Origin of the sequence: Enterococcus caccae ATCC BAA-1240, from assembly GCF_000407145.1 — a bacterium.
GTDB classification, from domain to species: Bacteria; Bacillota; Bacilli; order Lactobacillales; family Enterococcaceae; genus Enterococcus_L; species Enterococcus_L caccae.
Window position 1 is genome coordinate 230,686 of sequence record NZ_KE136475.1, and the last position, 115,343, is coordinate 346,028.

At 35.3% G+C, this 115,343-nt stretch carries 109 protein-coding genes and 1 tRNA gene (2 of these 110 only partly in view); 87 read left to right on the forward strand and 23 right to left on the reverse strand.

Annotation, left to right across the window (positions count from 1 at the left end; all coding sequences use genetic code 11):
* Window positions 1-961: the 3' portion of a glycoside hydrolase family 13 protein gene (locus I580_RS13850; protein WP_010772139.1), read on the forward strand. It extends 653 nt beyond the left edge of the window; the window shows 961 of its 1,614 coding nt (coding positions 654-1,614); its start codon lies off the left edge, out of view; its stop codon occupies window positions 959-961.
* Between the two features lie 125 nt (window positions 962-1,086).
* Here the strand turns inward: I580_RS13850 and I580_RS13855 are convergent, their stop codons facing one another.
* On the reverse strand, window positions 1,087-3,273 hold the full coding sequence (locus tag I580_RS13855; RefSeq protein WP_010772140.1) for an alpha-galactosidase: 2,187 nt from the start codon (window positions 3,271-3,273) through the stop codon (window positions 1,087-1,089).
* A gap of 88 nt (window positions 3,274-3,361) precedes the next feature.
* Here I580_RS13855 and I580_RS13860 point away from each other — a divergent pair, with 88 nt between their 5' ends.
* From I580_RS13860 to I580_RS13870, 3 genes are all read left to right on the forward strand, one after another.
* Window positions 3,362-4,159: a helix-turn-helix domain-containing protein gene (locus I580_RS13860; RefSeq protein ID WP_010772141.1), complete on the forward strand. Its 798-nt coding sequence runs from the start codon at window positions 3,362-3,364 to the stop codon at window positions 4,157-4,159.
* Between the two features lie 156 nt (window positions 4,160-4,315).
* Window positions 4,316-4,771: an arginine repressor gene (gene argR, locus I580_RS13865; protein ID WP_010772142.1), complete on the forward strand. Its 456-nt coding sequence runs from the start codon at window positions 4,316-4,318 to the stop codon at window positions 4,769-4,771.
* 37 nt (window positions 4,772-4,808) lie between these two features.
* Window positions 4,809-6,329, forward strand: coding sequence for a phosphohexomutase domain-containing protein (locus tag I580_RS13870; protein ID WP_010772143.1), 1,521 nt, complete (start codon window positions 4,809-4,811; stop codon window positions 6,327-6,329).
* 44 nt (window positions 6,330-6,373) lie between these two features.
* Here the strand turns inward: I580_RS13870 and I580_RS13875 are convergent, their stop codons facing one another.
* Entirely contained in the window at window positions 6,374-7,234 is an 861-nt protein-coding gene (locus I580_RS13875) for an RluA family pseudouridine synthase (protein ID WP_010772144.1), read from the reverse strand.
* Between the two features lie 1,016 nt (window positions 7,235-8,250).
* Window positions 8,251-9,207 carry an endo-beta-N-acetylglucosaminidase family protein gene (locus I580_RS13880; protein WP_010772145.1) on the reverse strand — a complete coding sequence of 319 codons (957 nt, stop codon included), beginning with the start codon at window positions 9,205-9,207 and terminating at the stop codon, window positions 8,251-8,253.
* A 524-nt stretch (window positions 9,208-9,731) separates the two neighbouring features.
* On the opposite strand from I580_RS13880, the gene I580_RS13885 reads away from it, so the two are divergent.
* From I580_RS13885 to I580_RS13925, 9 genes are all read left to right on the forward strand, one after another.
* On the forward strand, window positions 9,732-11,894 hold the full coding sequence (locus I580_RS13885) for a PBP1A family penicillin-binding protein (protein WP_010772146.1): 2,163 nt from the start codon (window positions 9,732-9,734) through the stop codon (window positions 11,892-11,894).
* Between the two features lie 68 nt (window positions 11,895-11,962).
* The gene (locus tag I580_RS13890) at window positions 11,963-12,304 is read left to right on the forward strand and encodes a YlbF/YmcA family competence regulator (RefSeq protein ID WP_010772147.1); all 342 of its coding nucleotides are present in this window, start codon (window positions 11,963-11,965) and stop codon (window positions 12,302-12,304) included.
* A gap of 423 nt (window positions 12,305-12,727) precedes the next feature.
* Window positions 12,728-13,333, forward strand: a complete 606-nt coding sequence (locus I580_RS13895; protein WP_010772148.1) for a CDP-alcohol phosphatidyltransferase family protein — start codon at window positions 12,728-12,730, stop codon at window positions 13,331-13,333.
* Window positions 13,334-13,354: 21 nt separating this feature from the next.
* Window positions 13,355-14,224, forward strand: a complete 870-nt coding sequence (locus I580_RS13900; protein WP_010772149.1) for a phosphatidylserine decarboxylase — start codon at window positions 13,355-13,357, stop codon at window positions 14,222-14,224.
* Window positions 14,217-15,347: a metallophosphoesterase gene (locus I580_RS13905; RefSeq protein WP_010772150.1), complete on the forward strand. Its 1,131-nt coding sequence runs from the start codon at window positions 14,217-14,219 to the stop codon at window positions 15,345-15,347. The genes I580_RS13900 and I580_RS13905 overlap by 8 nt, the downstream gene beginning before the upstream one ends.
* A 157-nt stretch (window positions 15,348-15,504) precedes the next feature.
* Window positions 15,505-16,737: a metallophosphoesterase family protein gene (locus I580_RS13910; protein ID WP_010772151.1), complete on the forward strand. Its 1,233-nt coding sequence runs from the start codon at window positions 15,505-15,507 to the stop codon at window positions 16,735-16,737.
* Window positions 16,734-19,436: an ATP-binding protein gene (locus tag I580_RS13915; protein WP_010772152.1), complete on the forward strand. Its 2,703-nt coding sequence runs from the start codon at window positions 16,734-16,736 to the stop codon at window positions 19,434-19,436. The genes I580_RS13910 and I580_RS13915 overlap by 4 nt, the downstream gene beginning before the upstream one ends.
* On the forward strand, window positions 19,433-20,377 hold the full coding sequence (locus tag I580_RS13920; RefSeq protein ID WP_010772153.1) for a 3'-5' exoribonuclease YhaM family protein: 945 nt from the start codon (window positions 19,433-19,435) through the stop codon (window positions 20,375-20,377). Before I580_RS13915 ends, I580_RS13920 begins: the two co-directional genes overlap by 4 nt.
* Window positions 20,378-20,395: 18 nt before the next feature.
* A complete protein-coding gene (locus tag I580_RS13925; protein WP_010772154.1) occupies window positions 20,396-20,857 on the forward strand; it encodes an ASCH domain-containing protein in 462 nt (153 codons plus the stop codon).
* Window positions 20,858-20,900: 43 nt separating this feature from the next.
* Here I580_RS13925 and I580_RS13930 read toward each other — a convergent pair whose 3' ends face one another.
* From I580_RS13930 to I580_RS13940, 3 genes are all read right to left on the reverse strand, one after another.
* Window positions 20,901-21,914, reverse strand: a complete 1,014-nt coding sequence (locus I580_RS13930) for a peptidylprolyl isomerase (RefSeq protein WP_010772155.1) — start codon at window positions 21,912-21,914, stop codon at window positions 20,901-20,903.
* A gap of 299 nt (window positions 21,915-22,213) precedes the next feature.
* Window positions 22,214-22,555, reverse strand: a complete 342-nt coding sequence (locus I580_RS13935) for a YtxH domain-containing protein (RefSeq protein WP_010772156.1) — start codon at window positions 22,553-22,555, stop codon at window positions 22,214-22,216.
* Window positions 22,555-22,983 carry an HIT family protein gene (locus I580_RS13940; RefSeq protein WP_010772157.1) on the reverse strand — a complete coding sequence of 143 codons (429 nt, stop codon included), beginning with the start codon at window positions 22,981-22,983 and terminating at the stop codon, window positions 22,555-22,557. The genes I580_RS13935 and I580_RS13940 overlap by 1 nt, the downstream gene beginning before the upstream one ends.
* A 135-nt stretch (window positions 22,984-23,118) precedes the next feature.
* Here I580_RS13940 and I580_RS13945 point away from each other — a divergent pair, with 135 nt between their 5' ends.
* The 5 genes from I580_RS13945 to trmB all read left to right on the forward strand — a co-directional run bounded on the left by I580_RS13945 (window position 23,119) and on the right by trmB (window position 27,601).
* Window positions 23,119-23,856: an ABC transporter ATP-binding protein gene (locus I580_RS13945; protein ID WP_010772158.1), complete on the forward strand. Its 738-nt coding sequence runs from the start codon at window positions 23,119-23,121 to the stop codon at window positions 23,854-23,856.
* A gap of 1 nt (window position 23,857) precedes the next feature.
* On the forward strand, window positions 23,858-25,075 hold the full coding sequence (locus I580_RS13950) for an ABC transporter permease (protein ID WP_010772159.1): 1,218 nt from the start codon (window positions 23,858-23,860) through the stop codon (window positions 25,073-25,075).
* 2 nt (window positions 25,076-25,077) lie between these two features.
* A complete protein-coding gene (gene dat / locus I580_RS13955) occupies window positions 25,078-25,941 on the forward strand; it encodes a D-amino-acid transaminase (protein WP_010772160.1) in 864 nt (287 codons plus the stop codon).
* A 109-nt stretch (window positions 25,942-26,050) separates the two neighbouring features.
* Window positions 26,051-26,830: a phosphotransferase family protein gene (locus I580_RS13960; protein ID WP_010772161.1), complete on the forward strand. Its 780-nt coding sequence runs from the start codon at window positions 26,051-26,053 to the stop codon at window positions 26,828-26,830.
* 114 nt (window positions 26,831-26,944) lie between these two features.
* On the forward strand, window positions 26,945-27,601 hold the full coding sequence (trmB, locus tag I580_RS13965; RefSeq protein WP_010772162.1) for a tRNA (guanosine(46)-N7)-methyltransferase TrmB: 657 nt from the start codon (window positions 26,945-26,947) through the stop codon (window positions 27,599-27,601).
* Window positions 27,602-27,914: 313 nt separating this feature from the next.
* Here the strand turns inward: trmB and I580_RS13970 are convergent, their stop codons facing one another.
* A complete protein-coding gene (locus I580_RS13970) occupies window positions 27,915-28,256 on the reverse strand; it encodes a PepSY domain-containing protein (protein WP_010772163.1) in 342 nt (113 codons plus the stop codon).
* Window positions 28,257-28,509: 253 nt separating this feature from the next.
* Between I580_RS13970 and pepA the strand changes: the two genes are divergently transcribed.
* From pepA to ytpR, 4 genes are all read left to right on the forward strand, one after another.
* Window positions 28,510-29,586 (forward strand): glutamyl aminopeptidase, encoded by a 1,077-nt coding sequence (pepA, locus tag I580_RS13975; RefSeq protein WP_010772164.1) that lies wholly within the window; start codon window positions 28,510-28,512, stop codon window positions 29,584-29,586.
* A 10-nt stretch (window positions 29,587-29,596) separates the two neighbouring features.
* Complete coding sequence (locus I580_RS13980) at window positions 29,597-29,911, forward strand: thioredoxin family protein (protein ID WP_010772165.1); 315 nt, start codon at window positions 29,597-29,599, stop codon at window positions 29,909-29,911.
* A 61-nt stretch (window positions 29,912-29,972) separates the two neighbouring features.
* Window positions 29,973-30,434: a universal stress protein gene (locus tag I580_RS13985; protein ID WP_010772166.1), complete on the forward strand. Its 462-nt coding sequence runs from the start codon at window positions 29,973-29,975 to the stop codon at window positions 30,432-30,434.
* 182 nt (window positions 30,435-30,616) lie between these two features.
* Entirely contained in the window at window positions 30,617-31,234 is a 618-nt protein-coding gene (gene ytpR, locus I580_RS13990) for a YtpR family tRNA-binding protein (protein ID WP_010772167.1), read from the forward strand.
* Window positions 31,235-31,409: 175 nt separating this feature from the next.
* On the opposite strand, the gene I580_RS13995 is transcribed toward ytpR, so the two are convergent.
* Window positions 31,410-32,729, reverse strand: coding sequence for a S1C family serine protease (locus tag I580_RS13995; RefSeq protein ID WP_010772168.1), 1,320 nt, complete (start codon window positions 32,727-32,729; stop codon window positions 31,410-31,412).
* 424 nt (window positions 32,730-33,153) lie between these two features.
* On the opposite strand from I580_RS13995, the gene rlmH reads away from it, so the two are divergent.
* Window positions 33,154-33,633: a 23S rRNA (pseudouridine(1915)-N(3))-methyltransferase RlmH gene (gene rlmH, locus I580_RS14000; RefSeq protein ID WP_034860325.1), complete on the forward strand. Its 480-nt coding sequence runs from the start codon at window positions 33,154-33,156 to the stop codon at window positions 33,631-33,633.
* A gap of 349 nt (window positions 33,634-33,982) precedes the next feature.
* On the opposite strand, the gene I580_RS14005 is transcribed toward rlmH, so the two are convergent.
* On the reverse strand, window positions 33,983-34,714 hold the full coding sequence (locus I580_RS14005; RefSeq protein WP_010772170.1) for a LytR/AlgR family response regulator transcription factor: 732 nt from the start codon (window positions 34,712-34,714) through the stop codon (window positions 33,983-33,985).
* A 13-nt stretch (window positions 34,715-34,727) separates the two neighbouring features.
* Complete coding sequence (locus I580_RS14010; protein ID WP_010772171.1) at window positions 34,728-36,023, reverse strand: sensor histidine kinase; 1,296 nt, start codon at window positions 36,021-36,023, stop codon at window positions 34,728-34,730.
* 260 nt (window positions 36,024-36,283) lie between these two features.
* Here I580_RS14010 and I580_RS14015 point away from each other — a divergent pair, with 260 nt between their 5' ends.
* The 4 genes from I580_RS14015 (at window position 36,284) to I580_RS16840 (ending at window position 37,709) form a co-directional block, all read left to right on the forward strand.
* On the forward strand, window positions 36,284-36,727 hold the full coding sequence (locus I580_RS14015; protein WP_010772172.1) for a hypothetical protein: 444 nt from the start codon (window positions 36,284-36,286) through the stop codon (window positions 36,725-36,727).
* 99 nt (window positions 36,728-36,826) lie between these two features.
* On the forward strand, window positions 36,827-37,432 hold the full coding sequence (locus I580_RS14020) for an accessory gene regulator B family protein (protein WP_167324175.1): 606 nt from the start codon (window positions 36,827-36,829) through the stop codon (window positions 37,430-37,432).
* A 38-nt stretch (window positions 37,433-37,470) separates the two neighbouring features.
* Window positions 37,471-37,541: transfer RNA gene (locus tag I580_RS14025), tRNA-Cys, on the forward strand.
* A 48-nt stretch (window positions 37,542-37,589) separates the two neighbouring features.
* Window positions 37,590-37,709, forward strand: coding sequence for a cyclic lactone autoinducer peptide (locus I580_RS16840; RefSeq protein ID WP_010772174.1), 120 nt, complete (start codon window positions 37,590-37,592; stop codon window positions 37,707-37,709).
* A 626-nt stretch (window positions 37,710-38,335) separates the two neighbouring features.
* Here the strand turns inward: I580_RS16840 and I580_RS17015 are convergent.
* Complete coding sequence (locus I580_RS17015) at window positions 38,336-38,491, reverse strand: hypothetical protein (RefSeq protein ID WP_155855918.1); 156 nt, start codon at window positions 38,489-38,491, stop codon at window positions 38,336-38,338.
* Window positions 38,492-38,874: 383 nt separating this feature from the next.
* Here I580_RS17015 and lanM point away from each other — a divergent pair, with 383 nt between their 5' ends.
* The 16 genes from lanM to I580_RS16545 all read left to right on the forward strand — a co-directional run bounded on the left by lanM (window position 38,875) and on the right by I580_RS16545 (window position 52,355).
* The gene (lanM, locus tag I580_RS14030) at window positions 38,875-41,949 is read left to right on the forward strand and encodes a type 2 lanthipeptide synthetase LanM (protein ID WP_010772175.1); all 3,075 of its coding nucleotides are present in this window, start codon (window positions 38,875-38,877) and stop codon (window positions 41,947-41,949) included.
* 15 nt (window positions 41,950-41,964) lie between these two features.
* On the forward strand, window positions 41,965-44,124 hold the full coding sequence (locus tag I580_RS14035; protein WP_010772176.1) for a peptidase domain-containing ABC transporter: 2,160 nt from the start codon (window positions 41,965-41,967) through the stop codon (window positions 44,122-44,124).
* A 36-nt stretch (window positions 44,125-44,160) separates the two neighbouring features.
* Entirely contained in the window at window positions 44,161-45,519 is a 1,359-nt protein-coding gene (locus I580_RS14040) for a S8 family peptidase (protein WP_167324176.1), read from the forward strand.
* A 45-nt stretch (window positions 45,520-45,564) separates the two neighbouring features.
* Entirely contained in the window at window positions 45,565-45,720 is a 156-nt protein-coding gene (locus I580_RS14045; protein WP_010772178.1) for a mersacidin family lantibiotic, read from the forward strand.
* Between the two features lie 29 nt (window positions 45,721-45,749).
* A complete protein-coding gene (locus I580_RS14050; protein WP_010772179.1) occupies window positions 45,750-45,953 on the forward strand; it encodes a lichenicidin A2 family type 2 lantibiotic in 204 nt (67 codons plus the stop codon).
* 50 nt (window positions 45,954-46,003) lie between these two features.
* Window positions 46,004-46,207 carry a lichenicidin A2 family type 2 lantibiotic gene (locus I580_RS14055; RefSeq protein ID WP_010772180.1) on the forward strand — a complete coding sequence of 68 codons (204 nt, stop codon included), beginning with the start codon at window positions 46,004-46,006 and terminating at the stop codon, window positions 46,205-46,207.
* 51 nt (window positions 46,208-46,258) lie between these two features.
* Window positions 46,259-46,462 carry a lichenicidin A2 family type 2 lantibiotic gene (locus I580_RS14060; RefSeq protein WP_010772179.1) on the forward strand — a complete coding sequence of 68 codons (204 nt, stop codon included), beginning with the start codon at window positions 46,259-46,261 and terminating at the stop codon, window positions 46,460-46,462.
* Window positions 46,463-46,512: 50 nt separating this feature from the next.
* Window positions 46,513-46,668 (forward strand): mersacidin family lantibiotic, encoded by a 156-nt coding sequence (locus I580_RS14065; RefSeq protein WP_010772181.1) that lies wholly within the window; start codon window positions 46,513-46,515, stop codon window positions 46,666-46,668.
* Window positions 46,669-46,828: 160 nt separating this feature from the next.
* Window positions 46,829-47,869, forward strand: a complete 1,041-nt coding sequence (locus I580_RS14070) for a M50 family metallopeptidase (protein ID WP_010772182.1) — start codon at window positions 46,829-46,831, stop codon at window positions 47,867-47,869.
* 295 nt (window positions 47,870-48,164) lie between these two features.
* Window positions 48,165-48,287 (forward strand): DUF960 domain-containing protein, encoded by a 123-nt coding sequence (locus I580_RS17290; protein WP_010772183.1) that lies wholly within the window; start codon window positions 48,165-48,167, stop codon window positions 48,285-48,287.
* Between the two features lie 387 nt (window positions 48,288-48,674).
* Entirely contained in the window at window positions 48,675-49,187 is a 513-nt protein-coding gene (locus tag I580_RS14075; protein ID WP_010772184.1) for a DUF1643 domain-containing protein, read from the forward strand.
* A complete protein-coding gene (locus I580_RS16535; protein ID WP_010772185.1) occupies window positions 49,188-49,646 on the forward strand; it encodes a hypothetical protein in 459 nt (152 codons plus the stop codon).
* Window positions 49,636-50,106 carry a zinc ribbon domain-containing protein gene (locus I580_RS16540; protein ID WP_010772186.1) on the forward strand — a complete coding sequence of 157 codons (471 nt, stop codon included), beginning with the start codon at window positions 49,636-49,638 and terminating at the stop codon, window positions 50,104-50,106. The genes I580_RS16535 and I580_RS16540 overlap by 11 nt, the downstream gene beginning before the upstream one ends.
* Window positions 50,107-50,490: 384 nt before the next feature.
* Entirely contained in the window at window positions 50,491-50,910 is a 420-nt protein-coding gene (locus tag I580_RS14090) for a hypothetical protein (RefSeq protein ID WP_143141722.1), read from the forward strand.
* A 114-nt stretch (window positions 50,911-51,024) separates the two neighbouring features.
* The gene (locus I580_RS14095; RefSeq protein WP_010772188.1) at window positions 51,025-51,243 is read left to right on the forward strand and encodes a hypothetical protein; all 219 of its coding nucleotides are present in this window, start codon (window positions 51,025-51,027) and stop codon (window positions 51,241-51,243) included.
* Window positions 51,244-51,341: 98 nt separating this feature from the next.
* Window positions 51,342-52,355 carry a DUF4767 domain-containing protein gene (locus tag I580_RS16545; RefSeq protein ID WP_010772189.1) on the forward strand — a complete coding sequence of 338 codons (1,014 nt, stop codon included), beginning with the start codon at window positions 51,342-51,344 and terminating at the stop codon, window positions 52,353-52,355.
* Window positions 52,356-52,661: 306 nt separating this feature from the next.
* On the opposite strand, the gene I580_RS14105 is transcribed toward I580_RS16545, so the two are convergent.
* Together I580_RS14105 and I580_RS14110 are read right to left on the reverse strand one after the other, a co-directional pair.
* The gene (locus tag I580_RS14105; protein WP_010772190.1) at window positions 52,662-53,489 is read right to left on the reverse strand and encodes a hypothetical protein; all 828 of its coding nucleotides are present in this window, start codon (window positions 53,487-53,489) and stop codon (window positions 52,662-52,664) included.
* 1,117 nt (window positions 53,490-54,606) lie between these two features.
* Entirely contained in the window at window positions 54,607-55,143 is a 537-nt protein-coding gene (locus I580_RS14110; RefSeq protein WP_010772191.1) for a hypothetical protein, read from the reverse strand.
* A 484-nt stretch (window positions 55,144-55,627) separates the two neighbouring features.
* On the opposite strand from I580_RS14110, the gene I580_RS14115 reads away from it, so the two are divergent.
* Window positions 55,628-57,397: a hypothetical protein gene (locus tag I580_RS14115; protein ID WP_010772192.1), complete on the forward strand. Its 1,770-nt coding sequence runs from the start codon at window positions 55,628-55,630 to the stop codon at window positions 57,395-57,397.
* A 237-nt stretch (window positions 57,398-57,634) separates the two neighbouring features.
* Window positions 57,635-58,144, forward strand: coding sequence for a DinB family protein (locus I580_RS14120; RefSeq protein WP_010772193.1), 510 nt, complete (start codon window positions 57,635-57,637; stop codon window positions 58,142-58,144).
* A 119-nt stretch (window positions 58,145-58,263) separates the two neighbouring features.
* On the opposite strand, the gene I580_RS14125 is transcribed toward I580_RS14120, so the two are convergent.
* The 3 genes from I580_RS14125 to I580_RS14135 all read right to left on the reverse strand — a co-directional run bounded on the left by I580_RS14125 (window position 58,264) and on the right by I580_RS14135 (window position 60,395).
* Entirely contained in the window at window positions 58,264-59,034 is a 771-nt protein-coding gene (locus I580_RS14125) for an ABC transporter permease (RefSeq protein WP_010772194.1), read from the reverse strand.
* An 81-nt stretch (window positions 59,035-59,115) separates the two neighbouring features.
* On the reverse strand, window positions 59,116-60,066 hold the full coding sequence (locus tag I580_RS14130; RefSeq protein ID WP_010772195.1) for an ABC transporter ATP-binding protein: 951 nt from the start codon (window positions 60,064-60,066) through the stop codon (window positions 59,116-59,118).
* Window positions 60,063-60,395 (reverse strand): ArsR/SmtB family transcription factor, encoded by a 333-nt coding sequence (locus I580_RS14135; RefSeq protein WP_010772196.1) that lies wholly within the window; start codon window positions 60,393-60,395, stop codon window positions 60,063-60,065. Before I580_RS14135 ends, I580_RS14130 begins: the two co-directional genes overlap by 4 nt.
* A 252-nt stretch (window positions 60,396-60,647) precedes the next feature.
* Between I580_RS14135 and truA the strand changes: the two genes are divergently transcribed.
* Entirely contained in the window at window positions 60,648-61,391 is a 744-nt protein-coding gene (gene truA / locus I580_RS14140) for a tRNA pseudouridine(38-40) synthase TruA (RefSeq protein ID WP_010772197.1), read from the forward strand.
* Between the two features lie 107 nt (window positions 61,392-61,498).
* On the opposite strand, the gene I580_RS14145 is transcribed toward truA, so the two are convergent.
* On the reverse strand, window positions 61,499-62,404 hold the full coding sequence (locus tag I580_RS14145; protein WP_010772198.1) for an ROK family protein: 906 nt from the start codon (window positions 62,402-62,404) through the stop codon (window positions 61,499-61,501).
* A 44-nt stretch (window positions 62,405-62,448) separates the two neighbouring features.
* The gene (locus I580_RS14150; RefSeq protein WP_010772199.1) at window positions 62,449-63,321 is read right to left on the reverse strand and encodes an alpha/beta hydrolase; all 873 of its coding nucleotides are present in this window, start codon (window positions 63,319-63,321) and stop codon (window positions 62,449-62,451) included.
* 290 nt (window positions 63,322-63,611) lie between these two features.
* On the opposite strand from I580_RS14150, the gene I580_RS14155 reads away from it, so the two are divergent.
* The 20 genes from I580_RS14155 (at window position 63,612) to I580_RS14255 (ending at window position 82,855) form a co-directional block, all read left to right on the forward strand.
* Complete coding sequence (locus I580_RS14155; RefSeq protein WP_010772200.1) at window positions 63,612-64,223, forward strand: helix-turn-helix domain-containing protein; 612 nt, start codon at window positions 63,612-63,614, stop codon at window positions 64,221-64,223.
* Window positions 64,224-64,370: 147 nt separating this feature from the next.
* Window positions 64,371-65,027 carry a DUF998 domain-containing protein gene (locus tag I580_RS14160; protein WP_010772201.1) on the forward strand — a complete coding sequence of 219 codons (657 nt, stop codon included), beginning with the start codon at window positions 64,371-64,373 and terminating at the stop codon, window positions 65,025-65,027.
* Between the two features lie 428 nt (window positions 65,028-65,455).
* A complete protein-coding gene (locus I580_RS14165; protein ID WP_010772202.1) occupies window positions 65,456-66,361 on the forward strand; it encodes a phosphatase PAP2 family protein in 906 nt (301 codons plus the stop codon).
* A gap of 393 nt (window positions 66,362-66,754) precedes the next feature.
* Window positions 66,755-68,068 carry an NCS2 family permease gene (locus tag I580_RS14170; RefSeq protein WP_010772203.1) on the forward strand — a complete coding sequence of 438 codons (1,314 nt, stop codon included), beginning with the start codon at window positions 66,755-66,757 and terminating at the stop codon, window positions 68,066-68,068.
* A 146-nt stretch (window positions 68,069-68,214) separates the two neighbouring features.
* Window positions 68,215-68,583, forward strand: a complete 369-nt coding sequence (locus I580_RS14175; protein WP_010772204.1) for a MarR family winged helix-turn-helix transcriptional regulator — start codon at window positions 68,215-68,217, stop codon at window positions 68,581-68,583.
* Window positions 68,584-68,667: 84 nt separating this feature from the next.
* Complete coding sequence (locus I580_RS14180) at window positions 68,668-69,771, forward strand: NADH-dependent flavin oxidoreductase (protein WP_010772205.1); 1,104 nt, start codon at window positions 68,668-68,670, stop codon at window positions 69,769-69,771.
* A gap of 128 nt (window positions 69,772-69,899) precedes the next feature.
* Window positions 69,900-70,352: a GNAT family N-acetyltransferase gene (locus tag I580_RS14185; protein WP_010772206.1), complete on the forward strand. Its 453-nt coding sequence runs from the start codon at window positions 69,900-69,902 to the stop codon at window positions 70,350-70,352.
* Window positions 70,353-70,458: 106 nt separating this feature from the next.
* Window positions 70,459-70,734 (forward strand): hypothetical protein, encoded by a 276-nt coding sequence (locus I580_RS14190; protein ID WP_010772207.1) that lies wholly within the window; start codon window positions 70,459-70,461, stop codon window positions 70,732-70,734.
* A 730-nt stretch (window positions 70,735-71,464) separates the two neighbouring features.
* Entirely contained in the window at window positions 71,465-71,680 is a 216-nt protein-coding gene (locus I580_RS14200) for a hypothetical protein (RefSeq protein WP_143141721.1), read from the forward strand.
* 379 nt (window positions 71,681-72,059) lie between these two features.
* Entirely contained in the window at window positions 72,060-73,283 is a 1,224-nt protein-coding gene (locus I580_RS14205) for a GHKL domain-containing protein (RefSeq protein WP_010772210.1), read from the forward strand.
* Between the two features lies 1 nt (window position 73,284).
* Window positions 73,285-74,025 (forward strand): LytR/AlgR family response regulator transcription factor, encoded by a 741-nt coding sequence (locus I580_RS14210; RefSeq protein WP_010772211.1) that lies wholly within the window; start codon window positions 73,285-73,287, stop codon window positions 74,023-74,025.
* Between the two features lie 143 nt (window positions 74,026-74,168).
* The gene (locus I580_RS14215; RefSeq protein ID WP_010772212.1) at window positions 74,169-74,714 is read left to right on the forward strand and encodes a hypothetical protein; all 546 of its coding nucleotides are present in this window, start codon (window positions 74,169-74,171) and stop codon (window positions 74,712-74,714) included.
* A gap of 14 nt (window positions 74,715-74,728) precedes the next feature.
* Window positions 74,729-75,784: an efflux RND transporter periplasmic adaptor subunit gene (locus I580_RS14220; protein WP_010772213.1), complete on the forward strand. Its 1,056-nt coding sequence runs from the start codon at window positions 74,729-74,731 to the stop codon at window positions 75,782-75,784.
* Entirely contained in the window at window positions 75,781-76,446 is a 666-nt protein-coding gene (locus I580_RS14225; RefSeq protein WP_010772214.1) for an ABC transporter ATP-binding protein, read from the forward strand. Before I580_RS14220 ends, I580_RS14225 begins: the two co-directional genes overlap by 4 nt.
* 12 nt (window positions 76,447-76,458) lie before the next feature.
* Window positions 76,459-77,664, forward strand: a complete 1,206-nt coding sequence (locus I580_RS14230; protein WP_010772215.1) for an ABC transporter permease — start codon at window positions 76,459-76,461, stop codon at window positions 77,662-77,664.
* Between the two features lie 18 nt (window positions 77,665-77,682).
* The gene (locus tag I580_RS14235) at window positions 77,683-79,773 is read left to right on the forward strand and encodes an ATP-binding cassette domain-containing protein (RefSeq protein ID WP_010772216.1); all 2,091 of its coding nucleotides are present in this window, start codon (window positions 77,683-77,685) and stop codon (window positions 79,771-79,773) included.
* Window positions 79,766-80,173, forward strand: coding sequence for a thioredoxin family protein (locus tag I580_RS14240; RefSeq protein ID WP_143141720.1), 408 nt, complete (start codon window positions 79,766-79,768; stop codon window positions 80,171-80,173). The genes I580_RS14235 and I580_RS14240 overlap by 8 nt, the downstream gene beginning before the upstream one ends.
* A 16-nt stretch (window positions 80,174-80,189) precedes the next feature.
* Entirely contained in the window at window positions 80,190-80,702 is a 513-nt protein-coding gene (locus I580_RS14245) for a thioredoxin family protein (protein ID WP_010772218.1), read from the forward strand.
* A gap of 323 nt (window positions 80,703-81,025) precedes the next feature.
* Window positions 81,026-81,490, forward strand: a complete 465-nt coding sequence (locus I580_RS14250) for a GNAT family N-acetyltransferase (protein ID WP_010772219.1) — start codon at window positions 81,026-81,028, stop codon at window positions 81,488-81,490.
* A 141-nt stretch (window positions 81,491-81,631) separates the two neighbouring features.
* Window positions 81,632-82,855 carry an AbrB/MazE/SpoVT family DNA-binding domain-containing protein gene (locus I580_RS14255; RefSeq protein WP_425387086.1) on the forward strand — a complete coding sequence of 408 codons (1,224 nt, stop codon included), beginning with the start codon at window positions 81,632-81,634 and terminating at the stop codon, window positions 82,853-82,855.
* 84 nt (window positions 82,856-82,939) lie between these two features.
* On the opposite strand, the gene I580_RS14260 is transcribed toward I580_RS14255, so the two are convergent.
* Entirely contained in the window at window positions 82,940-83,800 is an 861-nt protein-coding gene (locus I580_RS14260) for a sce7725 family protein (RefSeq protein WP_010772221.1), read from the reverse strand.
* Window positions 83,800-84,471, reverse strand: coding sequence for a hypothetical protein (locus I580_RS14265; protein ID WP_010772222.1), 672 nt, complete (start codon window positions 84,469-84,471; stop codon window positions 83,800-83,802). Before I580_RS14265 ends, I580_RS14260 begins: the two co-directional genes overlap by 1 nt.
* Before the next feature lie 377 nt (window positions 84,472-84,848).
* Between I580_RS14265 and I580_RS14270 the strand changes: the two genes are divergently transcribed.
* The 3 genes from I580_RS14270 to I580_RS14280 all read left to right on the forward strand — a co-directional run bounded on the left by I580_RS14270 (window position 84,849) and on the right by I580_RS14280 (window position 91,435).
* A complete protein-coding gene (locus I580_RS14270) occupies window positions 84,849-89,297 on the forward strand; it encodes a bacterial Ig-like domain-containing protein (RefSeq protein ID WP_010772223.1) in 4,449 nt (1,482 codons plus the stop codon).
* A gap of 104 nt (window positions 89,298-89,401) precedes the next feature.
* On the forward strand, window positions 89,402-90,007 hold the full coding sequence (locus tag I580_RS14275; RefSeq protein ID WP_010772224.1) for a bacterial Ig-like domain-containing protein: 606 nt from the start codon (window positions 89,402-89,404) through the stop codon (window positions 90,005-90,007).
* Complete coding sequence (locus I580_RS14280; RefSeq protein WP_010772225.1) at window positions 90,008-91,435, forward strand: helix-turn-helix domain-containing protein; 1,428 nt, start codon at window positions 90,008-90,010, stop codon at window positions 91,433-91,435.
* A 251-nt stretch (window positions 91,436-91,686) separates the two neighbouring features.
* On the opposite strand, the gene I580_RS14285 is transcribed toward I580_RS14280, so the two are convergent.
* Window positions 91,687-92,088, reverse strand: a complete 402-nt coding sequence (locus tag I580_RS14285) for a helix-hairpin-helix domain-containing protein (RefSeq protein ID WP_010772226.1) — start codon at window positions 92,086-92,088, stop codon at window positions 91,687-91,689.
* 340 nt (window positions 92,089-92,428) lie between these two features.
* Here I580_RS14285 and I580_RS14290 point away from each other — a divergent pair, with 340 nt between their 5' ends.
* The 9 genes from I580_RS14290 (at window position 92,429) to I580_RS14325 (ending at window position 99,913) form a co-directional block, all read left to right on the forward strand.
* Entirely contained in the window at window positions 92,429-93,271 is an 843-nt protein-coding gene (locus I580_RS14290) for an FRG domain-containing protein (protein WP_010772227.1), read from the forward strand.
* Window positions 93,272-93,633: 362 nt separating this feature from the next.
* Window positions 93,634-95,175, forward strand: a complete 1,542-nt coding sequence (locus I580_RS14295; RefSeq protein ID WP_010772228.1) for an ABC-F family ATP-binding cassette domain-containing protein — start codon at window positions 93,634-93,636, stop codon at window positions 95,173-95,175.
* Between the two features lie 11 nt (window positions 95,176-95,186).
* Window positions 95,187-95,576 (forward strand): FAD-dependent oxidoreductase, encoded by a 390-nt coding sequence (locus tag I580_RS14300; RefSeq protein ID WP_010772229.1) that lies wholly within the window; start codon window positions 95,187-95,189, stop codon window positions 95,574-95,576.
* 48 nt (window positions 95,577-95,624) lie between these two features.
* Window positions 95,625-96,458 carry a GNAT family N-acetyltransferase gene (locus I580_RS14305; protein WP_010772230.1) on the forward strand — a complete coding sequence of 278 codons (834 nt, stop codon included), beginning with the start codon at window positions 95,625-95,627 and terminating at the stop codon, window positions 96,456-96,458.
* A 178-nt stretch (window positions 96,459-96,636) separates the two neighbouring features.
* Complete coding sequence (locus I580_RS14310) at window positions 96,637-97,455, forward strand: helix-turn-helix domain-containing protein (protein WP_010772231.1); 819 nt, start codon at window positions 96,637-96,639, stop codon at window positions 97,453-97,455.
* Window positions 97,456-97,582: 127 nt separating this feature from the next.
* Window positions 97,583-97,900 carry a PadR family transcriptional regulator gene (locus I580_RS14315; RefSeq protein ID WP_010772232.1) on the forward strand — a complete coding sequence of 106 codons (318 nt, stop codon included), beginning with the start codon at window positions 97,583-97,585 and terminating at the stop codon, window positions 97,898-97,900.
* Window positions 97,893-98,477 (forward strand): DUF1700 domain-containing protein, encoded by a 585-nt coding sequence (locus I580_RS14320; protein WP_010772233.1) that lies wholly within the window; start codon window positions 97,893-97,895, stop codon window positions 98,475-98,477. Before I580_RS14315 ends, I580_RS14320 begins: the two co-directional genes overlap by 8 nt.
* The gene (locus I580_RS17120; protein ID WP_010772234.1) at window positions 98,474-98,629 is read left to right on the forward strand and encodes a hypothetical protein; all 156 of its coding nucleotides are present in this window, start codon (window positions 98,474-98,476) and stop codon (window positions 98,627-98,629) included. The genes I580_RS14320 and I580_RS17120 overlap by 4 nt, the downstream gene beginning before the upstream one ends.
* A gap of 195 nt (window positions 98,630-98,824) precedes the next feature.
* Complete coding sequence (locus I580_RS14325; RefSeq protein WP_010772235.1) at window positions 98,825-99,913, forward strand: acyltransferase family protein; 1,089 nt, start codon at window positions 98,825-98,827, stop codon at window positions 99,911-99,913.
* 149 nt (window positions 99,914-100,062) lie between these two features.
* Here the strand turns inward: I580_RS14325 and fabI are convergent, their stop codons facing one another.
* Complete coding sequence (gene fabI / locus I580_RS14330; protein WP_010772236.1) at window positions 100,063-100,815, reverse strand: enoyl-ACP reductase FabI; 753 nt, start codon at window positions 100,813-100,815, stop codon at window positions 100,063-100,065.
* Between the two features lie 303 nt (window positions 100,816-101,118).
* Here fabI and fabF point away from each other — a divergent pair, with 303 nt between their 5' ends.
* A complete protein-coding gene (gene fabF, locus I580_RS14335) occupies window positions 101,119-102,357 on the forward strand; it encodes a beta-ketoacyl-ACP synthase II (RefSeq protein ID WP_010772237.1) in 1,239 nt (412 codons plus the stop codon).
* Window positions 102,358-102,359: 2 nt separating this feature from the next.
* Window positions 102,360-102,794, forward strand: a complete 435-nt coding sequence (gene fabZ / locus I580_RS14340; RefSeq protein WP_010772238.1) for a 3-hydroxyacyl-ACP dehydratase FabZ — start codon at window positions 102,360-102,362, stop codon at window positions 102,792-102,794.
* 60 nt (window positions 102,795-102,854) lie between these two features.
* Here the strand turns inward: fabZ and I580_RS14345 are convergent, their stop codons facing one another.
* Window positions 102,855-104,531: a PucR family transcriptional regulator gene (locus I580_RS14345; protein ID WP_010772239.1), complete on the reverse strand. Its 1,677-nt coding sequence runs from the start codon at window positions 104,529-104,531 to the stop codon at window positions 102,855-102,857.
* A gap of 169 nt (window positions 104,532-104,700) precedes the next feature.
* On the opposite strand from I580_RS14345, the gene I580_RS14350 reads away from it, so the two are divergent.
* From I580_RS14350 to I580_RS16550, 7 genes are all read left to right on the forward strand, one after another.
* Window positions 104,701-105,588: an oxamate carbamoyltransferase subunit AllH family protein gene (locus tag I580_RS14350; RefSeq protein WP_010772240.1), complete on the forward strand. Its 888-nt coding sequence runs from the start codon at window positions 104,701-104,703 to the stop codon at window positions 105,586-105,588.
* A 168-nt stretch (window positions 105,589-105,756) separates the two neighbouring features.
* On the forward strand, window positions 105,757-107,307 hold the full coding sequence (gene fdrA, locus I580_RS14355; protein WP_010772241.1) for an acyl-CoA synthetase FdrA: 1,551 nt from the start codon (window positions 105,757-105,759) through the stop codon (window positions 107,305-107,307).
* Window positions 107,304-108,728 (forward strand): YlbE family protein, encoded by a 1,425-nt coding sequence (locus tag I580_RS14360; protein ID WP_010772242.1) that lies wholly within the window; start codon window positions 107,304-107,306, stop codon window positions 108,726-108,728. The genes fdrA and I580_RS14360 overlap by 4 nt, the downstream gene beginning before the upstream one ends.
* Before the next feature lie 19 nt (window positions 108,729-108,747).
* Complete coding sequence (locus I580_RS14365; RefSeq protein WP_010772243.1) at window positions 108,748-109,890, forward strand: ankyrin repeat domain-containing protein; 1,143 nt, start codon at window positions 108,748-108,750, stop codon at window positions 109,888-109,890.
* Window positions 109,891-109,914: 24 nt separating this feature from the next.
* The gene (locus I580_RS14370) at window positions 109,915-111,357 is read left to right on the forward strand and encodes a cytosine permease (protein ID WP_010772244.1); all 1,443 of its coding nucleotides are present in this window, start codon (window positions 109,915-109,917) and stop codon (window positions 111,355-111,357) included.
* On the forward strand, window positions 111,354-111,830 hold the full coding sequence (locus I580_RS14375) for a nucleoside deaminase (protein ID WP_010772245.1): 477 nt from the start codon (window positions 111,354-111,356) through the stop codon (window positions 111,828-111,830). Before I580_RS14370 ends, I580_RS14375 begins: the two co-directional genes overlap by 4 nt.
* 282 nt (window positions 111,831-112,112) lie before the next feature.
* On the forward strand, window positions 112,113-115,343 hold the 5' portion of the coding sequence (locus I580_RS16550) for an MSCRAMM family protein (RefSeq protein WP_010772246.1). 975 nt of this gene lie beyond the right edge of the window; the window shows 3,231 of its 4,206 coding nt (coding positions 1-3,231); its start codon is at window positions 112,113-112,115; the stop codon falls past the right edge of the window.

The following is a 115,343-nucleotide window of genomic DNA, read 5'->3' on the forward strand; positions in this document are numbered from 1 at the left end:
GCTTCATGAACTTTTACAAGAAATGAATCGAAACACATTTGGAGACTATGACTTAGTTACAGTCGGTGAAACGTGGGGCGCAACGCCAGAAATCGCTCAGCTTTATTCTGATGAGAGCCGAGAAGAGTTATCAATGGTTTTTCAATTTGAACACATCAATTTAGATAAACAAACAGGCAAAAGAAAATGGGATATCAAAAAATTAGATCCTAAAGAATTGCATCAAGTGTTTTCTAAATGGCAAACAGAATTAGCGGGGAAAGGGTGGAACTCGCTGTTCTGGAATAATCATGATTTACCTCGGATTATCTCTCGTTGGGGCGATGATGAGAAGTATCGAGTGATTAGTGGGAAAATGCTAGCCATCTACCTTTACTTTCTTCAAGGAACACCTTATATTTATCAGGGAGAAGAAATCGGCATGATCAATTATCCGATCCAGACAATTGACGAGGTTGATGATATAGAAAGTCGCAGAATGTATGATGAACGTATCAATTCTGGTTATACGGAAGAAGAGATCATAGCGTCAATCAATGCGAAAGGACGGGATAATGCACGTCACCCGATGCAGTGGGATAATTCTGAACAAGCAGGTTTCACAAAAGGGCTTCCTTGGCTTCCAGTAGGAAATTCAAATGAAATCAATGTGGAAGCAGCCTTAAATGATCCAAACTCTTTATTTTATACGTATCAAAAACTGATTCAGTTGCGTAAAGAAATGCCGATTATTATAGAAGGAACATTTGAAAATATTCCAACGAATGATGCAACAGTTTTAGCCTATATTCGCGAGTATCAAGGTGAAAGAGTACTCGTTGTCGTCAATTTCTCTGATCTGCCAGCACATTTTGCATTAGGAAAAACACGAGTGATAAAAGAAACGCTCATCCATAATTATGAAAAAGAGATTACAGACGAACTGCTAGCTTATGAAGCGTATGCAGTATCTCTAAAATAAGCAAGAGAGAAAAAGTATATAGCTCAGAAAAAAGGGTCAATGTCTGCAAGGATAGTAAAAAACATTATTGTAGACGTTGACCTATTTTTCTGGGCTGTTTTGATTCTGAAAATGTATTGTAGAGACTATTTAGTTAGTTCTTCAAGCACAGCCCAATGTTTGTAAAAGCATTGGAAATCGCCTTTTATTCTTGGAACCAGTAGTCCGGCATGATTTAATTCACTACCGCTGTATATGTTTCCCGTTTCCGTGTCTTTGTACTGTGCAGATGCGTCTAAATAGTTTGTCTTTACATATTGCACAGGTTGAGCGGGCTCAGCAAGACCATTGGAGTAAACAAGTAATGCCTCTGTTTCATTTTTAAATAACCAAGCTGTAGCATAAGTGGAATCAAATTCTTTGATTCGATAGAATTGCCCAAATTGCAATAATCTCCGATGTTTTTTATAAAAAGTAATTTGATCTTTTATTTCTGCTAATACTTCGGGAGACTGTTTTTCTATGGCTAGTTCGTAGCCGAAATTCCCACTCATTGCAATTAGGAATCGGCTTTCTAATGGTGTATTTCGGCCTAATTGATGGTTGGGAATATCTGAAACATGTGCCCCCATCATAATAGGTGGATAAAGATAGCTGTATCCGTATTGGATTTGTGTCCGACATAATGCATCCGTATTGTCACTTGTCCATGTTTGAGGCATATAGGCGACCATCCCAGGATCAAATCGTCCACCTCCGCTCGAACAATTTTCAAATAATACGTGTGGAAATTGTTTTGTTATTTCAGATAAAATATGATACAGTCCTAAAACATATCGATGACTCACTTCTTTTTGTTGATCATTCGGTAAAATAAAACTGCCAACTTCAGTCAAGTGTCGATTCATATCCCATTTTACATAATCGATTTTATTTGAAGAAAGATAATCGCTTAATACCTGAATAAGATAATCTTGAACTTGGGGTAAACTTAAATTTAAAACAAGTTGTTGTCTTCCTTGGGTTTGAGGATAGTCAGGTACTTGTAAACTCCACTCAGGATGCACTTCAAATAAACGACTTTTCACAGAAATCATTTCTGGTTCAAACCATAAACCAAATTTCATATTCTGTTGATGTAGGATATCTGCAAAATGTTCAATGCCATTGGGCAGTTTGGTTTTATTGACAAACCAATCGCCTAAAGACGTAGTATCATCTTCTCGTTGACCAAACCAGCCATCATCTAAAACAAATAATTCAATCCCTAAATCATGTGCCTGTTTTGCTTGGTTAATTAAGTCCTCTTCAGTAAAGTCAAAATAATTTCCTTCCCATGAATTAAGTAGAATTGGTCGCTCCTGTTCTTGCCAATATTCAGGTATTAAATACGTTTGGTACAGTTTGTGAAATGTTTGAGACAGTTGGTTAAATCCCTGCTCACTAAAATTTAGCACGACTTCTGGTGTTTGAAAACTAGATTCAGGCATCAATTTCCACTCGAAAGTTTCGGGATTGATTCCCATCTGAATACGTGTACTTCCATATTGTTCTACCTCGGCTTGGGCAACAAAATTCCCGCTGTAAATAAAATGAAATCCGTAAACATGTCCTTGATCTTCATTTGTATAGCGGTCGGCAAGTCCTAAAAACGGATGGTGTTGCGGACTACTCGTTCCTCTGGTCGAGCTTATTTTTTGGACACCTGGATGAAGTGGCTGCCGATGAATCGTTGCTTCATTGGTATGTGAACCATTAAGTGTTAATAGATCAAAATCAGAACGTGGCAAGTCTAACAACATAGAGCCTGGATTTTCCAAATAAATAGGCTGTACTCCATTATTTCGATACTCAACATTGCGCGTAATAATTGGGAGATCGTCATAAATTGTATACCGTAGAACCATTTCAAGAGATTGGACAGGATCGATAAGGTAGATTTCTAACGTCTGCTGTGTTTCTCCTCGTAATGAAGGTAACTCTTTTAAAGGAGACTTCCCTTGTAAAATTTCAAAACGATCATACACAAAATCCGTGATTCGAAAACCATCTGAATTTCGAAATTGATAATTACCCACCCGATAATCCAAACTTCCTTGTGTGCTCGTTTCAAGAGGCAATGTGTTTAAAGAAAATGTTCGTTCTTCACTGATCGGATTTGTAGCAAAACCGCGATCGATATGTTGTAACTGGTTGACTTGATGATAACTGCTTAAATAAGGACCAAAATATCTATGGGTAAGATATTTTCCTTTTTCGACACCTATAATATAACTGATTGTATTGTTGCTTAGATGGAAAACATTTTGTTTGTTATCGAAAGAGATAGTCATGTCAATCATTCCTTTCCGTTTATTATATACATAGTATCGAGTACAATAGGAATCGACAAGACGAAATAATTTCAAGGAGGGTAATAAATTGCAGAATTTTTTTCGGAAATTCCATTATACGGATGATCAACATTTACCGATCATTCGTGGAGTTGGTATAGGTGAGGGCAGTAGTACTTATAATTGGGATGCTCGTATTCGAAAAGAACAGCTGATTGTTTTGCAGGTGACGTTAACAGGTGAAGGTTTCTTAGAAATGGGCGGGAGAAAAATTTCTCTCAGGGAAAACAACGCTTTTTTTGCTAAAATACCTGGCAATTATCGCTATTTTGGTGAGGAGTGGCGTTTTTTATTTATCGAATTTTCAGCTATAATGACGCAATGGTTGGATACATCGATTTCTGTTATAGAAGTATCAATGGATTTGCTTGAAAGGCTTAAAAGCGTTGTGATTGATTTAAAAGATCGTGAGTTGAGTGCGGTACAAAATGCTAAAGTGGCATTTGCTCTTTTTTTGGATATTAAGGAAACAATCCAGAAAGAAATTCAACAAAAAACAGATGGAATTCAGGCAGTAAAAAAATATATTGATACCCATTATTTTGAAGATATAAGCTTAGATTTCCTATCTGAAAAATACATGATGTCAAAGTATACATTAATTCGTCAGTTTGAAGAAGTCTACAAATCATCACCTATTAACTATTTAAAGCAAGTACGAATCATTCAGTCTCTGTCTTTGTTATGGGAAGAAGAAGCAATTGGCCAAGTGGCAAAAAAAGTTGGGTTTTCAACGGGAAATTATTTTAGTAAAGTGTTTAAAAAGGAGATGGGGATGTCTCCAAGTGAGTACAGAAACCAAAAAGAAATTTATTTTCCACAATAGTCAACGAATCGGAAAGTGAATGCTGTAAAGTTAAGTTGTAGTGAACGATTTTCTTATTTTTTCATAAATAAAGTAATTTTTACCAAAAAGAAATGCAATTTTTCTCGACTTTCGCTATAATAAAGAAAATAACCAAAACAGGAAGTGTAGCTAACCATGAAAAAAGCAGACCGACAACGGTTGATCAAGCAACTAATCACAGAAAATGAAATAGAAACCCAAGATGATCTGATTGCACGTCTTGAACAATCTGGCGTTAAAGCAACCCAAGCCACTGTTTCAAGAGATGTACGCGAGATGAGCATCGTGAAAACCCACGGCTCAGATGGTCGCGTGAAGTATGTTTTATTCTCTCAACAACAAGCATCCAGCAGTGAAGAAAAGTTAAAAGAATCCGTGAAAGATTCAGTGATTCGGATGGAACGTGTTCAATTTATGGTGATTGTTCACACAGATATGGGTGCAGCAGATGTCGTTACTAATTTTTTAGATGAAGTCAGTTATGAAGAAATTGCAGGGACTGTTGCAGGAGTTGATACAATCATTATCATTGCTCGCTCAGAAGATGACGCGATCGCTGTTGTTGAACGTTTTGAAGCGATGATGGATTAAGCAGAACCAATCAAAAAATGAAGGGAGATTTGGTTACATGGATTTGAAAGCGTTACAAAACGGGTCAGATATAAGAGGGATAGCAGTAGATCATGAGGAGAAAATCGCGAACTTAACCCCAGCGCAAGTCGGGAAAATTGCAGTAGGAATGGTTCATTGGCTTCGTGATGAGAAAAACTTAGCTGAAAAACATCAATCAGGAACATTAACAATCGGTATCGGTCATGATAGTCGTATATCAGCAGATAGATTAAAACAAGCGTTGATCGACAGTTTCGTTGAGCAAAATGTTGCAGTGTTAGATTTTAGTTTAGCGACAACGCCAGCCATGTTTATGGCTACTCAATTTCCGCAATATGATTGTGATGCAGCAATTATGATTACAGCGAGTCATTTGCCTTATTATTTTAATGGATTGAAGTTATTCACGAAATCTGGCGGAGCAGAAAAAGCGGATATTGCCTATATCTTAGAACACGCAGACAAACCTGCACTTGTAGCAAAAGGTTCTGTAACCAAAACTTCGATTTTAGATGATTATTCCGCTGATTTAACGAATAAAATTCGTAAAGGCATGAAAACAACAGAAGCAAAACCTTTATCTGGTTTTCATATTATAGTGGATGCGGGAAACGGCGCTGGCGGTTTCTTTGCTGAAAAAGTCCTAGCAAAACTTGGAGCGGTTATCACAGGTTCACAATTTTTAGAACCTGACGGCATGTTCCCAAATCATATTCCAAATCCAGATAATAAAGAAGCCATGACAAGTATTCAGCAAGCAGTCTTGAAAAATAAAGCTGATCTAGGTGTGATTTTTGATACAGATGTGGATCGTTCTGCCGTTGTAGATGCCTCTGGCGAAGTGATCAACCGAAATAATCTGATTGCTGTTTTAGCGACAATCGTTTTGGCTGAATATCCAGGTAGCAGCATTGTGACAAACTCACCAACGTCAAGTCATTTGAAAGAGTTTATCGAATCCCTTGGCGGCAAACAAGTGCGTTATATTTCTGGTTATCGTAATGTAATCAATAAAATGATCGAACTCAATGCTGAAGGAATCGATACACAATTAGCGATTGAAACAAGCGGACACGCAGCTTTTAAAGAAAACTATTATTTAGATGATGGTGCCTACGTTATTGCTAAAATCCTGATGCTGTTGCCTAAATTAAAAAAAGAAGGCTCTACACTTGGTGAGTTGATTAGTTCATTAAAACAACCAGCAGAAACTCAAGAATTACGGTTTGAAATTTTAGACAGTCACGTTCGTGATTATGGTGAACAAGTGATTCGAGATTTAAGTGGTTTTGTTACAAGTCAACGAGGGATGAAAATCGATCCTGAAAATCATGAAGGAATTCGAGTCAATGTTTATGATGAGTATGGTAGTGGCTGGTTTTTACTGCGTATGAGTTTGCATGAACCACTGTTAGTGTTGCAAGTAGAGAATGATCAGGCTGGAATGAATCAAAAGGTTTTAGAAGAATTAGCAGGTTTCTTTGAAGGGTATAAACAGTTGGATTTAGCTAAATTACATGATATGTTAAAGAAATAATAAAAGCTAGGACAGAACAAAAAGTTCTCTCCTAGCTTTTTAGCTTACCACAAACTTGGCTCAGCAATCGCCACAATCGTCTCTCCAGTAAATGGATGGACTAGGTGCAGCTCATAAGCATGAAGCATCAAACGCCCAACAGGATTTGGATGATATAAAGGATCACCAATGATCGGATGTCCAATGCTTTTTAAATGGACGCGAATCTGATGTGTCCGACCCGTTTCCAACACACAGTAAACGGTTGTTTGATTTGATTTTTTCACATAAGAGTCAACGTCAACATGAGTCACAGCCATATCTCCACGTCGTTCATCAACCACACGTTTTCGACGATCATGCCGATCACGCCCAATTTTTTTACGAATGGTCAAAGACTCTTTTAGCTTACCTGAAACCACTGCTTGATAACGCCGATAGATTTGTTTGCTTTCCAGTAATCGTCCTAAAATCGGCAATACAAAGGGATTTTTAGCAAATAAAATTGCGCCGCTGGTTTCTTTATCCAGTCGATGGACCACATAGGGGATTTGGTTTTTAGGTGACAAATAAGCTGCTAAATGATTAAGGAGCGTATCTTGTTCATCAGGTTGGTTAGGATGAGTTTTCATTCCAATTGGTTTATTTAAAATAATCAAATGTTCATCTTCAAATAAGACCTCAATATTAAGCTTGTTCCCTAAAAGAATCGTTGGTGTTGGATAATCTTCTGGTTCAAACTGTAAAGTAACAATATCACCACTTTTTACAGGGAAATGAAACAAGGCTGTCTCACCATTGATTGAAATGTTTTTTCGAGTGCGTAAAAAGTGTCGTACTTTGCGAGGAACTAACCATTCTTGTTCAAGTAATTCTCGAACAGTTTGCTCTTTAAACTTTTTTGGTAACTGTATGGATAATTCCATTTGTTTTCCACCTTTTCAATAGCGTTCTTTCTTAGTTTAACAAATAGGAGGAGAAGTTCAAGCCGTTGAGTAGAATTAAAGTTAGATGGAAGAATGAGGTTGTGTTTTTTTTGAAGGGCTAGCAGAAGGAATTAATATTTCACATCAAACTATACTACTTGCTATCGAGTTCCATTTTTTCACGATTCACAGCAATTTACAAGTAAGGAAAGTTTTAGGTATGTTTAATGTTTTGGTAGTCGTAGTCCTTCAATTCTTAGGGCTTTAGCGCTTAGAGATTGATGCAATCGAAATGAAGTGGAGTGATTCATAAGTACTGTTCATCATCTACTCTGGCGATGGCAATCATAGTGATTCATGAGTAAAGAAACTTCGCTCCCTGCGTTCGCCAAGTACTGTCCATCATCTACTCTGGCGATGGCAATCATAGTGATTCATGAGTAAAGAAACGTCGCTCTCAGAGTTCGCCAAGTACTGTTCATCATCTACTCTGGCGATGGCAATCATAGTGATTCATGAGTAAAGAAGCGTCGCTCTCAGAGTTCGCCAAGTACTGTTCATCATCTACTCGGACGATGGCAATCATAGTGATTCATGAGTAAAGAAACTTCGCTCCCTGCGTTCGCCAAGTACTGTCCATCATCTACTCGGACGATGGCAATCATAGTGATTCATGAGTAAAGAAACTTCGCTCCCTGCGTTCGCCAAGTACTGTTCATCATCTACTCGGACGATGGCAATCATAGTGATTCATGAGTAAAGAAACTTCGCTCCCTGCGTTCGCCAAGTACTGTTCATCATCTACTCTGGCAAAGCCAATCGTAGTGATTCACAGCAAATACCCACTCTTTGGGGAAGAGTGGGAAAGGAGTTAAAAATGAAAAAGTGTTTTGTTAGGGTTGTTTGTTGGTATACATATATAATACAAATTAAATATGAATTTTTTGTGTATTAAGTTATCTGAAATTGTAAAAAAAATCTAAAGAAGTGTTTAAGTTACACACAAAACCTCTTAATTAGTTCCCATTCATCGTATTGATCAAGCGTTTTGTCCAGTTGAAATCGGTTTTTGTGATTGTATCATCGCCAAATTGTTTCCCATCTCGATCAATGGCATAAACAAACATTCCGCCTTTTTGGCCATCTTTTGGATTCCATTTTGCATAGGCATAAGCTCGGCTTGTTTCATAAGGTTCCACAGTATCATTCCAACGATTATGATCTTGTTCTTCTGGGAAAGAGATTCCTGGAAGAAACTGTTGTGGTGTGATCGACGTTTTATACGTATTCCATGTAGTATCTAAGGAAGTAGCTAAGCGACCATAAGCTTGGATGAATAAGTAATCAAAGTAAGAAGCTGTTTTTTTAAATAAAGAATGATTATCTTTATTTGTATCATAAATCAATAATTTTCCAGTATTGGAATTTGGACCTAATTTTTTAGACAAGGCTTTGAAAGTCCCGACAGCCATTTCTTCTTGTTTAGCAGTCAAACTAGATTCCATGTCAACATCTAACCCATCTAAGTTCCATGGCGTCAGATAAGTATCGATCAACTGTTGAGCGTATTTGTCATATTCCGCCGTTGTTGGTGTTGTACCGACATGTGGGACATTCCACACTTCTCTAATATCGATCGTACGAATCACACGAGTTCCTCTAGCGTGTAAAGTAGGCACATAAGTATCTTTCAATGTATCCCAAAATTTCTGTTGATCGGTCCCAGGATTCACATAATGGAAAACGGAAACAATATCTACGCCTTCTGGAATATCTGTCATCGCAGTAACGTTTTGATCAGGTAAGGTTGAATTTGCATCGTGAGGCATGGTAACATCTCGCCAAGTGCGATAATAGGCCATCATGATAGGGTCTTTTTGATTGACTTGCGCTGCATTAGATTGAGTCGGTAATAGGCTGAAACTTAGTAAAAAGAAAATTGGAATAAGTAAAAAAGTTAATTTCTTAGACATAAAAACACTCCTCTTTTATTTTTTTGTTAAGCGGTTACATTCTGAAAAAAGTGTAGCACAAAAAAATCTAGAATAACAATTAGAGCGCTTCTTATCGGTCATCTAGGTATAAGTTTCATTGTTTTCTATTTTATTTGAAAATTTTCTCAAAATAAAAAGAGACCCACTCTTTGGGGAAGAGTGGGAAAAAGGAGTTAAAAAATGAAAAAGTGTTTTGTTAGGGTTGTTTGTTGGTATACTTGTATAATAAAGGGAAAATATGAATTTTTTATGATTAAATCTTTCTTAAATTAGCACTTTTTTATAATAAAAATAAGAACCGCTGATTATAATCGGTAGTTTAGTAATGGAAACCAGTGATTTCTTGATGGATTCTTAACCTTTTCTACATAAAAATAAAAGAAAAACGTGTTAAAATAGGCAAAACAAAATTCTATGTGCACTATTCATGCTAAAGCCGTATGAATAAATAGAATGAACTATGTTAAAATGGCTTAGAAACTTTTTTATAAAGAGGGAGCACTATGGACTTTAAAACAATTATGGGAAAAATAAAATCTGGTTTTCAACGCTTTTGGGCAGTGATGAAACCTTATCTTATTCGGTTTCATCACTGGCGTAAGCGGATTTGGAAAAAATATCAAATCAACAAAATCATATTACTTTTAGGGATGGTCGTAGTTTTAGTGGCCAGTATTTACTTATTTACATTAGCTAAATCAGCAAATGTAGGGGCACTAAAAAAAGGTCTGGAAGAATCCACCGTTATTTATGATAAAAATGGCGATGAAGCAGGAAAATTATTTGGTCAAAAAGGAACGTTTGTCACCATTGATCAAATTTCGCCTTATGTTAAAGATGCGTTGATCTCGACGGAAGATCGAAACTTTGAAAAACATCATGGGTATGATATCAAAGGGCTTTTCCGAGCAGTCGTCGGAAAACTAAGTTTTGGCATGATCGGTGGCGGTGGAGGAGGTAGTACGATCACTCAGCAACTAGCCAAAAATGCCTACCTTACACAAGAACAAACGATGACCCGTAAAGCAAGAGAGTTATTCTTAGCAATCGAAATCGAGAAAAAATATGATAAACAACAGATTCTAGAGATGTATCTGAATAATTCATATTTCGGTAACGGGGTTTGGGGAATTGAAGACGCATCACATAAATACTTTGGTGTTAGTGCCAGTGAACTTTCAGTCGGTGAAGCAGCAACTTTGGTTGGTATGCTGAAAGGACCAGGTATCTATAACCCGATTGACTATGTTGAAAATGCCGTGAATCGCCGTAATACGGTTTTACAGTTGATGGTAGACAATGGCAAATTATCTCAAGGTGAAGCGGATGCGCAAGCGGGTGTGGATATGGGCAGTATACTAGCCGATAATTATTCTGACCAAAATTCAGATTACAGATACCCATATTACTTCGATGCCGTCATTGATGAAGCTGTTAACAAATATGGATTAAAAGAAGAAGATCTACTGAATAAAGGCTACAAAATTTATACTGCATTAGACCAAAATTATCAAAAAGCAATGGAACAAACGTATGCCAATGATGCTTTATTCCCACCAAATGCCGAAGATGGCGCAATGGTTCAAAGTGGTTCCGTTGCCCTTGATCCAAAAACTGGTGGTGTCCAAGGTGTTGTAGGTGGTCGTGGAGAACACGTATACCGAGGCTTTAATTTTGCGACGCAAACGAAACGTTCGCCAGGGTCATCATTGAAACCTATTTCGGTGTATACACCTGCTTTAGAATCTGGTATGAAACCCGATAGTATTTTGGAAGATAAACCGCAAGATTATTACCCCGCTGAAAACTATAGTCGAACAAATAGTGGCGAAGTAACAATGTACCAAGCCTTAGGTGAAAGTTTGAATTTACCTGCTGTTTGGACATTGCATAAAATTGGATTGGATAAAGGCTTTGAGAAGACTGAAAAATTCGGGATTCCGTTAGCCAAAGAAGATAAATATTACGGTTTAGCACTTGGTGGTTTGAAAACAGGGGTTTCTCCGTTGTCGATGGCGAATGCTTACAGTGCGTTTGCGAATGGCGGTGTTCAATCAGAGGCACATTTAATCACAAAAATCGTTGATTCAACAGGAGCAGTTATTGAAGATAATACGAATGCTAAAACGAAACAAATCATCACAAAAGATACTGCCGATCAAATGACAAGTATGCTTTTAGGTGTCTTTAGCTCAGGAACTGGGATGAATGCTGATCCAGCAGGATATGTGATGGCTGGAAAAACAGGAACAACTGAGACAAACTTTGATACAGATAAAACCAATGATCAATGGGTTGTAGGGTATACACCAGATGTTGTGGTTGCAACGTGGTTAGGTTTCGAGCAAACAAGTGAAAGTCATTATCTACAAGGGAGCAGTGCTACACATGCTTCCACCGTTTTCAGCAGCCAAACGCAAGGGATTTTACCTTATACTGCGCAAACACCATTTACAGTAGCAGATGCTTATGCAACTGGCGGAATCGTCCAGCCGGCTGGAGAGGGTGCACCATCTGGAACTAACGATGCTTGGAAAGATAGTGTTAAAGAAATTGGAGGTCAAGTCAAAGAAGGTGCCAAAGATATCGGCGGTAAACTGAAAGAAGGCTGGGACAATGCTAAAACTGGTTTGAAAGACTTCTTCGGTGGTTTGACAGGACAATAATCAGTTTGAAAACGAATCAAAGAATGGTACAATCAAAGAGAAGAATTTATAGAAACGAGGGAGATTACATGAGCAATATTTATGATACAGCCAATCAAGTAGAACGCGAAATCCGTGAAATGGATGAATTTAAAGCATTGGAACAAGCCTATGCTGAAGTAAAAGCAGACGAGGAAGCATATAAGTTATTCAAAGAATTCCAAACCTTCCAACAAGGTTTACAAGAAAAACAAATGCGCGGTGAAGAATTTTCAGAAGAAGATGCTGAAAAAGCACAAACTTTAGCTACTGAAGTTCAACAAGCAGAGGTAATCAACCAATTGATGCAAAAAGAGCAAGCATTTAGCTTAATCGTGAATGATTTAAACCGCATCATTATGACACCGATTCGTGATCTATATAACGACTAAAAAGAGCAGTTGAAACTTTAAAACAACGATGATAAAAATCGTATAGGTTCAAATAACTAGATAAAACAGGGGCTGAGGTATAACTCGAAGAGTTATACCTCAGCCCCTTAAAATTTGAATAGACAGGGATGGAAAAGCAACTATTATGTTAAACTTCCGTCACATTAAATTCTTATCCTCTATCTCATTTAGAGTTTGATGGGATTGGAATGAAATAGACCTTCTGCTTTTTTTATATCGTTATTTAAATTCTTTATTTTGTTTCAGATATGTTGTTTTAAAGCTTTTTTAGCATACTCTATTCTAAGGGAAATTCTAATATATTCTGCAGAAAAATGGATAAAAGCTTAAAAAGGTTCCCAAAGCGCACTATTTTAATGCTATAGTAATACTAAACAAAAAAATGATAGGGGAACAAAAAGTATGATTGGTATTTATGATTACACAGTTATTCTAACGTATGGAAATGCAGTTTTTTCCATCATTGGTATGTATTTAGCACTGACTCAGCACATCGCTGAAGCAATTTTATGTTTAGTATTTTCAGGTATTTGTGATATGTTTGATGGATTTGTTGCGAATACGAAAGAACGTACTAAGAGTGAAATGTGCTACGGGATTCAAATCGATTCACTGGCTGATTTGATTAGTTTTGGGGTTTTTCCGACAGTTTTAGGCTATGCTTCTGGTTTGACACAAGGAATTTATTTGCCATTATTTGTATTTTATATTTTAGCAGCTTTAATTCGGTTAGCCCACTATAATGTAACAGAAATGGAGAGAAAAGAGCAGTGCGACAATTATCGTGAATATTATGAAGGATTGCCTGTCACGAGTAGTGCAGCTTTGATTCCATTGTTATTTTTTATTGCAGGACGATTGCATATAGCCTTTACATTAGTCTATCCGGCAGCATTATTAGTTATTGGTTTCTTATTTATTTCAAAAATGAAAATCAAAAAAGTTGATCCTAGAAAATTAGCTTTTGGGGCTTTTGTAGGGGCAGTGGTTGCATTTTTTGTTCGTTAAATTTGTCAAAGGGGTAAATACATGGAGAAACAATTTAAAACAAAACGTATCACTGAAAATGATAGTTGGTCATTAAATTTTTTATATAAAAATCCGTTAGGCCGGATTTTGTTGAAAGGGATTATTCAGCCGCAACTTACTAAGGTTGTTGGTTTCTATTTAAATAGCTCGTTGTCAAAAGGAATGATCAATCGGTTTATCAAAAAAAACAACCTCCAAATGGGAGAGTATGTGCCGATGAGTTACACTTCATTCAATCACTTTTTTATGCGGGAAATTAAACCTGCTGCACGTGCATTAGTTTATGAAGAATGCTCTTTAAGTGCGCCTTGTGATGGCAAAGTCACGGTGCATTCAATTGACGAAAAACAGACCTTTAAAGTCAAACAGTCAGAATATACTCTTTCAGAGTTACTTGATAGCACGAGTCTTGCAGAAAAATGGCAAGGCGGCTGTGCTGTCATTTTTCGTTTAACACCCGATGATTATCATCACTATTACTTCATTGATGAGGGAACGATTTCAGCTCACCAGAAAATAGCTGGTGTTTTTCATACCGTACAACCAATCGCGGTTCATAATCAACCAGTATTTTCTAGAAATACAAGAGAGATAACCGTAATTGAAACAAAAAACTTCGGTGAAATTCTACAAATTGAAGTGGGTGCGTTAATGGTTGGAAAAATCAAAAATGAAAAAACTTCAGGTAGTTGTCAGCGTTTTGAAAAAAAAGGATGGTTTGAATTTGGCGGTTCGACTGTGATTCTATTATTTCAAGAAAACAAAGTGAAGATTGATCCTGAAATTTGGAAAAATACTGAAAATAATCTTGAAACACTCGTGAAATTTGGTCAAGTTGTTGGTCAAAAAATGGAGGAAATTCATGAATAAGTTGGCATTTTTGATTGTTGGACTACTGTTCTTTTTAGGGAATTTTTACATTGGTAGAAAATTTCTTTTTATACTAGAACAAGTTTCTTCTTTCAAACACCCATTAATTTTGTGGGTCATTATTGGATGTTTGGCGTTAGCCTCAATACTTACGTTCGTATTATTTGATGCTAATGTGGGTGGATTGGTTGGTAAAATGGGACATTACTGGCTATCATGGTGGTTTTTATCATTGGTTATTTTGGGATTAACTGATTTGAGTTTAAACATTACAAAGAAAATCACTACAGTTCAAACAAAAACTGATTTGGTTATTTGGTTGAGCTCAATAGTGTTGATCGTTCTATTATTTTGCTATGGCACATGGCAAGCTCAACAGATAAACACAAAGAATTACCAAGTAACGATCGACAAGCATACCAGTAATCAGCCTCAAAAAATAAATGCTGTATTAATTAGTGATGTGCATCTAGGCTATGTTAATGATCTGAAGAAACTAGAAAAAATCATCACTAAAATCAATCAACTGCATCCCGATATTGTTTTTATTGCGGGTGATTTATTTGACGGAAACTATAAAGCGCTACAAGAGCCACAAAGAATGGTGAAACAATTCGAACGACTTGTATCTACTTATGGAACCTATATGTGTTGGGGCAACCACGATGCAGGAGAAACTTTTGAAAAAATGAAAACACTCGTTGAATTGTCCAACATCACAATACTTGAAGATGAAATGACAGTAGTGGGAGAAGAGCTGCTGGTTGTTGGTAGAAAAGATAGCAGGCCCATTGGTTCGCAAGATGGGAACAGAAAGAGTATTCAAGATCAATTCAAAAAAGTCGGCAATGCGTTACCGAAAATCATTTTAGATCATCAACCTTCAAATATTGATGAATATGAACATGGGAATGAGCTGATTCTTTCGGGCCATACTCATCATGGACAGATTTTTCCATTTAGTTTCGTTACAAAAGCTTATTTTACAGTGGATTATGGCTATTATCGTAAAAACGAGAATAGTCCTCAAGTCATTGTTTCTTCTGGCGTTGGTACTTGGGGACCACCGATGAGAATTGGTACACAAAGTGAAATTGTCCAAATTGAAATTACGATAAACTGAGCAATGTGATAGAGGGGGAATGAGGCTTATTCCTACCTCTTTCATTTTACTGTCATAAAAAAATGGAAAACGAACAAATTTTCGTATCTTTTTACTGACCGCTTCTCAATAAAATGATATGATTAAGGAAAAGAATTTGGTCAAACAGGAGGCTCTTATGAAAATATTGCATACAGCAGATTTACATCTGGATCGGTCTTTTGAAGGCCTAAAAAATAGTCCTAAACAAATCGCAGAAAAACTACAGAAGGCTAATCCAAAAGTAGTCACAGCGATTGTTGATATAGCAATTAAAAATCAAGTAGATGCGGTTATTTTGGCTGGAGATACCTTTCACCAAAGTCGAACATCGATCCGAACACAAGCGTATTTTATCGACGAAATGAAACGTCTGGATCGAGAAGGAATTCCTGTGATCATGTCATTTGGTAATCACGATTATTATGCGGCAGAACGTTATTGGTTCGATTTTCCCAAAAATATGTTTCTTTTTCAAAAAGAACAAGTCGAGACGCATTATTTTATGACGAAAAATCAAGAAAAAGTGGCAATAACAGGTTTTAGTTATGAACATCCCTGGATCAATGAAGATAAACTTTCGGCATTTCCGACAAAAGATTTAGGTACAGACATACATATTGGGATTTACCATGGCGATACGACAAATAATGGCTATCAAAACTATGCACCATTTTCATTTAGTGAAATGAAGACTAAAGGATATGATTATTGGGCGTTAGGGCATATCCACCAGCCTCAAGTAGTAAGTGCTGATCCATTGATCGTATATCCAGGAACACCACAAGGGCACACAAAAAAAGAACGTACAGTGCAAGGAGTTGCGATTGTTTCAGTTGAATCAGGGCATGCGACAGTTCATTTTGAACCAGTAGCTCAGGTTGTTTGGCAAATGACAACGTATTCTTTGAACCAAGCTAGAAATTTGCAGGAAGCTCTGAGCATGCTGACGAATTTCCTTTCAGAGAAAGCCTCCAATCAATACCATGTAATATTAAAAGAGATTAAATTGACAGATACGGAGCAACTAGGTGAGGAATTCACTTTGTCTTATGAGAATGGGGAATTGCTTCACTATCTTCAAACCGCATTATTACAACAAACAAATGACGTATTATTTTTATTCCGGATGAAGGTAATAACTGAAGAGGCAGCTACAAAGGCGAGAATCATTGCTGCACCAGAGTTGTTGAGTCAATTAGAAAAGAACTACTTACAACCAGACATATTTTCAAATACATTGCAGGAACTAGTGCAAAACCCATTGTTTTCGTCAGTTGTTTCAATAAATGAAGAATGGCGTGAGCGTAGTGTTGAGCAGGCCGATCAAAAAATCAAAGAAGACTTTGTTATTCAGGAGGATCAGCTATGAAACTCATCGCAATAGAATTGGTTGGATTCGGCAAATGGCACCAGCATAAAATAGAGTTCTTACCAAAAAATCAATTAGTATTTGGCGCTAATGAAGCGGGGAAATCAACGATTTATCAGTTTATTCAAGCAATGCTATTTGGATTTCCAACTAAAGGGAAAAGAAAAAAAGATTACCAACCCAAAAACGGTGCTGCTTATGGAGGACGTTTGTGGTTTTTCCATCCAGTATATGGAGAAGTCCAAGTAGAACGTTTTAAAGGGCAAAACAAGGGGCAAGCCAAAGTCTATTTTAATAACCAGATGGGCGATGAAACCATGCTGGAAAAAATGATTCATCCCTTAACGAAGGAATTATTTCAGTCTGTATTTACCTTCCAACAAGAGCAACTTAGTCAGTTAGAAAAATTAAGTGAAGAAGAATTGCAAACATCATTACTTTCTTTAGGGTTATCAGGAAGCCAGCAGTTGTTAGAGAATCGTGAAGACTATTTTAAGAATGCACAGACGATTTATAAGGGCAAAGGGAGTCAGCCGCCATTAAATCAAAAACTAGAGGCGTATCAAAACTTACAACAACGAATCAATGATAAAGAGCAGCAAGAGCAACCGTTCCAACAACTGCTTAAGGAATTAAGTGCTACAGAGCAATTCGTAGCAACGAAACGTCAACTTGCGCAAGAAACCAAAAACCAACTAACCTTGGTTGAAAAACAGGTAATGAATTTGCCTCTATATGAAGAACTGCAATCAATCAAGCAATCAAAAACGACAGCTGTATTGAATCGCGAAGAACAAGAAACCTTGCTTTCGATTTATCAGCAACATCGTTTTTTAAACGAAGAACTAATGAGATTAAATCAAAGTATTGCTACGCAAAGTGAGACAGAGGGTCAGACAGATGAGTATCAGTTTTACTTAAAAGAAGAAGAGCAGATCCAGCAATTGCTCAATCAACGATATGATATTGATAAATTACTTTCTGAGATTAAGTGGATGACACAATCTCTACAGCAAAATCAAGAAGAAATGTATCCATTGGAAAGGAAATGGGGTTGGAACAAGAAGACACCACCCCAATTATCTTTTGAAGAACAAGCGGTCAATGAGATGAGAGAACAAATTGTTGCCCGAACAGTTAAGTTACAAACAACGCAGACTGATTTAGAGCTCTTAGAAGAAGAAATTGCAACAAGAGAAGAAAATTTAAGTACTTTTGAATCGATTAATAAAGAAATGTTTCGAAAAAATCATCAACAAACGAAAAAAAAGGTTAATCTTCTATTTTGCGGCTTCGCAGGCATCATTTTCGTATTGAGTTTCTTTTTACCAGTACCGATCCGTTATGGAACATTGGTTTTAGGCTTAGGCTTTTTGATAGCAGGATTATTGCCTCTTTTTTATCAACCAAAAGATACCTATGAAAACGAAAAACGACAATGGCAAGAGAAATTATCGCAATTAGATTATCTAAATGACCAGTTGCTGAAAATAAAAACTGAAATGAAAACAATCCGTGAAGAGGAAAAAGAAATGGATCGTTTTGTTGCTCAAAAAGTGAAAGAAAACCATTTAGGGCGAATGGATCAAGTGGAGCTTTGGGTGACTTACCGTACAGATATTACGCGCTACTTGATTTTGATTAATACCAATCAAGAACTTGAACACGAACTGGAAAAAGACCAAAAGCAAGTGGCAAAATTATCAGAACAAACGGAGCGTTACACGGGACGATTACCAATAGCAGGTGCTTCTTTAGCTGAAAGAATCCGTGTGATCAGTAATTTTGCTGATAAAATGGAGAAAGTTCGTTTTGCTCAAGAATACCAAGCGGATGCTTATACACGTCAAACGATTAGAGAAGTCAAAGAAAAACAACAGCAAGTGGTCAACGAAAGTAGTCTTTTGCTGCAACGTTTTCAGATTGATTCGATCAACGAGATTCCAAATAAGATCCAAGAGTATCAAGAAGCGAATGCAAACAATAGGCGACAGCAAGAATTGACAAAAATGTTAGTAGGTTTATATCCTGAATCAATTGAGCCGCAACAATTGCCTAAAAAACAAGCGGAGATGGTTCAAAAACTAAAGGAACTTGAAACGGATATTCAACTATTACAGGAGAAAGAGCAAAAAATACTTTATCAGAGGCAGCAAATGTTGTCAGATGGTGCGCTAGATGAACTATACCAAGAGCAAGCAGAATTAAAAACAGAGATTGAAGAGCTGGCTTTAGAGTGGTCAGCGCATCAATTGGCGGGGCAATTATTGATGGATCTTTTGACGGAACTATCAGAAAAACAGCTACCTAATTTATTGAAAAAAGCATCTGATTATTTCAAACTATTGACACGAAATGCTTATCAAGGACTTCAATTAGACGATGGGCAATTGATTGTTATTCATGAAAATCAGCAGCGTTTTATGTTGCACGAACTATCCACTGGTACAAGAGATCAAGTAATCATGGCGGTTCGTTTTGCATTTCTTTATTTACAGGAACAGCGCAATCTATGTCCAATCATGATTGACGATGGTTGGCTGCATTATGATAGTCAAAGAAAACAACAATTAGCACAATTATTTGCCGTCTTTTCTGAGCACCAGCAAGTCATTTGTTTTTCTTCTGACCAAGAAATGGTAAGCTATTATAAAGAGTTAAAACAACCGATTATGGAATTAGAAGGAGCACAAGTATGAAAAAAATCCGTGAATTAACTGTAGATGAAACATTTGAATTATTTCTTTTGATCAAAAATGCTGATGTGCGTATTGCGAAGAATGGGAAAAAATTTATTGCGTTTACTTTTCAAGATACTTCAGGCACGATCGATGGGAAATATTGGGATGCCTCAGAAGAGGAAATCAGTCGTTTTACAGCTGGAAATGTTATTCTTTTAAACGGAAAAAGAGAAGTGTACCAAGGAAACCCTCAAGTGAAAATTATTCATATGCGGATTGCACGTCCTGATGAACCAAATCAGCCGACCTTATACATGGAACGAGCGCCATTGAAACGAGAAGAGATGGTTGAAGAAATCAATCAAACTGTATTTGAAATCACAAATGCACATTGGCAACGAATTGTACGCTATTTGCTAACACAGTATCAAAAAGAATTTTTTGATTACCCAGCAGCGAAAAGAAATCACCATGCTTTTGCAAATGGTTTAGCTTATCATACCGTTTCTATGCTTCGTCTAGGTAAAGCTATTTGTAAAGAATATAATGAATTAAATGCGGCACTGCTTTATTCAGGAATCATCTTACATGATTTAGGTAAAGTAAAAGAACTTTCTGGTGCGATGACTACGGAATATACATTGTCTGGAAATCTGATCGGACATTTGGTTCTTGTGGACGAAGAAATTACCAAAGCATGTATTGCATTGAAAATCGATGAGAATGATGAAGATGTAATCGTGTTGCGTCATATGGTTTTAGCTCACCATGGTTTATTGGAATACGGGTCACCCGTCCGTCCACGAATCATGGAAGCGGAAGTATTACATCAAATCGACAATATCGATGCATCGATTCAAATGATGTTGGGCTCAGTGCGTCAAACTGAACCAGGACAATATACAGATCGTATCTTTGGCTTAGATAATCGCAGTTTTTATGTACCGAAGGATATTTAATCTTGTTAGGAGAAAAGTATGAATCAATCAGCGATAAATTTATGGTCACAATTTAAAAATAAATCATCGATTACACATGATCAGTATGAAGCATGGGCTTTTGGTAATTCCCCTAAAATGGCAGATGAGCTGTTAGCTCATGTCCTTAAAGGAGAAAAGACGGGGACCTCGTCACTGCATCTTTTATATGAATTAGACTTAGGAGAGGCGAAACTCCCCAAACCTGGTGACTATAGCGTGTTATTGGATGGGAATGATCAAGCGCAAGCGATTATTTGTACAAAAGTAGTCGACATTCTCCCGTATTCTCAACTATCAGAAGTCCATGGGTATCTCGAGGGAGAAGGGGATCGAACGTTGAGATATTGGCGTAGCGTTCATCAACCTTTTTTCGAGCACGAGTTAGAGAAGTATGGATTAACTTTTTCAGAAGACATGTTGATCGTTTATGAACTTTTTGAATTAGTTTATGAAAAATAGCACACAAAAAAAGAGATGAATTACATCTCTTTTTTTTGTGTGCTTATTTAGAAGACTCTTCTGTTTTGCTTGAAGAATCTTTAGATTTTTCAGAATCACTTGATTTAGATTCTTTTTCTTTAGAAGATGATTCTTTTTTATCTTTCTTAGCTGAATCTTTTGTTTCAACTAAACCAGCTAGTACTTGGTCAAATGCTTTGTCTTTAATTTTAACATTTGCTGCAGTTAACACTTCAGAAGTCACTTTTTGGATGAACTCTTGGTCGTTTTGTTTTGTTGTTTCAGCAATTTTCTTCAACTCTTTTTTGTAAGGAGCCATATCATTGCCTTTTTCTTTATTTTTCACCATTTTTACGATAGTGAATGTTGATTGGTACCCAGTTGAATCTGTTGCTTGGATCGGTTCTGAAACTTCACCATCTTTTAATTTGAAAGCAGCTGTTTTTACTGGTTCTGCAACTGTTTCTGTTTGAGAGTCAAATTTAATTTTGCCACCGTCTTTTTTAGTTGCTTCATCTGTTGATTTGTCTTTAGCGATTTTTGCAAAGTCGCCGCCGTCATTTAATTGTTTTTTGATTTCTTTCGCTTCATCTTCCGTCGCAACTTGGATGATTTGTGCTTCTACTTCTGGATGGAATGTTTCCCAAGCAGCTTTTAAATCTTTATCATCAATTTTGATGTGTGCTTTGATTCCCGCTTTGTAAGCAAGACCTTGTTTGATTTGTTCTTTATAACTTTTTTCTGTAAGACCAGCTTGTTTTAGTTGGTCTGCAAAGACGCCACCTTGAGATTCAATGTTTTTCTTCGTTTCATCAAATTGTGCTTGAACATCTTTATCTGAAACATCTTTACCATATTTTTGATCAAATACTTTGAAAATGATCATTTGTTGAACTGTTTGTTGGCTTTGTTGGTTGGACTTCACTTGATTGTAGAAATCATCAACAGAGATAGTTCCACCTTTCATTGTTGCGATGTCTTGCGAACCGCCTGAACAAGCAGCTAATGCAAAAATACTAAATACGCCTGCTGCGGCTAAGATTAATTTTTTCTTCATTCTTTTTAGCACTCCTAAGTTTGTTTTATTTTTTATTATGTAGAAATTAATTCTCACGGTTATTACTATACCACACTATGTTTCATAAAAGAAATACGTAAATCATACTTTCAAACAATTTTCGAATTTAGGACACACTTTAATCTATAAAAATGAACGATATTAAAAGAATTAGTCCAAATTATGTCATAAACGGAGCCAAAAAATACAAAGAATTTAGTTGGAAAAAAAATATTAATTGAATTAAAATGAAAAAACGAGGATAAAGACGTTGAATAAACATTTTTATCCTCGACTTTTTATTCTTCTATCGGCATCTCAGGTAATTCAGTTTGGATTTTTTCCACTTGCTCTTGGATTTGCTCTAATCTTGGTTCAGCTTGGAATTTAAAGTTCTCAACATCTTGATTGATTCCCTCAATGAAAGGTTCGATATACATATCTGCTGCTGCCTGAAACGCTTGGGCAGATTCTTTGACCTGTTCTAATTTTTCGGTAAAGTCTTCTTTCAGATCAGACCAATCTTCCAACTCGTCAACAAACTTTTGACGTGTCGCTTTCCCGCTTCTTGGTGCAAATAATAACCCACTGGCAGCGCCGACAACAGCGCCAAATAAAATTCCTTTTGAAAATTTTCCCATTATTTTTCCACCTGTCTTTTAATTTTTTTAGCTATTTCTTGCATTTCTTCTGATGAATACATTGCTTGGTTGTTGCCGAAATGGATAGAGAAATCATCTGATTTTCCATAACGCGGAATCAAATGAATATGAGAGTGAAAAACAGATTGATAGGCGAGTTCTTTATTATTATTGATAATATTTAGCCCCTGCATTTCTGGAAAAGCTTTTTCGATCGCACGTGCAACTTTAGGAACTCGTGCAAAAACTTCACCTGCTAAAGTTGGTTCATATTCAAAGATATCTGTTACATGTTCTTTAGGAACAAGTAATGTATGTCCCTTGGTTACTTGTGTGATGTCTAAAAAGGCGTAAACCTTGTCGTCTTCATAAACTTTATAACTCGGAATTTCCTGATCAACAATCTTACAAAAAATGCAATCTGTCATGGTGTCCCTTCTTTCTTTTTACTGTTTCTTTTACTTTACCATACCTTGAATTTTATTTGGGAGGAAAAGTTCATGAAACCTTCAAAAAGTTCGTGGTATAATAGATTCACGATAAAAATAGTTGGAGGTACATCAATGAGTTTAGTAATTGAACATTTAACAGGAGGGTACGGTCATATTCCTGTCTTAAAAGATATTAACTTTGAAGTGAAATCTGGTGAAATGGTTGGTTTGATCGGATTGAATGGTGCTGGGAAAAGCACTACAATTAAAAATGTGATCGGCTTATTAACACCTCAAAAAGGAAAAATTTCAATTGATGGAGAAACATTGAGACAACAACCCGAAAGCTATCGCAAAAAAATCGGCTATATTCCTGAAACACCTTCTTTATATGAAGAACTAACGTTAAGAGAACATATCGAAATTACTGCGATGGCCTATGATATTCCAATCGAAGAAGCATTTAAACGGGCAGATTCATTACTAAAAACTTTCCGATTGGAAAACAAATTAGACTGGTTTCCCGCCAATTTTTCAAAAGGGATGAAACAAAAAGTCATGGTTTTATGCGCCTTTTTGATCGAACCTAGTTTATATATCATTGATGAACCATTTTTAGGATTGGATCCATTAGCGATTCACGCTCTACTAGAATTAATGGATGAGATGCGTAATCAAGGAGCGGCTATCTTAATGTCGACTCACATTTTAGCAACGGCGGAACGTTATTGTGACCGATTTGTTGTCTTGCATGATGGTGAAGTTCGAGCGGTTGGTTCGATGGAAGAGTTACGTGAAGAATTCAGCTTGCCAGGTTCTTCTTTAGACGATATTTATATCGCATTAACAAAAGAAGAAAAGGTGGGGTAATATGTCTGGATTTTTTGGCATTCGTTTAGCACGCCATTTGAAAAAAATGATGAAATATATGCGCTATGTTTTTAACGACCATTTCATTTTGGTTTGTATCTTTTTATTAGGCGGACTTGGATTTTACTATTCTCAAGTGTTAAAAACATTACCAGAACATTTTATCTGGGGCAGACCGATTATTTTGATTTTTTGGTTAGTTTTGTTGCAAATTGGGCGCATTGCGACTTTAGCACAAGAGGCAGATAAGGTATTTATTTTACCAAAGGAACCTGAAATGAATAACTATTTGAATCGTGCAATGCGCTATTCTTTTTGGTTGCCACTAGTTGCTTTATTTTTACTAGGTGGTATGTCGATGCCGTTAGTAGTCGTTTCAACTGGTCTGGCTTTTTCAACATTTTTCTATTTTATTGTAATGTTGGGGCTTTTAAAAATCAGTCACTTGCGCCTGCAAAAATACGAGTTGTATCAGATTTCTTCAAAAGAAGCTGGGTTGTGGTTTGCTATTTGGTTAGTTATAAGCGGCGTTGCAATCGCATTAAGTCTATATATTTTACCACTGGCTGGTCTTTTTACTAGTGCAGTACAGGTTATGTTGTTCTTTTTTGTAATGAATAAAAAAGAACAATCGGTATCTCTAGACTGGGAACAAATGGTTCAAAAAGAAAAGAATCGAATGCACCGAATTTATCAGTTTATTCATTTATTTACAGATGTACCAGAAATTTCCAGTAGTGTGAAACGTCGGAAATTCCTTGATCCGCTACTGAGCAACATAAAAAAAACGAGCCAACATACGTATTTGTATTTATATGCCCGCAGTTTAGTAAGAGGCTCTGAATATAGTGGCTTATTCATTCGTTTGGTGCTAGTTGGCGGTGTAATCTTATTTTTCCTAAAAGAATTTTGGATCTCAATGGGTGTATCTGTTTTGTTCATTTATTTATTAGGGTTTCAGTTGATTCCGATTTACACGCAGTTTGATTATATGGTAATGACTCACTTGTACCCAATACCGAATGAGCAAAAAAAACAGGCTGTGAGTAGCCTTGTAACAGTCTTACTATTGATCGCAGCAACGCTATTTAGCATCTTTGTTTTAATTGCTTTGCCTGATTTTAAAGAAGGTTTGTTGGTTGTGGGAGCGTTGCTTCTAGAAGTAATTTTATTTGCGAAGTTCTATGTCCCTTATCGTTTGAAGAAAATGGAGGTTTAATGATGCATATTTTATGGAATGATCAAATTGTAAATCGTGAAGAAGTTAAAATCGATATAGAAGATCGCGGCTATCAATATGGTGATGGTTTGTACGAAGTAGTTCGTGTTTATAATGGACACTTATATATGATGGAAGAGCATTTACAACGTTTATGGAATGGTGCAGAGAAAATCAGAATGCAGCTTCCTTTTTCAAAAGAAGAGTTGACGGCTCATTTAAAAAAATTAGTTGAGATTGAAGGAATCAAAGAAGGCAAGCTTTATTTTCAAGTGACTCGTGGCATTGATTCCCCAAGAAACCATGCGTTGCCAGACCCAGAAAAAGTAAAAGGAGTTTTAACAGCAAACATTAGGCCGTATGAACGTCCTTTGAAAAAAATGGAAGAAGGGATCACTGTTGCTGTAGTGCCTGATACTCGCTGGTTACACTGTGATATCAAGTCGTTAAGCTTAATGGGAAATGTATTATCATTAGATGAGGCTCTTCGCCAAGGTTTTGATGATGCAGTGCTTGTTCGTGATGATAAAGTGACAGAGGCTTCAGCTGCTAATTTCTGGGTAGTCAAAGATGGAACGGTTTATACGCATCCAGATGGCAATTTGATTTTACCAGGAATTACGAAGAAAAAAATCTTAGAATTAGCGAGAGAGCTGAATATTCCGGTTAAAGAAGAAGCTGTTTATGAGGAAGAATTGTTTACCGCAGATGAATGTTTTGTTTCTGGTTCATTAACAGAAATTGTTCCAGTAGTAAAAGTGAATGATCATATCGTTGGAACAGGCAAACCTGGAAAAGTGACAAAACAGCTCCTAGATGCCTATATTGCCAGTGTTGATATAACCTGTGGAATGGTTGGAGAATAATTTTACGGTGAAAAGAACAAGAGAGATGCTTGACGAAGTACGTTATGGAAGCTAAAATGATACTTACTGTAAATAATTATTAGAAGTTGTTAGATAGGAGATAATTTCCATGGCATTTCAGTTGGATAAGGAATGGCGTTTGCAACCAATTAAAGGCGCAACTGGCCAAACTTTCATGGGTATACGTGCGACTGAAAGAGTATTTATTAAACGAAATACTTCTCCTCTTTTGGCTGCACTGTCTAAAGAAGGAATTGCCCCTAAGCTAGTTTGGACAAAACGAACAGTAACAGGCGATATTTTAACAGCACAAGAATGGCTAGATGGGCAAGTCCTTAAAGCCCAAGAAATCGGTCAGAGAAATGACGTTGTGGATGTTCTTTATCATTTACACCATTCGCATATGCTGAAAAGCATGCTGGAAAAAATCGGCGGTCAGATCCAAACACCTGCAATGATGCTTCAAGCTTATGGCGAGAGATTACCAAAGGAACTTCAAAATAATTCGTATCTTGCCAGAGTATATCACTATCTACAAGAAAATATACCAAATTATTCTATTCATAATTATATGGTCGTTCATGGGGATGTGAATCACCGCAATTGGATCGTCTCTAATAATTATTTGTACTTAGTCGACTGGGATTCAGTCATGATTGCTGATCCAGCTTTGGACCTTGGCATGCTGTTGGGGCATTACGTTCCACGAGCAAGCTGGAATAAATGGCTGTTGTCTTATGGCATGCGTCCAAGTGAGGAAGCATTGACACGAATCAAATGGTATGCGCTGTTTAATTTCTTACAAGAAATTTTACGTCATTATCAATCGGGAGAAAAACGAGAAATGAATGCAGAAATTTTGAAGTTAAAACGAGCTTTTGGGTATTAACGAGATTGCGCATTTTGCTCTCACTGTTTACTTGAATACTAGAGGGCAGCACAAGACGAGAATCGTTTTGTCCTACCCTCTTAAAATTTGTTATAAAGAAAGGGAACATAAACTATGCGAATGAGAAAAAGACCTGGAGCAGCTGAATTATTAGCTAGTCATCCTGAATTAGTCGTAGATGAGCCAGAAAAGTGGCAAGGGCGTTGGGCTGAACGTTTTGGAAATAATCACCCTATTCATATTGAAATCGGCTCAGGTAAGGGACAATTTGTAGTAGGCATGGCCAAAGCGCACCCAGACATCAACTATATTGGGATCGACATGCAACTAAGTGTTCTTTCGATCGCATTAGAAAAAGCTTTAGAAGAAGAGTTGCCCAACTTACAATTGCTTCATGTCAATGGAGAAGAATTGACACAATATTTTGCAGAAAACGAAGTAGATCAAATTTACTTGAACTTTTCAGATCCGTGGCCGAAAACACGACATGAGAAACGGCGTTTGACGTTTAAGACTTTTTTAGCAACAGATGAAAAAATTCTTAAACCGAATGGCGAAATCCATTTTAAAACAGATAATCGAGGCTTGTTTGAGTATTCATTAAGTAGCTTTTCAAAATATGGTATGATCTTAGAAAAAGTTTGGTTGGATTTGCATGCTAGTGACTTCGAGGGCAATATCATGACAGAGTATGAAGCAAAATTTTCAGCTAAAGGACAACCGATTTATCGCGTAGAAGCAAGGTTTCAAGTTGAAGAAACATCGAAATAAGGGAGGAATTTGTTGAGAAAACAGAAACTATAGTTGATTTTTGTTGACTTATTTCTGAAAGGACTCCTTTTTACGACCATGTATTTGAATTTTAAGGGGTGTGGGACAAAAGTAACAATCACTTTTGTTTCACACCCTAAATGCGAATAAATGGTGGAAGCAGAAGCAATCCCTTCGGAAATAAGCTTCTGCCCCATCCTCTTTAGTGATTCTTTTAATGACGAAATAATACATAGCACAATGCCGGAAAAGAAAAAAAGAACAGTCATAACAGCACATTTTATAATGTATTGCTACAACGATTCTTTAAGCTTTAATTTTTGATACGTTTTACATCGATCACAGTGCCAGTAAAGGCATCCGCCGTAAATTCATATTGAACCATAACGCCATCTTCCAGACGTGAAATACCTCCATTGTAGGTTTTAGAATGAACAGCAAACTTCCGTAATGGCTTTTTCTCAAATTCAATCCAAGAGCCTTCAATCGGTCCTTCTTTCAAAAAGGCGGCTTTGACATTTTCTAAAACTAAATCAGCATCTAATGTTCGTTTTTTTTGATACCATAGAGTAGAAGCAATGCCACTTATGATGCCTAAACTTACACCAATGGCTAAGCCGCCTTTAAAATAGCTTAATTCATTTTCTTCGTTCATGGGGAAATAACCTCCGCGTATTTTCGAGTGTGTGTCAAAATTTTTAAATGTTAACTCTATTCTAACACATTGTATGAAAATATCGAAAAACAAAAAACGTGGGCAATTGAAAAAATTTGCGTTATAATGAATGTGAAATCATATGAAAGGAGTGTCTGCCGTTTTTACTTTAAAATCATGTTATTTTTTAGTGGAAAAGAATGGTTGATCCTGAAGAAACTAGGAAGCAGGGGAACTGGCAGATAATACAACGATGGAAGAAAAAACATTTCAACGCATCAAAGAACTAACAGAATTACAAGGAACAAGCGGATTTGAAGATGATATTCGTGCGTATATGAAAAAAAATATGGCCCCATTAGTAGACGAAATTCAATATGATGGTTTGGGCGGGATTTTTGGCCTAAAAAGAGCGAAAGAACAAGATGCACCGCGTGTTATGGTTGCAGCTCATATGGATGAAGTTGGTTTTATGTTGACACAAATCAAAGATAATGGATTATTCCAAGTGGTTCCTTTAGGCGGCTGGAATCCTTATGTAGTATCAGCGCAACGTTTTACTTTAAAAACGAGCAAAGGCAACTATCCATGTATTTCTTCTTCTATACCGCCACATTTGTTACGTGGAACAAGCGGTCAAAAACAATTAGAAGTGACAGATATACTATTCGATGCAGGTTTTGAATCAAGAGAAGAAGCTGAAAGCTTTGGCGTTCGCCCAGGTGATTCGATCGTTCCACAAACAGAAACAATCAAAACGGCTAATGGCAAAAATATTATCAGTAAATCGTGGGATAATCGTTACGGTTGTACGTTAGTGTTAGAAGCATTAGAAGCGTTGCAGCAAGAACAATTGGGTCATACGCTGATTGCAGGCGCAAATGTACAAGAAGAGGTTGGCTTACGTGGTTCTAAACCTTCTGTGCATAAATTCAACCCAGATTTATTCTTTGCAGTCGATTGTTCAGCTGCGGATGATATCCAAACGAAAAAAGGCACTTACGGACATCTTGGAGAAGGAACGTTACTACGCATTTACGATCCAGGGATGATTACATTACCTCGCGTACGTGAATATTTATTGGACACTGCAGCAACGCACAACATTCCTTACCAATACTTTGTATCTAAAGGTGGAACAGATGCAGGTGCAGCGCATACCACAAATAATGGTGTGCCAAGTACTGTGATCGGTGTTTGTGGACGTTATATTCATACGCATCAAACAATGTTTAATATCAAAGATTTTGAAGCAGCGCGTGAAATGCTGATTCAAGTATTAAAAGGTTTAGATAGAACAACAGTCAATACGATCATTTATGGAAAGTAGGGGATAGTTTATGATTATTCCAACATCCTATGAAGAGCTAGCTGGCTACGTTTCAGAAGGGAAAAGTGTCTTTTTCTTTACAGCAGATTGGTGTGGTGATTGCCGCTTTATTAAACCAGTAATGCCTGAAATCGAAGCAACATTTCCAGCATTTCGTTTTATTGAAGTAGACCGTGATAAATTCATGGAACTAGCTTCTGAGTGGAATATCTTTGGGATCCCGAGCTTTGTTGTGACGGATCAAGGAAAAGAATTAGGGCGTCTGGTCAATAAAAATCGTAAAACGAAAGAAGAAATCACAACATTTTTACAAAGCGTCAGTTGATGTTTTAATCGACCGTAACTAGCCGATTCAAACGATAAAAAATGATCGGGAGATGAGTTCTATGTTAACACAAACATATAAAAATATTTTAGTTGGTGTAGATGGTAGTGATCAAGCAAATCTAGCGTATCATCAAGCTATTGAAGTAGCTAAAAGAAATAACGGTCGTGTGATAGTGGCTCACATCATAGAAAATAAAGTCTACACAATGATGGGGTATTCGTCTTTGAACGATGGTTTATTGGATCAAGAAACAGAAAATGCTAAGGAACTATTAGATGACTGTAAAGATTATGCAAAAAGTGTTGATTTTACTCAAGTCGAAACAATCGTAGCATATGGCTCAGCCAAAGAAGTAATGTGTCAAGAGTTGTCAAAGAAATATGATGTTGATTTGATCATGGTAGGTCAATCAGGTCTAAATGCAGTCGAACGTTTAATGATAGGCAGCGTCAGTAGCTATATTATTCGACATGCTCCGTGTGATGTGTTGATCGTTCATCCTGAGGCAAATAACAAATAGATAGTCAGTGTAAAAAAGGTGAAGCAAGGCGTAACCGTTTTGTTTCACTTTTTTTCTGTGGTAAATGTGTACAAGAAAAAAGCCATGCAAGGGACCTGTTTTTTTGTTAAGATAGGACAGAAGATATAGAGCAGATTAGGCTAGTATCTTGGAAAATAGATAAAAATGGAGTGAAGAAAAAAATGATTTTTGCTTATAATAGAGACCATGTCGGTGATGTCTTGATGGTCATCGTAACTGACGATAAAGGACAAGAAAATCGTGTAGAACGTAAAGGAAATGTTGCACGCGTAAGCGTAGTTGGGGATGAACAGGTCGTTGCTTGGAATATTTTTGAAGCATCCATGATTTTAGGCGAAATTGAAGGCAATGGACAAGTAGAATTGACAGACGAACAAGTAGCTAAAGTGAATAACGAACTAGTGAAGGCGGGCTTTTCTGAAATTTTAGAAAAAGATAATGATCCAAAAATTGTGATTGGTTTTGTAAAATCTTGCAAAAAGCATCCTGATTCTGATCATTTATCGGTTACTCAAACAGAAGTTGATCATGGCGAAGTGCTGCAAATTGTTTGCGGTGCACCGAATATCAAAGCCGGACAAAAAGTTGTTGTAGCTAAACCTGGCGCAATGATGCCGGATGGTTTGATGATTTGGCCAGGTGTTTTACGTGGAGTGGAAAGTTTTGGAATGATCTGCTCAGCTGGAGAGTTGCGTTTACCAGATGCGCCTACGAAAAAGGGAATTTTAGAATTGCCATTTGATGCTGTTGTCGGAGACGCTTTTCCTGTGGGGAAATAAATAGATAAGTTTAAAGAGGACGAGACAAAAGCGTTTAGCTCCGAGAAATAAGAAGAAGTTGCTTTTTTCTTGCCGTTTATTCAGATTAAAAGCCCGAAACAAAACTGTTTTGCAGTTTTGTTTCGGGCTTTTATTTGTTGATGGTGTATGAAGCAAGCTTTTTTAGTTCACTCAATTATGGATTTTGTGAATTATTTGAGTTAGATGAATTTTGTTTTAATGCGGATTGGTCGATGGTTAATTCAACATTGACGTTTTGTTCCTTTCCATCACGATAGAAAGTGATTTTCATCTTCTCACCAACTTTTTTCTTGTAAAGTGTGCTTTGTAAATCAGTGACAGAGTTGATCTCTTTGTCATCGATTTTAGTGATAACATCGTAGCGTTCAAGACCGGCTTTATCCGCTGGTGTCGCTGTTTGAACAGAACGAACAAGTACACCCATTTGGACAGACTCAGGAAGTTTCAAGATTTCTTTTCTTTGTTGCGTTGAAACATTCGTCAATTCTTCCATTGTAATCCCCAATGCTGGACGAGTCACTTTTCCTTCTTTTTCTAATTGATTAATGATATTGACTACATCATTACTTGGAATCGCAAAGCCCATTCCTTCAACACTGACTTGACTTTCAGATTGAACGATTTTAACAGAGTTGATCCCGACCACTTGACCTTCGATATTTACCAAAGGACCACCTGAGTTACCAGGATTGATAGCTGCATCTGTTTGAATTGCGTTGATGTTGATTGCTTGACCGTTATTTTCATTTTGGATATTTCTATTCACAGAAGAAATAATTCCTTGCGTTACTGAGTTGGCATAAGCTGAGCCTAATGGTGAACCGATTGCTAGAGCAGGCTCACCGATTTTCAAGTTATCAGAATTACCAAATTCAGCAATGGAGTCCACTTTATCTGAAGAAATTTTGATCACAGCAAGGTCAGTGTAAGAATCCGTACCAACTAATTCACCTTTCACTTTTGTACCATCGTGTAAAACAACTTCTAAACCTTTGGCTTGATCCACTACATGATTATTAGTCACGATATACGCTGTTTTACCGTCTTTTTTGTAGATTACTCCGCTACCTTCACTGGCAGCTTGTAAATCGCTACCGTCAGACTCAGCGTTATTAGAGCCGTTTCCATCATTTCCACCAAAGATACTGCCAAAACCACTGGCATCACTATTTTGGCTAGGACTTTGCAAGTTGATTACTGAAACCACTGAATCTTTTACTTTATCAACCGCTTTGGTCACGTCACTATTGACATCTAAATTAACATTCGTCACTTTTGTGTCGCCCTTGTTGTTTTTTACTGTGCTCGTTGTTGTAGGTGAATTAGATGAAGGCGAATTTTGACCCATGATCGCATAAGCGCCACCAAAAGCTAATGCTCCACCGAGCAAGCCCCCAACTAAACCAATCCCAAATTTTTTGAATAAGCCATTTTGCTTTTTATCTGAATCAGGTGTAACATCTTTCTTTTGCATACAAGCAACCTCCTAATTAATTATCATTATTTATTATATTTAGTATAGTCTTTCAAGACACCTTTAGTCTACCCAATAGCTTTGAATTTTTTATGAACAAGTTAGGGAGAAAAACAGATACAATTAATGAAAAAATGTTATTGTTGGAATACTTATACACAGTAAAGTGTGAAAAACTTTTTAAAATAAGCGGAAAACTTCTGTGAAAAAGTTATCCACAAAATGTGGATAATGTGGATAAATAAACGGGAATATGTGTTTGTATCTTGAAATACTGTAAAATAAGGAATAATTCAGCACTAACCTGTGGATAAGTCTGTGCATATGTGTATAACTTTGTGGGAAAGTATGTGGAAGAGTCAAAATATTCATGATAAAATTGTTAACAAGTAAAAGAATTAAAACCGAAAGAGACGTGAAACTGTTGAAAATAAAAATTATTACTGTAGGGAAGTTAAAAGAAAAATATCTGGTTCAAGGAATCAATGAATACTTAAAACGATTGAAAAGTTATGCAAAAGTAGAAATCATTGAAGTAGCAGATGAAAAAGCACCGGAAAATTTAAGCGAAGCAGAGATGCTTCAAGTTAAAGGTAAAGAAGGAGATCGGATTTTAGCGAAAATTGGAGATCAAGATCATGTTTTTGTTTTGGCGATTAATGGGAAGCAGTTTAGTAGTGAAGAGTTTTCAAAGGAAATCGAAATGTTGGGAATCAATGGGAAGAGTCAGTTGGCGTTTGTGATCGGTGGTTCGTTGGGATTGAGTGATGAGGTCTTGAAGAGAAGCCAGCAACAGATGTCGTTTGGGAAGCTGACTTATCCACATCAATTGATGCGGTTAGTTTTGGTGGAGCAGATTTATCGAGGGTTTCGGATTATGCGAGGGGAACCGTATCATAAATAGGGAGATTTTTATAGAGAGTAGGAATAACTATTTTGTATCTTAAATTCATTTAAAGAAAAGATAGAAGAGATAAGTAATAAAAATAGTTTGTCATCAGGACAGTTTGTATTTAGATAATGAAAAAAGTTATCCTGTAATGCGTAAACTATATCAATAGACTAGTTCAGTTGATATTATAGAGGATAAGCATAAAATATAGTACACAAAAACAATGAAGAGTACTCTTCATTGTTTTTGTGTACTGAAATTAAGAACTGCCACTAGGTGAAATGAAAAACTAGGTGCGTTCAATTAGGAAATGATAAATTGACTAGCGTAAGAAAATATTAATGAGTAACAATGAGATTTTTTAGCTATTCTCAATAAGATTTTTCATAAATCTTGTTGAAATATAACAGATTTCTCCGTTGTTCATCTCTACCTCCCGTTCTTTTTTATGAATTTTTTTAATGTTTTTTTTGTTTATGACAAATGATTTATGACAGCGATAGAAATCATCTGAGATGGATACTAGTTCCTTGATTGCTCCGTAAAATTCAAGCTGAGAATTATCCAAGTGTAATATAATTTTATGTGGAGTGGGAGAGGTCTCAAAAAAGAGAATATCTTCATGATTTATGACATGGACTTTATCGCCCACATTAATTTTAAAGATGTTCTTTTTTTCTTGTCGATCATTTTTGTAACGTTTAAAAGCAGTATGAACACATTCCTGTATACGTTTTTGAATGTGTTCAGGATGGTCTTTGATGATATAGTCCATTGCTTCAACTTTGTAAGTAAATGTTAAGTACGAAAGTTCAGCATGTGTTGTAACAAAAACGATTTTGCCTAAATCATCTTGTTCCCTTATCTCAGAAGCTAAAGCAATACCAGACATTTCATGTTTTAAATCAACGTCTAAAAAGTACAATCCTGTTGTTTTGGGATGTGTTTTAACAAACTCTAAGATCTCATGAGGATCTGCTGAGGAGATAACTAACTCCATGTCATAGTCTTCAATCATAATCGTATTTTTAACATAGCGCTCAATATTTTTTCGCTGCTCTGTTTCGTCTTCACAAATAAAAATTGATAACATATCTAGACACTCCTTAAGTTTTATTATGGATAATAATTTTTTGAATAAATGTAGAATCAACTATAAGGGTTTCTGAAGTACATTGTGGGCAAGCCTCAATCAATTCTTGTAAATTTGTTAGTCCTAACCCCCTATTATAACCTTTAGTAGAAAAGCCTTGTTTCTTTAATTGGTAGATCTTTGGGATGGATGTTTTACAAGTATTTTGTATAACGATAAGTATTGAATTTTTCTGTTTTATAAACGCAACTTGTAAAAGACCGTCATGCAATTCTTCTAAGGCTTCGATTGCGTTATCAAGTAATATCCCTAGGATACGTACAAGTGAGACATGGGGGATATTGATAAAGTCAATTGTTTCTTGAATTTCTACAGATACGTTCATTTTTTTTTCTTGAGCCAAAATGATTTTAGCAGTCAATATACTTTTTATATCATCTAAATGCAGTCGGCTTATGTCTTCAAGTTCAAAATTATACTGTTCTATTTGACGCCCCGTAGGTTTGATATTATTAAAAAAATAAGTTTCTAATGCATCATAATCCTTGTTTACAAAATATCCTTCCAATGAAGTTAAAATATTTTGGTAATCGTGTCTAAACTTTCTCATCTCTAAATATTGATATTCTAAATCAGAAGTATATTTACGCATCGCTCTCACTTCAGTCTCTTTTTTTTCAATTTCGTATGTTCTTTTCAATGAATCGATATACGAGTGAACTGAAACTGAAGATACAAGAATCAAAATGATAAAAAAGAGTAGATTCAATTCGATAATAGTACGATTATTGCCCGAAATTAATTCAAATAAAACATTCAGATAAAAAAGCAAAAGAGTTGAAGTGGTACCAAATGCGAACAAATTTTTTGTACTATTTGATTTTATGGCATCAGAAAAGTGGCTTGAAAAATTTCTAGTAATTAAAATAATACCAAACGTAATTACTGCATATGAAATTAAAAATGGAACTATATTTTCTGAAAGAGAGTCAAATAGATGTAGTTTCAAGAAAAATGAAATGAGAAGACTGGCAATATGATCACCTAGAATATTGATTATTAATACAGTAGACAAAATAATCAAATCTAGTTTCCAGTCTTGTTCATGCATTCTAATGATGATAAATAACAATATTAGTTGGAAAATTAGTGTGTAGATTCCTAGATTAATATGAACAATACTGTTGTTTACCAAAAAAAGTAACAAGACGAAGATTTCTTTTAAAAAAAAACTTTTATCCTTTATAAATAATTTGATGCTGACATATATAATTAGAGCTTGAATAACTAATGCTGTTATTTCTGCCATAAAGAACAACCTGCCCACCTTTTGTGTATTAATATCATTATAGCAGTAATTTTTTTAATATAAAAGATAATAATTAAATTTATGTAGTCTAGATATTTATTTTTATGAAAGGGAAAAGAGTAAGAAGTGTTTTATACAGTTATGACCTTTTTTTGTTCTTTAACGATTTGAATAATAATAAGTATTTAGAGTGGGTTACACTGATAGTAGGGAAGCTAATGACTATGAATTTTTTTAATTAGTAGAAAGGAGGAAGAACGATGATTTTAGAGAGATTGGCAGTAATAGACTTTTCTTTTTTAGAAAATCAGTCTAATGCGAAAGGCTGGGACAATATGTTTTATGATGTATTCAAATTATTTAATGAAAAAGAAAAGTCATTACATCCACCTATCGGTAGCGACAATGATCACTTTATTTTTATTACGCAAGGCTTCATATATCTTAAGCAATATGATCAGGAGAAAATTCACATATACAAAAATGAACTATATAAAGAATTAAATGAAATTAAAGGTCAAACATTTCTTTTAATGATTTATGATGATTCTGAAATTGAAATAATGGAGGAAATATACGAAAAAATAAAAAGATACTTAAAGATAAGTCGAAAATTAATAAAAAAAATTAGCGTAATAGAGTTTAAAAATAATAAAAATACTGTTACTAGAATATATAAAGCATTCAACGTTGACAGTCCTTAGAGAAAATCACGAAAATTTACAGTTTTGATGGAAATTCTGCTTTTTAGGATAAAAGATTTTACCATTCATGAACATGTTTATACTGGAAGTATAGAGGTGATGGAAGTGAAGCAAGTAATAAATAAAAGCATGTGTCTGACAGAACGCACAGCAATTTTTTTAGTCGAACGATTAAATGTTGATGCGGAGACAGATAAAATAAAGTATTTAAAATGTAAGTTGGCTTTAGAAATCATTTTGATAAATTTTTCAAAATTGAGCATTATTTATGTATTATCCTTTATGTTGGGCATTACAAAAGCTGTCTTAGTATTTCACATAGCATTTTTATATATTAGAAAATATGCTTATGGAGCACACTCAAATTCTAGTCTAAAATGTACGATTATTTCTCTTATCTTGTTTGTTGGAATTCCTTTTTATCTAGTAAATTTTGTGCTTATACCTAAGGAGATATTGCTTATAGTATTGCTGATAAATAGTAGTCTAATTTATAAATTTGCACCCGCAGCAACAAAGAAAAATCCAATAAGTGATTTGAAGAAAAAAAGGGAATTAAGAAGAAAAGCTCTAGTTGCTAATAGTGTGATGATGCTATTATTAATCATTAATGTGATTCCTTTAGGAATACTAAACTTAGTTATTTTTGGAAGTTTTTTCTCTTGTTTAACATTAAGCCCGTACGTATACGCAGTGATCGAATAATAGGTTCAAAAGAAGGTCAAAAGTATTGTTTCATTTTTGATGGTATAGCCAAGTGGTAGGGCACAGGTCTGCAAAACCTTGAGCATCGGTTCAAACCCGATTACCATCTTTAGTAAATAACTTTAAATATAATTTTAGATTACAGGAGGAGTCAGCTATGGTTGAAAAATTTTTAGAGTTTATTGGTGGCGTTGGGGTAGAGACTTTTTGCTTTGGGGCACTATATGAACCAACTATTCCAGAAGATTTACGAAGTATAGACAAGCCAGAAAAGTAGTCGCAGTAATTTTATAAGGTGAGTCAGTAGTAAAAAATGAGAATGAAGTTTAATGACTAATGAACAATTATATTTATTAAGAGCAAGAGAGCAATTTATGAATCCATACTGCAGACAAATACGTTCAACATTCAAAAATAGAATGTTGGGCGTATTTTCTTATCTTGGTAATGAAAACAATGTGAAAAAATAAAGGCTTCTATTCTTTTTCTAGCTTTACGCGGCTAATTTTTTTTAAATTCATGACAGCAAAAATTAGCCGTGTGTGCACAACGATCTTCCCCATTTTCCGTACTTCGTTCAAGGTATCCTTCTAGAGTAATAGAGAAAAACGGCAACACTTGATTTTCCAGGTATAAGCAATAATCACCATAAATCCTTTGAGAAATTACTCAATTAGCTTCAACTAGATTTGAGAAATTACGGTTTTCAGGAGTAATAATAACATCCTAAATAAACTCTTGCTCATCAAAAACTGTATGGGTGCAATAAGTAAATTGATTCCATCGTTCTCCCTCTGCATAATATTCACTCTCAGGATATACTTTACTTATTTTTCGTTCTCTCAGTTCACTTTCTGTCGGGGAAATTAAAACGATATCTACCTGAACCTTTATCGTTCGATGTCAGGCTGAATAAGTTGATTCAATGATTAGATAAATGAAGGTAAAATCCATTGCTTCGTCTACTTTGCGATTTAAATGATCTTCAGATACAAGTTCTTCCAAAGAAATCATCACATATTTCACGTTATTTAAAACATTTTCTTCTCCTCTCACCATTTATTCCGTTAAGGAAGTTCTTGATATATGACTCAAAAAGGCATGTCCCGCGTTTTTGTTTTTTCTATCTTATAGAAAGAAATGTGGACTAAAAAAATGAAATGTACTTTCTATTTGGCAATAGAGAAACAAGTAATCTACTATAACGTATTTAATAGGAGAATAACTAAAAGAATGTTCAGTAAATTTTTGTGGAAATTTCATTTTTAATCCTAATATTGGAATAAAATAATACAGTTTTGATATCAAAACTGTTGGTTTTCAAGAGAAATTGGCAATCCGGTTCTTTTTTTGACATCTACTGATGAAAATCTAAAAAGTAGAGAATTCACTTTATACTAAGTGTATAAGTTAATTCAAAAGAAAAAAACGAGGTGAATGATATGAGAAATGCAGTATTAGAAAACAAATTAAATGAGCAATCATATGCTTTTGCTACAACAATGAAAGAACGTGGACAGCTTTTTTCAGATGAATTAGTTAATGAGGAGGACAATCAGCATTTGAAAAAATGGTTGGAAAGAAAATCATTAATGGGATCTAAGTTGTTTGAAACTAAGTTAGATATCTATGGAATTACAGAAGATGAATATAAAAAAGGGTTAAGAGAATTAACAAGAGAAAACAGGAAAACCCTTGAAAAAAAATTAGCTGATCAAGACTGGTATCAACTGCATATGGAGTTGATGAATGAAACTTCTCACGAAATAGAAGCTACATTCAGTGATGTTTCTTATATTATTCGCAAGCACCTACTCTATTTGAACCAAGAGATTGAAAAGATAGTAAATATCTCAGAGATAAATATAGCGGATGAAGCTCTGGTCAAATATATCGAATTTGCTGCTACAGATATGTTAGGAATAATTATGCGAACCGTTGTTTTGGATGTCCATGAGAAAAAACAACAAGAGAATAATCAAGAGTTTACTTTCTTATCCTACCTAGCAGATAACTTTACAACCAATGAACAGCTAAATACTTTTTATGAAAAATATCCTGTACTAGCAAAACTGTTAGCAAAACGATTGATTTTTTCTATTGCTAATTTTAAAGAGTTTATTAATGCCTTAAATCAGTCTAAAAAGGATATTTCTCAACTGTTGAATATATCAGTAAAAAATTTGGACATAACTAAATTAAAAATTGGCGCGGGTGATAGCCATGGTAAAGGCAAAACAGTGATTATTGTTACATTCAATCAAACAAAGAAATTGGCTTTTAAGTTCAAAAATCTTAGAGTAGGAGAACGATTCAATATCTTTTTGAAGAAAATAGAAGAGCATTCTGAGTTTTCATTTTATAAAGTAAAGAGAATTTATGGAGAATCGTTTACTTTTGAAGAATTTGTTGAATTTAAAGAATGTGAAAATAAGAAAGAAGCGGGAGAATTTTATAAAGGGTTTGGTCATTTGATTGCACTATCCTATATTTTACAAGCAAATGATTTACATTTTGAAAATATTATTGCGCACGGTAAATTTCCAGTCATTATTGACATTGAAACCTTAATTCAAAATGAGCCGCCGATAAAATTGGGAACGGATGCTTATGGAAAGTTCAAATATTCTGCGACAGATTCTGTTGTGAATACAGGATTAGTTCCAACTTTATTATTTCAAGAGAGAGTAGCTGAGGAAGAAAAGGAAAAAAAAGGTGTTCAGTTTAGCGCATTGAGTGGTGGAACACAAAAACTACCATTTAAAGTATTAAAACTAACAAACCTTAATTCAGAAAATATGAAATATGAGTATCAAGATCATATTTTGGAAGGTGCATTGAACATTCCATCAATAGAAGGGACACAACTTAACTTTGAAGAATATAGTGAAATGATATTGGACGGTTTTACTACATTCATGCAGTTTGTTATTCAAAATAAGAATACAGTGGCAAAATGGGTGGAGCTTTTATTCAATGATTGCTTGGTAAGAAATGTCATCAAAGCAACGCAGCGATACGCTGACATGTTAGATTTTTCAACTCATCCTACTTGTACTATGGATTATAAGGAACGTGAAAAATTGTTTGAAAATATATGGGCATACCCATATAAAGACATGCGGGCTGTTCCTTTTGAGGTAGAAGATTTATTGAATCATGATATTCCTATTTTCTTTAATAATACAGGAACAAAAGATTTGATTGCATCAGATGGATCAATTATTTCAGATTATTACGCAGAAAAGCCAATTAACCGTACAGTGAATAAGATCAAAAATCTTACCGAGAAAGAGTTTCAGCAACAATTGAATTTATTAACATTGTCATTGGGATTGTACGACGGAGGTTTGGAAGAGTTAGTAATTACATCAGCTAAAGAGGAAACAACGAAAAAGACAGCTTTGTCTAAAGCAATTGCTATTGGAGACTTTTTATTGGATCGAGCTATTTGGGGGGAAAACAAAAAAACAGTGACTTGGCAAAAGTTACAAGTGGACAGCTATGATAATTGGTCAAATAGTGCAGTTTATTATGGACTGTATGAAGGACTCCAAGGGATTTACCTTTTCTTTTACAATTTAAACAAAATTAAACCAAGCCAAAGCTATCAAGAAGTTATTGATGCATTAAATAACTATCTTTTTAAAGAGAATCCATTTAAACCAGCGAATACAGATATGTTCTCTGGTCTAGGAAGTATTCTATATTTGTATACTCAATTATGTAAAGATTCTAAGAACGATTTGTATTTAGGCAAAGCTAGAACAATGGTTGAGGATCTAATTGAATGTACGAATAATTCTTCGTTGCAACCAGATTGGGTTGGTGGTTTAGCAGGCTTTTTAAAAGTATTGGTAGAGTTGTATAAAGTTACAAATGATGATTTCTATTTAAAATCGGCAGATCAAGTAGTTGAAAAAATAGATATTTCAGAAATTAAAGTGGGCGGTTTTGCCCATGGATATTCTGGAATTTTAACAGCACTAAATTCCTTTGCACAGGTTGCAGGATACACTGAGAATGTCAAAGAAAAAATATGGCAAGCATTATTGTTGGAAAGAAAAACCTTCAGTGTACAAAAGCAAACGTGGCAAGACTTAAGAGAGGGCGAAGCAAACGGAAAACACTTTTGGTGTCATGGATCTGCTGGGATTGGAATGAGCCGATTGAGCTTACTTAGTTCAAATATTCAGGATGAAGTAATGCTGGATGAAGTAAGGATCGCTGCGAACAATGTATTGGAAAATGAATTAAATAATGATGGCTTATGCCATGGTAATTATGGAAATATCGAATTTCTTATACAACTTTCTGAATCAAATTATGCAGATAAAGAATTAAAGAGAAGAATCAATCAGTATAAAGAACAACTGCTCGCAAATTCCAGCTACAAGCTTTTAGGACTTAAAAACATACCGAGCGTTACTTTATTTGATGGCTTAAGTGGGATAGGGTATGAACTTTTAAGAATTGCCTCCCCTGAAAAGGTACCTAATGTTTTAATGTTGGATTAAAAGGAAGTGAGAGTTATGAAGAAACGAATACCGATTTTAGAACAAAATGAACATAGTGAATGTGGTTTGACTTCTGTTTGTATGATTTTGAACTATTTTAAAATAAAAGAAGATTTAAATAGTTTGAGAGACAAATACGGTGTTCCTAAAGGTGGTAATACGCTTTTAGATTTACAGGAGGTATGTTCTCATTATGGAATAAGGACAAAAGGAGTACGTATAAAAGACTATAGCTATTTTAAAACTTTGACTAATCCATGCATCTGTTTTTGGAATAAACGTCATTTTGTAGTATTTGAAAAAGTTGTTAAAAATAAAATAGTTATCATTGACCCAGCGCAAGGAAAAAAAATACTTTCTTATGAAGAGTTCACAGAACATTTTTCAGAGGTGATTTTGGAAATTGTAGAAGTACCAAATAAAATACCAGAAAAAAAGAAAAATAAATCATGGGAAGTATTGCAAACCATTCTAAAAACACAAAAGCTAAAGATTGGTTTATTGATTCTCTTTACGTTATTGGCTCAATGCTTGTCACTACTAGTCCCTATTCTTACAACAACCCTTGTGGACAACTTGTCTCTATTATCACAGAATAAAAATATTTCATTATTCTTTGTTGTGGTATTGGTTATGTTATTTTGTTCGAATTATTTACTTCAAGTAACTCGAGGGTTGATTATAGCAAAATTTCAAAAGAATTTTGAGAAAAATTTAATGAGGAAATTTATGAAAAAAGTGATGGAGCTACCATTGAAGTTTTTTGTAAATCGATCAACAGGAGATTTGATTTTTCGCTCTAATCTTACAACTTATATTCAACAAATACTGAGTCAACAGATGATAACGACTGGAATAGACTTGATTTTTCTTGTGGTGTATCTTACTTTGATGGTCTACTATTCCCCTAGAATGGCTCTTTTAACAGTAGTAACTACATTGATAATTGCAGCATTTTCAGTAATGAACTCGAAAAAGTTACGAAGTGTTGCGGATAGAGAAATGCTATCTCAAAGTAAAGTACAAAACAACTTAGTAGAGTTATTTGAAGGAATGGAGACAGTAAAGTCATTAGGAATGGAGGAACATTTTTATACTACTTGGGAAAATAATTTTAGTCAACAACTGGATATACAGGAGGAAAAAGGTCGTTATAGTTCTTGGATAGGTAATATATCAACATCGATTCAATTTGTATTGCCATTCCTGATTACTTCTTTTGGAATTCTAGAAGTACAACAACAACGATTAACAATAGGCGAATTGGTAAGTTTTAATTCATTAGCATTATCTTTCTTAGCACCAATCATTACTCTTTTAAGTTCATTTTCTTCATTATTAATGTTGAAATCTTACTTTAGAAAAATCAATGATATTTTATTGCAAAAAACAAATGAAAATAAGAAAGACAGTAAAGAAATAAAAACATTTGAAAAATTAGAATTGGAAAATGTTTCATTCAGGTATAGCTATTTTGAAAAGCATTTAATAAAAAATCTGAATTTAACTATTGAACATGGTGAAAAAGTTGCAATTGTCGGCCCAAGTGGATCTGGTAAAAGTACATTATTGAAATTGATTTCAGGAATGTATCCAGCAACAGATGGAAGTGTGAAAATCAATGGGGTAGATGTAAACGATATTGAGAAAAATACATTGAATAAAGAAATTGCTATTGTGAATCAAGATCCAGCAATTTTTAATACGACACTTTATGAAAATCTTGTTTTGAAAAATAAATCTGTTGCTTTAACTAAATTTAATGAGGCAGTAACTAAATCCAGAGTGGATGAAATCATAAAAGATATGCCGTTGGGATTTGAAACTCAAATTTCAGAAGGAGGTATGAATCTTTCAGGTGGTCAAAAACAAAGGATTTCAATCGCGAGAGCGTTAATAAAAGACCCATCATTATTGATTTTAGATGAACCAACGAGTTCTTTAGATAATATTTCCGATAATTTTATCATGAATAATATCATCAATGATGCTACACCTTGTATTGTAGTTTCCCATCGGCTTAACACAATCAAGCATTTTGATAGAATTATTGTCATGGACAAAGGCTGCATTGTAGAAGATGGACGGCATAGTGAATTGATGGCTAAAAAGGGTTTATATCATAAAATTTATTCTGGAGAAAAATTACAGGAAAAATTACAAGAAGCAGTATAAAAAATAAATTAAAAGGAGATTAGGATGAGGAGATACTTGATTCACATTATATTGGTTAGCGTATTGGGAGCGTTCGCAGCTTTAAGTTTGGGGATAAGTGCTTTTGGTGAAAATCAAATAAACCTAGTTGAGCAAACCTTTTTGCTGAATGATAAAAAAGAAGTCACTCAACTCACTCAGCTTGTATATGATATTAACCCTTCAATCAAACAAACAGTGATAGAAGAAATTGATATGGTTCATTTGGAAAACGTAACCTTAGAAGAGTTGGAAACAATTGAAAATATTACGCAGATTGAAAAACTTTCTGAAAAATCAGGTCAAATGTCCAAAGTAGAAACAGAGAGTATCAAAATCACGGACGTTACAACAAATTTTGATGATGTCAAAAGAATCGATAACAGACAGGCACTTTTTTCTAGAAAAAGTTCATCCTTATTAGACTTATTAAGTTGGCATGTTGATGATGTTACAAGTAATAAACAGTCATATGCAATTGCGACTGGAAAAAATATTAAAGTAGCTGTTATTGATAGTGGCATCGATACTGAAAGTGCATATTTTCAAAAGAATTTAACTTTGGAAAACGCAAAGAGTTTTGTTTCAAATGATGAATCAATTATAGATGAAAATGGTCATGGGACGATGGTAACAGGTGTCTTGACTCAAGTAGCTCCGGATGTAAAAGTGACTCCTTATAAAGTAATAAACGCGACAACAGGCGACTCTATCTGGACAATACAGGCGGTTATTCAGGCAGTTAAGGATAAGAATCAAATTATAAATTTGAGCTTGGGTACGTATAAAAAAGATAATAGTAAAGAAGAACGACTAACAATTACAGCGTATGAACGAGCAATCAAGTTTGCTAAAAAAAATCATGTTTTTGTACTAGCTTCAGCTGGAAATGATGGTCTTGATTTAGATGCATTGAAATTAAGGGAAAGAAAAATACATTTGCCAGGTGGAATGAAAAATCTTTTTACAATTGGTGCGACTCGAAGAAATGATAATAAATCTTCTTATAGTAATTATGGAAATGAAATTGATTTTGTAGCACCAGGTGGAGATATTTATAATGATGAGGGGCAGCTGGATTTGAATGAGTTTATATTCACAACGTATCCAGTATATTTAGATAACGGGTTGGGTGCATTAGGAATTCCCCAAGGTTATATGTTTAGTGGAGGTACTAGTTTGGCAACACCAGCAGTTTCGGGAGTTGTTGCAACTATTTATGAAAAGTATTATCAACGGTATGGTATTTATCCACAAAATCAAGTTGTAAATAAGTTATTAAAAGCTGGAGGAGTAGACATAGGGACTCCAGGATTGGATAAATATTTTGGTTATGGGAAGGTAAATGGCTATCAGTCGTTATCTAAAATAAATTAAGCAACACTAAAATAATAAAAAAATTAGAAAAAGGAGAGAAGAAACGTGGAAAAAATCGTAGGAAAGGCATTTGAAGAATTAACAGAGGAAGAAATGAAAAAAATGCAGGGCAGCGGGGATGTTCAACCTGAAACTACCCCAATTTGTGGTTTTACTATCGGTATTGGAATTGGCGCACTTGCATCAGTAAAATGGTGTTAATAGATAATAAGAATAGGGAGGGAAAAAACATGGAAAAAATTATAGGACAATCATTTGAAGAATTAAGCAAAAAAGAAATGGAAGCAATGCAAGGAAGTGGAGATGTACAAGCAGAGACAACCCCGGTATGCGCAATTTCAGCCACAGTAGCCGCAAGTTCGGCAGCCTGTGCAGGAGTAGGAGCAGGGATCGGCACGGGGATCACAATTGTATTAACATTTAAACGTTGCTAAAAACAGTAATTTAAAACTAAAAAATTAATTGAAAAAAGGAGAGAAAGAACATGGAAAAAATTATAGGACAATCATTTGAAGAATTAAGCAAAAAAGAAATGGAAGCAATGCAAGGAAGCGGAGATGTACAAGTAGAGACAACCCCGGTATGCGCAATTTCAGCCACAGTAGCCGCAAGTTCGGCAGCCTGTGCAGGAGTAGGGGCAGGGATCGGCACGGGAATCACAATTGTATTAACATTTAAGCGTTGCTAAAAACAGTAATTTAAAACTAAAAAATTAATTGAGAAAAAGGAGAAAAAGAACATGGAAAAAATTATAGGACAATCATTTGAAGAATTAAGCAAAAAAGAAATGGAAGCAATGCAAGGAAGTGGAGATGTACAAGCAGAGACAACCCCGGTATGCGCAATTTCAGCCACAGTAGCCGCAAGTTCAGCAGCATGTGCAGGAGTAGGAGCAGGGATCGGCACGGGGATCACAATTGTATTAACATTTAAACGTTGCTAAAAACAGTAATTTAAAACTAAAAAAATAATTAAAAAAGGGAGCGAAAAAACATGGAAGAAATCGTAGGGAAAGCATTTGAGGAATTAACAGAAGAAGAAATGAAAAATATGCAAGGAAGTGGCGATGTTCAACCAGAAACAACACCACTTTGTGGCTTCACAATTGGAATTGGAATCGGAGCACTTGTATCAGTAAAATGGTGTTAAGCTAAAAAAGAAAAATGAGAGACTAGAGTTTATTTACTATAAAACTCTAGTCTTTTTTCACTTATGATTAAAAATCAATATATCAGGATAGAAGCGGATACTGTCAAGTATTTCTGGTAAGCTATAACTATAGAGCTATAAATATGAGGAGTGAAATAAAATGAATAAGAAAAAATTAGTTATATTAACACTGATTATTGTATTTTTAATTTTAGAGATTATTTTTCCAAGTGTTCGAAATGTTAGTTTTTATCTACTCATGCTAATGTTAGCTATCTTTTTTACATTGTTTTTCCATGAATTTGGACATGTACTTGGCTGTTGGGCAACTAAAACAAAAATCACTAAATTCATTGTCTTGTGTTTCTCAATAGAGTTATCTAATCAAGGCTATAAATTGCGACTAAATAGAAATTTGGATTGGTTTGGTGGAATGGTTCAGTTTTCTGTTGGGGATGATAATGATATAGATTATATATATCAAAAAGGAGCAATTATCGCTTTGGCGGGACCATTGGCAAGTGTTATCTTGTGTTGTATCAGTTTTATTTTCTCAGAAATGACACCCAACTTATTTTTTGATAGCTTGAGTGTGATGAATTTAGGTGTTTTTGGTGTAACGATTCTTCCGTATTATTCTAGTGGTGTTCATTCTGATGGGTATCAATTCGTAAAACTAATCAAAAAAGATCACTACTTTCAAGTTATTTATTTATTATCCAGCTATCTATCAAGTAATGTAGAACCAAAAAAATGGCCTGAAATTAGTTGGTCTGACATTCAGAAAATTATAAATAACGATGATATTGGTGAGCGGCTTATTTTAGCAAGTTATATATTTTATAGAAGCCAATTTGTAGATATAGATGATTCGAGCAGTAGCTTAATCTTCGATGAAACTCTTGATCTTGAAAAAATGAAAGGTACAGACACATCAAAACAATTATATAGGGCATACTGTCAATCGTATTATTATATCGAAAATACTCATGTTCAATCAAAGAATTTTTTTATTGATAAGTTAGATCTAATTAGTAAGGCTCGTGTAAACTATTTCATGGCATTGACAACTGAAGAAAAAAACAAGTATCTAAAAGAATACGACAGAATACTAAGCAAAAATAAAGATGAGCCAATGGGTTTTTTGATAGGAGAGAAGCAATTTAATAGAAAATTACATCAACAAATTGAGAAGATATAGGAGAAAATAATAAATATCAAATGACTATTAGTTATTAAAAAAATTTATATTTATATCTAACCAAATGAGACTACAGATACATTAAAAGTGTTTATGATTACATTCATTTGGAGAAAGACAACTTTTTAAAATGACTGAGAAAGAAGTTGTGCAGTTGGCATTAGCTAGGACAAATTCATCTGTTATGAAGATGAACTAGCGTATTCATCTCAAAAACAATTATATATTATATCTATGAAGATCAATCATCCTAATGGTGGTTGGTCTATTTTTGTGTTTTAAGGAGGGAAATAAAATGTTTGATAACAAAGAAACTCGTTACATCATTAGAGGAGTGAACGAAAAAGTACCAAAAGAAATCCAACGCTATTGCTGGGATTTGATCGACAAAAAAGAAGTGAAGCTGAAACAGACGTAGACTATTTACAAATCTTTGAATTTAATCCAGATAATCAACGCCAAGCAATTGTTAAAACTAATTATGCCTCATCTTTATCTATATGTGGATTAAAAAAATGAATACGTGGTGTATGTTATTACAAGTGTGACCAGTCAAAGAACCTATCTCAAAGGGCTTTAAAAAAATGGTCAATTACTCTATACAAACTATGGATTAATCAAGGATTATAAGAAAGGAATAAAAAAGAGTTTCTAGAATTATTGTGCCAATACACGACACAAATTATAGAAGCAATAAGAGAGGTGAAGGACTACGATGGGTTTAGGGATTCGTTTAGTGTGATTAGTCAGTACGACAGTTACCACTGAATTAATTAACTATCATGGATAGAAAAAGGAGAAGGAAATGATTCAAAAACGAAAGATAACGATTCAATCTGAATCATGGTCAAATACAGAAGGGAATCATCGCTACTTATTAAAAAAAGTGCGGGGGGATGCTCCACTTTTTTTAGGTATGAGCACGATGTTGATTCAAGGACAGATACGTAAGCAAGAATTTTCAGGAATTTTGGCTGTCAATTTATTTTCCTCTACAAAAATTAAAGGAACCGCACAATCTTTGACTGGAGGTAGTGACGATCAAACCTTTACGGTGAGCGAAACGTGTCTAGCAGAGAAGCAATTAACGGAGATTATTATTGGTGTGGATTCTATATTACGAACAAATGAGTTGGCTAAAAAGCAATTAGAAACATTTTATGCCTTACTTTCAACGAAGCAGAAAAAGCAAGTGAAAGTTTTCGTCGATGAAGAAGAACACCCAACGCATCCGCTAGCGCCAAAAGTTTGGTATGAATGGTGTTACATTAGCTACGCTCAATATTGGAAGAAAAATCCAATGACAAAAGGTGTGTAAATGGCATCGCCAAAGACAGTGACAGGCGTACAGGCAATGTCAAAAAAGAATCGGTACACTGATAATAGAACATTATGTCAAGAAAGGAGCGATGGATTCCATGTGGAAAAAGATATTGAAGGATTAAATGGGATTTATAAAACCATTGCGCAACTTACTTCTTTAGAGGACTGTTTAGTCTTGTATCAACATTTTAAGGGCTTAAGCATTAATTTTCCAACAAAGCTAATTGATGGGGCTTATGTCAAACGATACTTAGAAAAAGAAGTACACAAAGGAAAAGTATTTTCAAAAGAAGAAATTCAGCAATTAGCGATTTCTTTTGATTATTCAGAACGGCAAATTAGACGGTTTTTGAGCGAAGTAGTGAACGAAAACAAATTAGAAGAGGAACCATTACCTTATATAGCTCAGTGGTTACACTCACAAACAAATGGAGGAAATGAACATGGAAAGTAAGCACCAAATGCATTGTACGAATTGTGGAAAGGAAATGAGCAAAGAAGCAGAAATATGTACATCATGTGGGGTACGACAAGGAAAGATGATTCATTATTGTTATAATTGCGGGAATGAGATCCAACCTAATCAAGAATTGTGCCTAGAGTGTGGCGTGAACCCTCGAAAAATAAAGCGACAATCCGTAGGAAAAAGTCTAGGGAATACAGGGACAGATTCAGTGAATGTGGCATTAGCAGCTATTTTAGGCTTCTTTATTCCAGGATTACCGTCCTTATTATGGTATAACCAGAAAACAAAAGGGGGTGTGATGATTGTAGGCGCTATATTAGTGACCATTATTCTTCCTTTGCTTGGATTGGTTGTTGTCATTGTTGGTGCAGTAGATGCCTATCAATTAGGACAACGTGTAAATAATGGTGAAACACTAGATGAATGGACCTTTTTCTGGTCTAAATAGATAAAATAAAAGGACGAGCAGACACTCAAATGTCTCTCGTCTTTCACTTTGTTAGGAAGAATATGGATGAAAAATTGTTTTAATGGAATCATTACTTTAGAGCGTGTTGTTAGCTTAGTAGCTAGTTCCACACAGTCAAAAAATGAAACAAAAAGATAGTTTGTTAACATAGACCAGTAAAGACAATCAATATCCCAAATGTCAAAAAGAGTAAAATAACAATCCCTCCCTTAAACGTGTTGCGTTGTATTTATTAGTATAAGGTAATTGTAATAAAATAATTTTATACAAAAGTAGGGAGCTTGTATCGAGTAGCCAGTTATCAACGTTTGAACAGGGTAAACAGAAATAATTTTTTTTAAAATGATTGAGTTGTTGAAAAACTTGAATATTTTACTTATATTTGGACAACAAGAATATAATGCAACGTTTAATACTATAGGAACAAAAGAGATTAGAGTAAATAATGTAGATAGTACACCTGAAAAGAGGATTAGAACGGTTAAAGTAAATACAGCGATTATGATTGAACCATCAAATAATTATGATCGTCAACTTGTAACGGATAATAGTAACAAGTTTTATCTTTTTGTTAATAAGAATGGTGGTATTTCTTTAGCAACACCAAATTATGCTGGGAATTATCCAGAAGGAGAAGCGTATGTTATGCTAGAAGTATTATTGGCAAATTCAACGAGTGCTGAAAATTCAACAACTGATGTTTTTGCAGGCTATTCAAATGAACAAATTGAATATGCGCGTGTAACTGAAGCGCTTTTACAATATAATGGGATATCGGGTTAACCAATTGAGATTTCAGCAACTAAAAATACTTTTGGGCATCCAATCTTACCATTTAATGGATCGAATATTTTAGAGGATAGTAGTGTCACTTTAAGCTTTAGTATGGATGAAACCATGGACTCTACCTTTTACGTGACGTATATCTCTAATCACAATGGTTCGATTCGTTTCTATCGTAATCCAAATCATTATCAAGACTCTCGATATGTCACAGATCCTGATTGGGTAAGAGAGGAATCAGAAAAACTTGTGAATAGCCTTCAAACACTTGAAATTTCTACTGAATATGATCAACAAGCAGCTGAAATTATTTCATTAATAGAAGTCCGTTAAGTTACTTTGGTTCTATCTGTGCGTAGTAGATACTTAGCTAAGTGATGATAGTATGAATGAAAGTACAGCATAAAATATGTCATGGAGGGGAAATAGAAATGAATAATTTTGTTAGAAAAGGGATTGTTGGGCTGAGCTTAGTTTTACTACTAAGTGCTTGTTCAAATGGGAACACTACTAGTTCAAATTCTTCTTCTGTTAAGGATAAGAAAACTGTATCCGAAACAACTAAAACAAGTAAGACTGAAACGTCACAGTCTTCAACTCAAAAACAAACAGAAAAAACGAAACAAACCGATGATAAAAAAGTATCTTGGACAGAGAAGCAAGCTTCTGATCTCAAGCAATTCATGTCTAGTTGGGGCAGTACTATGGGGCAAGCGTATAAAGAATACAATAAAGAAAGTAGTGTGAACTTTTATGGACTATCAATTCCATCGGGTCTGTTAGAAGGTCAAATGCATCCCAAGATAAACAATGAATTTGTTGAAATGAGTTGGTTGGAAGCGAACCAAAAGGAAGATAGCTACACGATACTTACGGTTTATTCTGACATAGAGACGACGTTATCAGTTGGAGGACATTGCTATCTATTTACTGTGCATAAAGATAGACCCGTAGTTTTAGTGACGATGCAAAACCAAGGAAATGCTGAAAATGCAATTGTCTTTAAAGAAACAGAGAATCAAGAACTAAAGAAAGGTTTTAATCAAATTATAGAAGGGACGTTTGTACCTCAGCAAAATCAATCAGAAGAACAAGTGAGTCATCAGGATTTAGATGCAGCTACACGTAAAACAATCGAGTTGTTGAAAGGAACGTATTATAAAGGTGTAAAAGGTGAGCCGGCTTTTACTATTGATGATATGTATTATACGGATCTGGTAATGAATAAAAAGTATAAGATCGCCTCTATCGCTTCCACTGAGGAAGAGCAGACTGTTTACACCATTGCGTGGGATACGACTGATTTTGAACAACGTTATGGAGCTGGAAGTATTGGCCCTGGTCCACAACCTTTTATTTATAAACTTGTTGTTGGAATACAAGGGAAGAATTTTGCACTTGAGGATTTGAGCGGACAAACGTACACTCAAACACGTATGGAGTAAATTCTTTGAATCTAGTTTTGCGTAAAGTTATTAGAGTATCGCTTTTAGAGGATTGATGTTTCATGATAAAATCGTTTGATTGATGGCATCATTTTTAAACAAAAAAGTACGCTTTTGGTTGTTGACGTTCATCTCTTCAACATACAAGTCGGCGTGCTTTTTGTGTATCCTAAAATTTAAAAAGGTGGGCAATAACCAGATCTTCTTCTGACTATTGTCCCACACTCTTCAAATTTTACTATGTGTTTTAACCTTTATTTTACATTGACGTCAGAGAAACGATGATTGAAGACGCCTTTAAACAAATTAGAATATACGAACGGGTGTGAATTTAGCAAGAGTATAAACGTCACCTGTTGTATCAGATGTTGCAGTAATTGTATATTCTTTTGACACGAAATTTTCTCCATCTAATGGATTTACAAAGAAGTTATTCATGATAGACCATGCTTTTCCAGCAATTTTGCCTGATGCATCAGTTAAGGCATAGGTGTAATCTGTTTCAAGCTCTGGATTAAGTTCTAATTGGATACCACCAGTTTTTGTAGTGATATTTCCATTTTCTAAAATATGATCGGCAGATGTTGTTTTATCTACGAAAAACTTATCGAAAGAACTTCCTTTGATAAGGTTAGATACTTTCCCAGCACTTCCACTTGCAAGAATATTACCTAAATATTGATAGTTTAACAATTCATTTTTCAACTTTTTGTTTGTCATTTTAGAGGTTACTGTTTGGCTACTGCCATCCATAGAAAAGCGACGAATAAATAAAGAATCAAAAAGATATTCTCTATCTGCAGCAGTAGGGTATTCTTTGACTAAATCATCAAGCTTAAGATCAAACCCGATATACTTCCCGTCTTGTATTACTCCTTGTCCTTTATGATGCATTCCTTCAATTGAAAATGCTAGGTAGTAATCAGTTGCAGAAATAGGCGTTTTTAATGTTGCTCTCAAAACATTGTAGTGTTCATAGTGTACTGAAGCGATTTCGTCTGCTACCTCAAATGCTTGTTGAGTCGCTGCTGAAGTTGTGGATTGAGCATTAGCTGTTGAGGGTGTTGTTAAGACTCCTCCTGAGATTAGTCCAGCAAATACTGCTGCTGTTGATAAAATGTGCTTTGGTTTCATAATGTATTCTCCTTTGCTTTAATATATATGAATCCGCTAGTTTATTAATTAGAAAAAACAATAGAAAGTAATAATGATTTTTCTGACGATTAACTTGCGGAATTTCACCTAATTATCCAAAAAAAGTTCCCGAAAAATTCAGTCATTCTAGCTAGGAAGCGTTGTTACATGTGAATTGTAGCATGTGGATGACGTTATTGTATTATCATTTTTTTGTTGTTTTATTTAAAAAAATGATAATGAGAATATAGCGATATAATTCGTTTAAAATGTATATCATCTGCATATTGTGAGCAGATTTTTTTTAGTTTATTTTCCTTTCTTAAACGCTTATAAGGCTTAACTTTTTCTTTATTTGGATGTTGGAAAATGAAAAAAATTTGAAAGTTAAATGTTATTATAATTTTACGTTATGTATGGTTATTCGTGATGTTTTTCTAGAAAAATATTATTTTATTTTTGTTATTTTAAATACTAAAAAAATTTATTTTGTGTTTTGAAAGTTAGTATAGAATATTCTTTTGATAGCTTCTTAGAGGAAATAACAAAGAATAGAATATTACAAAGTATTTGGACTAATTAGAGTTGGAAATCTGAGGGTTCTGTTTTGTCAACTGAAGTGTGGCATTTACTAGTTAAGCGAAATATAAATCAACATCAAACTTATTGTCATTCGTTACATGAAATAGCTTAGAAAAGAAAAAATTAGGCTGTCTATTTCCTAATAATTTTAGGAAACAAACAGCCTAATCAACGTGTTTATTACTGTTGTAGGTTAGCGTCAAACATTCTTTTTAGGACATTGAACTATTATCTTTTAGCAACAACTGCTAGTTGAACTTGGACTAGCTGATCATCATAATTACTAGAGAATTATAATTTATAAGCCTTGGTGACACTACACTCATCTATTAAAACATTAGTCGCTTTCACGTCTCTATCTTTTGCGATACCATACTTTTCTGTTTTGGTATTCGTTATTGTACGGCTAGTACTCTCTTTGGAGACCAGCTAAACATTTCAAATTCTTTATACGTAAAAGGGAAGCATGTCTTCATCTAGCTCTATTTGAAATGAGTTCCAGCTGTCACTTAATGAACCAAAGTCTTTTTTTAGTCTAGATATCGTCAGAATCCTCAGTATCACTATCAAATTCTTTCGCATCTTCTAAATCTTCTTTACTTACTTTATAGTTGTCTTTTGCATATTCGATGACAAAGTCTATAAAATCCCCTTTTGATAAGCCTAATTTTTTCAGCTCTTTTGTATAGGCATCAAGGGTATTTTCTTCGTCAGCGGAATGCTTTCCTTGAAAGTAGACTATCTCACTGTCGATATCCTCATCTTTCTCATTGTATCGGATGCTTGCTATACTGCTGGGAATCAAATTGTTGTCTTTTTTTTCTAACTCTACATAGGATTCAAACGTAATTCCTGTATCTGGATTATCTAAAATAAGGGAATAGATCATACTACCGAAGGAAGGATAACTTCTATCTGAGAACAGATATCCTTCAGCTTTAAATTTTTTGACTGTATCATTCTCCTTCTTTTTTGTTCCCTCTGTTGTTCCGTTGTTCGTACCACAAGCCATAATAGCGAATGATACCAGAACCAATAAACCAACCAAAGCCTTTTTTTTCAATTTTTTCATAATACTCTCCTTTTTATGTTTTTGATAATGTTATTTTTGCAAATATCATTATCATCTATAAAGAATAGCATATTCAAAAATACAATTCAAACGCACTGTAAATATAGTGGTACGAATGGATAGAACTATGTTTTTAAACGGAAAATAGATAGCTAATGAGCATCTATTGAGTGATTAACCTTTTAATGAAGGATAATGCGAGTGAACGCAATGGTCATTACCTAAGGAAATACAATCACATTTAAATAGTGTGGTAAGAAAATGATTGTTATCAATTAATGATAGAGATTGTAAGTGAAATAGCTATCTTGTATAATTAAACTAGTCAGAAAAGTTGAGGTTGGGACGAAGTGTTTAACTCCTAGAAATAAGAGGGCGTTGCTTCTGTTCTCAAAATTTATTCGGATTTATGGTGGCTAGGATATGACTTATCGCGTTAGTCCTAGCCACGCTTTTTTTAGTTTAAGTTTATAGGGGGAGAAAAATGGGTTTAAATTTTATTGGGTTAACATTTCTTTTTGGTATAGGGATCTTGGTTGCAAATGGCACTAGTTTTATGCTCACAAAGGGCAGAAATATTAAAAAGATAATGGTACTAATGGTTGTTGAATTATTCTTATTGGGAAGTTTTTTATTTATTGTATTACCTAGCAAGACACTTTCAACCATTCTATGGATCAATTTAATTGGAGCGGTAGTTGCAAGTGGCGTGTTGCTGGTAAGCCGTTCAATCAGTCAAGTTTCTAACAAGGTCTTGCTTAAAGGACATAAAAATGCCAGGATAGATATAGTAAATGATTGGTCTGGGCGTGTATTAAGTATAAGTATTGCTGCAATGGTTTTATTATTTATTGTTAGCTCTGTAACAAAAATAACAGCAATTGACGATGTTTACCAAACGATTCCTTTGAAGACAGAAGAAAAAGCCGAGGTTTTAACTTCCACCAAAGAAACGCCTATTGCTATTGCACCAAAAACAGCTAAACGAAAGATGTTGCAAAAGTTCTCAGTGATTCCAAACTCAAATATGTTTACGTTAGATGGTATCACTGCGCAAGTCGTGAATGGTGAATATGTATACGTTGCAACGGTGGAATTTAATGGATTTTTTAAATGGTCGAAATTAGGTGCAGTACCAGGATATTTTATTATTAGTGCAACAGATATCAATGCACAGCCTAAGTTTATTGAAAAGTCGATTATATATACACCATCGGCATACTTTGGAAAAGATGCTGCACGTAAAATCTATGCTGCCTATCCTGATTATGCTGCTACTGGGAAAATTAATTTAGAAATCGACGAAGAGGGAAATCCATTTTATATCCAGACCTTATACAAAGAATACGGTGTTTCTGGTCGGATGAATTACAATGAATTTAAGACTGCTGTTTTAAATGCAACAACGGGTGAAGTGAAAGTCTATGACAGTAAAGAGGCTCCAAAATTTGTAGATGCTCCAATCACTAGTTCTGCTGCCAACAGTATCAATGAATACTTTGGTCGTTATAGCCAAGGCTGGTGGAATCAAACGATGTTTGGTGCGAAAAAAGATGTTAAAATCCCGACGGAAAATGGCATCTATGCATCTGGTCAAATCACGCCGATGATGAACAAAGAAGGTAGTCAATTGTTGTATTTTACAGATTTTACAAGCGGGGATGAAGAGCAAGACTCCGCTTTGGGTTATTCATTAATTAATGCAAGAACAGGTCAAGTAACCTATTACCGTGATACAAAAGTAGGGATTATGGATAGCGATGGTGCTATATCGATTGCAGCTAAGATTTATCCGGAGAAAAAATGGAAAGCAAGTATGCCAGTTCTCTATAATATCGACGGTGTTCCAACTTGGATCGTTTCGTTAATGGATAGTAAAGGTATCTTCAAAAAATATGTGTATGTCAATGCTGTTGATAATGATATTGTGGTGGATGCTGATGCGGCGCAAAATGCATTAGATGCTTACCGAATTGAATTGGCAACAAAAGGAAGTAATAATACAAGTAGTGAAGCTGCTGATTTACAAGAAATCAAAGGAAGTATTTCTCGTGTGACGATTGTCGCTAGCGAGGCGCAAACCGTGGTTTCCTTCTTATTAGAGAATGATAAAACAATTTACAGTGTGACAACGAATAATAGTCCCATGGCTCTTTTCTTAAAAGAAGGAGATGAAGTGGAATTTAAAGCTGCAGTTACAGCAGAAGCAAAAGCCGCTAGCATCGAGAATCTTGTGATTAAAGGATTGGAGTAGTAGAACATATTTAAGTAGAGAAGCAAAGCAGTTCTTGAATACACTAGTATGAAATAGTTACTAAATAAAAAAGTCTTTTAGTCAAGAAAATAAATGATTGACTGAAAGGCTTTTTATCAGCTAAATTCTATGATAAGAGTTTAGAAAATTTGATGTTACACAATCCCTATAGTAAGGTATTTAGTAGCTATTAAGCTGCAGGTTCAATTTATTTCTACTATTAAAGGAGGTTTATGGATGAAGGCTACACAATTATCTATAGAAGTATTAAAGAGAGCGCAAGAACGTTTTGAGGAAACGCTTGGTCAAATGAGCACAGATGAAGCCAATACTATGCCAGCGCCATTGATTAAATCAGTGACTTGGTTGATTTGGCATACTGCAAGGGAACTTGATTATCAAATCTCAGAGCTTAATAATACTAAGCCGTTATGGTTAAAAGCTGGTTGGAGTGAAAGGTTTGCATTGGATTTACCTGATGATACAGAAGATTGGCGTCATACACCTGAAGAAGCTGCAAAAGTTATTGTGCAAGATAAAAAGCTATTGCGTGATTATCTAGCTGCTAGTGTTGATTTTACAAGCACCTATTTAGAAACGCTTGACGAAGAAAGATTTAATGATGTTATAGATCGGAACTGGACACCAGTTGTAACACGTCAGGCTCGAATCGTTTCTGCTATTGATGATGCGGTGATGCATTCAGGGCAAGCGGTTTATACAAGAAGGTTGGTTATTGGTCAGTAGCGCTATTATAGACGCTCTAAAACGTAATAAACGGTGGCAAACACCCATGAAGGCAATCGCCTTCATGGGTGTTTGCCACAACCTCTTCAGTATACTTAAAGATATTCATAAAAAAGTTCTTAACTTCTCAATCCGCGTCCCCGATCAATCAAATACCAGCAAACCGCATAAAGTACTGAGATAAAAAGAATCAGAATAATCAAAGAAAAGATGATTGGCACATCGATCGTCCCAAGAAAACCATATCTAAATCCTGAAATCATATAGACGATCGGATTGATTTTTGAAATAGCTTGCCAGATTGGTGGTAACATTGATATCGCATAAAATACGCCACCAAGATATGTTAATGGTTGCAGAACAAATGTCGGTACAATGGATACATCATCAAAGGATTGTGCAAAAATCCCGTTTAATAGACCGGCCAATGAAAATAAAATGGCTGTCATAAGAAGGGTGATGATAACAATGGACCATGAATAAACGTGAAGTGGTACAAAGAATAAAGAAATCATTGTCACAAGCGTCCCAACTAGAACACTTCTACCAAGTCCACCAAAGACAAAACCCCAAATAATAATATGAGTTGGCACCGGTGCAACCAATAATTCTTCAATATTTTTTTGGAATTTTTGAGAGAAAAACGAAGAAGACACATTCGCATAGGAACTTGTGATCACGGACATCATAATTAATCCAGGTACGATAAATTCCATATAGGAGAATCCTTCCATTTGTCCGATCCGTCCGCCAATCAGATTTCCAAAAATAACAAAATAGAGAGAGGTGGTGATCACTGGCGGTACCAAGGTTTGTACCCAAATTCTCAGATATCGATTGGTTTCTTTTACAGCAAGGCTTCTTAGGGCCGTGAAATATAACTTAAACATTTTCATTCTCCTTATTCGTATCAAAGTATTGATTTTTTCAAAAGAAAAATCAATTGAGCGCTTATGCCAGATACTATTCCACTAGCTTAATACTTGGAAAGTAGAGTTGGCATCCACTGGGGGTTTTTCTTCTGTGATTTTTAGAAATAGTTCTTCTAAACGGTTAGATTTATTACGCATAGAAAGAACCTGAATTCCTTGTTCTGTGAGTTGTGCAAATAAACCGTTCAACCCTTGATTACGTTCGATTTCAACTTCAAGTGTTTGTTCATCTTCAAAGAGATATTTATACCCTGTGATTTCAGGTTCCCTATCAACAGGAGCTAAATCAAAGATGAAGGTTTCGAATTGCAACTTGGCTAATAAGGTTTTCATACTGGTATTTTCAATCAACTGACCGGATTGGATGATTCCGATATTGCGGCAAAGCATTTCTGCTTCTTCTAAGTAATGGGTTGTTAAGATGATCGTGGTACCATTTTCGTTCAATTCTCTTAGAAAATCCCACATTTCTCGTCTTAGTTCAATATCAACCCCCGCTGTAGGTTCATCTAAAATAAGTAAACGAGGTTCATGCATCAATGCACGCGCGATCATTAAACGACGTTTCATCCCTCCTGAAAGCATACGAGCACGTACATTCCGCTTTTCCCATAGATCAGATTGTTTTAGATATTTCTCGCTACGTTTTAATGCTTCTTTTCTTGAAACACCGTAGTAACCAGCTTGATTCACAACAATTTGTTCAACTGTTTCAAATGGGTTAAAGTTAAACTCTTGTGGAACCAGACCAATTTGCTGTTTGGCAAGAACTAAATCGGTATCTAAATCATAACCAAAAACTTTTACGTTTCCTGATGTTTTGTTGACAAGAGAAGTAATGATTCCAATCGTTGTGGACTTACCCGCTCCGTTTGGTCCTAAAAGTGCATAAAAATCGCCTTCTTCTACGGCCAAATCGATACCTTTAAGTGCTTCAACACCGCTTCCATAGACTTTTTTTAGATTGTTTATTTCTAGTGCATAGGTCATTTAATATCACTATCTCCTTTTGTATCCTTAGTATTCTGGCAAAGACAATCTTCTCCACTGTCAGAAAGTAAGTGCACCATAGAGTTCATAAAATCTTTTACAAACTCTTCTCTTAAGGTATAATGATGCCACTGACTTTGTTTGCTTACTGCAACAATGCCAGCACTTTCCAATACTTTCATGTGATGAGAAAGTGTTGGCTGTGTAAAGTCAAAATGTTTTAATACATCACAAGCACACATACTGTTATAAGAGAGCAAATCGATTATTTTCATTCTTTTGGGATCAGCCATTGCTTTTAGTACTAAAGAAATTTTTTCGTAATCCATGTTCATTCCTCCTGAATATAGATAACTATCTATGTTAAATATAGGTGAACATAAATATAATGTCAAGTAGATTTATTACGGAAATGTTAGGTGAAAAAAGAAAAAAGTATGAATGCTTCTACTTCTAAATAAAATAATAATAACAGAAATTTAAAAACACTAGACTTCAACACATATAGTAATACTGTTATAATAGATACTATTGTTAATGTGAGCAACGAAAAATGGACTGTAAGAGGAGTAAACGAAAAAATGAGAAACATTCGATTAATGATTGAGTATGATGGTACGAGATATCTGGGGTGGCAAAGGCTTGGTGATTCGGATAAAACGATCCAAGGGAAAATCGAAAATATTTTAACACAAATGACACGTACTAAGGTTGAAATTATCGGTTCAGGTCGAACGGATGCTGGAACCCATGCAAGAGGACAAATCGCAAATTTTAAAACAGATAGTAAAATGGCGCTATCAGAGATGATTGAATTTCTAAATCGTTATCTTCCACAAGATATTGTTGTAAAAAACATGGAAGAGGTTCCTGAACGATTTCACGCTCGATATAATGCAGAAGGGAAAAAATACAGTTATTATGTTTGGCATGAGGTGATTCCTTCTGCCTTTGAGCGTAATTATAGTTTCCACTATTCGGAAAAACTTGATTTTGACTTAATGAATGAGGCTTGCCATAAAATGATGGGTACGCATGATTTTATTGGTTTTTCTTCTCTTAAAAAGACAAAAAAATCGACTACCCGAACGATCGATGAACTATCGATTCAAAAAGAAGGAAGTCTTATTCATTTTACCTTTGTAGGAGATGGTTTCTTGCATAAAATGGTCAGAATTCTTATGGGAACGCTCTTAGAAATCGGGTCAGGGTCAATGGAATTAGAAGCTATTGATGAAGTGTTTGAACATAAAGTTAGAAGCGATGCCGGAATGACAGTACCAGCCCAAGGGCTGTTCCTCGATGAAGTGTATTATCGCGAGTGAGAATAAAAAAACTAGGCTTAGATCTTGACTCGCAATGAAATAATCTGAGGCAGGGATTTGACTCGTAGAGCTATGTCCTTGCCTCAGATTATTTTTTATTCAATATACTAAATGATTGACGCATCGATCTCCATAAACAACTGATACAAAGCTCCTAATAAATTTGAAGAATTTCGGAAAGCGCAAGCTTCAATAACTAGGGGAGCGAATGTATCACCTAGCATTTTTTCTTCTTTTCTGATATTGGAATATTGTATCTGAATCATGTCAATTAAACTATCTTGAACGCTGATACCGCCGCCAATCACGATTTTTTCTAGATCCAACAAGACTTGCATATCTGTCAGTAAAATGGCAATATCACGACAGTAATCTTCAAATAAGGTAGTTGAATCAACAGATGAATGACCTGCTATAGCTGTAAAAACAGCTTCATGATCATTTGGTGATACTGCTAAAATAGTTGTGGCTTCTTGTATAAATTTTACAGCTGATCCATAAAAACCAAAGATTTGTGGATGACCTGGATTTGGGGATTGGCGGATCAGAAAACTCAGCTCACCTGCTTGGAAATGTGGTCCTTGATGCAAGTGATTATCTAAAATCAGACCACCGCCAATACCCGTTCCTAAAACGACAGCTGCGCCATTTGAGATGCCCTTCAGATTGCCAATCCACCATTCAGCTAAAGCTGCAGCCTTACCATCGTTGAGTACAGCAAATGGTAAATCAGTAATAGTTGCAATCCATTCTTTCATCGGAAAATTATACAAAAATGGTAAAGCACCTCCTGTATGAATATAGCCATTAGCTGAATCAACTCTGCCAGGACAACTCATGGCAATTCCTTTGATCTGTTCTTTTTGATCTGTCACTTCGGCAATAATTGTTTCTTTAAATAGTTCCAAAGTTTGAGGCGTTGGTTGCTGCCAAGTTTGGATGAAGTTGCCAGAGCGGTCGATCAACCCTAATTTGATGTAAGTTCCGCCTACATCAATACTTAAATAGTGCATTATTCAAACCTCCGACTTTACTAAATTTAGTTGTTAGCTTCATTTTAAATAAAACGATTGAAAAACGCCATTTCATCATTATTGCATTGCTTGGCGAGCTCACTTTTTTGATTTAGATGAAAGACATGCCCTAACTCAGTGTAATCTGGGTTTGCATAAAGGCGAAAAACCGTTTCAACCCCCTTTGATTGCAATAAATCTGCAAAAGGAGAAGCAATCTCTTTTAGAAAATCATGTGTAGAGGTTGCAATAAAAGCTGGAGGAAAGTTAGCTGTAATGTAGCTTTCTACTGGAAATTGACTCTTAAGTGCAGATGTAATTGTTTCGCCAAAGTAAAAAGGAAAATCCTGATTGATAGCACTATTTTTTCCAATGAAATAGGCGCCGCAATTTAAAGCAATAGCCTTAAATTGAACTGCCGCAATCTCAAAAGAGAATTTTTGTGCGTAAGCGGAGTTACTGGTTAACGTTGCATATTGTTCTACCAGTTGTCCACCAGCACTATCACCGACTAAGAAAAGTCTATCTAGATCAATATAATAGCTTCTCCCGTGCTCGATCAGCCAGTTGATCAAAGCATTTGTGTCTTCTAAAGGAGCAGGGTAGTGATGGTCGGGAGCTAAACGATAGTTGAAGTTGACTACGGCAAAGCCTTGTGTAGCTAAATACATCGTATAAAAACGATAAAGTTCTTTATCACCATAAAAGAACCCACCGCCATGAATATTAATAATCGTTGGTAGACATTTATCCGTTCCTTTTGGATAGTAGATATCAAATGTATTTTCAATTCCATAAGGTCCATATGACAAATTCTTGAACATTTCCAATGTGTCTGGTTCTGTCAAGCCAGCATCCCGTTTCTGATCATTTTCTTGCATGTGAATCCGCATTGTTGGAATATCACTGTTTAACATAATTGTTGCCCCCTAATGAAGTATGTTCGGATTTTTATTGCTACTTGTATTATAAATGCAAGCGGTTACTATTGGAAGTAGCAAGACACATTTGTTCATAATGTACCAATTTAAAATAATGGGAGTCTTAGTTAGCTGATTATCGTTAGAAGGATAACTGTTTTTATAACTTTATTGTTATAATAAGCGTATATGGCGTTATACTCGCAAAGTCAACCAACAGTTGAGTGCGATTTGACCTCGTTCAACGGATAGTTGTTTGCTTAAAATGAATCTAGGAGGCTATGCTTGTGGTAGAGATTGGAAACAAAATAAAAGAATTGAGAGAAGCGAAAAAAGTGACGCAAAAAGAATTAGCTGAGTTTTTGAATGTCACTCCCCAAGCTGTTTCAAAATGGGAACGTAATCAAAGCTATCCAGATTTAGATACTTTGATAAAACTTAGTCACTATTTCCAAATTTCGACAGATAAAATTTTAGGAAATACCAAAAACACGTTTTTTAGTGCTCTCTTTTCAAAAATGGAAGGAAGAAAAAGCATGATTAATGAAAATGGAATAAAGGATGAGTATGTTCCAAAAAGAACAGAAAAATCTAAAAAGATTCTGTTATTCGGGATTACAAGCATGATGGCTGATTATGGGCTATACACAAGTTTATTAGTAACAAAAATGAATAATCTAGCAAGAGATCAGAAGCTAAACGTAATCGTTCAAGCCTACAGCGTTTCTAAAATCGATGAAAAAGGCAAGGAAGCAGATAGTATTTTATTATGCCCAGAGCTTAGCTACACACAAAATGAAATCAAAAATAAGTTTCCAACGATACCTGTGAAGGTTATTGCCAAAAAAGAGTATGGTCTGCTTGATGGGGCGAAGATATTGGAAGATGCGTTACTATAAAAACTAAGCTATCTAAAGGCTCAATTATTTGAATCACTGGTTGATCTTTTGGAGTATTGAAAGAAGAAAGAACATTAAATTATTCTGCAATCTCGTAAAATTAGAGTGACAGAATTGTCAAAGAGATTTGGTTTAGGGGGGAGCAATATGAATTTTCTTAAAAAATATGGGTTTTACTTTCTATTAGTAGGTGCAATAAGTGATGTATTAACACCGTATGTTTTAGGTATTTTTTACCCAAAAATGAATCAAATGACAATGGTGATCAGCGTGTTCGGCGATGTAGCTAGTCCAGTACGACAAGCATTTTTAATTTGGTCGGTGGTGTCGGGTCTATTTTTTGTTTTAGCAATACCAGCAGTGTATCAAGCATTTAATGATACTTCGAAGATTTTAAGCAGCTTATTAACGTTAGCAATTGGTTTATATGGCGTAGGTGATTGTATTTTTACTGGGTTATTTAGTATCGATAGCGAGCAAGTGACGTGGAATTTTTCGACATGGATCCACAATATTGGTTCAGGTTTAGGATATGCCGGTTTTTTACTTTTCCCGCTTTTTTTATATTTGCTGTATCAAAAACAAGAGCAAGCGACGTATAGCAGACGTTATTTGAGATTGTTACTGATTAGCTTCTTTTTTGCGGGCATCTATGGGTTGGCACGCATTCCTGGAATCAATCAGTTACCTGGATTGAATCAGATTGGGATTTGTCAGAGAGTGAGTTTTATTTTTAATTATTTACCAATAGTGATTTTTGCACTAAACCAAATTAAAAAGGGAACGCTAAGGAATAAACATTAAACAAAGGAACACCACACAATTCTCTTCATGTTATTTTGCTGTATTTTAGAAAGAACGTTTGTAAAAGAGAGCAGAAAATTAGCAAGGGAAAATACAGGAATCACGGAGAGAGGCTATTTATGTGGTTCTTTTTTTTTGATCAAAATAGTTTGAGTGAGCTGTTTTTAAACAATTATTTACAAAATGTATGGTAATTAGTATCAATGAGTGGTAAACTATCATTTGTGAATGATTGAATAATGGTTCGTTTTATAGGGCTGGTAATAAGCTTTGGCTGTGCCGATTCCTAAGTGTTGGAGCGCTAGGGGGATACGTTTTGGAAAAAGATAGAAATGAAGTGAGGTAAAAAACACCTCAATCAGAGTTTCCTATTTTCCTGTCAAGGCTGATTAAGCTCTTTCAGCTTTAAAAATTAGGAGGAGTTAAAAATGTTGGAAAAAATGTCAGATAGTAGAAGAATTGCAATTGTGATCTCTATATTTGTAGTTTTACTTGGGATTGGTACTTTTGGGGACTTAGCAATCTCAAATGCAGTGATGAGTCAAAATTCATATGTTGCTACATTTTTGCAAAACTATGCTTGCTTTCCAGTAGGTGTCGTGATCATGATGAGTGGGGAGATTGTGATGCATTATGCGGCTCGGTCAAGCCAACCTATGATTGCAAAACTATTGATTGTTGTGGCGGGAACGGGATTGTCTTTATATGGAATATGGTATTATTTAAAATTTGCTATCCAGTATACCTTATCATCGATTCAAAATTTAGAACATAACCGTCCAATCGGTCAAGCCAATAATGATGGTGGCGTTAACCCGACACTACCAACATTTCTGAATATCATTATCTGTCTAGTCGTTTTTGTAGTAGCGACGTTGATCATTCAGAAATGGCTAAGTCGTAAAACAGAAGAAGAGTTTGATCGATTGATGCGTGTGGCTATTTTAGGAGTCGCAGTAGCCTTTGTTTATTTAATGTGTGTAGAGGAAATCAAGATTATGTGGGGACGTGTTCGACCATATGAACTGAATGGTGTTCAAGATAATTTTACACCATGGTATAAAATGAATGGACCGACTGGACATAAGTCGTTTCCTTCAGGACATTCTTGTGAAAGCATGTTTGCTATTTTCTTCCCATTATATGCTAGTGCTAAAAATACTAGGTTACGTAAAAGGTTATTGATTTTTGGCGTGACGTGGGGAGCTGTTACAGCAATTAGTAGAGTACTATTAGGATGTCATTTCTTTAGTGATGCAACGATGGGGGCATTCGTTATTATTTTCCTTGTTTTTGTCGGGACGAGATGCGCACAGTTAAAGTTAGTAAACTAAAATAAGTTGGAATTGAAAAAAAACTATCAAGTAACAGGTCTTTTTTAGTTGATGAGCTCCAAATAAAGGATAGATTTTTCAAAAAATAATAGTCAATACTAATATTAAAGGAGTGAGGGAGAATCAGATGTCGCTGATTATTCTCTCACTTTTCTTTGTGTTTAGAGTGTAGTCGAGATAAAAGTGTTTAGCTTATTTTTGAAAGAGCATTTTTTACACACCATTTATTCGGTTCAAGCGAGTATTGATTGAATTACCAATAGTAGATAACTAACCGATTCTAACCTTTGTATTTACTTATCCTTTTGTTTATTATATGATTGAACACGTTGTTTAAGTAATACATCGCAATTTTACGAGCAGTTTATTGTTCGAATTTTAGGAGGATATAAGGTGAAAGAAAAAATTATTGCCTATTTTGAGATCGACAAGCTAAATACGACAGTTAAGCGTGAATTTTTAGCTGGGTTTACGACATTTATTTCGATGGCGTATATTTTATTTGTAAACCCAACTGTACTAGGCGCTTCTGGAATGGATGAAGGGGCCGTTTTTACTGCAACGGCTTTAGCTAGTGCGCTAGGCTGTATATTGATGGGAATCTTTGCGAAGTACCCAATTGCAACTGCACCAGCACTTGGAATCAATGCTTTTTTTGCTTATTCTGTTTGTGTGGGAATGGGTATTCCTTGGGAGACTGCCTTAGCAGGCGTTTTTGTAGCGTCGTTGATATTCATTTTGATCACTATATTTAAATTACGTGAGTTGATCATTGATGCAATACCAGCAGATTTAAAATATGCCATTTCTGGTGGTATTGGATTATTTATTGCGTTTCTCGGATTAAGTGAAGGGGGCATTATTGTTTCAAATGAATCGACTTTAGTAGCTTTAGGTCCGTTGAATGTTGGAACGACTTGGCTGACAATATTTGGTTTAGCGATCACAGCTATAATGATGGTACGTCGTGTTCCAGGTGGTATTTTTATTGGAATGACTGCAACGACTATTTTGGGGTTGATAACAGGCTTGATTGAAGTGCCTGCTAAAATTGTTTCAAGCGCTCCCAGTCTTAAACCGACTTTTCTAGTCGCTTTGAAACATGTTGGAGACATAAATTCTCTACAACTATGGGTCGTTGTCTTGACCTTTTTATTAGTGACATTCTTTGATACGGCTGGGACACTTGTCGGTTTAGCGAATCAAGCGGGCTTTATGAAAGACAATAAAATGCCACGAGTTGGAAAAGCATTAGCTGCAGACTCAACAGCGATGTTAGCAGGTTCGCTTTTTGGAACTTCTCCTGTTGGGGCGTATGTAGAATCTTCTGCAGGAATCGCAGTAGGGGGACGTTCTGGGCTAACAGCTGTGACGACAGGTTTGTTTTTCATTGTGGGGTTGTTTTTCTCTCCGCTGCTTTCAGTTGTAACATCACAAGTAACGGCACCAGCACTAATTGTTGTGGGGGTGTTGATGGCTCAATCACTTAGCCAAATCAAATGGAAAGAAATGGAGATCGCAATTCCTTCTTTCTTGATTCTTTTGGGTATGCCATTGACTTACAGTATTTCTGATGGAATTGCCCTTGGTTTTATCTTCTATCCAATCACAATGATCGCTGCGAAACGTGGCAAAGAAGTGTCGCCGATCATGTACGCGTTATTCTTTGTTTTCGTAGGATTTATGTGGATTTTAAACGCTAATTAAGTTTAGAATAGTGCCTAAGTAAAAGCCGTGAGACCTCAAGTCCATGGCTTTTACTTTCCTATTAAGGTTCTTAAAACTTTGACTTTTCTACTAAAAACAAGCAAAATATAATTAGTCTAAGAGAACAGTCTGTGAGGGATGAGTAAATGGAAACACCTCTTATATCGCAATGGTTGGATTATGCAAAAAAGCAGTCCATAGTTGAAAAAAAATTAGAAGAAATGTTAAAGAAAAATAGTCAACTCACTACCAGTGAGTACTATGCCTTATATCAACTGAAACAAAATGGCTGTCATATGCGGTTGAATGATTTAGGTAGCTATTTGTGTTTAAGTCAAAGTGCTCTTTCCCGTTTGATCAAAAGATTAGAAGATAGAAATCCTTCTGTTATTGAAAGAAAGAATTGTTCGGATGATAAACGTGGTGTGTATGTAGATTTAACGAATGAAGGGGCGCGGCTATTAGCTGCGGTTGAGCATGAAGTGGATACCATTTTAAAAGAGTATTTTATTTGAAAGACTAATAAGTTGCTTTTTAGTCTTTTATTCTTTATTATTTATATAGATGCATGTGCATGCATGTTTAAAAGGAGGAATTTGATGAATAATTTAGATTCAGGTTTAACATTTAAAAGAGGGCTACACTTAAAAAACAGAATCGTCGTTGCACCGATGACAACAAAAATGTCTTTTTTTGATGGAGTCGTAACAAATGATGAAATTGATTATTATGCTTTACGAACGGGTGAAGTCGGTGCATTTATCACCGCGGCAGCCAATGTTCATGAAGGGGGAAAAGGCTGGGATGGAGAGTTAGGTGTTTATGATGATCGTTTTATTCCAGGACTTGCTAAGCTAGCTGCTGCAATCAAAAAGAGCCATACGAAAGCGATTTTACAGATTTTTCACAGTGGTCGTATGACAGATTCTAAGGTTTTACATGGTGTTCAACCAGTTGCACCGAGTGCTGTTGCGGCTGAAAGACCAGATGCGCAAACTCCTAGAGAGTTAACGGAAGCTGAGATTTTTGACATTTTAGAAAGTTTTAAACAAGCCACGGAACGAGCAATCAAGGCAGGTTTTGATGGTGTAGAAATCCACGGAGCCAATACGTATTTGATCCAACAATTCTTCTCTCCGCATTCTAATCGTCGTACAGATGATTGGGGCGGATCGTTAGAAAAAAGATTTAAATTTATCAACGAGTTAGTTGATGGTGTAACAGAAGTTGTTGATCAATCAGGTGTAAAGGACTTTGTTATAGGGTATCGTTTTTCACCAGAAGAGTATGAAAATCCTGGAATACGTTTAAGTGATACGTTATTTTTAGTAGATCAGTTGTCTAATAAGCCGTTAGATTATTTACATTTATCAATGAATAATTATAGGAATTATTCAGTTAGTGACACGTTTAAAGCAAAACCTATTATAGAGTATATAAAAGAAACAATGAATAATCGTCTTCCGTTGATAGGTGTGGGGGATATCAGAAGTGGGGCTGATGTAAAAGAAGTACTGGCATCAGCTGATTTAGCCGCTGTTGGCCGAGCAATGTTGATTGATCCACATTGGGCACAAAAAGTGCTAGATGGGCAAGACCACTTAATAAGAACAGAACTTTCTCACTACGATCGAGATGAATTACGAATCAGTAATGGTGTTTGGGGATTTTTAGAAGGAATGATGCCAGAGCGTTTGAAATAAAAAGAGTGTTAGACTGTTAAAAAAAGAGCTGTGTAAGGTGGATGTTATCACTTATACAGCTTTCTTTTTATTAGATATCAAAGCAAGCTTCATTTGTGTTATTATCTTTAACTAAAGGGGAAGAAAGAATGAGAATAATAAAGTATGGAAGCCAAGATACAGATTTTTATGAACAAACACTTCACCTTAGAAATAAGGTTCTAAGGCAACCGTTAGGTAAAAGTATTTTTGAGGAAGATCTTACAATTGAAAAAGAGAATGATTTTTATGGTTGGGAGAAAGAGCGTCAGATTATAGCGACATTAAGTATTTATACAAAAGAGAACAAAGTAGCTCAGTTAACGGCATTTGCAGTTGAACCTACGTATCAAAATAAAGGATATGGGAACCGTTTACTTGAGTTTCTTCTAGATGATTTGGGTAAAAAAGGGTATGAAAGAGTAGATGTTTCAGCACGTTCAAGTGCAAAGACTTTTTATGAAAAGTCTGGTTTTATGGTTTTGGGGAATCCTGTAGTGAATGTGGCTTTAGGTACGGAAGACTATTTAATGACAAGAGTTATTAATTTTTCTGTTAAATAAATAGAAACGGCGAAAAGATGTTGTGTATTATTGAAATATTTAGTACAATTTCATTATAAATAAAAATATTTTTTTGGTCTCAAAAAATATTAGGAGGTTTAGCGTAATGAGTAAAAACTATCTAAATTATGTAGGTGAAATCATCACAGATGTCGAGTATCACGGTTTAGGTGACCCAGCTGGTTTTTTAGAAGTACACATGGACGTCGAGTTACCGTTTCGATTGTACTGTAGGATGGGTGACAAAGACTGGGAAGAGGTCACAGAACAGGAACGTTTAGCTTTAGTGGATCAGTTACAAGAAAAGAAATCAAAATATTCTAAGAGTGATTATCGATTTTACACATTGGATTTTTATCTAGCAAGTTTGGGAGGTTTATAGCTTACAGGCGATAATGAAAGCGTTTAATATCGAGGGTAGTATCAATGAAAGGAATAAACAAATAGAACCAAAGCCGCTTTTCAAATGAAAAGTGGCTTTTTTTAGGGCAGAAAATACTTTATTAGAATTTCTGTCGTCAATTATTTACCTTTGAGTGCATTTCTTTTCTACGTGAAATAATTCGCTTAACTGAGTCTTAGCTTTCGTACTGTACACTTTTTTTACCATAGGAGTTACGTGAATGGTCACGGATTCCATTATACGTAAGAAATATGACGGAATCAGTAAAACTGGTTTTTTCAATCATAGTAGGTGGTATTATTTCGGTGTAGACAAGAAGTCTAACAAAAAAAGTGGAGGTAAGAAAATGAGAAAGTTAGAAAAAAAAGAATCAAAAAGTGTTTTAGCTGGTATTTGGGTGAGAGTGTGTTATTGGCGTAATGGAAGATTTCTAGGTTGTACACCTTGGAGATGGGTATAGTATAGTCGTTGATCAGGTAACTAAAAGCTTAGCGCTTTTAGTTACCTGAGTAAATTAAGAATGTAATAAATAAGGAGTGATAAAATGAGAAAATTGAAAAAGTGTGAAGCTAAGATTGTTTTAGCAGGACGTTGGATCAGAGTATGTACGTCAAAAAACGGTGTCTTGAGCTGCGGGTCTTGGAAGTGGGTATGATTATTTATTTAGGAATAACTATATAAAAGTAAGGATGATAGGATGAAAAGAAAAATGAGTACGAAAAAAAAGATAATATTATCTATGGTCACGGTCGCGTTGATAGGTGCTTTTGGATATGTTGTTTATATGCGTATGAACACACATACATTTAATAGTTGGACTGAGTTCCAAGAAAAAGGACCACAAGAAGGTGTGAACAATGTGCATTTAGATGATGAAGAATTTGAAAATTTACCAGATGATGTAAAAGATTCATTAAAACAATGAAGTACATAAAAAGAAAGCTAAAATGAATTCTAGGAGGTTATACTTCTGTGTTTATTTTAGTTTTTTATGATGAACGCTCTAAATAGTTGTCACTTTCCAAAATAATTCATACATTTGAGCTTGTATATTTGGTATAATAGAAAGTGTATTATTGTTATGAAATTAAGGGGTGAATTCATTGATCACTAGATTTTTGTTCTATATTCAGAATTACTATTTAATTTATTTGACCATATTTTTTCCAATCATCGTATGCACTTATTTAAGGTTTAGGAAAACGCTTCATTTTAAAAATTGGCTTGTAATTATTTGTGGATTTCTTTTACTTGATTTTATTAAATATCAATTGATATTTTCCTATCATGGATCAGATAATCTAATGTATATGGAGTTGCCAAATGAATTTTTGCTAGGAACAACGTTTTCAATGCTGATAATGATTACCTTGTTCTTTAAACAAGTTTCATATAATGAAGTGGTTAGCCAAGTATCACTTATTTATTTAGTAGTTTACTTTGTTCGAAATGTTGTTCCGCTTATATTAGTTTCAATTTTTTCTGAAGTAGATATGTTTACATATAGTATCGCAGTCACAATTTTCTCAGTGATTATCTATTCTATCATTGATAAACAAATTACCAACTTAAAAAATAAATATTATTTTAGTGATGTAACAAAAGTAATCCCATCACTTTTGTTCGTCGGTATTCTGATTTTGAATTTTATCATGATTTACTTTATGAATGGCGATGATTCAGGGGATGCGACAATGAAGTCTGTAATGGAAAGTCATAAAGTCCAAAATTATAGTAATATTCGAACGTTGTCAGATGGCAGTTTTTATCTGCTCTTTTTTGTAGGAGTCATGATTTCCATGGCATTCATAATTATAAATAATAATGTGAAAAATCAAAAACTGAAATTTCAATTGGAAAAGGCACAAGAATTAGAAAACTACATTCAAAGTATTGAATTGATTAGAGATGAAATCCTTAGTTACCAACATGATTATGATAATATCTTTATTGGGTTATCAGGGCTCATCTATAATGAGAACTTCAATTTGGATAAACTAAAACAATATTATGAAAGTAGTTCAAATCAAGTTCTTAAAAATAAAGGAATTCGAATAATTAAGCTATTGAACATGAAAAATTTGAATATTCCTGAATTAAAAGGGATTCTTGCTCATAAAATATTATTAGCAAACCAAAAAGGAATCAATCTTCATTTTGAAGTAACTGATTTAATAGAACATATTGAGATGGATAAGACTGATCTTACTAGATGTATAGGAATCTTAGTAGATAATGCTATTGAAGCTACTGAAAAAAGTTCAATACAAGAAATTGATATAGCTTTTATAAGAAAAAGTAATTCTGTGATTTTTGTGATCCAAAACACATTTGAATCAGAAAAATCGAGAACTACTGAGCTTCAGACAGCTGGAGAAAAACGAATAGTTGAGGAACACATCTATCGCCACGGATTTGGACTGAAAAATATTCAGATGATTATCAATCAATATAAAAATATTCAAATAAAAACAAAAGTAGTACAAAATCGTTTTATACAAGAAATTCACTTTTACGAGGAGGAATAAGATGATATCTATTTATATCTGTGAAGATGATTCTGTTCAATCAGAAAATTTATCCTATATAATCAACAAAAAGTTGATGGCAGATGACTTAAGTATGGAAATAGCCTTGAATACCAAACAACCATTAAAGCTATTGGAAGCAATAAAAGAAAACACTGGGTTATCTGTTTATTTCTTAGATATTGAAATAGAAGATAGTAATATCAATGGGTTAATGCTAGCCCAAAAGATTAGGGAATATGATCCAGATGGTTATATTATCTTTGTCACTACTCATTCTGAAATGAGTTTTTTAACCTTTCAATATAAAGTAGGTGCTTTAGATTTCATTATAAAAGATAAAATCCAAGTGATGGAGTCTAAAATCAATGATTGCATTGATACTATCGAGAAACGATTACAAGCGAAGGGGAATAAACAAAGTGATTATTTTACTGTAAATGACGGGGATGAGTTATCTTATATAGCATACAACGATATTTACTTTTTTGAGGTAACTGATAACCATCGCATTTTACTTGAAGGAAATAATTGCCAAGTTAATTTTTATGGAACGTTGAAAGATGTAGAAAAAAGAGTAGATAGCAGATTTTTTAGAAGCAGTAAATCATTTTTAATCAATACTAAAATGATTTGTCGACTTGATCCCAAAGATAGAATTATTTATTTTCCTAACAATAAGACGGCATTAGTCTCTAGGTTAAATTTAAAGCCATTACAAAAACTTAAAAATCCTTTGTAACAAAAAGCCATTCGCGTTACGCGAATGGCTTTTTGTTTCTGCTTAGGTGCTGATTGAATACAAGTTAAGTAAAAAACAAAAATGAGTGCAAATCTGATGCTATATTGTTCATATAAATTTGAAACAAGGAAAGGATGAACGACATGAAAGTAAATGGTAAGTATAAAAAAATAATAGCAGCTTGTTTGATTTTAGGGGGAAGCGTTCTTTTTACAGGATGTTCTAATTCTTCAGAAACGACAGCGAAACAAAAAAATGAATCAAACACTTCAACTCAGCCAACTACAGAAACGAAAAAAAAGAACAGTCAAGCGGAAACGAAGAATGGAAGTAGCGAGTTCCAAGAAATCGATTCTGCTCAAGCAACAAAATTGTTAGAGAAGAAAACGGCATTTTTTATTTTCTATGGGAAAAAGCAATCGAAAGAATATCAGCACTATCAAGAGATTATCACTAAATTGCCAGTAGATATTGCTGAACAAGTCTATTTTATGGATGAAGAGAAAGAAAACGAGGGTGAATTAAATAAAAAATATATGTTTGAAATGGCTCTAGAAGATGGCAAGTATGAGAATGTTGGAGTTTATTTTGAAGCTGGTCAACCTAAGAGAATTTGGGGTCCAACTTTTGAAGCAGAAGAAATTGAAGAGCTTTTTGACGGTAAAGAAATCAAAAGACCAGTGAAATAATGGAGGCGATCATAGTGAAAAATAAAAAAAGATGGATGATTATAGGTAGTATCAGCATTGTTATATTAAGTGTAGCTATCTTCTTTTTGACAAATAAAAAGAAAGTAGAAAAAGTATATTCTAGTTATACGGTTACACCGACAGAAGATTTACATTTTTCTGGAACTGTCAAAGCTAAAAAAGTCCAAAATGTTTTTTATGATGCAACACAAGGTGAAATCACCTCACTGGCTGTTCAAAATGGAGCAGATGTGAAAGCAGGAGATACCTTGGTAAACTATTCAAGTAAGGCGGATCAACTTGCATTAAATGAAAAAACAGCTGTACAATCCCAGTACACTACCAATATTGCTAATCTAACGAAGGAACTACAAGAAAAAAAGTATGCGTATAATCAAGCAGTAAATGCTAGTGATGATGCCAAAAAACAAGCAGCCGAGACAGCAATTAACACAATTGAAACATCGATTACACAATATCAAGATCAGCTGACAGACGTAAATGCGCAGATAGCTTCTTTAAATAGCAAAAAAGAATCAGCAATCGTAGCTGAGTTTGATGGGAAAATAGTAGTTGATGAAGTTGCTAAGAAAGATGCTACGAAACCAGTTGTAACCGTTCATTCAAACGATAATATCATAGAATTTGCGGCGACAGAGTATGATATAGAAAAAATTGGCTTAGATCAAGAAGTTAACATTTCTCTGATGAATCAAGAAAAAAAGATTCCAGGAAAAGTGACCTATAAATCAGCTATTCCAAAACAAGAAGAAAAACTATCTGCCTCATATACAGGTGAAGTGACGCCAAATGAAACAATTCCTTTAGGCTATTCAGTAAAAATATCTATTCCGCAAAATGAAATAAAACTGCCAGCAGATACCGTTGTAATGAAAGACCAGAATAGTTATGTTTACATCTATAAAAATGGTAAAGCGAACAAACAAAAAGTATCCGTTGAAAAAGTAGATCAAGATACTTATCGATTAAAAGAAGGTGCGGTCAACAAAGACAAGCTATTACGAAAATCGAGTAGTCTGAAAGATAAGATGGATGTGAAGATAAAATGATTCAATTAGAAAAAGTCAAAAAATATTATGGACAAGATGATAACAAGTTATGGGTACTGAAAGATATCAGTTTAAAGATTCAAGAAGGTGAATTTACGGCGATAATGGGTCCTTCTGGCTCGGGAAAATCTTCCCTGATGAATACAATCAGTTTTTTAGACGGTGATTTTTCAGGTGATTATTTTTTTAATGGTGAACAAGTTTATCAGTATGATGATAAAAAACTTTCGCTTATTCGAAATAGTACAGTTGGATTTGTTTTTCAATCATTTAATTTGATTGAAAATTATACTGCCTATGAAAATGTCGAATTGCCATTGTTATACAGTGGGTGTACGCATAAGGAAGTACGATTGCAAGTAACAGAGATGTTAGAAAAAGTAGGGATAGGAGATAAAGGGAATAACCTACCAAAACAATTATCTGGTGGACAGCAACAAAGAGTTGCTATCGCTAGGGCCTTGATCAATCAACCTAAATTTATTGTGGCGGATGAACCGACAGGGGCACTAGATACAAAAACCTCAGATGAAATATTAACACTTTTTAAGCAATTGAATGAAGAAAATGGCGTGACTATTCTAATGGTTACTCATGATCAAGAAGCTGCAAACTATTGTAGTCGAGTAATCGACGTTAGGGATGGTTTAGTAGTTGGATAGGGAGGATTAGTTATGAAAATAATGATTATCTGGGAATCAGCTATAAGAGCTGTTCGTAAAAATGGGAGAAGAAGCTTTTTGACCATGTTAGGATTGATCATCGGGATTGCCTCTGTCATAACGATCGTATCTGTAGGTAGAGGATATAAACAAGCTCAAATGCGAGAATTATTACCGACGAGCGATGAAAAAACAACACAAGTGACGCTTAAATTTACGCCTAAAGAAAATACATTTAAAGATATGAACTTTAAAAATTTTAACCAAAAAGATTTACAGTTGATTGAAGGGATATATGGCGTAGAGAAAGTAGCGTATGCGAAAGAAGCAAAAGATGAGATGTATCGTAAAAAAGAAGTAACTTACAGAGAAAAAAGTGAGGCCATGCAAATTCAATTGATTCCATCTTTATCAGTAGGAAAGAAGACGCTGCCTTTAAAAAATGCTCGAAATCTTCAAGAGAGTGATTTAGTGAATCGAAATAAAGTCGTTTATGTTTCTTCTCAGATATTAGGTGAGGATTCCGAAAAAGATGCGAATTCTTTAGTTGGAGATATTATAAAAATTCAAGGAGAAGATTTTTTGATCATCGGTGTTTTTCCTTCGACAGCATATTCTACATTAAAAATTCGTATGCCAGCTAAAACATATGAAACTTACTTCCCAGATGAAACAGAAGCGAATGTAAATGTCACTTTTACAAATGAGATTTCTGCAGCAAGTATGTTAGATGACCTTACTCGTCTGATGAACTCTAAAGGAAGTAATAAGGACCTTGGAAAATATCAGCCGACAGCTGATGGGGGAATGGCAGATACTTTAGGTGAATTATTTTCATCAATGACAACAATGTTTACCTTTGTTGGAGCAATATCTCTATTTGTTTCAGGAGTTGGTGTAATGAATATGATCTATACTTCAATTTCAGAACGAACAAAGGAGATTGGGATCCGTAGAGCTTTAGGCGCAACCGAACAAGCAGTACAGTTACAGTTTTTATTTGAAGGGTTGACGATTACTTTGATTGCTGGTGGAATTGGGTATGTTTGCGGACTATTAATTGCAAAGTTCATTAGTTTGATTTTGAATTTTAATTTTATTCCAGACTTATTTACAGCACTTATTGCAGTCTTACTTTCGGTAGTTGTAGGGTTAGTCTTCAGTTATTATCCATCTAAAGCAGCGACTGAAAAAGATGTTGTTGAGTTGGTACGTTAAAAAAGGGGAGGAACATAAATGAAGTATGCACATACGATTCAAAATGAGAATAGTGATTGTGGAGTAGCTGTTTTAGAAACGGTACTTAATCAGCTGGATTTAAAAAAGATTCAACTATCCAAAAGCTTGGGGGAAATCTTAAAAAATAAAAAGTATGATGAACAAGGGCTTTCACTTTATGATATCAAAGTGGTTTTGGAGAAGTATGGTGTGAGTTCTGATTGTTATGAAGTAATCGATTTCGAGGAGCTTAGAGGACAGAGAGCGCCACAAATTATTACAATAAAAAAATCAGGGCTGCCACATTATTGCGTAATTCATGCGTTTAAAGAAAATACACTAGTATTATCGGATCCTTCTGAAGTAAATGTCTTTGAAAAAAGTATAGAAGAAATAAAGGAAGATTTTTCTGGTTATGCAGTTTGTATCGATGAAGTAAGCAAGGTGACTAAGATTTCAAAAACAAGAAGCTACCCAGAAGAAGTCGTCTATCGGTCGTTGCGTGAGATTCCTACGAAGGAAAAATTTTTATCGATAAGCGCATTGTTATTTTCGATGTTTCTTCCAATCATTGCAACATATGGACTTGAATATTTATCAGGTAAATATGTTTCTACGTTGACAGTCAGTACGATTTCGTTGATAGGCTGTTTTGTTGGCGTGCTGATTGTCATTTATTTTTATCTGATGAGATATAATACACGATTTAAAATTGAGTTAGGAAATAAGATAGAACAGAAAGTTCTGACTCGCTTCTTTGAGTCTAAACTCAATGATACAACAGCTAAGGCGAATTTAGATAATCTTACAGGTTATTTTTGGAACTGTATCAATGCTACGCAAGGGTTATTAGAAAAATTCTATCTCATTGTTCATATTTTATTTTCAATCATACTCGTGGTGTTATTAGCTAAATATAGTTTTCTGTTAGCTGCTAATTTATTGTTTTGGTCGATCGTATTTTATGTTTTTATAAGGCCTTATATTCAAAAAATCTGTTTAAGCTATAAGGGATTCATCGCTCATTCAAATATTCTATCTGGAACATTTGAAGAATCAATCAGAACAACGCTTGATATCAATGTTTTTTCTAAAAAAACAGATACAGAGAAGAACTTTCAGTTTCGACTATCTGATTATTTTGGAACCAAACTTGAATTAGGCGATACAGATACAATTATATCAGCAATCATGGAAGGCACTCGAATTTTAATGATGTTGACGCATTTTATTCTATATGCTTATTTATTTAAAACAAATCATCTAGATTTACTAGCAGGAGTAGCTAGTGGGATTTATGTACTTTATATTGCAACGACAGGTTTGAATAGTCTATTTGGTAGCTATCTATCTTATGAAAAAAGTAAAGAAGCCATTCAGTACATTGAAACAAAAAATGATTTTGAAGAAAAAGAGGAGCAGGAAATAAAAAACATTGAGGTAGAATGTATTCGCGAGTTACGCTTGACGGACATTTGCTTTTCGTATGAAGGAAACAAGGTCTTACAAAACCAAAACTATCATTTTACTTCGGGGAATTTATACTCGATTGTTGGTAAAAATGGTGTTGGAAAATCAACACTGATCAAATTGATTTGCGGATTGATCGACAATCAGGAAGGAGAATTCATCATCAATATGCAGACTAAATTGAATAGTATGAAGCAGACGAATATTTTAGAGCATATTTCGTATTATTCAACAGAAATGGATGTTTATGGACAATCAATTGAAAATAATATTTTGTTTAACGTCTTTAATCCGAAAAACAAAATGGATGAACCTTTGAATCCAGAATATTTTGATCAGATGAATGTAGAACAAACGATAGATAGTTTAGTTACATCTTCGGGCAGAAACATTTCTCAAGGCCAAAAACAAAAGTTACTTTTGTTACGAACATTGAATAAAGAAGCAGATATTTATATATTTGATGAGCCAACAGGAAATTTGGATCAAGAGACTAAGCAGTCCTTTATGAGTATCGTTCAAGCATTGGTGAAAGATAAGAAGAAAATCGTTCTTATCATTACTCATGATGAAAACATTATAGAACAAGCAGATAAAACGTATACTTTGAAAGAAGGTGAAGCAAGTGAAAATGGATAAGAAAAAAATAACGCTACTATTTGTCTTATTATTTGTCTTATCTTTTTTTATCTATAAAAATATTATTGTAGAAACAAGTGCTGCTGGATTTGAGGAACCTACGATTGAAGAACTAACTAAACAAATCGAAGAGAAAGAAACCGTGTTGATCTATTATTCAGCACAAGAGTGTCTAGCCTGTCAGATATTCACGCCAATCTTAAAAGACAAGACAAGCGCTTTGAATATACCTGTTTATCAAATAGACGCAGCCAATACTAAGAATTTAACATTTGTAAGTAAATATAACTTGATGGTTACACCAACACTAGTACTATTTAAAGAGGGAAAAATAACGAGGCAAGAAGGTGCACTTGAAAAAGATGAATTAGAAAAGTTATTGGTAGAATGGGATGTATAAAGGAGTTTGAACAAAAATGAAAAAATATTGGTATGTAATAACTTCAGTAATCGCTGTTTTAGGATGTTTCTTATACCAGTTTGGTATCCGGGCAGAGTTAGCGACTCAAAAAGAAAAATTGATAGCAGAACAAAAAAAATATCCAGAAATTTATGACGTACTAAATTCGATGACCATAGAAAATTTTGAAAACGAAGTGAGTGAAAAGAAAGAGTTGATTGTATATGTAGGTAGACCAACTTGTCAGGATTGTACTGAATTTGAACCCAAACTAATAGAAATGCTGAAAAAATACGAGTTGCAAGATAAAGTAGAGTATTTAAATGTAGCACAAATTCGAAAGGATGAGAGGGATTGGGAAAATTTCAAAGCAAAATATCACGTTGAATATACACCGGCTATTGTGAATTTTAAAGAAGGTAAACTTGTTACAATGGTAAACTGGACCCCAGAGAAAGGCACTGAGATGGAACAATTTGACAATTATCTGAATAATCTAAAGAAACAGTTGCTTGTTTCTCATATCTAATTTGTATTATAAAAGAATTATGTCCCTTTTACTTTATGCTTAAAGAGAACATGGTTCTTTTTTTTATTTTTTTAAGACGATTTGTACTTCTTGTTACTTTAAAATAAAAGAGCAGGTATAATAAAGTTACGGACGGATTATACTGATTATGATTGTGTATCAAGATATATATAGGGAAAAGGGTTGACAGAAGTAAAGTATAAGAGCAGGAATGGCAACGTGTTCCATCAATATGAAAAGAGAGGGATTAGATTTTAAGAAACTACGGATAAGTTAACCTATAATAACATATAAAAAATAACCGAAACAAATGGAGGGACTAAATGACAATCCAAATAGAAAGAGTAGCAACAACTCATCCAGATTTATTCTCTTTAATCCAAGAATTAAATGATTTCTTTAATAAAGAATGGGGACTCGAAGTTGCTGAAGGCTATCAAAATCATCATAATCTAGCTGAAATGGTATGCGCAGTTGTGGCTTACGAGGATCAGGTTGCAGTTGGATGTGGCTGTTGGAAACTTCTAGATGAGCAAACGCCAGAAATAAAACGAATGTATGTCAAAGAAGCGAGTAGGGGGAACGGCGCTGCTGGAAAAATTATCCAAGCGTTAGAAGTAGATATACAAGAACAAGGGTATCAGCAAGCCGTTTTAGAAACGGGGAAAGATATGTTAGATGCTATTCACTTTTATGAACGACATGGGTATCAGATTGTTCCAAATTATGGTGAGTTTATTGGTGATGAGTTATGTATTTGTATGAAGAAAGAGTTTAAGCGTAAATGAAACTCTATTTTTTCTAATATTCTACAGACACAATTAAAGAGACGGTATTTTACGAATACGTTGGACTAATGATCGTATTTATTGCATTTTAATTCAAGAAATCTATAATACTTATGAGATGTTAAGTTAAATATAGGGGGAATGGGTGTGGAGGAAAACAAATATAGTATAACGTTACCTGAAAGGATAGTAGACGAATTTCATTTAGAAAACGAAGATGAAGTGACAGTAAGTATCAAAGATCAAAAAATAGTAATCGAGCCGAAAAAGAAAGCAACTGGAAATCAGACGCTTTCATTGAGATGGTTTTTGATCCCCACAACGGTGATTAGTCTTTTGTTTTTAGGGTACTTATTTTATACGGATAAAACCCAAATTGCGTTGGTTGGAGCATATTCAATTGCAAATTTTGTTCTATCTTTTGGCGTATTAAGTGGGGTTTTCAGCTTTTTATTCTTTTTTATTAAGGGAAAGAGAAATCAAATTACAACGCAATCTAAGGATATTTATTGGCGGAACTTTCCGACAATCTTACTTTCATTTATTGTGATTTTAGTGTTTGCTTTACTTGTTTTTTTCAAAGTGATTGGGTTGGTTTTTATTGGTGCTACGTTTGACCGCTATACAGCTACCTTGTTATTTTTTGTATTTGTGGGTTTAGTCAACTATTTTATGATTTATTCTGCATTGTCGATCACGCCAGCTAAACTGACAAATCTGTTGATTTTTGTGATTATTGGCGGGGTCTTGCTTGCCATGATCACCAATAAAGACTATCAATGGTGGCAATTTAACTTTAGCTTTTTAGGAACGATCGAAGCCAAAAGCAGCTGGCAATTTAATTTGACATTGATGTTTTCTTCATTATTGATGGTAGCACTGATTGATGGCTTATTCGTGGAATTACAAAAAGCAATTCCACATAGTAAACGACTAACGATTTTACGGATTTTATTAACGCTGACTGCATTAGATCTAGGTGCTGTTGGGTTATTTCCTTATACCGAAACGGGTCCATTTCAAGGTGTTCATAATCAAGTTGCAGGTTATTTAGTATACTTGATTGTAATTTTGATTGTTGGGATCAAATGGCTTTTACCGAATGTAACGAAAGAATTTTTATCGATTTCTTATATGATTGCAGCAACATTAGTAGTGGTAGTAGTGCTATTTCAATGGACTAGTTACCTCTCGCTGACAGCATTTGAATTATTATCATTCATGTTAGCATTCAGCTGGGTGATTTTACTTCTTCAAAACTTGCAGAAAATGGCGCAAAACGTTAATACTACATTTCAAGTGAAGGTTAAGCTGAATCATGATAATGATGAGGATAAGATAGAAACGGTTACGCCAGAGAAATAATAAAGGATGATTGATGATCCGACTATTTGTTCAGATTTCATGTGACTGGGATGTAACTCATAGAGTGATATCCCAGTCACTTTTCTACGAATGATCAAGATATCGAGACATTAGTTCCATGTGATGCATCACAGCCGCTTTTCTCATAACCCCCATACCAGGAAATTTACCTTGTGAAACTGCTTCAAGTAATAATTCAAGCCCTAAGGTTATGGTTTGACCACATAATTTATTTTTCCACTTGTTTACTTCTTCCATGAGTTCAAAGAACTTGTCTTTTTGTGTCGGAGCTTCTTCACTTGAAAGAAAATGATGGATCCGCAATCGATTATGTTCAAAATAGACCAGATGCAAGCTCAAAATCTTTGAAGGATAACGCTGTTCGTAGTAAATGCGACTATCAATAGAAAAATCACTAAACCCGATAAAGCCGCTTTTTTGAAAGGTCAAATGAGTATCTGAGAAAAATTCATCAGGACATTCTTGATAAAAATTTGATTTAGGTAGTCTGGTAAAAACATCTTCTGAAAGAATTTTTTTCCCTTTGACTTTTTGTAATAATCGGAACTCTTTTGGAATCAACACGTTTGTTTGATTCGATTGCCAATCGCTCTCAAGTACGGGCGTTGAATTTCTGATCACAAACAATTGAGGTTCTTGACTTAATGTTTCAATCGGTTGTTCAACGATCAAAGCTTTATTTAACGAAAGTGAGTTGAGGTAAAGAAATCCATCTTCGGTTAAAAAATCACCAGCTTGAGGGTTTTGAATCAGATAAAAAGGGTGATTTTCCTGTTGAAATACATGAATGAATTTTTTTAATGCATTGGAATTTTTGACAGGTTCAATAATCGGTAGTATCTGGGATGATAAGCATTTTTGCTCAACAAGTGTGGTCAAGGCGAATAGGTCAAATTGTTTACCACGAAAATAAGGATAATACATTATTTTTCCTCCAAAAGACGATGCTCTAATTGAAGATAAGCTTCACGTGTTGCATCTAATTCACTTTTTAAAGCTTCGACTGCTTGATCGCAGATGTCCTCTACGAAACGATCATAAAAATTTATTCCACCGCCAAACAAATCATAATCAGGTTGTCTTTTTTTTAATTCTTTATACAGTTGATCCGTTGAAAATACTCTTAAACCTCTAGCTGTTTGCTTTGCTTTCCCTACTTCTCGAGCTTGAGCTGTAATCAAACGAAAAAGTAATTCTTGTTCATTGACTAAAAGTTCTTGTCGTTGTGGCTTTTTCTCTATCGAAAGATAGCCTGGGAGCATTTGATTTTCTGTAGGGAGATAGTGATGATAGACCATTACACCGATATGGTCGGGAATATCTTCTTTTATTTTTGCAAAAAGGGCTGCTGGTAGTACAAAATAATTGTAATTGCCGATGAATGAAAGTTTTGCTTTTGAACGAAAATCTGCTTTACTGGCTTTCAATTCATAACAGCGCCATTCAAACCGATTCTCTGCAGTCAATCGGCAACTCAACGTATCAACAATTCCTTGATCTGCTGGCATGGTCACTTCTTCTACCACAATATCACTATTTTCTCGACAATAATAATAGAGTACTTCTTCCATCTGGGATGTTAATGATGTTTTCATGTCGAACTCCTTTTTTGTTTTATTCTACTATAAAACGTATGTTCGTAAAAATAAAGTGCTTTTTGTTTTTTTAATGAAATTATACAAATAAATATTTGAAGGAAAAACATCGTTGTTAAACAAAAATAGTTGTATAAAAATGATATTCATTAGTGTGATTAAAAATATATTTTTAGAATTTAGTCGATTTTAATGAGAGGGATAGAACTAGTTAAGAAGAAGTAAGCATTTATATTAGGAGTGGAATGCTGCTATTACTAGTGATAACAACAGATATGTTTTTATTTTTTATTAAATCAGAAAAAAATAATCATAATAAAATTAAAAAAAGTATATGATGGAATTATATAAAAATAGTATGGTGGAGGAGTATGTTCATGAAAAAAAGAAAACTACATATATTTATGCTTGCAGTAATACTCACGCAGAGTTTTGGTTCAACTGTAAGTGCTTTTGCGACGACTACTAACAACATAGATGAAAATTCTCTACAAAAACAGTCAGCTGATGGACAAACATCCATCAATTCAGAAACCAATTTATCTGATGAAAAGTTGGAACAATCGACTGAAGCAAGTATAGTGCCAAAAGATGATGTTTCAACTATGGAGCAAGACAAGAGATCAACGGAAGCAACTGAACAGTCAAATATAGACAGTACACTACTTCCTGAGATGAAAAAAGCACAACGGAACGCAACAATTGAAGATGAGATTCTAACAAAGATGACGCTTACGGATATGGACGGAATTGAATATAGTCAGACGGATGTAAATCGAGTATTGAATGCAACACCAGTAACAGCAAAGATGAATTTTGTGATAGAAGACAAAGATTATGCACCAGGTTCAGTGTATAAGGTGGAGTTACCGAATCATTTGGGGTATTCAGATGTTGATGGTGAAGTAGCAAATATCGGTGCCAGTTGGGCTGTTGACGCTCAAAATAAAATGTTGACGATTACGTTTAATCAGCGAGTTACTGAAACCCAATTTAATTTAGACTTAAAAAGTTATGTACACACAGATGGAGAGCCATTAGTAACCATAAAAACACCTGGACAAACAATGAATCAGTATAACTTTGATTTGTATGAAGAAGTTTCGCCAATTGAGTACGAAGAAACCGTGAATAATTACGGAGTCAAAGGAAGTATCTATTATAATTTGGATAGAGCGCTATCTGGCAGTCAAACATTAGAATTGTTAATGTTAGATGCACCAGACGCAAAATTCTACAAGACATCTAAAGAACCGATTAGTGTTTTTTCATATGATGTGGATATTAATGGGAGTGTGATCGAAGAGTCGAAACAACCATTAGAAAAGGACAAAGAGTATACAATTAGTGAAGACACCGCATCCCGACTAGCAATTACGATTACAAATATGGACAAGCAAAAAGCGTATGTTGTATCGGTTGATCGGACCGTAGCGTTGGAGAGTGTTTCAGATTATTCGTATAGTTTTTACAATCGATATCCTACGACAAAATTAGGATCAGTCAGTTTAAATAGAACAACTGCACCTTCTGGTGGTCTTGAGTTTATTGCCAAAACAAGCAAAGATCAAAAGTCATTAAAAGAAGTAAGTTTAAGTTGGTTTCAAAGTGCAAACTTCCATGAAAAAGGAAATTACTATGTCGATATTTACAATATACCGACACAGACTAAAGTAGGGCAACAAATCCTTTTAGAAAGTAAAAATGAACAAGCAATCTCTGAGTATACAATTTCAGCCTCTGATGCTGAATACAAAGAAGTTCAAATTACTGATTTTTTTGATGTGCGTAAAGAAAAGAATAAACTGGTTTTAACAGCGACTAAAGACAGTGTATTAAGAATAAAGGTAGACAAACTACTCATCCCATTTGATCAAAAAGATATTGATATAGCAGTGAGTACACCTGTTGTCGGTGGTGGCAAAGAGATAATGCTTGTATCTGATCAATATCTTCAGCCAATTTCGATCATCAATCCCAATAATGTGGAGACTGCTTGGGGAAATTATGATCGAAATGGTGCTTATTTGGGTGATACAACGATAGCGATAGAAGGAAGTACTAAAAATCCAGTAAAAAACGCAACAATCAACATTGAACATCCAAATTACTTGCAACTGAGGGCACCTAAAGGGGAGTATGATTATTATAAGCTAGATAAAGATTATACGATAACAGCCGTCGAAGGTGGTTCACTGATAAAGTTTACAACGCCAGTCGATCGTTCATTTAATTTGGATCTAGGATTCAATTATGTGCCGGATAGTTTAGAAAAAAGTCAAAGTATCCCAAGCGACACACTTCCAGTCACGCTGAGTGCTGATGACTATGAAACAGTTGCTACCACCGTTAGAACAGGAAGGAAGATGTATTCAGAACGAACGCTGCAAGCCAGTAAAAATCAATTTTTAGTAAACGCAAGAAATGATTCGTTTGATGACTTGAGTCTAACCACTAAAGTTCCTGCCGGTGTAGATGTGGTTTTTGATATCTATGATGTGTCAAATGACCAAGTGTCATCAATTTATCCACAATATTGGGATCGAGGGCAATATTTTGATAAACCACTAGCGCCAACTAGTGTAGATTATCCAAAAATAACATTCGATGAAGCTGCTAACAGTTACAAATTTGATTTTGGTAAAACGGCCAAACGGTACATTATTGAATATAAATATGCCAATGGTTGGATTGATACTAAAACAATCACTATACCTGGAAGTGCTGCTGAACCATTGTATGGCAACCAGATAATGTCAGCGTCAGTTTCTGTAAATAATGAAGGTGCGGAAATCCTATCAGCCACTCAAACAAGTCATGAGTCGTTGAAAAACGTAACTAAAAATGAAGTGAAGACTAAAAACATCAATAATGGGACGCGGAAGGTCAAAAATCCTACCTTCGATATTAAGACAAAAGGAACAACAAATGCTGGAATTGATTTAAATTCGGTTACGATAACAAATGTCCCTAAAGACGCATATACTATCAAGCAAACCACAACAGGTGCTCAAATTATTTTTGAGGACTATACGTTAATGGAAAACATCACGATTACCTATAATACAGTTTCCCAAAATGCTGGACAGATTTTTACTGAAACCATCATTAGTGCGGATAATTTAACCCAAATGGCAGAAACTCGTAAAATAGCTACCACGTCACCGCTTGTGTTGAGGTTTTCTGATGGAGAAGCAGAAGGAGTCGTTTATTTGGCTCAAGTCCAATTTCACACGTATAATGAAAAAGATCAAACCATAAATATTCCAAATGTTTCTTTTGAATTCGTTGATAATGCGACGAATAATCGGACGGAGTTTATGACCGATCAAGACGGGAAATATAAAGTTGAGGCGATCATGTCTGGAGACTACACATTAAAGGTGACCGATATACCAACAGGCTATACGATTGCGAAAGAGTACCTCGATGGCAAAGCCGTTAAATTAAAAAAAGATACTAATTTAATCGACATTCCACTCAAAGAAAAACTAGATCAGACTAGTGTCAGTGCAAAAGATTCAACCATTTATTTAGGGACAGATTGGCAACCAGAAGACAATTTTATAGGTGCGACTGATAAGGATGGAAAACCAGTTATGTTTGACCAAATCACTGTAAGTGGAATGGTAGATACTGCAAAAGTTGGTACGTATGAGATAACGTATCGCAATCAGAGTGAAGAAGCAAAGGCTATAGTTTCAGTTGTGGCTAATCAAGAGACTTTAGTAGTCAAAGATTCAATGCTCTATGTAGGCGATTCATGGGCTGCAGCAGATAATTTTGTGTCAGCGACAGATAAAAATGGAAAAAAAATTCCGTTTGAAGACATAATGGTTTCTGGCACGGTAGATACCACGAAAGCTGGATCTTATGATGTAACTTATAAAGTTGGTGGACAAACCGAAGTTGCTAAAGTCACTGTTTTACCAAATCAGACCACTGTTCGTGGAAAGAATTCAACGATTTTTGTTGGAACAAGCTGGTCTCCGATAGATAATTTTGTTGAAGCAACTGATAAAGCAGGAAAGCCAGTTGCATTTGACCAAATCATCGTATCAGGAGCAGTTGATACAAGCAAAGTTGGCGACTATGAAGTCACATACGAAAACCAAGGGCAACAAACAAAAGTAATCGTTCATGTTGTAGCTGGTCAAGGAACGCTAGCAGTCAGAGACTCTAGTATCTATGTAGATGATACATGGGAGGTTACCGACAATTTTGTTTCAGCAACAGATGAAACAGGAAAAAATATCCCAATTCAAGATATTAACGTGACAGGCATGGTAGATACAGCTAAAGCGGGTATTTATGAAGTCACTTATGAGACGGCTACCTTAAAAGAGACGGCTAAGATTACAGTAAAAGCAGATCAATCCACATTAGTCGTAAAAGATTCTACTATTTACGTAGGAGATGATTGGAAGAGTGTTGACAACTTTGTATCAGCTACTGACCGTGATGGAAAAGCTATTTCTTTTGAAAAGGTAGAAGTAACAGGAACCGTTGAAACGAAAGAAAAAGGTGAACACCAAGTCTCTTACACCGCTCAAGCAACTAAAAAATCAGATCCAAGTAAAACTAAAAAAGCAACAAAAGCGGAAAAAAAACGGAACGCCCAAGCAACAATAACAGTTCTTGAAAAAAATTCACCTCAGCTACATGAAACAAATAAGAATCAAACACATCTAATGAATCTAGACAAAAAACAGGCTCTACCTAAAGCCGGCGAAAACGGTAATCACTATTACAGGGTGATTGGACTATTGACCCTATCAATTGCAGTGGTTAGCAGGATTTGGTTAAGGAGACGAAGGACGGATTAGCTGTATGATACTGAGGGGTGGGGCTAGAACAAAAGCAATATTGAACTTGCTTTTAGTTCATGCCTCTCTTCGGTTCTAGCAGCGCTTAGGAGGTATCGAAAAAAATGAAAAACAAACCTTTGATAGTAGGGACCGCATTGCTGTTTTCATCAGCACTTTTTGTTCATTTTGAAACGTTTTATGGAGAAGAGGCAACAGTTCCAGGGAAATATAAAATGACATACGAAGTAGATGGAAAAGTAGAAACCGCTATGGTTGAAGTAAAAGAAAATCAGACAGAACTTTTGCTAAAAGATATCATTATCAGGCAAGGGGAACAATGGTCTCCAGCAGACAATGTTGTTTCATTAAAAGATAAGGATGGCAGTGTGTTAGACTTAAAGCAAGTCACAATTAAAACGAATGTGAATCCCCAAGAATCTGGTTTGTATTTTGTAAAATTCTCATATGGACACTTTGTTTCTATCGCTAAAGTAACAGTCAATCAATTTGCTAGCGCTGGCCACCGATCAACCATAATAAATTCTTATTCACAAAATGAATCGCAAACAAGAATCATGCTGAACGATGAATTGCTAAAGGCTGAACCTGTTAAACAAAAGGTAAAAGACAATACTTCTGGGGGAGGGACTCCGTTGGGTTCCACGAATTTTGGAGATATGTTGGGTTTCCTATCGGGAACACTTCTGTATGGAACAAGGAGAGTATAAATGGATTTTTTGTTATTAGACGACCGAACAACTTTAAAACTAGCAATCATTCGAAAACTAGAGCAGCGCTATTCTTTTTCTGAGCGTAAAGATATTTTGTGTGCAGAGTTGAATATCTCTCAATATCTTTTAGAGCGTAGCGTTCTAGAAATAAACGAGGATTTGAAGAGGTTTAAACTAATCGAAGAAATGGAATTGATTGAGCAAAGTAACGAAATCATTCTTTTTCAAGGCGCTCAAATAGCATCAAGTATTGTTGAAGAAAATTACTTGAAATTTTCGCTGGAATTTAGATTACTGCAAACAATATTTTTCAATCAATTTACTTCAATTAAAAAATACGGAGAAAAACATGGAATGAGCAGGACTGTTGTATATAAAATTGTTGACAGAATTCGGAAAGAATTAGCGCAATACGACATAAAATTGTCTAAAACATTTCAGCTAGTTGGAAATGAAATGAAGATTCGTCAGTATTTTAATATGCTCTATTATCGAATTTATAAAGATTCGGATGAATTATATAATCAATCGGATGTCTTATCAGTCAATGAATTGCTCTCAGCTTTTAGGCCCTATTGTGAAGAAGTAAACACTTTTTATCTCTTCAAACATTATTTATTTATCATGCTACAAAGGGTGCAGAGAAAATCTAAGTTTTTTTTGCCTAGCAATATAACGTCAGTGAACTTTAATAAGGAAAATCAATTTTATCAAATACTTGACCAATGGAGTGCTCGTACGTTGAATGGAACCAAGCGAGAAATAGAAGCGGAAGTGAAAGGGATTCTCAGCCAATTGTCAGTTTATCGATCCGAGTTTTGCGATCTTAAAAATGAGGAAGTTGAAAAATATAGACTGCAATTAAAGCAGCAATTTCTTAGATACCCACAATTAGAGCTAATGGAATCTGAACTTTCTAACAGTGTAGATATGACAATTTATCAGCATCAGTTTAGTACACCGTTGATAGATATCACATTGCGAATGATGAACTTAGAATTTTTTCATGAACGATATCCAATCCTATTTGAAATTTGCCATACGTTTATTTATCAATTAAAAGAGGATGAATTTAGATATAGTAAGAAGTCTCTTTTTCTCAATCTGTTACTTATTCTTTCGCAACAATACGATCAGAAAAATGAGGCGAACACTATCAACATTCATGTGAATTTTACAAATGGTGAAAAATATAACCAATTTATTAAAAATCAGATTCAAATTTTTGATTCTTTTAGCATAAATTTTCAGCCAGTCGTACGTCCAGATACAGACCTGATTGTCTCTGATTATCTTCCCCAAACAACTTTTTCAGCACGAAGTCTAATCTGGCTGGCTCCACCAAGAGCCAGCGACTGGCGTAATTTCGGTAATGAGATCGTGCAGATCAATAGAGCGTTACAATTAAACAAAAAACGAATGTAGTATCAAGAATTAAGAGTGCGCGGGACCAAAGGAGCTATTTTTGCGACAACTGTTTCTGCGGATAAAAAAGTGATTGGGCTATAACTTAAAACGTTATAGCCCAATCACTTTTTTGATACTAGGGTAAATCGTTATACGCGAAGGTTTCTGCTTACTATGAAAGAACGAAAGAAGTAATCTGAGTAATACGTGCTTCTTTTTGGTTACTTGCAAAAAGTATATTATCTGAAAAATAAATTTTATCCCCTTCTTTAGTTGTGACTGTTCCATACGCAGCCCCTTCTTTTCCCTGTTATTGATTCTTTGCCAGGAATGATCCAGCGAAAAGAGTCAGTAAGTAAAGAGTTTAGTAATGACTGATTTCCTGAGGCAGCAGCAATTAAATAATCTCGAATCATCCTCCTTTTTGGCGCATTGTCGCAACTTAATAGACAGATAACTGCAAAATCTGTTTTTGGTGCGGAGTCATTTTTAAAAAAGGTCCAATTGTGATCAGTCAAGGCTTTTTCCAAGATAGTGACTGCTTTTGGCCCCACACCGTGTATTTTTAATAGAGTTGCCTTATCTAACAAACGGACTTGTTCAAGAGTCGTAATACCAATTGATTCAAGTGCATTTGTTGCGGGTTTGCCAATGTTTGGTAATGTAGTCATAATAGCCTCCTTAGTTGAAAGTGTTTTGCTCTCTTTATTATATATTTAGACCGAAAAATTTGAAAATAAAGTAGTTGCTTTGGAATGCTGCTGGAACGACTGTCATCAATTAAGATAAAAAATCTTTTTTAATTGTAAAGTAGAGTTGGAGGATATAGGTCAGTTGAAAGAAGTAACAGCTCTTGTGGGGGAAAACGATTGAACAATTTATTTTTTCAGAGCTTTTCCCTATTTTTATTAAAAAGCAAAGAGAGAGAATCTTTTTTATGTTACTATTGATGTATATAATTATGTTCTTTAAGTTTTTTATTTAGTTCTTTAAATAGCAAAGGAGAAAAAAATGGGAAAAATAGAAGTGATAGAAATAAAAAATTGGACTGAATTTACGAATGAGGTGTTTCGTGACTGTTATGATAAAAGGATAGACAGGGATCGCAGTAGTTATGTTTTTAGAGGAGCAACAAGTAGTAACTATGGTTTAGAACCTAGTCTAAATGTAAAATGTGGGCATGAACTGAGTTTGGAAGAATCTTTAATAAGAAATTTCAAAAAGTATGCTTCTTTGGAAATTAGAGATAAAAATAATATATGGGAGATTTTGACGTTGGCTCAACATCATGGTTTACCAACAAGGTTGTTAGATTGGACTTTTTCTCCCTATGTTGCGGCACATTTTGCTACGGAAAATGTATTATCTGATGAAAATGGTGCTGTTTGGTGTATTAATATAGAAGAATGTCGAGATCATATGCCTCAAAAATTGAAAGCAGCGTTACAAAAAGAAGGCGGTTTTACGTTTGGTATTGATTTTTTGAATGAGCAAATGATTCAGAGTGGAACAGTAGAGGAACGTTTGATGGAAACTCAGGAAGATGAAAGCAGCCCATATGTTTTATTTTTAGAGCCGCCGTCAATAGATTCAAGAATTGTTAATCAATATGCGCTATTTTCTGTTATGTCAGCTAGAAGTGAAACGTTATCGGATTGGATTGAAAAAGAAGAGATAGACATCGTGGCAAAAAAAATAATTATCCCGCCCCAAGCCAAGAAAGAAATTAGGGATAAACTGGATCAAATAAACATTAATGAACGCGTGATTTATCCAGGCTTAGATGGATTGTGCCAATGGTTAGTTAGACACTACATGGATTCTGGTAAAATGTACTCAACGAAAAAGAAGTAAATCAACTCGAACAGAGAGTTCACTAGATTATATGATACTGAATTTGACTATTTTTTTTCAAAATGGTAGAGTAACACCTGAGGAAGGTGTTTCAAATGTACGTATTATATATTTCAACTCTTAGCTCCCTACAACTTATTTTTGATGAAGTGTTGTATGGAGCTTAATCGAGAAGCTTAAAAGCTTTTCTTATTCATCAGTAAATTTCGTATACTAAAAAATAGCACATGTTTGCTATGTATTTAGTCTGCTTATTTACTGAAGGATATATAGATTAAAAGGCCCTAGACATTTTGTCTATGGGTCTTTTTTGTATGTTCTTTAGTAAAAATCTAGAAAACAACATGAAAGAGGAATGTAAAATGGAATTATTACAAGTCAAAGATTTAACGTATGCAGTACCAGATAAACAGCTTTATGAAAACAGCTCATTTACTTTAAGAAGCAAGGAACACATGGGAATCGTTGGCAAAAATGGTGCAGGGAAAAGTACCTTATTAAAAATGCTTTTAGGGACCGTTTTACCAGATGCTGGGTCGATTTCATGGAATCCAGCCGCCACATTAGGTTATTTAGACCAATATGTGGATATGGATCAATCACTTACGATCAACGACTTTTTAAGATCAGCCTATCAAGAACTGTTTGCCACTGAAAAAGAAATGCTGAAGCTATATGAAACCTACGGAGAAACTGGTGATGATCAATTATTGTCAAGAGCTGCAACTTATCAAGAAAATTTAGAAATGCAAGGCTTCTATCAAGTAGAAAATGAGATTAGCAAAGCTGTCACGGGACTCGGAATCAGAGATGCTGATCAAACGTTAAGTGCGTTGAATCGTGGGGATCAAGTCAAGGTCATTTTGGCCAAACTGTTATTGGAAAAACCGTCTGTCTTGATTCTAGATGAACCTACAAACTACTTGGATCAAGAACATATCGAATGGTTGACGGAGTATTTAAATGCCTTTGAGAATGCCTTTATCATTGTTTCTCACGATACAGAATTTTTAAGTAATATCGCAACGTGTATCTGTGATATCGATTTTGGTTCGATCAAAAAGTACCATAGTCATTACTCTGAGTTCCTAAAACAAAAAGCGCATTTAGCAGAAGCCTATCAAAGCCAATTTGATGCACAACAACGTAAAATCAAAGAAACAGAAGCTTTTATTCAGAAAAATATTGCGGGTATCAAAACGAAAATGGCACAAGGTCGTAGAAAGCATTTGGAAAAAATGGATCGTTTGAAAGAACCAGAGAAAAAAGTGAAATCGAACTTTTCTTTCAAACTGATGCCTCAAAGTTCACCCAATGTCATGACAATCGATGAATTAACAGTAGGTTATAAAGAACCTTTACTTACTGTCCGCGATTTGCAAGTGAAAAAAGGGGAGAAAATAGTGATCACTGGCCCAGATGGTTTAGGGAAATCAACATTCGTAAAAACGCTTCTCTCAATGGTGCCAGCGCTCTCTGGAAAAATGAACTTTTCACCACAAGTCGTTACAGGCTACCACTCGCAAGAAATCGAGTGGGAAAATACTGAATGGACACCGATCGAAGCACTAGCAAATAAATATACGAAACTAACGTATGAAGATGTTCGTAGAGAGTTGGCTAAATGTGGCCTGAAACGAGAAATTGCATCAAAAAATATTTATATGCTCAGTGGTGGAGAACAGTCAAAAGCCAAATTATGTGATTTAACGATGCAGCCAAGTAATTTCCTGATCTTAGATGAACCGACTAATCACTTAGACGTGGACTCGAGAAAAGCATTACAAGAAGCGTTAAAGGCTTTTAGAGGCAGTGTCTTGTTGATTTCAAATGATGAACAGTTTTATTCAACAATCGCCGATCAAGTATATACAATTGCGGATAAACATCTGCTGAAGCAGTGAGGTGATCGCTGATGCTTTTGACAAGGTGCAAAAACTATCATCTCTATCAACTTTCGCAGACGGAACAAGAAATTCAGAAAGCAAAAACGCGAGAGTTTGGCGATAGAATTTTGGTGATGGGTAGTTGTTTTTTAGATTGCCAAGTTGCTGTTGAGTTAGCTGAACAAGGGAAAGAAGTTATTATCATTGAACGTTTGGATGAGCTGCTTCATGATTGTCTACACTCTCCAATGAGAGCTGAACTGATGAAAAGATTAGAAGCGTTGGTGGTCCTATTTTATTTAGAAACCATTATTATTAAAGTTGAAAAAGATCAAGTTTATCTTATGAACCAGGAAAACATTAAGACATCACTCACTGTTGATACCATCATTGTTCCGAAAAACTATGAATTTTGCTAATTTAGTTTATAGTTAAAGGGATAAACTAAAACTCAAAGGAGAACATGGATGTTTACAACAATAGAAGAAGTTGATTTTCAACAAGTAGTAGATACATGGAATCAAGGGTTTAGTGATTACCTATTGCCGATAAAAGTTGATCAAAAAGCCTTAGAGCAAAGAATCCAATCACTAAAACTGTCCCAAAAACGTTCTGCGCTCTATTCGATCAATGGCGAATTTGCCGGTATTATCTTGTTAGGGATACAAACTTTTCAAGGGGTTAAGACGATGTGGATAGGTGGTATGGCTGTAATTCCAGAATATCGTCAAAAAAAAGTCGCTTCTAAATTGATGGACTATGCTGAAGAGATGGCAAAGGAAAATCAATGTGAGCATCTGATTCTTGAAGTGATTGCAGCTAATGAACGGGCGAGAAAATTATATAAAGCAAAAGGGTTTCAAATAATAAACGAGCTAGCAGTTGGAAGGATCATGTTACCAACTACGACGAATAAAAGAAGTCCGATTCACTTTAAAGCTATTACGTCAAAAGAACAAACGTTGAACGAAGAGAAATGGACTCCTTGGCAAAACCGTTGCATTTTTTCTGATAAAAACTACGAGATTTACCAAGAAACAGCTAAAATTGGTTCGATCAGTTTTAATTTAGCTGAAGAAGCTTCAGGCAAAAGTGTGATTCTTAAACAATTGCAGTTACTAGGACAAAAAGATACATCATTAATAACTAATATCTTGCTTACTTTAAAAGAACAAGAAAACAGTGATATAGTCAAATTAACCAATGTTGATATGGCCACTTCTGAATATGCTGAACTTGAAAAAATCGGCATTCAGCTACAGCTAACGCAATTTCAATTAGCTAAAAAAATGACTTTATAATAGGAAACAGAAAAATCTCTGCTGAGTTCGTTTTAGTTAACGAATAAAGTAGAGTTTTTTGAAAATACTGCTAAATCAACAAGCAACGTACCGTTGCACGAGTCTTTATTGTATAATAAATGAATGCAACGTATTTATGCGACAAAAATGCTAGACGCTAGAAAGCAGGTGGTCTATAGTGACTGTAGAAATCGGAAAACAAATAAAAAAATTTCGTCAAGAACAAGGTATTTCACAACAAGAACTAGCAGATTATTTGACTCTCTCTCGTCAAACAATTTCCAAATGGGAATTAGGAAAAAGTCTTCCAGATATCGAAAATATTGTAAGACTTTGTGATTATTTCAATATCAGTGTAGACGTTCTAATAGGACGTAAAAAGCCTAGTTTCTTTGAAAACTTGTTCGGAGGGAAAGAAAGAAGGCCACGTCTTATGGAGCAAGATAAAGGAAAAAAGAACAATGCAGCATTTTATAGTGCCTATGTACCAGAGGTTCAACCCCTGATTCTAGCTGGTCAGCGAGTCAATACATTTGTGAAAGTTGAAGAGGCAATTTATCCTCAAATCACTTTTTCCAACTTAATGGGTTATGCAAATTGTTTGTGTAGTTTTAATGGGGAAGAAGTCTCAATCGATCAAATCGGAAAGTTCAAGCTCGCTGTAAATATACCTGTAGAAAAACCAATTGCAACCTTTTCACTTCGGGATGTTTTGGAGATAAACATGCAATTTGGTAAGTATTTTCGGAACATTGGTGGAAATTTTGTGACATTGATCGATATCGTAACGAAAGATCAAACCTATTATTTCTGGGTGGAATCTTTAAAAATCGCATACGTGATGTGGCATCATGAGAAATTTAAAACAATAAAGCTGAATCTTGATGAAAAATTTCAAAAAGCTCTAGAGTTATTAAATGAAGAAGAGGCTATTGAAGCAATTCGTAATGATGCACAAAACATTCCCTTGTTTTATGGAAGAGAAAGTGATGAATAGTCTGTATTCAATTTTATAGCGTGGAACAAAACTGTTTTTTAGTTAGTTCTACGCTTCTTTTTTTTACACATACTTCTTGACACATTATACTATGCAATGTATAGTAATGTGTGTCAGGAGGTATAATATGGATTCACAATTAAAAAAAGGCTTGTTAGAATATTGTATTTTAGCTATTTTGAAGAAATCTGATTCCTATGGCTATCAAATCATTAAAGATTTATCAAACGTGATAACGATCTCTGAATCAACGTTATATCCAATTCTAAAGCGTTTAGAAACAAAAGAAGAATTAGAAACATATTCTTTGGAGCATAATAGCCGTTTAAGAAAATATTATCGAATCACTGATAAAGGAAGAGCTAAGATAAAAGAATTTATCCAAGAATGGGACGAAGTGATGCACGTGTATCATTTTATTGAAATGGGGGAGCGGAATGAATAAACAAGAATTTTTGTATCAATTAGAAGAAGGATTGACTCGCCTGAATGAGTCAGAGAGAGGTCAATTTGTCCTTTACTATGATGAATTGATTGAAGATTACTTAGAAGATGGAGCGAGTGAAGAAGAAGCGGTAAATACATTAGGTAAACCCTCCAAGATCGCGAGTAAAATTCTTGAAGAAGCTTTTGAAGAGCGCCATTTTCAAAAGAAAAAATTAAGTCCGTTGATGGTTGTTTTACTGATTATTGGATTTCCTTTGTGGGGAAGTATATTATTAGCAGCTATTTTACTCATATTATCTGTGTATATCATTATTTGGTGTCTTCCTTTTACAACGGGAATGTTTGCAGTACTTGGGTTAGCTGCCTCTCTATTTAGTGTTTGTGCTAGTTTTTTTGCCTTACAAGATGGTGTCTACATCGCTGTTACACAAATGGGGATCAGTATTTTTATTTTAGGCTTGGCCTTACTTAGTGGTTTAGCGACAATGAATATGACCAATCACTTTATCAAAGCATCAAAACGATTTTCAAGTAAGATACGTAACTTGTTTGAAGGGCAGGGCTTATTATTATGACAAATAAAAAATCATTGTTTAAAATTGGGATCAGCTTGACTATTTTAGGATTAGTGATTACTATAATTGGATTTGCGCTATCTGGAGGGCAAATCGATAAATACAAATTTGAGCAACGATCATGGTACCGTACATTTTATCTTGATCTATAAAGTTTTATGGGAATGAGAAACATTAGCCAGGAAAAAATCTGACAGATGTTTCTTTTTTTATACTAAATCATAGAAATAGTCCTAAAGCAGTGAGTAAATCTCAGACTTTAAGCCGATAAAGCGAAGCGCTTGCTTTGTTATAATTAAAGCGAACGAGAGAAAGTACGTTCTACTATTTTTCTATATGAATCAGGGGTGAGTGGTATAAATCAGCAAGTCAACGAACAAAAGACTAGTAATAATGGTATCGATCTAATAAAGTATGTTGCGGCGATTCTCATTATTTGTTTTCACTGTGAACGAGTAATTCAAGATCCAATGCTTCATCATTTGTTTAAAAATGTATTGTGTCGGATCGCTGTACCATTTTTCTTTATTTCATCCAGTTATTTTGTTAGAAGAGGACAAAATAGCTCGTCCAGTTATTTAAAACGCTATTTGCAGTCATCCATAAAGACGTATCTATTCTGGAGCTTAGTTTATCTCCCAATTGGTTTTATGTGGATTCAGGAGAATTATTCAATTGGCGCTGAATTATATCCTGTAGCGCTGCTTGCAGGATTAGCCTACACAGGCACTTACTACCATCTGTGGTACATACCTGCGATGATGTTTGGCATGCTCTTCGCTCACTGGCTGATCAAGAAAAAAGGATATATTCCGTTGTTTGCGCTGACCGTGGTGTTATATTTTTTCGGATCGTTGGAAACGTATTACGGATATATTCATAATGAACAACTGAAATTATTTTTTGATCAGTACATGAATGTGTTTATCACAACTCGTAATGGCTTATTCTTTGCATTGATATTTGTGGCTATTGGTTATTTTTTATGGGATTATCGTGAAAAAATAGCTGGTTTTCAGAAGTATTTTGGTTTATTACTGATTCTTTCAGGGGGGATTTTAGTAAGTGAGGGATTGATCGTTTATGCCAACATGGGCATTGATAAAAACTTTATGTGGTCACTGATTCCATTTACAGCTGTATTCTTTTGTTGGAGTTTGACATTGCGAGTGAAGTTGACCTTTGATTTTAAGTATTTGAGGGATTTAGGAAAATATTATTTCTTTGTCCATCCACTATGTATTTTATGGGCCGCTAGCTTAGTGAACAGCTATGATTTTTTTGCTAATAGCTGGTTGCAGTTAGTTGTGACCTTAATTGTTACCCATTTGCTTAGCCTACTAATAATCACTATAAGTAAGGCCTTGCCCTATTATTATTTTGATCTGCAATTAATGTTGAACATTAATCGTAGTGACGTTCAAAAGCTAATGTAAACGATTCATTATGAGAAAAAAGGTGGGGACATAATTCTACGAGTTATACCCCCGCCTTTTTTCCGAAGAAGCGTTTTTTTTGTACCGTTTCTTCGGATTTTAAGGGACTGAGATATAACTTGAAGCGTTATGCCCAACTGCTTGTTTCTCTATGTTAGGTGAACCCCTTTATCTACATAAATAATATCTCCTACAATTCCAGCAGCTAATTCGCTGACTAAAAATGCACAAGTATTGCCGACTTCTTCGATTGTAACACCTGCTTTATCTGGTGTACGGCCTTCTGAAATTTTGATCAATTGATCGTAGTCTTTCACACCAGTGACTGCAAGTGTTTTGATAGCACCAGCTGAAATCCCGTTTACCCGAATCTTATCAGCTGCAAATTCATAAGCTAAATATTTTACCGCTGTCTCCAAAGAAGCTTTAGCGATTCCCATCATGTTATAGTTCGGGATAGCTCTTTCAGAACCTAGATAAGTCATTGTAACAATTCCTGAACCAGGATTTAACATTGGTTTTGCATGATGTGCAACTGCTAAAAGTGAGTAGCTGCTGATATCTTGAGCCAATAAGAATCCTGAACGGCTGATATCACTTACATTACCATCTAACTCTTCTTTGTTAGCGAAGGCAATAGCATGCACTAAACCATCGATTTTGTCGTATTTTTCTTGGATCGTTTGGAACGCTTGGGCAATTGATTCGTCAGAAGCGACATCACATTCAACAAGCAGATCTGTTGGTTCTGTTAATTTTAATAATTGTTTTTTCATACGTTCATTTTGATACGTATAAATAATATCAGCACCTTGTTCTTTTAATGCTTTGGCACAGCCCCAAGCAATACTTCTTTTGTTTGCTACGCCCATTACGACGACTTTTTTATTGTTTAAAAACATATGGATTTTTCCCCTTTGTAAAATTATTTTAGTCTGTGAAAAAGGTCTCACATCTTAATAAAATCTAAATATCTGATTTTATTTAAGTTGACGGATAAAATTGCAACTGGTATTATCTGTTTGAGAATGATAAAAAAATTCTCTAACGAATAAACAACACCCCTACAGACATTTTATCGGATGTCTGAATTATTAACTAAAATACTTTGAAAGTCAAACTATTTTACTTAAATTTAAACAAAAAAGTGTTGTTTGAGCAAGTTTTTTTTAATTTGATAGTCAAAATAATGGCGGAGGTGCACAATGAAACGAGTTGTAATAACCGGAATGGGAGCAGTTACTCCTTTGGGAAATACGGTAAAAGAGTATTGGCAAAATCTAGTTAATGGAAAATTAGGAATCGCTAAAATCACTAAGTTTGATTCTGAAGATACAGGTGTAACACTTGCTGGTGAAGTGAAAGATTTTGATCCAAGTGAGGTTCTTGACCGTAAAGAACAAAAACGAATGGATCTGTTTTCACAATATGGAGTAGTAGCTGCTATGGAAGCTTGGGAGATGAGTGGCTTAACGCAAGAGACGATCGATCCAAAACGTTTTGGTGTAATTGTTGGTAGTGGTATTGGAGGGATGACAACATTACAAGATCAAGTCAGAGTCATGGATAAAAAAGGGGCGAAACGAGTAACACCATTTTTTGTTCCAATGGTGATTGCCAATATGGCATCTGGCAATATTTCAATCAAATTAGGTGCTAAAGGTCCGTCTCAAACAATCGTCACAGCTTGTGCTTCAGCAACAAATGCAATCGGTGAAGCGTTCCGTACAATCAAGTATGGCTTGGCTGATATGATGATCACAGGTGGAACTGAAGCGACGATTTGTGAGATTGGAATAGCTGGTTTTGCAGCGTTGAGCGCATTAAATACGACAGAAGATCCTACAAGAGCATCCATTCCTTTTGATAAAGAAAGACATGGTTTTGTAATGGGTGAAGGTGCTGGCATGTTGATGCTAGAAGAACTTGAACATGCGCAAAAACGTGGTGCAACGATTTTAGGAGAAATCGTCGGCTACGGTAGCAATTGTGACGCAAGTCATATGACAGCGCCATTAAAAGACGGCAGCGGTGCAGCTGATGCAATCGAATTGGCTTTAGCAGAGGCAGCAATCAATGCGACTGATGTCGGTTATGTTAACGCACATGGTACATCAACACCAGCCAATGATGCAGCTGAAACTGCAGCGCTAAAACGTGTCTTTGGGGAACGTGCCTATGATATTCCAATCTCAAGCACGAAGAGTATGACCGGTCATCTTTTAGGTGCAGCGGGTGGAATCGAAGCAATCGCATGTGTGAAAACACTACAAGAAGGAATTGCTCACCCGACAGTGGGATATAAAGTAGAGGATCCTGACTGTGATTTAGACTATGTAACAGGTGGTTCACGCCCCGTACAAGCAGAATATGCAATCAGCAATTCATTTGGCTTTGGCGGTCACAATGGCGTTATTTGTATGAAGAAATGGGAGGAAAATTAACAATGACAAGATTAATGAATGCTACAGAAATTATGGAAATGATTCCAAACCGTTATCCAATTTGTTTTATCGATTATGTGGACGAAATTATTCCAGAGAAAAAAATCATTGCGACAAAAAACGTAACGATCAATGAAGAGTTCTTCCAAGGACACTTCCCTGGAAACCCAACAATGCCTGGTGTTCTGATCATTGAAGCATTAGCACAAGTTGGATCGATCTTGATTTTAAAAATGGAACAATTCCAAGGTGAAACAGCCTATATTGGTGGGATCAATAAAGCTAAATTCCGTCAAAAAGTGGTACCAGGAGATGTCTTGAAACTACATTTTGAAATCGTAAAAATTAGAGATTATGTTGGAATCGGAAAAGCTACAGCTTTTGTTGAAGATAAAAAAGTTTGTGAATGTGAATTGACGTTTATTGTAGGTAGATAACTAAGTGAATAGGTAAAAAAGCCGAAAAAGTTTTTTGCGATTTCGGCTTTTTTGTCTATTTTAGTGATGTAATTCATATAATTTTAATGCCATTTGCAGCGCAAAGGTATTTTTTTCCTGTTCTAAATCAACAGGAAGTAGTCCTTTGATTTTTTCGATTCGATAAAGTAAAGTATTTCGATGGATAAACAAGGCTCTTGAAGTCATTGCGATATTCAAATGATGAGCTAAATATGCTTTTAGTGTTGGTGTGAAACTTGTGTTATTCTTCTGATCATAGGCCAGCAATGTATTTAAATAGTGCGTATAGAATTTTTTTCCTTGTTCATTTGAAATAGAATCGACTAAAAAAGAATCAAAATAAAAGTCATTAAAAAAATAAATTTTCTCTTCTTTCGAGTCATCCTCAAGCAATTGGATGACTTTTTTTGCTTCTTCAAAACTTTGAGACAACTCAAGAATTGGTAAAGTTGAACCAATTGTACAGAAGATTTCTCTTTCAGAATGCCCGTGTTGTTCCAAATACATACGAATTCGTTCAGCAGTATCGGAAACTTCATTATGCGTTTTTAGGGTACTTAATTTTGGCTCAGTACCTAACAACATCACTAACTGATTTTTGCGGCTAAACAAGTGGAGCTGTGGGAAACGGGTAGCTGTATAAGTTGTTAACGATGATAGTAAGTTTTTCATCAAACGATCTTCAGATTGTTTCCTTTTCATCAAAGAATCCGATTTGTGACTAAGTGTCTGGATTGATAAGATCAAAACCGTATAGTTTAAGCTTGGATCGATCGTTGTATCATAAGCAGCCAAAGCATCTAAATCTTTGATTTGCCCAGATAATAATTGGTCGAAAAAATCACGTCGTATGCGATTTTCTGTCCGTTCGATTTCCAAAAGTCGCATTTGCTCCAATGCGATTGCCATTGAACCGTTTTCTAACGCAACATAATCAAGGTCGGTCAAGGGTCGCTCTATTTGGTACACGAGAATGAAGCCGTAGTGGATTGTGTCAAAGTAAACAGGCATGATCACACAAGGATATTCTTGTTCATCAAATAGGATACCTCGAGTGATTGGCTTTTGAATTCGTTCAAAATCTTTTGGTAAATCAGTAAAAATTTGAACTGGGAAGGTAAGTGTATCACCTGTTTTTTTGAGAGATTCTTGGATCAGCGGTTGTTCATGATCACTGACAGCTAATACGGACCAGTCCGTATCGACTAATATAACAGGATTGTTGACCATCTCTGCTAAGCCTAAGGCAATTTTTTTCAGACCGCCACCGTGGAGCGAGATTTCAAAAAATTGTGAATGGATATCTAAAGAAGCCTGATTCAGTTCGTTCATCCGTCCAGAAATTTCTGCCATGACAATATTCATGATTTTTGAAAATGCGATCCCATAAGGAATTTCTATGATAGGAAGAGCAAGTTCATCGGCTAAATTCCGCATAGATTCAGGAATACCTTTTAAGTAAATATGTGGTTTGATACAAATTGCGGAACAATTGATTTCTTTAAACCGTTGAATAAAGCGTTTTTGGATGGTGGCATTTTCACTAAAAAAATACCCAGAAGTAATCAGCAATTCACCGGCTGACAACCAGTCTGAAGCGTCAGGATTATCTAAAATATTTACACCAGTAATTTTGTTTTCAAGTCCTTTTGAACCAGCGACGAGGCGGAATGACTTGAAAGGAGCAAGTTGTAGGAAGTTTTTGACTGTTAACATGATACACCATCTTTCTAGCTCATGATCTTGTTTTATTAACTATACGATAATTGGTTAAAGTGTACAACTAGAAAAGAAAATATTCGGCTACTCTATCTGTATATGAAAAGGCTTTCTTGGTGTAAATTAAGTAGTGTAAAGAAGATAAACCATCAAGGAAGTGAAGGAGATGCGTACGTATCAATCCCTGTCAGGATCTCAGAATTTCATCTCTGATATTCAAACTCAATCATTGAAAGGAGAAGTTCACAGTACATTTAATCGAACAATAAATATAATTTGTGATTCTGGAGAACTGTACACAATAGCAGCAGAGGAATTGGACAATGCGCCCAATACCTTAAGAGTAACTAACTTTTTTAACAATCGACCTCAACTGATTATAAAAACACCTGTTTATTCTCAAAATGGACGATTAATGATTGGAGAAATAGCCGCTATAGAGATTCAAGGAGCAAGTGAATGGCACTATCCAGAAATTGAATTTCCGAAGAAACAGGAGTATTCAAAAATTAGCAAACGTGTAGACCAATTGCAAGGTTGGCTGATTCCATTAGAAAGTACAGGTGGTTATCTATTAAACAAGAAACAAGCGACAACATACGAAAAAATGCTCCATACAATGCTTTGGCAAGAATCGGAACAATTGTTAGCGTATTTGAAGGAGAAGCAATTATTTCAAGCGATGAAACAGTTAAAGCGGGTGATTGGGTTAGGCCCTGGATTAACACCATCAGGCGATGATTTTTTAGTTGGACTAGCACTTATTTTTACAACGGTTCATTATCCATATCATTCATTAAAACAATGGTTGTTCAATAGTCGAAACGAGTTGAGAAAACGAACAAATATTATCAGTTTTTCAGCATTAGATTGGGCGATCAAAGGCGTAGCTAGAGAGCGTATTGGTTCGTTCTTAAAGGAGTTGTTTTATGGAGAAAGTGAAGTTGTTTTGAAAAGGAAAATGTTAGCAGTGTTAGCAATTGGATCAACATCTGGCGGTGATATGCTGACAGGTATGTTGGAAGGAATAAAATTAACATTGAGCTTGGATTGAACGAAGATCAAAGCGAAACAAGTCAATGTGCTTTTGAATTATCTAGCTGTATGGGCTGGCTCTTTTGAAAAAAGATAAAAATGGAGTGAGACAAAAAGCGTCTCAATCAATTTTTCAATCGGTGCTAAAAGAGGCTCGATCAGCTTTTAAATTAAGGAGGAACCCCCAATGACAATTAGCATCAAAATTCAACCTAATACTTATATTGATTCTGTCTCTCTAATGGCTTTATCAACAAAAGCCAATCAATTAGCTGGAGTCGATCAAGCGATCATTGCAATGGCAACAGAAATGAATAAAGAAGTGATGAAAAATGTTGGCTTATACACAGATGAAATTGCCCAAGCCCAAACGAGTGATTTAATTATCGCTTTAGATGCCAAAGAAGAGCATGATTCAGTTGAATTGATCAAAAAAATTGAAACGTTGATGACGGAGAAAAAAGAAAAGGTGTCTAGTCAAACAAGTGAAAGCTTTACCACGATCGAAACGGCGAAAAAGGCTATTCCTGAAGCGAATTTAGCAGTAATTTCTGTCAATGGTCAATATGCCGCCCGCGAAGCAAGAAAAGCATTGAATAGTGAGTTACATGTGATGATGTTTAGTGACAATGTGAGTGTAGAAGAAGAAATTGAATTGAAAGAACTAGCGCATGAAAAAGGGTTGCTAATGATGGGACCAGATTGTGGAACGGCGATCATTAACAATGTAGGATTATGTTTTGCAAATAATGTTCGAAAAGGTAGCGTAGGTATTGTTGGCGCTTCTGGCACTGGAAGTCAAGAAATCAGTGTCCGAATTCACGAGTTTGGTGAAGGAGTTTCTCAGTTGATTGGAACAGGTGGGCGAGATTTAAGTGAAGCAGTGGGTGGGAAAATGATGTTGGATGCGATCGATGCTTTAGAGTCAGACGAAGAGACCAAAGTGATCGTGTTGATTTCTAAACCACCAGCAAAAGTGGTAGAAGAAAAAATTATTGCTAGAGTCAGAAAAGCTGATAAGCCGGTTGTTATTTGGTTTATTGGGAGCGAGGCGAGAGAAAATGAAGAAGGCATTTACTTTGAAAAAATGTCTAAATCCGCCGCCTTGCGAGCTGTAACTTTAGCTGGGATCGATCAAAATAGTTTAGACGTTCATCCGTTAAATCTACCTTTGATCGATGAAGTTCGGGCAAAATTAAATCCAGAACAAAAATACATTCGTGGATTATTCACAGGGGGAACATTGTGCGATGAAGCAATGTTTACTGCGAAAGAACGTTTTTCTGATGTGTATAGCAATATCGCAACGGATCAAGAGCACCTTTTACATTTTGGTGATGCGAGTAAAGCACATACTTTTATTGATTTTGGGGCAGATGAATTTACCAATGGAAAACCACATCCAATGATTGATCCGTCTAATCGAATCGCTCGTTTTATAGAAGAAGCTGAAGATTCAACCGTCGGCGTGATTCTAATGGATTTTGTACTAGGGTATGGTGCACATCCAGATCCAGTTGGCGTAATGGTGCCAGCGATGAAAGCAGCAAAGGAAAAAGCCGCTTCACAGGGGCGCCATTTAGAAATCATCGGGTATGTCTTAGGAACGGATTTAGATAAACAAAACATTGATGAACAAGTCGAAAAATTGACATCGATTGGTGCAACATATGCTAGTAGTAGTCAAAATGCTGGTTTATTGGCTAGAGAATTTGTTGTGAAAGGAGTAGAACAATGAGCAAAATCGTAGAATTATTTCAAGAAAAACCTGTAATTATCGATCTTGGAATCGAATCATTTCAAGAAGAGTTGACTGAACAACATGTCCAAGCGACTTATTTAAATTGGGCACCACCGGGACGAGGCAAAGCAAGTATTTTAGCTGCCTTAGAAAAAATCGAAACACCTGAAAATTTAGAGAAAATTAAACAAGCGAATGAGGAGGCTGTTCACCGAATCATTTCTTCGCAAATTTCATTGATCGGCTATGATCAAGCAATCAATGTTGTACCAGGCATGACTAAAAATACGATTTTACATGCCGGACCACCGATCACTTGGGATAGAATGAATGGTCCGATGAGAGGGGCTGTCAAAGGAGCCTTAGTTTTTGAAGGCTTAGCTAAAGATTTAGATGACGCCGAAAATGTTGCGGCTTCTGGCGAAATCAACTTCTCACCATGCCACGAACATCAAAGTGTCGGTTCGATGGCAGGAGTAACGTCTGCATCTATGTTTGTCCATATCGTGGAAAATAAGACTTATGGCAACTTAGCGTTTACGAATCTAAGTGAGCAGATGTCTAAAATTTTGCGAATGGGTGCCAATGATGAGAGCGTCATCGAACGATTGATTTGGATGAGAGATGTTTTTGGTCCGATTTTAAGAGATGCGATGAAATTATGTACAGAAGGGATCGATTTGAAACATATGTTGGCTCAGGCATTGCATATGGGAGATGAATGTCATAACCGTAATAACGCAGGGACGACATTACTGATTCAAGCACTGACACCTTACATTATTCAAACAGATCATTCCATCGAAGAGATGAAAGAAGTCTTTGATTTTGTTGCCAGCAGTGATTATTTCTCAGGACCGACTTGGATGGCAATGTGTAAAGCAGCTTTGGATTCAGCAGTGGGTATTCCATACAGTACAGTTGTAACGACTATGGCTCGAAACGGAACGGAATTTGGTATCCATATTAGTGGAATTGAAGGGAATCCATGGTTCGTCGGCCCATCTCAAAAAGTTGTTGGGCCAATGTTTGCAGGATATAAACCAGAAGATGCAGGTCTTGATATTGGCGATAGTGCAATTACAGAGACATATGGAATCGGTGGTTTTGCAATGGCCGCAGCTCCTGCAATCGTAGCCTTGGTCGGCGGCACAATCGAAGATGCTCTACGTTTTTCTACGGAAATGCAAGAAATCACAACAGCAGAAAATCCAAATATCACGATTCCGACATTAGATTTCATGGGCATTCCATCAGGGATCGACAGCTTAAAAGTCATCCAAACCAACACATTACCGATCATCAATACGGCAATCGCTCATAAAGAAGCTGGAATCGGTATGATTGGAGCTGGAATCACTCATCCGCCGATGGAAGCTTTTGAAAAAGCAATCATTGCTTTTAGTGAACAACTATAAAAAAGAAAGGAGAACGATCATGGATACAGTAAAAGCAACGAAGTCACTGCTAAAAGCAGTAGAACTTGAGCAAAAGGAACAAGTTTTACAGTTATTAAATGAAGGTTGTGACCTTTCGTTAACAGATGAAGCTGGACGATCTCCGTTGATGTTAGCAGTCCAAAGGAATAATTTGATACTAGTTAAAGAGCTGCTAGCATTTGGGGCGGATGTGAACCAGCGTGATAATACACAACTTACTCCTTTCATCTGTGCTGCAGCGAATGGATTTGACGAAATAGTCAGCGAAATACTTCAATCCGGACGCGCCGATTTAGCTTCTGTCAATCGCTTTGGCGGCACAGCCTTGCTTCCATCAAGTGAAAAAGGCTATTTAAGAACGGTTCAATTGTGTTTGGCTGCAGGAGTACCAGTTAATCACGTCAATCGTTTAGGTTGGTCAGCGTTGTTAGAAGCAGTAATTTTAGGCGACGGTGGTTTCTTATACCAAGATGTGATTCGTGAACTCGTTCAGCATCAAGCAGATACCAACCAAGTTGATGATACTGGTAAAAATGCTCTTGATTATGCGAAAGCAACAGCTAATGAAGTCCTGATTACGATTGTGGAGAAACAAGAAGTTGAAGAGGTGGCTTTTCACGCAATACGAACCTTTTTGAGAAAAGGAGAAGTAGAACAGGCGCTTAAGGTGTTAAAAACACAAGATCCAACTGATTTAGAAGTTCTCTATTATCTTGGCTATAGCTATCAACGCTTAAAGGATTATCCAACAGCGATTTCTTATTATAAAAAAGGCTGGGAAAAAAGTGAACAATTTGCTTTCTATGTCGGAAATAGTTATCGTATGATAGGAGACATTGAACACGCGTTACAAACCTACGATCAAGCAATAAAAACAGATAGAAGCTTCTTTTACCGCTACCATAAATCAAATTTTTTAAGAGAATTAGGTCGTCATGAAGAAGCTGTCAAAATGATGGATAACTTGTTGGAAGACTACCCTGAACGAGTTGATTTCTATTTTCATAAAGCCAATAGTCTTCGCAGTTTGAATCGGCATCAAGAAGCTATCACTGCGATGGAATGTGCAATTCAACTCAATCCAGAAAATCCATTATTTTCAGAACACCTTGCACAATCACTTCAGTTAGTAAAAAACTAAAGAAATGTATTGGAGGAAAATACAATGGAATCAGTAGAAAAACAAGCCATCACGACGGAACCGACCTATTCAGCGGAATTACTGCCAAAAACAGGGGCAGATAAAAATTGGGGTATCTTCAACTATGTGACTTTATGGATGGGTGCGGTGCATAATATTCTTTCTTATATGACTGTAGCAGGCTTTTTCTTACTAGGTTTAAATACGAAACAAGTGTTAGCGGCCGTAATGTTGTCTGCTGTGATCGTCTCGATTTTCTATGTATTAAATGGCATTGCATCTGCTAAATACGGATTGCCATTTCCGATGTTGCTGCGTTCGGTGTTTGGTGTAAAAGGAGCGATCATTCCCTCATTATGTCGTGGGTTGATCGCAGGTGTTGTTTTCTTTGGGACACAAAGTGTTGTAAGTGCTCAATCGTTAGATGTTTTGTTTAGTCGAATCTTTCCGAATTATATGACTATTGGCGGAGGAATGACGATTCTTGGAATGCCAGCACCAACGATGTTGAGCTATTTGATTGTTTGGTGTGTAACGGTCGTGTTGTTCTTAGGCGGAACGAAAGTCTTAGATAAATTTGGGAACTGGTCTTCACCGATTGTTTACGTGTTTATCATTGGAGCTGCTGTTTGGACGATTCAAATTGCTGGCGGTTTTGGTCCGATCTTAGCGTATTCACCTGCAAATGCGACAACCAGTCCGATTGTTTTTATTGCGTGTGTAAGTGCCTTGGTTTCAAATTGGGCAGGTCCAATCGTGAATATCGGTGACTTTACGCAAAAGGCTAAGACACCGAGAGACATGATCATTGGCTTGCCATTAGGTTTCATTTTCTCTTATATCTTGTTTGCAATCACTTGTGTTGGCTTGATTGCAGGAACACAAATTGCTTTTGGTGAACCGATTTTCAATATTGTGAATGCCTTTGATAAAATCGATAACACGTTTGCGGTCTTTGTTTTGATATTAGCTTTGAATATGGGGGCTTTAGCATTTGTTGTATTTGGCAATTTATTCCCAGCTGGGTTGCAAATGTCATCATTATTTCCTAAATTTTTAGATGTGAAAAAAGCAGGAGTCTTAACGGCGATTATTGGTACGATGATTCTACCATGGAAATTAGTGGAAAATGCGTCCACATTATTTTATTTCTACAGTTTCATCGGTTCAATGTTTGGTCCAATTGCTGGGATCATGTTAGCTAGTTTTTATATTGAACATAAGCAAATAATTAATTTAGAGAATATCTATGTTGAAAATGGCGACTTAGGTGAATTTAAATCAGGCTACAACAAAAAAGCGATGATTACCTTAGCGACTAGTTTTGTGATCACGATGTCTGGCGCATTTTTACAGTCAGTTCCATTGTTGAAAACAATCAATGACTTTGCGTTCTTTTCAGGATTGATTTTTTCGTTTGTAGTATATAGTGTTCTAAGTAAAGTAATGAAGGAGGAAAAATCATGAATTATATGAAAATGGCGGCGGATGCTACTGTTGCTGGGATGGAAAAGAATTTTGGCGGACCGTTCGGTGCAACTTTAGTTAGAAATGGCGAAGTGATTGTTTCCGTCAGTAATACAATGATGAGAGACACGGATCCGTCAGCGCACGCAGAAATGGTTGCAGTACGCGAAGCGTGTAAAAAATTAGATACGATGGATTTATCTGATTGCGAAATTTATGCAACGTGTGAACCTTGTCCGATGTGTGTGGGCGCTATTTTATGGGCTGGGATCAAAACAGTTTATTATTCCAATACGAGAGAAGATGCTGCAAAACATGGTTTTTCAGATATGCATTTGCGTAACTATTTAGATGGCACAGATCACTCGACGTTAAAGATGATCCATACAGAAGGATGCCCAGAGTGTGATGCTTTGTGGCAAACATTTGATGAACTTCACTCAAATGTCAGGGAGAAAGTGGATGGGAAATAAAACATAGTGTAGTGTTGGGAGAAAATGAGAAGACTGCAATAACGCAACCAGAAATCATTGTAGTGAAAATAAACAGAGCAAGTAAAAAAGTCAATTCCACAAATTGTGGAGTTGGCTTTTTTATAATCAATAGGTCTCAAAAAAATGGAGTCCAAAGTAATGTTTGAATTATCTAACGAAAATATATACAAAACATACAAGAAGGAAGTTGATAAAGATATTTTTATGATATAATATATTTATAACTTAAAGAGAAAGGAATTTTATATGAAGAGGAAAATAATGAGGTTTTTTGTTTTGTTACTTGTAATAATTCAAGTAATAGATGTTGTTGGTATGTTTAGACAGGTTGCAGTTGTTTATGCACAAGATGAAGTAGTGCAAACAGTGACGAATGAAGAAGAAAAGAATGAAACAGATAAGACACAAGAGTCAAGTGTTGGAATACCTGGAGTAGAGCCAACTACAGATGAAATAAGTCAAGCAGATTTAGTAGAGAAAAAAGGTGAAAGTGAAGAACAAGAAGTACCAGTTGGAAAAGAGGACAAACTTGAGAATAGGAGCTATGGACTTGTAACGGATTGTTACCCGGAATTAGTGAATGCAGACGAAACACCGAAATTAGATTATTTGACTGGAGAAGAGATTATTCTCTATTCAAAATTAGGAATTTCAGGAAGTTATTTTCCATCGAAACAAGTTAAATTTAGAATCGTGTTAGCTAAAAAACATTTTGAATTTTTCGGTGAAGTCTCAGATGCGGTAACATTTCCTGTTGCTAAAGAGCTTTCACAAGACGATGAAAATATTTATTTGGATATTACGTTAGAAAATATTCATGCAGGAATGGATCTAGCTATTCCTTTTAGAGTGAAATTTCGTTCCAGAGAGTTATATTATGGAACGAAGGTACCAATCACCCAAATTCTTTATGATGAAACTGGGGAGGAATTAGCAAAGGATTCCCTTGAATTAGAAGCAATTACTTTAAATAGAACGATTACTTTTGGCTATTCAGCTACGCCATTTCCAGTATCTTCTGAGTATGTTGATGATACTGGTTTGATAAGCTCTGATTTTATCGATGAGGTATCGTTTTACGTTCGCGAAAGAGGAAACTTAGGACAAAATCTAGGTGAGTCTCTAGTTGAAATTACGTTGCAAAAGAACATGATTTTCAAAGCTGAAGACAATGAATCAGAATGGACCTATAATGCTGAAAAACATTCGATTAGTAGGAAATTAGCTGCATCGTATAGTGCATATGCATCATTTAAAGTAAGATATCAAAACGTTTATGTAGATACATCGGATTATCCTGTTGAGTTTAAGGCTACGGTCAATGTACTGAATGAAAATGGCAAGATTGAACCAAAACTCTCTGAGGAAAATTCAGTCAAACGAAAAAAATTTATAGCTGTTAGTGCCGGTATCATAAGTAGTAAAGTGATGTATTGGTCAGATAGTAAGGATAGATATTATACAAGTGAAAATAAAGAGAAAGAATTTAAAACAATAATCACTGCTAGTCACAACGGGAAAAAAGGCAGTACCTTTCTGAAAAAAATAGAAGATGAGCCTACTCTAATAGAAGAGAATGTACCTTTTGTTCTAACTTCAATTTGGTTAAATAAATCAGAAGATATCAAGGGGGCTGAACGAAATACGGTGTATGGTATAACGGCTTCAGGAGAGAAAGTCAAGATAACAGAAAATTTGGGAAGTGAAATCTTTACTTTCGAACAAGAACAAGCATTTGTTTCATTTTACATTGAATTTGAGACTGCAGTAGAACTAAAAAAATCATCAGATAATGTACAATTGATATATAATGCCAAAAGAAGTCCTGCTTATTGGGAATACTTGAAGGAAAATCTAAAAACGGATCATTATGCGTATAATAAGGCGATCATTCACTATAGTGATTCAGACGGAGTGGACACTACGAATACTAGTTCTCACCAACTTATGACGACAAAACCGATAAATAAGCTAAGACTTGCTTATGTACAACCTAAAACCAATGTTTTTATTGGAGAAAAGTTTCAAGTCGAGTTTTGGAGCTCAATAGAAGATACAACAAGTCCCAAATTAGTTGATCCTAAATTATATTTCATCTTGCCAAGAGGTTTAGAGCTAGCCTCGTTTGATTATGATGGAGACAACATCATGTACACAGAAGAAAAAAACTTTAAAGGTACTGGGAAAACTGCATTGATCATTCAACCCAAAGAAGAATGGAAATTATCTGATTTTACCAGTATATTCAGTTGGAATGCTTTAAAATTGTCTTTGAAGTTTAATAACTCTGCTAAGTATGGCTCTCAGGATATCGAGTCTTATTTAACGTATGAGAACAATGACGATGATGGAATCCAAATGGATTGGTATGGAAATAAGGAATATTATAAAGTGACAGAATCCGATCCGTATCAATTGCTTAGTCCGGATATGGACAAGCAAGGAATGTTAGGGCATTCAAATCCAATCAGATTGATTCCGCCAAGCAGTTTATTTATTGATACTGCTGCATCAGTTGATGAACAACAAGGATTTATTAACGGAAAGACTGAACCAGTCGATCAAGGGGATCATTTTAAACAAAAGATATCTGTTATGAACTATAGCCATCATGATATTACTAAGTTAGTCGGAATTGATGTGTTACCGCATGCTGGAGATTTTAGCACGACAATAGGTGCAGATGGTGAACATCAATTAAGGGGCTCAGATTTAGGGTATCTTTTGGAAGGTCCTGTAACAGGTCCAAAAGAATACACGATTTATTATTCCTATGACAAACCATCAAAATCAATGTCAGAAAATGCTGAATCTGCTACTTGGCTCAAAGGAGAAAAGATTCTTTACAATCAGGTCACGATGATCAAAGTTGTCTTAAACGATGGAGAAGTGTTGGAGAAAAATCAGGAAGCGGCTTTCACGTTTCCAGTCAAGGTACCAATTGATGAAGCAATTGCCAATAATGATAAAATGATCAATACATTTACCGTAACGACAAATGATAAAAGCTGGGTAGAGTCACGAGTATCTGAAATTCCAGTAACAGCTTACGACATTAGAGGTTTGGTCTTCAACGATAGCAATAAAAACAGTCAAAAAGATTCGAACGAGCGATTTTTAGCAGGCTATGAAGTAGAGTTGGCACAAGCAGGTGCTACAGAACCTATGTTAACGACTTTTACAGATAGCAATGGAGCATATGAATTTACAACAGTTCCAGCCAGAGGAGATTATCAAGTCCGCATAAAAACTAAAGAAGGCGATATTATTTCGGAATATCAGCCGAGTACAGAAGACGTGATAGCGACAGATGTAACGGCTGAAGCAGAGTCGAATGACGGATGTGCAATAGCCGCTTTAGCACCAGATACGGCTTCTCACAGAATCAATATGGGGGTTTATTTAGAAAAACCTTTAGGTTCAGTTGAATTAACTAAACTGGACAGTGTAACAAAACAAGTGTTAGCTGGAGCAGAGTTTCGGATTGAGCAA

Bases quoted from the DNA above. Each gene is read 5' to 3' on its own strand.
- I580_RS13855 (WP_010772140.1), bottom strand. From the start codon at position 3,273: ATGACTATCTCTTTCGATAACAAACAAAATGTTTTCCATCTAAGCAAC.
- argR (WP_010772142.1), top strand. From the start codon at position 4,316: ATGAAAAAAGCAGACCGACAACGGTTGATCAAGCAACTAATCACAGAA.
- I580_RS13870 (WP_010772143.1), top strand. From the start codon at position 4,809: ATGGATTTGAAAGCGTTACAAAACGGGTCAGATATAAGAGGGATAGCA.
- I580_RS13875 (WP_010772144.1), bottom strand. From the start codon at position 7,234: ATGGAATTATCCATACAGTTACCAAAAAAGTTTAAAGAGCAAACTGTT.
- I580_RS13880 (WP_010772145.1), bottom strand. From the start codon at position 9,207: ATGTCTAAGAAATTAACTTTTTTACTTATTCCAATTTTCTTTTTACTA.
- I580_RS13885 (WP_010772146.1), top strand. From the start codon at position 9,732: ATGGACTTTAAAACAATTATGGGAAAAATAAAATCTGGTTTTCAACGC.
- I580_RS13890 (WP_010772147.1), top strand. From the start codon at position 11,963: ATGAGCAATATTTATGATACAGCCAATCAAGTAGAACGCGAAATCCGT.
- I580_RS13895 (WP_010772148.1), top strand. From the start codon at position 12,728: ATGATTGGTATTTATGATTACACAGTTATTCTAACGTATGGAAATGCA.
- I580_RS13900 (WP_010772149.1), top strand. From the start codon at position 13,355: ATGGAGAAACAATTTAAAACAAAACGTATCACTGAAAATGATAGTTGG.
- I580_RS13905 (WP_010772150.1), top strand. From the start codon at position 14,217: ATGAATAAGTTGGCATTTTTGATTGTTGGACTACTGTTCTTTTTAGGG.
- I580_RS13910 (WP_010772151.1), top strand. From the start codon at position 15,505: ATGAAAATATTGCATACAGCAGATTTACATCTGGATCGGTCTTTTGAA.
- I580_RS13915 (WP_010772152.1), top strand. From the start codon at position 16,734: ATGAAACTCATCGCAATAGAATTGGTTGGATTCGGCAAATGGCACCAG.
- I580_RS13920 (WP_010772153.1), top strand. From the start codon at position 19,433: ATGAAAAAAATCCGTGAATTAACTGTAGATGAAACATTTGAATTATTT.
- I580_RS13925 (WP_010772154.1), top strand. From the start codon at position 20,396: ATGAATCAATCAGCGATAAATTTATGGTCACAATTTAAAAATAAATCA.
- I580_RS13930 (WP_010772155.1), bottom strand. From the start codon at position 21,914: ATGAAGAAAAAATTAATCTTAGCCGCAGCAGGCGTATTTAGTATTTTT.
- I580_RS13935 (WP_010772156.1), bottom strand. From the start codon at position 22,555: ATGGGAAAATTTTCAAAAGGAATTTTATTTGGCGCTGTTGTCGGCGCT.
- I580_RS13940 (WP_010772157.1), bottom strand. From the start codon at position 22,983: ATGACAGATTGCATTTTTTGTAAGATTGTTGATCAGGAAATTCCGAGT.
- I580_RS13945 (WP_010772158.1), top strand. From the start codon at position 23,119: ATGAGTTTAGTAATTGAACATTTAACAGGAGGGTACGGTCATATTCCT.
- I580_RS13950 (WP_010772159.1), top strand. From the start codon at position 23,858: ATGTCTGGATTTTTTGGCATTCGTTTAGCACGCCATTTGAAAAAAATG.
- dat (WP_010772160.1), top strand. From the start codon at position 25,078: ATGCATATTTTATGGAATGATCAAATTGTAAATCGTGAAGAAGTTAAA.
- I580_RS13960 (WP_010772161.1), top strand. From the start codon at position 26,051: ATGGCATTTCAGTTGGATAAGGAATGGCGTTTGCAACCAATTAAAGGC.
- trmB (WP_010772162.1), top strand. From the start codon at position 26,945: ATGCGAATGAGAAAAAGACCTGGAGCAGCTGAATTATTAGCTAGTCAT.
- I580_RS13970 (WP_010772163.1), bottom strand. From the start codon at position 28,256: ATGAACGAAGAAAATGAATTAAGCTATTTTAAAGGCGGCTTAGCCATT.
- pepA (WP_010772164.1), top strand. From the start codon at position 28,510: ATGGAAGAAAAAACATTTCAACGCATCAAAGAACTAACAGAATTACAA.
- I580_RS13980 (WP_010772165.1), top strand. From the start codon at position 29,597: ATGATTATTCCAACATCCTATGAAGAGCTAGCTGGCTACGTTTCAGAA.
- I580_RS13985 (WP_010772166.1), top strand. From the start codon at position 29,973: ATGTTAACACAAACATATAAAAATATTTTAGTTGGTGTAGATGGTAGT.
- ytpR (WP_010772167.1), top strand. From the start codon at position 30,617: ATGATTTTTGCTTATAATAGAGACCATGTCGGTGATGTCTTGATGGTC.
- I580_RS13995 (WP_010772168.1), bottom strand. From the start codon at position 32,729: ATGCAAAAGAAAGATGTTACACCTGATTCAGATAAAAAGCAAAATGGC.
- I580_RS14005 (WP_010772170.1), bottom strand. From the start codon at position 34,714: ATGTTATCAATTTTTATTTGTGAAGACGAAACAGAGCAGCGAAAAAAT.
- I580_RS14010 (WP_010772171.1), bottom strand. From the start codon at position 36,023: ATGGCAGAAATAACAGCATTAGTTATTCAAGCTCTAATTATATATGTC.
- I580_RS14015 (WP_010772172.1), top strand. From the start codon at position 36,284: ATGATTTTAGAGAGATTGGCAGTAATAGACTTTTCTTTTTTAGAAAAT.
- I580_RS14020 (WP_167324175.1), top strand. From the start codon at position 36,827: ATGGAAGTGAAGCAAGTAATAAATAAAAGCATGTGTCTGACAGAACGC.
- I580_RS16840 (WP_010772174.1), top strand. From the start codon at position 37,590: ATGGTTGAAAAATTTTTAGAGTTTATTGGTGGCGTTGGGGTAGAGACT.
- I580_RS17015 (WP_155855918.1), bottom strand. From the start codon at position 38,491: ATGGTGAGAGGAGAAGAAAATGTTTTAAATAACGTGAAATATGTGATG.
- lanM (WP_010772175.1), top strand. From the start codon at position 38,875: ATGAGAAATGCAGTATTAGAAAACAAATTAAATGAGCAATCATATGCT.
- I580_RS14035 (WP_010772176.1), top strand. From the start codon at position 41,965: ATGAAGAAACGAATACCGATTTTAGAACAAAATGAACATAGTGAATGT.
- I580_RS14050 (WP_010772179.1), top strand. From the start codon at position 45,750: ATGGAAAAAATTATAGGACAATCATTTGAAGAATTAAGCAAAAAAGAA.
- I580_RS14055 (WP_010772180.1), top strand. From the start codon at position 46,004: ATGGAAAAAATTATAGGACAATCATTTGAAGAATTAAGCAAAAAAGAA.
- I580_RS14060 (WP_010772179.1), top strand. From the start codon at position 46,259: ATGGAAAAAATTATAGGACAATCATTTGAAGAATTAAGCAAAAAAGAA.
- I580_RS14065 (WP_010772181.1), top strand. From the start codon at position 46,513: ATGGAAGAAATCGTAGGGAAAGCATTTGAGGAATTAACAGAAGAAGAA.
- I580_RS14070 (WP_010772182.1), top strand. From the start codon at position 46,829: ATGAATAAGAAAAAATTAGTTATATTAACACTGATTATTGTATTTTTA.
- I580_RS17290 (WP_010772183.1), top strand. From the start codon at position 48,165: ATGTTTGATAACAAAGAAACTCGTTACATCATTAGAGGAGTGAACGAA.
- I580_RS14075 (WP_010772184.1), top strand. From the start codon at position 48,675: ATGATTCAAAAACGAAAGATAACGATTCAATCTGAATCATGGTCAAAT.
- I580_RS16535 (WP_010772185.1), top strand. From the start codon at position 49,188: ATGGCATCGCCAAAGACAGTGACAGGCGTACAGGCAATGTCAAAAAAG.
- I580_RS16540 (WP_010772186.1), top strand. From the start codon at position 49,636: ATGGAAAGTAAGCACCAAATGCATTGTACGAATTGTGGAAAGGAAATG.
- I580_RS14095 (WP_010772188.1), top strand. From the start codon at position 51,025: ATGGACTCTACCTTTTACGTGACGTATATCTCTAATCACAATGGTTCG.
- I580_RS16545 (WP_010772189.1), top strand. From the start codon at position 51,342: ATGAATAATTTTGTTAGAAAAGGGATTGTTGGGCTGAGCTTAGTTTTA.
- I580_RS14105 (WP_010772190.1), bottom strand. From the start codon at position 53,489: ATGAAACCAAAGCACATTTTATCAACAGCAGCAGTATTTGCTGGACTA.
- I580_RS14110 (WP_010772191.1), bottom strand. From the start codon at position 55,143: ATGAAAAAATTGAAAAAAAAGGCTTTGGTTGGTTTATTGGTTCTGGTA.
- I580_RS14115 (WP_010772192.1), top strand. From the start codon at position 55,628: ATGGGTTTAAATTTTATTGGGTTAACATTTCTTTTTGGTATAGGGATC.
- I580_RS14120 (WP_010772193.1), top strand. From the start codon at position 57,635: ATGAAGGCTACACAATTATCTATAGAAGTATTAAAGAGAGCGCAAGAA.
- I580_RS14125 (WP_010772194.1), bottom strand. From the start codon at position 59,034: ATGTTTAAGTTATATTTCACGGCCCTAAGAAGCCTTGCTGTAAAAGAA.
- I580_RS14130 (WP_010772195.1), bottom strand. From the start codon at position 60,066: ATGACCTATGCACTAGAAATAAACAATCTAAAAAAAGTCTATGGAAGC.
- I580_RS14135 (WP_010772196.1), bottom strand. From the start codon at position 60,395: ATGGATTACGAAAAAATTTCTTTAGTACTAAAAGCAATGGCTGATCCC.
- truA (WP_010772197.1), top strand. From the start codon at position 60,648: ATGAGAAACATTCGATTAATGATTGAGTATGATGGTACGAGATATCTG.
- I580_RS14145 (WP_010772198.1), bottom strand. From the start codon at position 62,404: ATGCACTATTTAAGTATTGATGTAGGCGGAACTTACATCAAATTAGGG.
- I580_RS14150 (WP_010772199.1), bottom strand. From the start codon at position 63,321: ATGTTAAACAGTGATATTCCAACAATGCGGATTCACATGCAAGAAAAT.
- I580_RS14160 (WP_010772201.1), top strand. From the start codon at position 64,371: ATGAATTTTCTTAAAAAATATGGGTTTTACTTTCTATTAGTAGGTGCA.
- I580_RS14165 (WP_010772202.1), top strand. From the start codon at position 65,456: ATGTTGGAAAAAATGTCAGATAGTAGAAGAATTGCAATTGTGATCTCT.
- I580_RS14175 (WP_010772204.1), top strand. From the start codon at position 68,215: ATGGAAACACCTCTTATATCGCAATGGTTGGATTATGCAAAAAAGCAG.
- I580_RS14180 (WP_010772205.1), top strand. From the start codon at position 68,668: ATGAATAATTTAGATTCAGGTTTAACATTTAAAAGAGGGCTACACTTA.
- I580_RS14185 (WP_010772206.1), top strand. From the start codon at position 69,900: ATGAGAATAATAAAGTATGGAAGCCAAGATACAGATTTTTATGAACAA.
- I580_RS14190 (WP_010772207.1), top strand. From the start codon at position 70,459: ATGAGTAAAAACTATCTAAATTATGTAGGTGAAATCATCACAGATGTC.
- I580_RS14200 (WP_143141721.1), top strand. From the start codon at position 71,465: ATGAGTACGAAAAAAAAGATAATATTATCTATGGTCACGGTCGCGTTG.
- I580_RS14205 (WP_010772210.1), top strand. From the start codon at position 72,060: ATGTATATGGAGTTGCCAAATGAATTTTTGCTAGGAACAACGTTTTCA.
- I580_RS14210 (WP_010772211.1), top strand. From the start codon at position 73,285: ATGATATCTATTTATATCTGTGAAGATGATTCTGTTCAATCAGAAAAT.
- I580_RS14215 (WP_010772212.1), top strand. From the start codon at position 74,169: ATGAAAGTAAATGGTAAGTATAAAAAAATAATAGCAGCTTGTTTGATT.
- I580_RS14225 (WP_010772214.1), top strand. From the start codon at position 75,781: ATGATTCAATTAGAAAAAGTCAAAAAATATTATGGACAAGATGATAAC.
- I580_RS14230 (WP_010772215.1), top strand. From the start codon at position 76,459: ATGAAAATAATGATTATCTGGGAATCAGCTATAAGAGCTGTTCGTAAA.
- I580_RS14235 (WP_010772216.1), top strand. From the start codon at position 77,683: ATGAAGTATGCACATACGATTCAAAATGAGAATAGTGATTGTGGAGTA.
- I580_RS14240 (WP_143141720.1), top strand. From the start codon at position 79,766: ATGGATAAGAAAAAAATAACGCTACTATTTGTCTTATTATTTGTCTTA.
- I580_RS14245 (WP_010772218.1), top strand. From the start codon at position 80,190: ATGAAAAAATATTGGTATGTAATAACTTCAGTAATCGCTGTTTTAGGA.
- I580_RS14250 (WP_010772219.1), top strand. From the start codon at position 81,026: ATGACAATCCAAATAGAAAGAGTAGCAACAACTCATCCAGATTTATTC.
- I580_RS14255 (WP_425387086.1), top strand. From the start codon at position 81,632: ATGGGTGTGGAGGAAAACAAATATAGTATAACGTTACCTGAAAGGATA.
- I580_RS14260 (WP_010772221.1), bottom strand. From the start codon at position 83,800: ATGTATTATCCTTATTTTCGTGGTAAACAATTTGACCTATTCGCCTTG.
- I580_RS14265 (WP_010772222.1), bottom strand. From the start codon at position 84,471: ATGAAAACATCATTAACATCCCAGATGGAAGAAGTACTCTATTATTAT.
- I580_RS14270 (WP_010772223.1), top strand. From the start codon at position 84,849: ATGAAAAAAAGAAAACTACATATATTTATGCTTGCAGTAATACTCACG.
- I580_RS14275 (WP_010772224.1), top strand. From the start codon at position 89,402: ATGAAAAACAAACCTTTGATAGTAGGGACCGCATTGCTGTTTTCATCA.
- I580_RS14280 (WP_010772225.1), top strand. From the start codon at position 90,008: ATGGATTTTTTGTTATTAGACGACCGAACAACTTTAAAACTAGCAATC.
- I580_RS14285 (WP_010772226.1), bottom strand. From the start codon at position 92,088: ATGACTACATTACCAAACATTGGCAAACCCGCAACAAATGCACTTGAA.
- I580_RS14290 (WP_010772227.1), top strand. From the start codon at position 92,429: ATGGGAAAAATAGAAGTGATAGAAATAAAAAATTGGACTGAATTTACG.
- I580_RS14295 (WP_010772228.1), top strand. From the start codon at position 93,634: ATGGAATTATTACAAGTCAAAGATTTAACGTATGCAGTACCAGATAAA.
- I580_RS14300 (WP_010772229.1), top strand. From the start codon at position 95,187: ATGCTTTTGACAAGGTGCAAAAACTATCATCTCTATCAACTTTCGCAG.
- I580_RS14305 (WP_010772230.1), top strand. From the start codon at position 95,625: ATGTTTACAACAATAGAAGAAGTTGATTTTCAACAAGTAGTAGATACA.
- I580_RS14315 (WP_010772232.1), top strand. From the start codon at position 97,583: ATGGATTCACAATTAAAAAAAGGCTTGTTAGAATATTGTATTTTAGCT.
- I580_RS14320 (WP_010772233.1), top strand. From the start codon at position 97,893: ATGAATAAACAAGAATTTTTGTATCAATTAGAAGAAGGATTGACTCGC.
- I580_RS17120 (WP_010772234.1), top strand. From the start codon at position 98,474: ATGACAAATAAAAAATCATTGTTTAAAATTGGGATCAGCTTGACTATT.
- fabI (WP_010772236.1), bottom strand. From the start codon at position 100,815: ATGTTTTTAAACAATAAAAAAGTCGTCGTAATGGGCGTAGCAAACAAA.
- fabF (WP_010772237.1), top strand. From the start codon at position 101,119: ATGAAACGAGTTGTAATAACCGGAATGGGAGCAGTTACTCCTTTGGGA.
- fabZ (WP_010772238.1), top strand. From the start codon at position 102,360: ATGACAAGATTAATGAATGCTACAGAAATTATGGAAATGATTCCAAAC.
- I580_RS14345 (WP_010772239.1), bottom strand. From the start codon at position 104,531: ATGTTAACAGTCAAAAACTTCCTACAACTTGCTCCTTTCAAGTCATTC.
- I580_RS14350 (WP_010772240.1), top strand. From the start codon at position 104,701: ATGCGTACGTATCAATCCCTGTCAGGATCTCAGAATTTCATCTCTGAT.
- fdrA (WP_010772241.1), top strand. From the start codon at position 105,757: ATGACAATTAGCATCAAAATTCAACCTAATACTTATATTGATTCTGTC.
- I580_RS14360 (WP_010772242.1), top strand. From the start codon at position 107,304: ATGAGCAAAATCGTAGAATTATTTCAAGAAAAACCTGTAATTATCGAT.
- I580_RS14365 (WP_010772243.1), top strand. From the start codon at position 108,748: ATGGATACAGTAAAAGCAACGAAGTCACTGCTAAAAGCAGTAGAACTT.
- I580_RS14370 (WP_010772244.1), top strand. From the start codon at position 109,915: ATGGAATCAGTAGAAAAACAAGCCATCACGACGGAACCGACCTATTCA.
- I580_RS14375 (WP_010772245.1), top strand. From the start codon at position 111,354: ATGAATTATATGAAAATGGCGGCGGATGCTACTGTTGCTGGGATGGAA.